We start from the raw sequence: 86,724 nt of genomic DNA, 5'->3' as shown, positions 1-86,724 counted from the left end.
TGTCCCGTCCTGAATAAGGTTTACACCTTCTGACCCAATCTCAGGAAGGCGTAATGAATTCAGGAAAAAGGCGCAGTCAGCGTGACTACTCGCTGACCTTTAAATTGTCAGTCGTCGATCAGGTCGAAAAAGGCGAGTTGAGTTATAAAGAGGCTCAAGAGCGCTACGGCATCCAGGGCAAATCTACGGTGTTGAACTGGCTACGCAGGCATGGTCGACAGAACTGGAGTCAAAGCGCGTCCATTCGTACCAAGAGATCCCGTTCCATGGATGAGCCCGACAAGCCGCTGACGCCCGAACAGCGAATCAAAGAGCTTGAAGAGCAACTCGCTCAAGCCAATCAGAAAGCTCAGTTTTTCGAAGCCGTTGTTGATGTACTCAAGAATGACTTTGGTGTCTCTGTCGTAAAAAAGCGATCCGGCAAGCCCTCTCCCAAAGGAAAGTCCAAGACCTGAGTATCAGCCGGGCTTGCCAGTTCATCGGGATATCCCGCCAGGCATATTACAAACGCATTCGAGCATGTAATGCTCGAGCCCTCCAGGCTCAGAAGGTTATGGGGTTCGTGCACGAAAAGCGCCTCAGACAACCTAGGCTTGGAACCCGAAAGCTTCATAACCTCATGCATAGCGAGCCCGAAGCCCCGGTAAAGGTTGGTCGAGACTGCCTTTTCGACATTTTGCGGGATCGCAGAGAGTTGGTTCCTCGAAAGCGGGCCTATCACAAAACGACAAACAGTCATCATCGCTTTCACAGGCACCCCAACCTGCTCAAAGAAGGGCCATCACAGGTAGTTGCTACGGCGCCAGAACAAGTTTGGGTAGCCGATATCACCTACTTGCCCACTCAAACGGGCGTGGCCTATCTGAGCTTGGTGACTGACGCCTACTCTCGGAAGATCGTGGGGCATCATGTTCACGAAAGCTTGCACACGGAGTCTGTGATTCAGGCATTCAGTAAAGCCCTCAAGTGCAGAAAAACAGAGCAAAACCTTGTTCATCACTCAGATCGAGGCATCCAATACTGCTCCGAGCTTTATCAGCGGCTGCATGTAAAGCACGGTATCCGGTGTTCTATGACCGATGGTTACGACTGCTACCAAAATGCTTTGGCCGAACGAGTGAACGGGATTTTGAAAACCGAGTTTCTCTTGCATCGGCCCAAAGATGCGGCTGAAGCCGCGCGAATGGTGGATCAATCCGTGCATATCTATAACAGTGAGCGGCCACATCTATCGCTGAAATACAAAACGCCCGATGCGGTGCATCGGGCGTTTTGAGGCTGAAATAGGTGTAAACCTATGTCAGGACTGGACAAGCAACTGCCTTACATATTCGGGTAAGTCGGCCCGCCCGCGCCTTCCGGTGTCACCCACGTGATGTTCTGCGAAGGGTCCTTGATGTCACAGGTCTTGCAGTGCACGCAGTTCTGGGCGTTGATCTGGAAGCGCTTCTCGCCGTCTTCCTTGGTGATCACTTCATACACGCCGGCCGGGCAGTAGCGCTGCGCCGGTTCATCGTAGAGCGGCAGGTTGGTGCCGATCGGGATGCTCGGGTCTTTTAGCTTCAAGTGGCACGGCTGCTCTTCTTCGTGGTTGGTACCGGAGATGAACACCGAGCTCAGCTTGTCGAAGCTCAACTTGCCGTCGGGTTTGGGGTAGTCGATCTTCTTGCTGTCCTTGGCGAGCTTCAGGCAGGCGTAGTCCGGCTTGGTGTCGTGCAAGGTGAACGGCATTTTGCCGCCGAGGATGTTCTGGTCGAACCAGTTGAAGCCGGCGCCGATGATCGGGCCGAACTTGTGCATCGCCGGGCCGAAGTTGCGGCTGGCGAACAGTTCTTCGTAGAGCCAGCTGGCTTTGAAGCTGTCGACGTAGTTGGTCAGTTCATCACCGCCTTCAGACTCGGCGAACAGGCGCTCGGCCACGGCGTCGGCGGCGAGCATGCCGGACTTCATCGCGGTGTGGCTGCCTTTGATCTTGGCCACGTTCATAGTGCCCAGGTCGCAACCGATCAATGCACCGCCCTTGAAGACCATCTTGGGCAGCGAATTGATGCCGCCTTTGGCCAGCGCGCGCGCGCCGTAACTGATGCGCTTGCCGCCTTCCAGGTACTGGGCCAGCACCGGGTGGTGCTTGAGGCGCTGAAACTCATCGAACGGCGACAGGAAAGTGTTGCTGTAGGACAGGTCGACGATCAGGCCAACGACTACCTGGTTGTTTTCCAGGTGATAGAGGAACGAACCACCGGTGTTCTCGTTGCTCATGATGTCCAGCGGCCAACCCGCGGTGTGTACCACCAGGCCTGGCTGGTGCTTGGCCGGGTCGATTTCCCAGATTTCCTTGAGGCCGATGCCGTAGTGCTGGGCGTCGGCGTCGCTGTCCAGCTTGAAGCGCTGGATCAGTTGCTTGCCGATGTGGCCACGGCAACCTTCGGCGAACAGCGTGTATTTGCCACGCAGCTCCATGCCTGGGGTGTAGACGCCTTCTTTCGGATGGCCTTCGCGGTCGACACCGAGGTCACCGGTGATGATCCCGCGCACCACGCCGTTCTCGTCGAACAGCGCTTCCTGGGCGGCGAAGCCTGGGTAGACTTCCACGCCCAGGTTCTCGGCCTGCTGAGCCAGCCAGCGGCACAGGTTGCCCAGGGAGATGATGTAGTTGCCTTCGTTGTGCATGGTCTTGGGCACAAAGAAGTCAGGCACCTTGGTGGAGGCGTCGGGGCTGCGCAGTACATAGATGTCGTCGCGTACTACCGGGGTATTGAGCGGGGCGCCGAGGGCTTTCCAGTCCGGGAACAGTTCGTTCAGGGCGCGTGGTTCAAACACGGCACCGGAGAGGATGTGGGCGCCGACTTCGGAGCCTTTCTCGACCACGCAGACGCTGATTTCTTTACCGGCTTCGGCGGCCTTCTGCTTCAGTCGGCAGGCGGCAGACAGGCCTGCCGGGCCAGCGCCGACGATGACCACGTCGAATTCCATGTATTCGCGTTCCACAGGCTATCTCCTACTCAAGGCTCAACAGGCTTTTTTTTCTAATGGGTGGAGGTTCGGTGTCGTCTTGCAACAACGGCAAGACCCACCTTTCTCTCTAGGTGGCGCATTATATCTACACCACTGGCAGCGTCCAATACAAACGTTTGTTTGAATTGCTTGCAGGCTAGGTAAATCAAAGCAACGCGGCTTATGACTGGCTATTTTGGCGTATTGACCAGAATAGGCGTTCCGGTCAATATACGGTCGGTTTTGCGCTTACCGTAGGCAGACAGCAGGTTTCAAGAGCACGTCCAAAAGCACGACAGGTGACGCGCGCGCCCAACGATGGCGCGCAGTTTACACGCTGCGATAAAGAATGACCTCTTAGTCACCCCTGACGAACGGTCATCATTTCCCCATCGCTGAGTCACTCGCCGAGGTTTTTGGAGGTGCCCTTGTGTGCCGATGAGCATCAACCGCCAGGTTCGCCTAGGCGACTTTCTTTTCACCGGAGAGTAACGAGGAATCCATGAAGGTTCTTGTAGCTGTCAAACGCGTTGTCGATTACAACGTGAAAGTTCGCGTCAAGGCGGACAATTCCGGCGTCGACCTTGCTAACGTCAAAATGTCGATGAACCCTTTCTGCGAAATCGCTGTGGAAGAAGCTGTACGCCTGAAAGAGAAAGGCGTGGCGACTGAAATCGTGGTGGTTTCCATCGGCCCGACCACTGCTCAAGAGCAGCTGCGTACCGCCCTGGCCCTGGGCGCCGACCGCGCCATCCTGGTTGAGTCGGCTGAAGACCTGACCTCTCTGGCCGTGGCCAAGTTGCTCAAGGCCGTTGTCGACAAGGAACAGCCTCAGTTGGTGATCCTCGGCAAACAAGCCATCGACAGCGACAACAACCAGACTGGCCAGATGCTGGCTGCGCTGACCGGTTACGGCCAGGGCACCTTCGCCTCCAAAGTCGAAGTGAGCGGCGACAGCGTCGCTGTGACCCGTGAAATCGACGGCGGCGCACAGACCGTTTCGTTGAAACTGCCGGCCATCGTCACCACCGACCTGCGTTTGAACGAGCCGCGCTACGCGTCTCTGCCAAATATCATGAAAGCCAAGAAGAAGCCGCTTGAGTCGGTGACTCCGCAAGCTTTGGGCGTTTCCACCGCCTCTACCAACAAGACCGTCAAGGTTGAAGCACCGGCTGCACGCAGCGCGGGCATCAAGGTCAAGTCGGTGGCTGAACTGGTCGAGAAACTGAAAAACGAAGCGAAGGTGATCTGATCATGGCTATCCTCGTAATCGCCGAACACGACAACAAGGTGCTGGCCCCGGCCACCCTGAACACTGTTGCTGCCGCAGCCAAAATCGGCGGCGACATCCACGTACTGGTAGCTGGCCAGGGCGCTGGCGCCGTGGCTGAAGCCGCTGCGAAAATCGCGGGCGTGAGCAAAGTCCTGAACGCTGACAATGCTGCTTACGCGCATCAGCTGCCGGAAAACGTTGCCCCACTGGTTGCAGAGCTGGGCGCTGGCTACAGCCACATCCTGGCCGCCGCCACGTCCAACGGCAAAAACATCCTGCCACGCGTTGCCGCGCAGCTGGACGTTGACCAGATCTCCGAGATCATCTCGGTTGAAAGCGCTGACACCTTCAAGCGCCCGATCTACGCCGGTAATGCCATCGCCACCGTACAGTCCAACGCTTCGGTCAAAGTCATCACCGTGCGTGCCACCGGTTTCGACCCGGTTGCCGCTGAAGGTGGTTCGGCTGCCGTTGAAGCCGTCTCCGCTGCCCACGACGCCGGCACCTCCAGCTTTGTTGGCGAAGAGCTGGCCAAGTCGGATCGCCCTGAGCTGACCGCTGCCAAAATCGTCGTTTCCGGCGGTCGTGGCATGCAGAACGGTGACAACTTCAAGCACCTGTACGCCCTGGCCGACAAGCTGGGCGCTGCGGTCGGCGCTTCCCGCGCGGCCGTCGACGCAGGTTTCGTACCCAACGACATGCAGGTCGGCCAGACCGGCAAAATCGTTGCGCCACAGCTGTACATCGCCGTCGGTATCTCCGGCGCGATCCAGCACCTGGCCGGTATGAAAGACTCCAAAGTGATCGTTGCGATCAACAAGGACGAAGAAGCACCCATCTTCCAGGTGGCTGATTACGGCCTGGTGGCAGACTTGTTCGAAGCCGTACCCGAGTTGGAGAAGCTGGTCTAATCCAGCCGCTTCACTTATAAAGAGCCCGGTCCTTGTGACCGGGTTTTTTTTTGACTTGCTGGAGAACCTCGCCATGGAACTGCGTCCCGTATTGCTGGCCCTTTCACTGCTGCCAAGCCTTGCGCTGGCCGCCGGCAAGTGTGAGCGCCTGGTGATTACCGGCAGCCCGGACGCGCCGCCTTTGCTCTGGCGTGACCCTCAAGACCCAACGCACCTGATCGGCGCCACCGCCGATGTACTGCAACAAGTCGGCAAGGACCTGGGCGTTAAAATCGACCTGCTCTACGGCGGCAAACGCTCCTCGGCCCTGGATGAAGTGCGCAGCGGGCGCATGGATATTCTCGCCGATGCGCCGCTGAACCTTGGCGAGCTGGAAACCCTCGACTACATCCACCCGGCGCTGGTGCAGATCGACTACCTGGTGTGGACGCGCAAGGATTCGCCGCTGGTTTACACCCGCGCTGAAGACTTGCACGGGCATAAAGGCGCGGTCTCCGAGCGTGCGCGCTTGAGCGTTGGTTTCGACGCCTTCGCCGCTCAACAGCTGAGCCTGCAACGTCTGCCCAGCTTGACTCCGGCGTTCCAGAAACTGCTGTTGGGTGAAGTCGACTACGTGCTGGCCGGGCGCTACTCGGGCATGGCCATGGCCCAGACGCTGGGCATGAGCAACGACCTGGTCGCCCGCGAAATACCCGTCGACCAGCCCGGCCTGTACCTGGCGATTTCCCACAACTCCGCCTGCAACGATCCGTGGCTGCGCGGACAGCTGGCGAAAAAGATGACAGAATTACCCGCGTCCGGTGTCGCGCAAGCGGCCTTGCAGCGCAACCTCGACCGCTGGAAAGCGCAATTGCAGCAACCCGTCGGCACCCCAGCAAAGTAAGGATTTTCAGTGACTCTTCGACCTCTTTTCGCGGCCCTCGCCGTTGTCGCTCTGGCGGGATGTGCAGCTGATCCTGCGCCGAATGAACAAATACGCCTCACCCAGCAAGCCTTGGAACAGGCCAACGCCGTGGGCGCCAGCACCGATGAATCGCCTGAACTGAAACTGGCCGAAGACAAGTTCGCCAAAGCCCGGGCCGACATGGCCGACCAATCCTACAAAGATGCGCGCATGCAGGCCGAACAGGCCGAGCTGGACGCGCGCCTGGCTGAAGCGCGGATATTGACGCGCAAAAGCCAGGAACAACTGAACGTGCTCAATACCCGCATCGCTCGCCTGCGCAAACAATTGCAGCTGGGAGAAGCCCAATGAGCCCGCTGATCCGTGGTTTGAGTGGTGTGTTGCTGCTGGGCAGCGTGGCGTTGGGCGGTTGCGCCAGCCATCCCAACAGCGAGCAGGCACTGCAACAAGCCAGCAGCGACTTCCAGAAGGTCAAGGAAGACGCGAATGTGCTGCGCTTTGCGCCCAAGGACGTGATTCGTGCCGGTGAGTCCCTGGCCCGCGCCGATCGCTTGTCCAGCTACTGGGGCAGCGGCCCGGACGTGGTGCATTACGCCTACCTGAGCCAGCGCTACAGTGAGATCGCCCGCGAACACACCGAGCAGGGGCTCAATGCCGAACGCGGCACCAAGCTGGAACTGGAACGCCAGCGCCTGCAACTGGCCCTGCGTGAGAGCAAGTTGGCCAGCGTGCAGCAGCAGGGCAAATGGCTCGAAGAGCAAATCGCCAGCCTGACCACCACCCAGACCAATCGCGGCCTGGTCATGACATTGGGCGATGTGTTGTTCGACACCGGTGACGCCGAGCTGCAAAACTCGGCCAATCGCACCGTGCTGAAGATCGTGCAGTTCCTGCAGTTGAACCCCAAGCGCGTGGTGCGCATTGAGGGTTACACCGACAACACCGGTGGCGAGCAGGAGAACCTCAAGCTGTCCCGCGACCGTGCGCAATCGGTGGCTGACGTGCTGATGGACCTGGGGATTGATGAAAAACGCATCCAGGTCGAGGGCTACGGTGACCAGTACCCGGTCGAGGCCAACGCTTCAGAGCGCGGCCGCGCGCAGAACCGCCGGGTGGAAATTGTGTTCTCCGACGAAAAAGGCCAGCTGGGCGCCGCTCGCTAATAACGCCTGACGCAGATCAAAATGTGGGAGCGGGCTTGCTCGCGAATGCGGCTTGTCAGTCAATGCATGTGCTGGCTGATTCGCCGTATTCGCGAGCAAGCCCGCTCCCACTTTTTTGTCCGACTTATACCCCTACAGTTTTCTCTATCACTGCCGCCCGCGCTCGACTATTGTGGCAACTGTCCCCGTACACTTCTAAACTGTGCCGGTATGTTTCACACAAAAATAAAATACCCGTGAAATCGAGTGCTGCGTCATGACCAATCTGTTGCTTTACCAACGTATCGCCCAGCAACTGGCTGAGGACATCCGGCGCGGTGTTTATCAACCCGGCGAACGTGTGCCTTCGGTGCGCAAGATGAGCTCACAGCTCAACGTCAGCCACGCCACGGTGTTGCAGGCCTACGCCAACCTGGAAGACCAGGGGCTGATTCGTGCACGGCCGCAGTCGGGTTATTACGTGCACCAGACGCCTGCACTCACGGCGCCGACGCCGGATATCGCCCGGGTTGAGCGTCCGGGGTTGGTCACGCGCAGCAGCATTATCCAGCAAGTATTGGTCGAGTCGCGCCGCGAAGGGGTGTTCCCGCTGGGCGCGGCCGTGCCGAGTGTCGACTACTTGCCGGTGCGGGCGTTGCACCAGCAACTGGCCAAGGTCACGCGTTTCCAGAGCCCGCGGGCCTTCAGCTACATGTTCAGCCCCGGTTTCGAGCCGCTGCGCCGCCAGGTGGCGATTCGCATGCGTGATGCCGGCGTGGTGGTGGACCCTTCCGAAGTGGTGATCACCCACGGGTGCGTTGATGCGTTGCAGATGTCGTTGCGCGTGCTGACGCGCCCAGGCGACTTGATCGCGGCTGAATCACCGACCTATTACGGTTTGCTGCAACTGGCCGACCTGCTGGGCCTCAAGGTTATCGAGATCCCCAGCGACCCGGCGACGGGCATGAGCCTTGAGGCGCTGCAACTGGCGGCCAACCAATGGTCGATCAAGGCCCTGGTGCTGACCACGCGCCTGAGCAACCCGCTGGGCGCGACCATGCCCGAGGAGCGGCAGAAACAGTTGCTGCGCCTGGCCTCGGATTTCGATATTCAAATTGTTGAGGACGATATCTACGGCGAGCTGATGTTCGAGCTGGGCCGTACCAAGGCCCTTAAAGCCTATGACCGCCTGGACCGGGTGATCTACTGTTCGAGTTTCTCCAAGACCTTGTCGCCTGGCGTGCGCATCGGCTGGATGATTGCCGGCAAGTACCAGCAGGAAATCCAGCGGCTGCAGATGTTCAGCACCCACTCGGCGTGCAGCGTTACCCAGATGGGGGTGGCGGCGTACCTGGAAAACGGTGGCTATGACCGACATCTGCGCTACATCCGCCAGGAATACCGCAAGAACCTCAGCGCCTTCCAGCTGGCGGTGCAGCAGTATTTCCCCGAAGGCACGCAGATGACCCGCCCGACCGGCGGCTTTATCCTGTGGGTCAGTTTGCCGGGAAGGGTCAATACCCAGGAACTGCACGTGCGCGCACTGCAGCAGGGCATCAGCATCGCACCGGGCGTCATCTTCAGTAATACGGAACAGTTCAACCACTGTATTCGGCTTAACTGCGGCACGCCGTGGAACCGCGAGGCAGAGCGAGCGCTGATGACGTTGGGGATGTTGGCCAGCCAATTGTGCCAGGAAACTGCGGCCGGATTTTGAACCTGGGCTGAGGCGCGAAAAGGGGACACTCACATTGACCGGCTGATCACAAGGGTTGTCATGCCGCGCTCAACAAGCGAGCATATGGCCTTCTGCCGTTAATGCTGTAGGCAATATGACCTCTATTTTTCGCGCTGTTGTGGTGATTGGCCTGTTAAGCCTGTGTAACGTCGGCACCGTCCTGGCGGCAGCCCCCGTGACTCAAAGCAAGCCCACCGCCAGCACCGAGCAGAAGGCTCCCGCGAAGAAACCGGCGTCGGCTAAAAAAGCCCCGGCGGCCAAGAAAAAAACCGCCGTCGTGAAAAAACGTGCACCGATGGCGAGCAAATCCAAATCTGCCCACGAAGTGGCCCAGACCAAACTGCCACCGGCACAGTTGGACCTGTCCCTGCCAACCGAAATGGTCAGGCACTTGCAACCCATCGGCACCATGCCTAAACCCAAGAGCGTGCCGCTGTTGCCGCCGATGTTTGCGGAAAAGCCCACCGACAACAGCGCGTTCCAGATCAATGGCCGCCTGCTCAGCAACCAGATGCAGTTGCAACTGCGTAACGAAGAGCGCCGCGACATCGAAGGCGCGGCGCTGGATTTCGAGTTCAAGCAATAAAATTGCACGCTTGGGTGACGTACGCCTTCGACCACCTGTCGCAGACTGGTCGGTCACTTTTGTTTTGTGCGAAAAACCCCTGTTAGACCATTTTAAAACGGCTGTTTAAGGGCGTACTCTAGCCCGGCCATCCACATTGAGTCGTCGAGGACCTGCTGGTCATGAAATGCCGTGAAGGCTGTGGCGCATGCTGCATTGCCCCCTCCATCAGTTCGCCGTTACCGGGAATGCCCAATGGCAAACCGGCGGGAGAACGTTGCCTGCACCTGTCGGTCGAACAGCTATGCCAGCTGTTCGGGCAACCGGAGCGGCCGGCGGTGTGCAGTGATTTCAAGGCAGACCTTGAGGTGTGCGGCAACGATCAGGCCGATGCGATCCGTTTGATCGGCTGGTGGGAGCAGATGACGGCGGCTTGATGGGCTTTACTATCGGAACTTCAAAAATAAGGAATACAACAATGGGTTCGCTGAAACGATTGGCTGTGTTGTGCGGTTTTACGGTGTTGTTTGCTGCCACTGCCCAGGCTGAAGATTGGCAAGTCGCCAAGGACGAAGACGGTATCAAAGTGTCCTTGAGCGAAATCGCCGGCTCCAAGTACAAGGCTTATCGCGGTGTCACCGTGATCAAGGCCCCCATCGCCAAGATCCAGGCCCTGCAGGAAGACGTGGCCGGCGCCTGCGCCTGGATTCACGAATGCAAGTCGCAAAAACTGCTCAAGACCGAAGGCGACAAAAGCTGGACCTACACCCAGTTCAAGGCGCCGTTCCCGGTGACCGACCGCGACTCGATCCTTGAGATCACCACCTCCAAGGCCGCCGACGGCACCGTGACGCGCAAGCTGCTGGAAGTGCCGACCTACCAGCCCGAAGTTAAAGGTTATGTGCGTGTAGCTCAGGTAGACGGTTACTGGAAACTGGTGCCCAAAGGCGATAACCAGACCGAAGTCACCTACCAGGTGCACACCGAGCCAGGCGGCAGCGTGCCCTCATGGCTGGCCAACAAGTTCGTGGTCGACGCACCGTTTAACACCTTGAAAGCCTTGAAAGAACACGCTGAAAAATAAGCGCAGTTGATCCGGTGCCTCAGGCCTTGAGTGGAACGTTTGCCGACCGCTCAAGGTCCAGATAGATGTGAGCCCACACATGGGCTTTATCGAGGAGGCACCGATGCAAACGTGGCAGATTACCTTCGTAGATGATCACGGTGTAAAGACCGTCGAGCAGTTCGCCTGCGCGCAAAAGCCCAGCCTCGAAGACGCGGCGCACATGATCCGCAACAAGCTGGTGCCCGTGGCCGCCGAACTTGACCTCAATGACCTGGAGGGCCGCAAGCCCGAGCCTACGGTCAAGATCCTCAAAGATCAGAACAGCATCCAGATCCTCGACATCTCACCCGCCGCCTGAACATTTCCTGTAGGACCACGAAACCCCTCTGGTGGAGGTGATAGCTTCGCGCTACTCTGCAATCGAGATCAGCGAATGAATCGCTAAGGTCTGGTCTTGTCAGCTACATGCTTGTTTTCCCTCGGTGTTGTTATTGCCGTAGTACCCGCGTCAGTAGGGCGCGGGCTTCGGGAAGCACGGAAAGTCTATCCATCGGTTTGAGGAGGACGTTTCATGAGCACAGCCTATCAAGAAGACATCAGCACCAACGTACTGCGCCGGATGAAAGAAGGCGGGTTCGACTTCTCGCGTTTTCACCCCATCGAGTTCTACGCCATTTTCCCGGATGAGGAACGTGCGCGCAGGGCTGCGGGTCGCTTTCGCGGGGAATCCCTGAATGCTCAGGTCAGCGCCCGCGATGACGGCGCCTGGTACTTGGAATTGAGCAAAATCATGTTCGCAACCTACGACGGCATAGGAGACTTCGAGCAAGACTTTGAAGCGGTGGTGGAACCGCTGGGCGGCATCATCGAAGGATGGGGCGTCAAGCAGGAGGTGCGTGGGTTACCCATGTAGTGCAATTGTGATGAGTAAAGCAGCGTATCGGCTGACCTTCGGGTCGGCCGATTTTGTGTGTGCTGTATGAAATCTCCCAACCCTGTCCCCCAGTTTTCTTGCACCAAAAAAAAGCCACCCAAACAGGGTGGCCCAAAGGGAAGAGCGGTTCGCTGAAGCTGTAGGACGCGTCCTGTTCAGCCGATGGAGGTGATTATCCGCAAGGCGGGGCGGGCAGTGAAATCAACTCTGACTATGCTGTTGATAGTCAAAACCCGCATTGTGATGAAGCGCGGGGCGTGACGGCGGGCATTCTGCGCACCAGGAAGGTGCGAGCGGAATCCGTTGTTTATTCAACTCACTGATTTTTAAGTGTTTATGCCGATGGCGCGAGCCTTGCAACACTGCTTGCGTCCGAGTGACAAGGAGTACGGCATGACCCGCACTTATTACGATGAAATGTACGACGGGGCAGGCCAGGTCCGGCCCCATTACCGCGAGTTCGCCCGCTGGTTGGCCGACACGCCGGCTGAATTGCTGGCGCAACGTCGGCGTGAAGCCGATTTGCTGTTCCACCGCGCCGGCATCACCTTCACCCTTTACGGGGACGAGCAAGGCACCGAGCGCCTGATCCCGTTTGACACCATCCCGCGCAGCATTCCCGCCAGCGAATGGCGAATGGTCGAGCGTGGCTGCATTCAACGGGTCAAGGCGCTGAACCTGTTCCTCGCCGACCTGTACCACGAGCAGCGCATCATCAAGGCCGGCATCATCCCCGCCGAACAAGTGCTGGCCAATGACCAATACCAACTGGCCATGCAGGGCTTGAACCTGCACCGTGATCTGTATTCGCACATCTCCGGTGTCGACCTCGTACGCGATGGCGACGGCACGTACTATGTGCTGGAAGACAATTTGCGCACGCCGAGCGGTGTGAGCTACATGCTCGAAGACCGCAAGATGATGATGCGCCTGTTCCCCGAACTGTTTGCGGCCCAGCGCATTGCGCCCATCGACCATTACCCCAACCTGCTGCTCGACACCCTCAAAAGCTCAAGCCCGCTGGATAACCCCAGCGTGGTGGTGCTGACGCCGGGGCGTTTTAACAGTGCGTTTTTCGAGCATGCCTTTTTGGCGCGTGAGATGGGCGTGGAACTGGTGGAGGGCGCCGACCTGTTCGTGCGTGATGACCGTGTGTTCATGCGCACCACCGACGGCCCCAAGGCGGTGGACGTGATCTACCGTCGCCTCGACGACGCGTTCCTCGACCCGCTGGCCTTCAACCCCGACTCGATGCTCGGCGTGCCCGGCCTGCTGGCCGCGTACCGCTCGGGCAATGTGGTGCTGGCCAATGCGATCGGCACCGGGGTGGCGGATGACAAATCGGTGTATCCGTTCGTGACTGAGATGATCCGTTTTTACCTGGATGAAGAGCCCATTCTGCAGAACGTGCCGACCTTTCAATGCCGCAAGCCCGATGAATTGTCCCATGTGCTGGCTAACCTGCCGGACCTGGTGGTCAAGGAAACCCAAGGCTCCGGCGGCTACGGCATGCTGGTGGGGCCGGCGGCCACGGCGGCGGAAATCGAAGCCTTCCGCGCGCGCATCAAGGCCAAGCCCCACGCCTATATCGCCCAGCCGACCCTGTGTTTGTCCACCTGCCCGACCTTTGTTGAAAACGGCATCGCGCCACGGCATATCGACCTGCGCCCATTCGTGTTGTCCGGCAAGGAAACCCGCGTGGTCCCCGGCGGCCTGACCCGTGTGGCGCTGCGCGAAGGCTCGCTGGTGGTCAACTCGTCCCAGGGCGGCGGCACCAAAGACACCTGGGTGGTCGAGGATTGAACCATGTTGAGTAGAACTGCCTCGGATTTGTACTGGATGTCGCGCTATCTGGAGCGCGCGGAAAACCTCGCGCGCATGCTCGATGTCAGCTATTCGCTGTCGCTGATGCCCCAGGACGGGCGCGGTGATGGCCTGCACGAACTGGCCATGCCGCTGCTGATCACCGGCACTCTGGACGATTACCACGCGCGTCACGGCGAGTTGCATGCCGAGCGCCTGCTGCACTTTTTCGCGCTGGACGCGGCCAACCCGGCGAGCATCTACAGCTGCCTCGGCGCCGCGCGGGCCAGCGCCCATGCGGTACGTGGGCGAATTACCGCTGACATGTGGGAAAACATCAACGCCACCTGGCTGGATATTCGCGATATCGCCCGGCAAGGGCTGAGCCGTTACGGCATGAGCCGGTTTTGTGAATGGGTCAAGGAGCGCTCACACCTGTTCCGCGGCGCCACCTACGGCACCATCATGCGTAACGACGCGTTTCGCTTTATTCGCCTGGGCACCTTTATTGAGCGTGCCGACAACACCTTGCGCCTGCTCGATGCGCGCTACGAAATGGCCGGCGACCAAGCCGCCGCCGTCACCGACGGCACGGCCCACGCCTACTATCAGTGGAGCGCCTTGCTGCGCGCCTTGTCGTCGTTCGAGGCCTACACCGAGATCTATCGCGACGCGCCCGGCGCCCGGCAAGTGGCTGAATTGCTCTTGCTACGCGCCGACGTCCCGCGCTCGTTAAGGGCGTGCAGCGAAGAGATCGACCAGATCCTCGCCAGCCTGCCGGGCATCAACGGCCGCCCGGCCCAGCGCCTGGCCGCCGAGATGGACGCGCGCCTGCGTTTTACTGCGATTGACGAAATCCTCGAGGAAGGCCTGCACGCCTGGCTGACCGACTTCATCCCCTTGGTGCGCCAGTTGGGCGACGCCATTTACAGTTCCTACCTGGAGGCCGCATGAGACTCTCCATCAGCCACGAAACCACCTACCACTACGAGGACCAGGTGCGCGCCAGCATTCAGTACCTGCGCCTCACGCCCCACGACAGCGAGCGCCAGCATGTGATCAGCTGGCAGCTGGACTTGCCGCGCCCGGTGCGCGCGCAAGTCGACCCGTTCGGCAATATCCTGCACGTGCTGACCCTGGATGAGCCCCACGATGCGATCATCATTGGCGCCCGTGGCCAAGTGGATATCGACGAATTGCGCGAGGCCGAACACGAGAGCCAGTCAGCATTCCCGTTTCTGCGCAGTACACGCCTGACAGAACCCGATGAAGCCTTGCTTGGGTTTGCGCAACAGCACTGCCGGCAACGTCGCGACCGCAGCGCGTTGATCGACCTGATGCACGCGCTCAACCAAACCATGGTCTACACGCCCGGCGCCACCGAAGTCGACACCTGCGCCGCCCAGGCCTTTGCCGGTCGGGCGGGCGTTTGCCAGGACCACACCCATGCGTTCCTGGCCTGCGCACGCAGCCTGGGGATTCCTGCAAGGTATGTGTCGGGGTATTTGTACACCGAAGACAGCACGCACCTGGCCAGCCACGCCTGGGCCGAAGCCTGGCTGGATGACGCCTGGTACAGTTTTGACGTGACCAACCAACTGGCCCGACCGGAGCGGCATTTGAAACTGGCGGTGGGGTTGGATTACCTCGACGCCTGCCCGGTGCGCGGCATGCGCAGAGGCGGCGGGCATGAGCAGATGCATGCCAAGGTGTTCGTTGCGCCGACGCCGGTGGTTTCGGTGCAGCAGCAATAATCTCCAGAACGAAGCTGATCAAATGTGGGAGCGGGCTTGCTCGCGAATGCGGTGGTTCAGCAATAGTCAGGCTGACTGACCCACCGCTTTCGCGAGCAAGCCCGCTCCCACAAGGGATGTTCGCAAGGTTCAGGGTTGCTGTTTACGCCCCGCCATATGCTTCAGGTACCCCACCAGCAAATCCAGCTCGCCGTCCGGCAGTACGCTGGCGGCGAACGCCGGCATCTTCGCCTGTGGCCAATGCCGCAAGCTCTGCGGGTCGCGAATGTAGCGCTTGAGGAAATCCCCGCTGAAATACTCGGTGGGGTTGTAGGGAATATTCAGGTCCGGCCCCACCTGCGCATCACCGGCGCCATTAAGCCGATGACACGCCAGGCAATTCTTCTGGAACAGCGCAAAGCCCTGATTGACCGGGTCATTCGCCGCCAGCTTCGGGTCGGGCAACAGCGCCGGAAAACGCTCAGCCACCGTCTTCAATTGCTTGATCGCGGACACCTGGAACGGCCACTGTTCAGGGCTGATGTGCCCGGCTTGTGGGTCGGTCCATACCAAGTAGAAGGGCCCGGCACTCGGTTTGCCGTCTGCCAGCGCAGGCCATGGCTGGGCCGGGTCTTCGACTGCCAGCCAGGCGCGGGCGCCGTGTTTCTCCAGCAACGGCGCAGCGGTGAGTTCGGCGGCAAATCCATCCAGGGCCACGGCTTGCAGAGGGTTCGCAGGCTTGAGTCCCTGTAGGAGAGAGGCCAGCGGCACGGCGCGATAGGTCATAGTGCGCTTGTAGGAAACGTCATCGACGATCTGCACCGTCTGCGCATCCGGGTGCTTGAGCAGGTCGGCGGTCTGCCAGGTCTTGCGGGTGTGCTCGAGTTCGATGGTCAATTGCGCGGCCGTTGCCGGCAGGGCCAACAGCAAAGCGAGGATGGCAAGGATTGGTTTCAAGGGACAGCCCGGTTCGAAGTGGCGATGACGCCTACGATAGCGGAAATCTGCACGCAAAAAGACAGCCCCTGCAACAGGACCGCTATGCGCAATGTCCCGGCAGGTGCTGCCAAAAACTGCAGTCCTGATGCTGTGTGTGCACGGAATCCGGAGGCTTAATCGTCACCCGATAACCTTGGTTAAATTGGGCAAGATCAGAATCAGTGTGGTGGCGAACAGAATAAGTCCCGCCTGACGTACTTTCGAATGTTTAAACATGGCTGACTGCCTTTTGTTGTTATTCCTGAGCGTCAAATGCGTGCCGATGTATTTCAGTATCGCGATGTGACGTTGCACTTTTCTTACAACTGCCCCAGCAAAACCCGGCAGCAGCTTCCTACTGATTCAACCTTAGAGCCCTCGTTCTTCGCGGCTTAGATCCATTTCATATCAGCTAATCAGTATTTGCGCTAAAAACGGCATGAGGCTTATTGCCATCTTGGCGCCAGCCCTAGGGCTAGACAGCTAAAACGATTAATCAGCGGTTTCCCATAGCTGCCTACCGTTCGTCCGAGCGAGGGGGTCAAAAGCAATGAGCGCATCCGTCATTGAAACCGTGTCAATCGGGCCTGAAGGTAGGCACACACGCACTGGCTGCTCGAGGATGTCATGACCCAAGCTTTGATCTTTGATGCGATACGTACGCCCCGTGGCAAAGGCAAGGCCGATGGTGCCCTGCACAGCGTCAAACCGGTAAACCTGGTGGCGGGCCTGCTGACGGCGCTGGCGCAACGCAGCGACCTCGACACGCGCCAGGTGGATGACATCGTCCTCGGCTGCGTCACCCCGGTGGGCGACCAGGGCGCCGATATCGCCAAGACCGCCGCGCTGGTGGCCGACTGGGACGTCAGCGTCGCGGGTGTGCAGATCAACCGCTTCTGCGCTTCGGGCCTGGAAGCGGTGAACCTTGGCGCAATGAAAGTGCGCTCGGGCTTCGAAGACCTGGTGGTGGTCGGCGGTGTCGAGTCCATGTCTCGCGTGCCCATGGGCAGCGACGGCGGCGCCTGGGTGCTCGACCCGCAGACCAATCTGCACAGCCACTTCACGCCTCAGGGCATCGGCGCGGACCTGATCGCCACACTGGAAGGCTTCACCCGCCAGGACGTCGACACCTTCGCCCTACAGTCCCAGCAGAAAGCGGCCAGGGCTCGTGCGGACGGTTCCTTCAACAAGTCGCTGATCGCGGTGCAGGACCAGAACGGTATTGTGCTGCTGGACCACGACGAATTTATCCGTAGCGACTCCACCCTCGAAGGCCTCGGCAAGCTCAAACCGAGTTTCGAAATGATGGGCCAGATGGGTTTCGATGCCACGGCGTTGCGGGTCTACAGCCATGTGGAGCGTATCCACCATGTACACACGCCGGGCAACAGCTCCGGCATCGTCGACGGCGCCGCGTTGATGCTGATCGGCTCCGAGGCCAAGGGCCGCGAGCTGGGCCTGCAACCGCGGGCGCGCATCGTCGCCACGGCAGTCACCAGCACCGACCCGACCATCATGCTCACCGGCCCCGCACCGGCGACGCGCAAGGCGTTGGCCAAAGCCGGTCTGCGCGTTGAAGACATCGACCTGTTCGAGGTCAACGAAGCGTTTGCTTCCGTGGTCCTCAAGTTCATCAAAGACATGGGGGTCGACCCCGCCCGAGTCAACGTCAATGGCGGCTCCATCGCCATGGGCCACCCGCTGGGCGCCACCGGCTGCGCGATTCTCGGCACCCTGCTCGACGAGCTGGAAGTGCGCCAGCAGCGCTACGGCCTGGCCACCCTGTGTGTCGGCGGTGGCATGGGTATCGCCACCATCCTCGAACGCCTCTGAGCCCAAGGAATTTGTCATGACCGAAGCCATTCGTTACGAAAAAGGCCACGACCGGATTGTGGTGCTGACTCTCGACCTGCCCGGCCAGAGCGCCAACACCATGAACGGCGTGTACCGCGAGGCCATGGCGGCCACTGTCACACGTCTTGAGGCGGAAAAGGCCGACATCGCCGGCGTCGTTATCACCTCAGCGAAGAAGACCTTCTTCGCCGGTGGCGACCTCAATGAACTGATCAAAGTCGACAAAGCCCACGCCAAGGCTTTCTACGACAGCGTGCTGGTGTTGAAGGCGCAACTGCGCCGCCTGGAAACTCTTGGCAAACCGGTGGTGGCTGCGATCAATGGCGCCGCGCTGGGCGGTGGCTGGGAGATTTGCCTGGCGTGTCATTACCGCGTGGCGCTGGATGACCAATCCACCCAGCTTGGCCTGCCGGAAGTCACCCTCGGCCTGTTACCGGGCGGCGGCGGGGTAGTGCGCATGGTGCGCATGCTCGGGTTGGAGAAGGCTTTGCCGTATTTGCTGGAAGGTAAAAAAGTGCGGCCGCAGCAGGCTTTGCAGGCGGGTTTGATCAATGCGCTGGCGGCAAACCTTGATGAACTGCTGGCCAAATCCCGCGCCTGGATTTTGGCGAACCCCGAGGCCAAACAACCGTGGGACAACAAGGGATACCAGATCCCCGGCGGCACACCGTCAAATCCAAAAGTTGCGCAAATGCTGGCCATCGCCCCGTCGATTTTGCGCAGTAAAACCAATGGCTGCTTCCCCGCGCCGGAGAAAATTCTCTGTGCGGCTGTGGAAGGTGCCCAAGTGGATTTCGACACCGCGCACCTGATCGAAACCCGCTACTTCACCGAACTGGTCACCGGGCAAGTGGCGAAAAACATGATCGGCACCTTCTGGTTCCAGCTCAATGAGATCAACGCCGGCAGCTCACGGCCCAAAGGTTTTGCACCTTATGTCACGCGTAAGGTGGGCGTGCTGGGCGCCGGGATGATGGGCGCAGGCATTGCGTATGTGAGTGCCTGTGCGGGCGTCGAGGTGGTGCTTAAGGACATTAATCTGGCGGCGGCCGAGAAGGGCAAGGCGCATTCGGCGGCGCTGCTGGACAAGAAAGTCAGCCGTGGGCAATTGACCGCCGAACAGCGGGAAAGCACCCTGGCGCGGATTCATCCTACGGCCTCCGATGCCGACCTGGCCGGTTGCGACCTGGTTATCGAAGCCGTATATGAAGACCGGGATCTCAAAGCCAAGGTCACGGCGGCGGCGCAAAGCGTGGTCGGCAGCGAGGCCGTGATCGCCTCTAATACCTCCACCTTGCCCATCAGCGGCCTGGCGACAGCGGTGCCCGATCAAGGCAAATTCATCGGCCTGCATTTCTTCAGCCCCGTCGACAAGATGCCGCTGGTGGAAATCATCAAGGGCGCTCACACCAGTGACGAAACCCTGACCCGGGGTTTTGATTTCGTCCTGCAAATCAAGAAAACCCCGATCGTGGTCAACGACAGCCGCGGCTTCTTCACTTCGCGGGTGTTCGGCACCTTCACCAACGAAGGCATCGCCATGCTCGGCGAAGGCGTGGCCGCGCCGATGATCGAAACCGAGGCGCGCAAGGCCGGCATGCCGGTGGGGCCGCTGGCGGTGTCGGATGAAGTGTCCCTCAGCTTGATGAGTCATATCCGACAGCAAACGGCGAAGGATCTGCAAGCCGAAGGCAAAGCGCTGCCGGTTCACCCGGCGACGGCTGTGATCGATCTGTTGGTGAATGAATACAAACGCATGGGCAAGGCGGCAGGCGGCGGTTTTTACGACTACCCCGCAGGCGGGCAGAAACACCTGTGGCCCGAGCTGAAAACCCGCTTCGAACAAGCCGGCAAACAGATCTCAGCGCAGGATGTGCGCGACCGTTTATTGTTTATTCAGGCGATTGAAACCGTGCGGTGCGTGGAGGAGGGCGTGTTGCTGTCCACGGCGGATGCCAACGTGGGGTCGATCTTCGGCATTGGTTTTGCCGCGTGGAGCGGCGGCGCGCTGCAGTTTATCAACCAGTATGGCCTGAACGACTTTATTGCCCGGGCGCGTTACCTGGCCGAGCAATACGGGGAGCGGTTCTCGCCGCCGGCGTTGTTGCTTGAGAAGGCTGCACGGGACGAAACCTTCCAGTGATCAAAATGTGGGCGCCGGGCTTGCCCGCGATAGCGGTATGCCAGCCACTGCAATATCGGCTGATATGACGCCATCGCGGGCAAGCCCGGCTCCCACAAGTGTTCACTCGGTGGGACTTGCTTTGCTGGGGTGTTTCAAGGCAGGCTCTGGGCTGTGCATTATTCCCATCACCGTGTCAGGTATTTTTTATGTCGCTACGCGTCTGTATCCTGGAAACCGATATCCTGCGTCCAGGCTTGATCGATCAATACCAAGGGTACGGGCAGATGTTCAAGCGCCTGTTCTCCAAGCAACCGATTGCCGCCGAATTCGTCATCTACAACGTGGTGCAGGGCGAATACCCGCCTGCCGACGAGGTGTTTGACGCCTACCTGATCACCGGCAGCAAGGCCGACTCCTTCGGCACCGACCCGTGGATCCAGACCCTCAAAACCTACCTGCTGGAGCGCTATAAGCGTGGCGACAAGCTGCTGGGCGTGTGTTTCGGCCACCAGTTACTCGCGCTGCTGCTGGGCGGCAAGACCGAGCGCGCCAGCCAAGGCTGGGGCATGGGCATCCACGACTACAAGCTCAACGCCAAGGCGCCGTGGATGAGCCCGGTGGTGGAAGAACTGACCTTGCTGATCAGCCATCAGGACCAGGTCACCACGTTGCCGGCCAACGCCACCGTGATCGCCTCCAGCGATTTCTGCCCGTATGCCGCGTACCACATCGAAGACCAGGTGCTGTGCTTCCAGGGCCATCCGGAATTTATCCACGACTATTCCCGCGAGTTGCTGGAGATTCTTCAGACAACACTCGGCGAAAAGGTCTACACCCACGGCGTGGCCAGCCTGGCGCGTGACCACCATGGCGCTACCGTGGCGGAATGGATGATGCGCTTTGTCGCCCACAAGCCAGATACGGCGGTTTAAAGCCAGCCCGAGCGTTTAAAGCTGGCCCATAAACTGGTGCAGCCCACCGCAATCAACCCGAGCACCGCAAAATAGCCGTAGTGCCATTGCAGCTCGGGCATGTTCTGGAAGTTCATCCCGTAAATCCCCGCCACCGCCGTGGGGAACGCCAGAATCGCCGCCCAGGCGGCGAACTTACGCTGCACCACGCTTTGCCGTGAAGCCTCCAGTAACACACCAATCTCGATGGTCTGGCTGGCGATGTCGCGCAGGGTGGTGAGGTCTTCCATCTGCCGCGTCACGTGAATCTGCACATCACGAAAATACGGGCGCATATTCTTGTCGATAAACGGGAAGCTGAGCTTCTGCAGCTCCTGGCTGATCTCCACCATCGGCGCCACATACCGCTTGAGGCGCAGCACATCGCGGCGCAGGCCATGCAGGTTCTGGATATCGCGCTCGCTCAGGGAACTGCACAGCACGTTGCGTTCCAGCTCATCAATCTCGGCGTGAATCGCTTCGCTCACCGGCTGGTAATTTTCGGTGACGAAATCCAGCAGCGCATAGAGTACGAAATCTTCGCCATGCTCCAGCAATAACGGTCGCGCCTCACAGCGCTGGCGCACAAAACCGTAGGACGCCGAGTGACCGTTGCGCGCAGTGATGATGTAGCCATTGCCGGCAAAAATATGGGTTTCGATAAACTCCAGCTTGCCGTTCTCGCGCACCGGTGAATAGGTGACGATAAACAGCGCATCGCCGAAGGTTTCAAGCTTGGGGCGGCTGTGTTTTTCCAGGGCGTCTTCGATGGCCAGTTCATGCAGGTTGAACTGGCGTTGCAGGTTGGCCAGTTCCTGGGCGTTGGGTTCTTCCAGGCCGATCCACACGAAGTGGTCGGGTTTGGCGGCCCAGGCGGCGCCTTCGTCGAGGGTGATATCCGTGACTTTCTTACCGGCGCTGTAAACGGCTGCCGCAACAACTCTACCCATGGTGCTGATCGCTTCTTGTTAGGAGGACAGGTGTTGGGCAGCTTAGCTGGAGGGGAGTTCTATTGTTGCGGCATTTTGCAGTTCGCGGTCCATTGCCGCGATGCAGTCTTCCATCTGCGCCTGACAGGTCTGCATCAGCGCCGGGATGTCATCCGAAGTCAGCCCACAGGTTGGAATCGGCGGCAACGAGCGTATGAGCACGCCACCGCTGTTCCAGCGATTGAGCTGCATATGCTTGACGTAAGTGCTGGCGCACACCTGCACAATCGGTACGCCGGCCGCAATTGCCATATGGAACGCGCCTTTCTTGAACGGCAGCAAACCGTTACCCAGGTTGCGCGTGCCTTCGGCGAACACCCAAATCGAGGTGTCCTCATGCTGCAAGGTCTGTGTGGTGGTGAGCATCGCCCGGCGCGCCTTGTGCGCATTGCCGCGGTCAATCAACACATTGCCCGCCAGCCAGAACAACTGGCCGAACAACGGCACCCATTTCAGGCTTTTTTTGGCGATGCACACGGTGCGATGGGGCACCACATTGCCGAATATAAACAGGTCATAGTTGGACTGATGGTTGGCGATGACCACACAGGTGCCGGGCTTGTTACGCAGCGAGTCGACATCGGCCTTCAGGTGCAGGCCCAGAATACGCATGGCAGGCAATGCATAGAGGCGAGCACACAGGCGGCTGTTGTCCGGGTTGAACGGCCGGCACACACCCAAAAGCACGCCCAATACCCCGGCGACCATAAAGTGCAGGCCCATCAACAACATACGTAACAGAAAAAGCATCGACACAGCCCATCGGGACAAAAGGTGGCGCAGTGTACGGATGTGCACTGTATTCGGCAATTGCCCCTACAGACGTAGGAGATAGGCGATGTTTAAGCACATGTTTCAACGTCTGCCGACATAGCCCTACTAGAGCGGTTAAAGGTGCTTCGGATTTATTTGTAAGAAAAAGCCCGACTCAATGTCGGGCTCCTGGCGCATCAGCTATAGGGCATCAGCCCAGGTTGTGGCCCTGATCCTGAATAATTGCATCATCCAGGGCTTCCAGCAGTGCCTTACGCACCTTCAGCTTGGTGTGCTTGTGGGCATTCATATTGATCTTCTTCAGCTGCCGCGCCGCTTCCAGGGCCGCTGCGTGCAACTCATCCGGCGCCACCACCTTATCCAGGAAGCCAGCGCCCAACGCGCCCTGCGGATCAAACATCTCGGCATTGATCACCGAACGATGAAACGCAGATTTACGCAAACGATCCCGCGCCAACTCGATACCGGCGTGGTGCATGGTCATGCCGATCGCCACTTCGTTCAGGCCAATGCTGAACGGGCCTTCCACACCAATCCGGTAATCCGCCGACAACAGCAGGAACGCACCCTTGGCCACCGCATGCCCAGGGCACGCCACAATCACCGGAAACGGGTGCGACAACAGGCGCCGCGCCAACGTCGAACCTGACGTCACCAGGCCAATGGCTTCTTTGGGCCCGGCCGTCATCACCTTCAAATCATAACCACCCGACAGAATCCCCGGCGTGCCGGTGATGATCACCACCGCCCGATCCTTCTCGGCCTGATCCAGCGCAGCGTTGAACTCAGCAACCACTGCTGGAGAAATGGCGTTTACCTTGCCGTTGCTCAAGGTCAGGGTCGCGATACCGTCTTCGAGGTGGTAGGCAATCAACTCACTCATGACGCGGTTCCTTGTAGGAATTGTTATAGATAGGCTGTTAATAGAAGCGCATGCGCAGACGTTACCCACCACGCCCGCCCCGGTAAAGCGCCGTGACTGACTACACAGTCAGACTTTTGCCGCTTGCCCAAGGGTAGACGGCCCGCAGCAGGGCACAGCCGCCGTGCCAGACGCCCACGACCAATGCCCAAGAATGGCAGATTCACCGCCCCTCACCAGGCGAGTCACGGCATAACCGTCTAAGCGCATGAAAATTCTGAAAAAAACCTTTGCCATCAGAAAGGCTTTCGACTACATTAGCGCGCCTCGACAGACTGAACTGGTTTGACGAGATACGGTGAAGTGTCCGAGTGGCTTAAGGAGCACGCCTGGAAAGTGTGTATACAAGAAATTGTATCGAGAGTTCGAATCTCTCCTTCACCGCCACATTAAGTAAACACAAACCCCCGATTTTCCTAGAGAAAGTCGGGGGTTTGTGGTTTTTGGCGTTTGAAAAAGAGCCGTTTGGGAACATGCCTGGGAATACACCTCGCCAGACAGGGCTGCGCTAGCAAGCGTACTGAGGAATCGAAAAAGCAAAACGGGGGACGGTTTTTTTATTCTTCAAGCACCCCTGTGACAAACAAAACCCCTGGTTTCGTGAGAAGTCAGGGGTTTTATAGTTTCTGACGTGTGAAAACGTGTCTTTTTTAAATCATGCGGCGCAAGGCATATCCATGCGCCGGCCTATCACGTCCAGCAAGTCGCAGCCATCGCGTAACGGGATTGAACACAGCAAGGCAAAATCACTGAGAACAACGGCATCACTGCTGATCTCGCTGCGCAGTGCAAGGTTCTCAAGGACTTGGGTGACGGCACGCAGCCGAAAACTCGCGGCGTCGAGGAGGATTTCCAGGGGGACGGTGGTATCGACAAAAAGAGCAGGGGTGGCGCTGTCGTTGCTGGTGAGGGCTATGTATTGGTTCATGCGTTAAGTCCGTTCACTTAGAGGAATATGAGCCACGCATTTGTCGCCAAACAAAAGGTGGCCGCTGTACGCAGGTTGGCGAACCGGTTTAAGAACGGACAAAGACCGGCAGACCCGAAGGTCTCCCACGCACAGCTGCCGTTGAGCAGCTTATTGCGTGCAGGCGCATCCCGCAAATCTGCCGGGAGACTTCTGCCGTCTTAATAGTCGAGTCGCCAAACCCGGCCGCCATGTGGGCGACCGAGTGACTATAGGCTCGACGATTTTGAAGTGCGAGGCCGACGCTTCTGAACGGTTTGTAGGACGTTGCCTGGATTGCTGGGCATGGGCAGTCCTACCTACGAACCCTGCAACCTTGAGAGCGGCAAATCGAGTAAGCGTTTGAAATTACACTTGTGCTAGGGAAATTTTTTCTCTAGCGTCCACCTCTATGTCGACCCTTCACAGTGGACGAAGCTGGAAATAAAAATCTATCCCGACGACCACGCACCGCCGCACTTTCACGTGCAGACGCCGGATGGCGAGTCGTTGGTTCAGATAGAAGGGCTTGTTGTGCTCGGTACGGGGGCAGAAACAAAGGCCTTGAAAGCCGCCCTGCTTTGGGCAAAAGCTCATATCGCGGATCTCAAGCGCGTATGGGATGAACAAAACCGGAGGAACTGACTTATGACCAGCAAGCTTCGCATCTCTGCTGTGCAACCAGTTGCCGGCAAGCATGCCTTACAGATCGAATGGAATAACGGCAAGCGGCATACCGTTGATCTTCTCGATCATATAAATGCCTTTTCGGTCCTCAAACCTCTTCTGGATTTGGCTCGATTTAGCCAAGTAGAAGTCGGTGAGTGGGGGTTTGATGTGACGTGGGGTAACGACCTCGAACTGTCAGCTGTCACGCTGCACCGTCTAGCATTGGAGCAATCCGGTGAGGTGATGCTGACACAGGATTTCCGGCAGTGGATGCTCAGTAACAACCTGTCCCTTTCCGCAGCGGCTGTGGAGTTGGGGTTCTCTCGCAGGACCATCACCGCCTATAGCAGCGGCGCTGCTTTGATTCCCAAGCATGTGGGGCTGGCGTGCAAGGGCTGGGAGTACGAGCATAAAGGTTACAAAGGGCACTACGCCTGAAGGTCCCGGTATTACGCAAAAAGGGCGGTCAATTGAGCCGCTCTAATTCATTTTGTTGAAAAGCTACCGTCCTGTGCGATGTGTACACATGATCAGTAGACGCGCGCAATGAGTAGGCACATACCTGGATTAAGGTAGTCCATTTCTGAAACGTTAAAACCACCCCTCTGCACGTCTTACCTACGCCGTTACGCTTTCTTATAGTCCTGCGCCTCAGCCACTTGGAGGTGCACGCATGCAGGGACCCTACGCATTTATCAATGAACATCCCCAGCCTTATCCATTGCTTAAACTAAGCCTGCGCTTGATCCGTATACACACACCAAGTTCGACACCCTCAACCAGCACATTCGCAACACGGTGGTGTTGCCGGGGCAATTGGTGATCATCGGGGATAGCCGAACCGCCGCTTGCACCGCTGAAGAAGCACAGCTGATGCGCTCGGCGCAAAATATAAAGCTCGCCCTGTTGGCGCACTCCGCAACTGACCAATTTCTGATCAAAAACTATGATCAGGTGCAGGCCATCTTGACCTATTCGTCCCTTGGCATCGGCAGTGCCAGCAGTGCATGGAGCAAGCATTTGGCGCAAGTTGAGAAGACCCTTATCGAAATCGAGGATTTGCATAAGCAGTATTTGAGCAAAGGTACCACTGGGGCGAGGGAGGAGTTTTTGGTTAAGCGAAGGTCGCTGTTTGCCAAGTTGGATAGCCAACTCTCGGGCATGGCGCGCTTTGGTACGGGGTTGAAAAACGAAGGTTCGATTAAAAAGATGTTGGGGATTTCCAGTAAAAGCTATTGGCACCACGGAGAAATTCGCGGGTACGAGGAAAGGGTCAAGCATTTGGCCAAGGCCTCGCAAATATTGAAGAAGGGGACTTACATTGGCATAGCGCTGGATGTTGGGGCGACGGCGCTGGAGATAACGGAGGCGTGTTCCACGGGGCGTGAGCAAGCGTGTACGCAGGCGACGTATGTTGAAGGGGGTAAGTTAGTGTTTGGAGTCGGTGGTGTATCGTTAGGTGGAAGTATAGGTGCCTCTGTAGGAATAGGCGCCTGCATGGTTGTTTTCGGCATACCTACAGCAGGTGCCGGAGCCTTGGGGTGTGCCATCGTTGGCGGCGCCACAGGCGGACTCGTTTTAGGCAAAGCTGCAAGCGCTCTCGGAGAAAGCACGGGAAAAGTTCTCTATGAGGCGGTGAGGGATTAAATGGTCTTCGAATACATCGGCATGTGTGCGGGCGTCATCATGCTGCTCAGCCTTCCTCTCACTTTTTTTGTCATGTTCAAAAAGCTCGATGCAGCAGAACGCTTTGTGGAGCACAGCGACTATGTAGCCATGCACAAGCGCATTTTTCGTAATGCTCCATTTGAAGGCCGACAAGTGCGCGTATTCGCCATGGCCACCATCATTCTTATGCCAAAAGTACTCCAATGGAGGCGTTTAGTGCGGGTTGAGGACGTTGAAAAAATCCCACGACATCTCAAATATTGGATGGTCATACCGACACTGATTGCTTTCACTTCCGCTACCGTCATGTGTGTCGCCTGGCTTTTTATAGAAAACTAATCCGCCTTTTTGGGCGACTGTCTTTCGCCCTTTCCCATATTGTCATCCGGTAGACTTCTGTCGTCAGGCCCTCAATGCCGATGCCGATGATGCACATCCGGAAAATGCGCATGGCTATGCCGCATCACACTATGAACATGCACATGGCTGTGCGGCTGCGCCGGGTCCCACTCAAACCCGTGCTCATGCTGATGATGTTCATCATGCACATGCCGATGCCCATGTTCCGTCGCCTCATGCAGGTGCTCATGGGCATGCCGCTCCGTCAGGTGCAGCCACACGCCCAGGGCCATCAATGCTGATGCAATCCAGAACGCCACCGTTACCGATTCCCCAAATGCCAGCAGGGCAACGGCGGCACCCAGGAACGGCGCCGTCGAAAAGTAAGCGCCCGTGCGCGCACTGCCCAACCCGCGTAACGCCAGCACGAACATGACCAGGCTGATGCCATACCCCAAAAAACCAACCAGCAGGATAGGCGCCAGCTGTGCCACACCCGGAATCTGCGCGCCGAGGTAGAGCGCCAGGCTGCCATTCACCAGCCCGGCAATCAACCCCTTGGCGCCGGCGATAAACAGCGCGTCCGAGGCCGAGACTTTGCGCGTCAGGTTGTTATCAATCCCCCAGCATGCACACGCCAGCGCCACGGCAAACGGCCCGGTCCAGTCGTGGCTGGCGCCGCCGCCGTCGGACCATGACAACACCACGCCGCCCAGCACGATCGCGAGCATGCCGAGGACGATGCGGCGGTCGGCGTTTTCTCTGAACACCAGCCAGGCGATCACGGCGGTCAGCACCGATTCAAGGTTGAGCATCAGGGAGGCAGTCGCGCCGGTGGTGCGGGTCAGGCCGAACATCAGGGCAACCGGGCCGAGGATGCCGCCGAAGGCGATGGCGCCGAGCAGCCAGGGCCATTCAGGGCGGGTCAGCCCGCTGGGTTTCCAGCCGCGATCACGGATAAGGCGCACGCAGGCCAGGCCGAGGCCGCTGCCGAGGTAGAGCAGGCCGGCAAGCAGTATGGGCGAAAGGTCCAGGCCGAGGCTTTTGGCGAGCGGGGTGCTGGCGCCGAACAGGGCGGCGGCGGCGAGTGCGTAAAGGATGCTGAGGTTCATGGGCCGTCCTCGAAAGGTTGACCCATGATACGTCGCTTGCCAGGGTCAGCGCCCTGACAACTTGAGACTTACTGCGCGGTTTTCAGCTTGATCACATCACCCGAGATCTTGGTGGTGTAACCGTTCAGGACCCAGGCCCAGAACCATTTTTCCTGCACTTGAGTGTTGATCAGCGCGTCGCCGCCTTTGGCCTTGATGGCGGCATCCTGGGCGCGCACGAAGCGGCTGTTCTGGCCGATCGGGATGATGCCGAGCAACATCACGCCGGTGGCGCTGCCTTCACTGTGGCCCAAAACGGTGTATTGGCTGCTGTCGTACTGCGGGGATTTGATGGCGGTGCCGGTGCAGCCTGCGAGGGTGAAACCGAGAACAGCTGCGGCAACTACTTTACTGACGTACTTCACTGTGAAACTCCATGGACTGACCCCCGGGATTCAATTCTCGAGGGGGCACTACTTTAATCCCCACACGGGCAGATTGAAATAAATTACCCGGATGTTTCATTTTCAGGCCTGCACGTAAAACGCGCCGTAGGACGTACGCGGGTCAGGATCTGGATTTCCAGAGTTCACCGCCGGGCATACGGGTAATGTGGGAGCTGGCCCACCGCAATCGCAGGCAAGCCAGCTCCCACCTGTTTAACCGCGTTCAGTCAGTCAGAGGTGCAGCCACGCCAGACTACCCAGCACCACTGCCACACCACCTGCGGTATAAGACATACGCTTGAGCCACTCCTTGCGCGTCAGCAACGTAATCGCCGCCAACGAAATTGCGATCTGAATCGCGGTCATCGCCTGCGCCCAGCGGTGATGCTGGTGCAGCGCCTCTTCGGATTTCTGATCCCATTCCTTGGATGTCGCCTCAAGCTTCTCGGCCTGTTTGCGCACCTCTTCCTTCTGGCCCTTGTAGCGCTCGATCTCGTCCTTGTAATGCGCGGCATCCACACCCGGAATATGCGTGGCCAGCTCCGCCAGGTTCTGGCGGCTGGATTTGGCCTGGTAGTAGTTCCACTGGTTGGCGGCTTCGGTCTTGATGATGGCGGCGTTGTTCTTGTCCATCGCTGCTTCGCTCTCGGTGGAGCCGGCCTGGTAGCTGAGCATGGCACCCAGGGTGGCCATCAATGCGGTCATTACGGCGATGCGGCTGGCGAAATTGTCACCGCGCCCGTGCGCATGTTCGGTGGTGTGTTCAAGGTGTTTTTCGTGGGGGCTGGGGACTTCGAAGGCTTCGGACATGGGGGCGTCTATGAAGGGACTGAGGGAGTCTGATTCTTTACCAGTGAAGCTGTCTCAAGCCTGTACGTAACGCTGCAAACCCTGCACCAGCGCATCGAATGTCACGCGGCAGCGCGAGCTGTTGCGCAGGTCTTCGTGCATGGTCACCCAGGTGTCCAGTTTGAGCGCAAAGCCATCGGGCAGTACCCGACGCAAACGCGGGTCGCGCTCGGCCAGTTTTACCTGGCAGCCGCCGATACCGGCACCGGCGCGGATCAGCGCCAATTGCGCCAGGTCGCTGTCGCTGCTGATGGCGAAGGCGCTGCGTTCAAAGCCCTTGATGGCCAGGCTGCGGATAAACGCGTTTTCCTGATCGAAACCGATGACGCAATGGTTGACCAGATCCTGCATGTGCAGAGGCATGCCATGCCGTTGCAGGTAATCGTCGCGGGCGTGCAAGCCGACCTCAATCAGGCCGACGCGCTGCGCCAGCAGTTGCGCCTGACTGGGGCGGACCATGCGCACGGCGATGTCGGCTTCCAGTTGCAGCAGGTCGCTGAGGCGGTTGGTCAGCACCAGCTCAACCCGCAGGCGTGGGTGTTGGCGGCGCAGCTGGGTGATGATCGGCGGCAGCACTTCCACGCCGACCACTTCGCTGGCGGACACCCTCACCACGCCGCGCACTTCATCGCCGTGGGCAGACGCGGCCCGCTCCAGGGCGGCGGCGGTGCGTTCCATGGTTTCGGCATGGGCGCGCAAGGTGTGGGCCACGGCCGTCGGCAGCAACCCGGTAGGCGAGCGGGTGAACAGCACCACGCCCAGCTCGGATTCCAGCGCAGCGATGTGCCGGCCCACTGTAGGCTGTGTGATACCGAGCTGCCGCGCAGCACCCGATAACGATCCCTCCTTGAGTACGCCGAGGAACGACCGGTAAAGCTCCCATCCAATTGTCGATGCCATGCATAAATGTATAGCGGCTGGATGGTCTTCGGCAATTTATCTATAGCAAGGCCGCACACACACTGGCCTCACCAACCCGTGTAGGAGAAGGTGATGAGCAAGGTTCTGGTGCTGGGTGCAACCGGCGGGATCGGCGGTGAAGTGGCGCGGCAACTGCACGCGTCTGGCTGGGAGGTGTGTGCGCTGACGCGGGATGTGGGCAAGGCCCGCCGGGCGAATGCCGACTTCTCCTGGGTCGAGGGCGACGCGCTCAACCGTGATGAGGTACGCGCCGCCGCCCGTGGTTGTGCGGTGATCGTGCATGCCGTCAACCCTCCGGGTTATCGCCATTGGGCTGAGCTGGTCATACCGATGATCGACAACAGCATTGCGGCGGCCATCGCCGAGGGCGCGACGATTGTGTTGCCGGGCACGGTCTACAACTTCGGGCCGGATGTGTTTCCGGTGCTGTATGAGGATTCGCCGCAGCACCCGCGAACGCGCAAGGGGGCTATTCGCGTACAACTGGAGCAGCGTCTGGAACAGGCGTCCCGCCGTGGCGCCCGTGTGCTGATTGTGCGCGCCGGGGATTTTTTCGGCGCGCGGGTGGCCAACAACTGGTTTGCCCAAGGCTTGATCAAACCCGGCAAACCGGTACACGCCGTGAGCTATCCGGGCGCGCCGGGTGTGGCGCACCAATGGGCTTATCTGCCGGACGTGGCGCGCACCATGGTCGAGCTGCTTGAACGCCGGTCAACCCTGGAGGCTTTTGCGCGCTTTCACATGGCCGGGCATATGGACACGGACGGCACGCAGATGACCCAGGCGATACAACAGGTGGTGCTGCGCAGGACCGGCCAGCAACCACGCGCAGGTCGTTTCCCATGGTGGTTGCTGAAAGTGGCTGCGCCCTTTGCCGTCACCCTTCGCGAGATGCAGGAGATGCGTTACCTGTGGCAAACCCCGTTGCGTCTGGACAACACGCGGTTGGTCGCGGCTTTGGGGCGCGAGCCGCACACGCCGCTGGAGCAGGCGGTGGAAGCTACATTGCTCGGTCTGGGTTGTTTGCCTGACGCCGTCTGATCAAGCGCACATACACCGCGATATTCACCAGCAGCACCACGGCGCCCAGCCCCAGCTGAATCTGTGGGGTCAGCCCGGCCGGGTAGATCAGTGCAAGGAGGTAATGCTCGATAAAACCGCCGCCATAACCGTCCTGCCCGGCGAGGTGACGCAGCAGGTTCTCCCAGCGGGTCAGCGGGCAGGGCAGATGGAACACTTCCACCGCCACGCCCCAGGTCGCAGCGGGCAGGTGCAGCCACATGACTGGCCGCCACTTGAGCGCCAGCAAGCCGCCAAACAGCACGAACAGGATAAAACACAGGTGGAACAGTACGAGGCTGTCGGCGGCAATGCGATAGAGCATGAAGAGGTTCGCTTTTATCAGGGCTGGCGTTGAGTTTGCAGGTAGTCGATAAACACGCGCAGTTTTTTTGGCGTGTTGCTGCGGTTGAAGTCATACAAGTACAGCGCACTGTGGGCACCTTGAATAGCGCCGCAGGGTGGAGGGCCGCCAAGGTTGCTTACCTACGCTGTAGGCCGCTATTGTGCTGAATCCTTTTAGTCCTTCCCCCAAGGTTCTGTTGCGATGAATGTACCGCGTACCGCAGTCGGTCCCATCAAGGCCGTGATTTTCGATATGGACGGGTTGTTGCTGGATACCGAAGGCATCTACACCGAAGTCACACAGATCATCGCCGAACGCTACGGCCGCACCTACGATTGGGGCATCAAGCAGCATATCATCGGCCGAGGCGCTCAGGACCTGGCCGAATATGTGGTGAAGGCACTGGACTTGCCGATCACACCGGCGGAGTTTCTGCAGATTCGCGAGCCTTTGATGAGCGAGCGTTTCCCCAAAGCCCTGGGCATGCCCGGTGCCGAAGCGCTGGTGCGGCACTTGAAGGCGCACGACATCCCGATTGCCGTGGGCACCAGTTCCTCGCGCCATTCGTTTGGCCACAAGACCACCTTGCACCGTGAGTGGTTTGGCTTGTTCGGCACTATCGTCACCGCCGATGACCCTGAAGTGGGGGCCGCCAAACCCGCGCCGGATATCTTCCTCACCGCCGCACGCCGCTTGGGTGTTGCGCCCGAGGATTGCCTGGTGTTCGAAGACTCGCCGTTTGGCGTGACCGCCGCCAAGGCCGCCCACATGACCGCCATCGCCGTGCCCGATGAAGCCATGGCCGACAGCAAGTACCAGCATGCCGACCAGATCATCCGCAAGCTGGCGGACTTTGACCTGGCGGCCTACGGCTTGCCACCGATGTCCTGACCCAACACGCTCAAAAAATGTGGGAGCTGGCTTGCCTGCGATAGCAATTTTGAGGACGCCATCGCAGCGATGCGGCGACCCGACAAGCCAGCTCCCACATTGGGTTTTGCGGTGCGGCAGAGGTTTTAAGCGCTGAAACCACCATCGATGGTCAGGCTCGCACCTGTGATGTAGCCCGCTTCCGGGCCGGCCAGGTACGCCACGAAGCTGGCAATCTCCTCCACCTGCCCATACCGCCCGACCGCCATCAACCCCATCAAACTCGCCGCAAACTCACTGTCCGCCGGGTTCATATCGGTATCCACCGGCCCAGGCTGCACATTGTTGATGGTGATGCCACGCGGTCCCAGATCCCGGGCCAGGCCCTTGGTCAGCCCCACCAGCGCCGCCTTGCTCATCGCATACGGCCCGCCACCGCCGAACGGCATGCGCTCGGCATTGGTGCTGCCGATATTGATCACGCGGCCGCCTTCGCCCATGTGTTTGGCCGCCTCCTGAGTGGCGATAAATACACTGCGCACATTGATCGCCAAGGTCTGGTCGAAGTCTTCCAGCGTGAAGTCTTCCAGTGGCGCGATGGCCAGCACGCCGGCGTTGTTCACCAGAATATCCAGGCGCCCAAAGGCTTCGACGGTGGCGTTGACCGCGTTGCGAATTGCCGTGGCATCGGCGCTGTCGGCCTGAATCGCCAAGGCTTTGCCGCCTGCGCTGATCACGCTGTTTTGCAGTTCTTCGGCCTTGGCGGCGGAGCTGACGTAGGTAAAGGCGACGGTTGCACCCTGCGCTGCCAGACGCTTGACGATGGCAGCGCCAATGCCGCGGGAACCGCCCTGGATCAATGCAACTTTGCCGCTGAGGTTGAGTGTGGTCATGTCGATCTCCAAGTAGTTGATGGACCGAGTATCGGCCTCACCCACTCCAGCCGGTAGACCGTGATTGCTATAGTCTGTGTAAACCAAAAGTTTAGAGTGGTCGATATGGAGAGCTTTGGCAGTATCGAATGTTTCGTGCGCAGCGCCGAAGGTGGCAGCTTTGCCGAAGCCGCGCGGCATCTGAGTTTGACCCCGGCGGCAGTCGGTAAAAGCGTCGCCAAGCTGGAAGCGCGCCTGGGTGTTCGGCTGTTTCAGCGCAGCACCCGGCGGCTGACGCTGACCGAAGCCGGCAAGCTGTTCCTCGAAGAAGTCAGCGCCAGCCTCACCACCATCCAGAACGCGGTGGCCAACCTGGCCAGCGCCGAAGGGCGGCCGGTGGGAACCTTGAAAGTCAGCATGGGCACGGTGGTCGGCTGTTTATACATCGTGCCGTTGTTGGGTGAGTTTCTAAAACGCTTCCCGGATATCAGCCCCGACTGGCATTTTGATAATCGCCAGGTTGATCTGATTGGCCAAGGCTTCGACGCGGCATTGGGCGGCGGTTTTGAACTGCCTCAGGGCGTGGTCGCGCGTAAGCTCGCGCCGGCGCATCGAGTGCTGGTGGCCTCACCCGATTATCTGGCGACACGTGCGAGGGTGTTGCAGCCCGACGACCTTGAGCACTGCGAAGGCATTCTGATTCGTTCGCCACAAACCGGCCGCGTGCGGTCCTGGCAACTGACCGGCCGCCACGGCGGGCACGCGCCGCTGAACCTCAAGGCGCGCATGACCATGAGCGATTCCCAGGCGGCCTGCGTCGCGGCAGGTCAAGGGTTGGGCATCGCGCTGGTGAGCATGCCGTTTGCCGTGCCTTGGCTGGCGAGCGGCAAGTTGGTACGCGTACTGCCCGACTGGTACGTCGACGATGGCAACATCTCCATTTACTACGCTGAACACAAACTGCTGCCCGGCAAGACCCGGGCGTTTGTCGACTTCATCATCGAGCAGTTTGCCGAGCAGAAACTGGGGCAAGCATTCAGCGCGATTTGATCAAGGCAATCTACCGACCTGGCCAGCCAATCACTTTCTTCGGCCTCGGCGTCGCATAAGTCCTGATCTTCGAAGTCGACAACCCCAGGCGCACCAGGGATTCGGCAATGGTCACCGCCGCCGTGACGCCATCCACCACCGGCACGCCGGTACGCTGGCGAATCTGCTCATCCAGCCCGGCCATGCCGCCGCAGCCCAGGCAGATGACTTCGGCCTTGTCGTCGCGAATGGCCAGCTCCGCCTCGCGCACGATGGCTTGCATGGCGGCCAGCGGGTTTTCTTCCAGCTCCAGCACCGCCATGCCGCTGGCGCGTACCGAGGCGCAACGTTGATACAGACCTGCGAGCTTCAGGCGGTCTTCAATCAACGGCACGGTGCGGTCCAGGGTAGTCACCACCGAATAGGCATGGCCCAGAAACATCGCCGTGCTGGCCGCCGCTTCGGTGATGTCCACCACCGGTACGTTGAGCAATTCCTGCAAACCTTCACGGCCGTGTTCGCCGTAGCCGGCCTGGATCACCGCATCGAACGGTTGATCGTAGGCCATCACCCGGTCCATCACGGCGATGGCGGCCAGGTAGCTTTCAAAGTTGCCTTCCACGGACTCGGCGCCAAAGAACGGCGTAAGCCCGACGATTTCGGTGCCCGGTGAAGCCACGGCCCGCGCCTGCTGGGCGATGGTCTCGGTGATGGATGCGGTGGTGTTGACGTTGACCACGAGGATGCGCATGGAATGTCCTTGATTAATGACTGACGTTATCGACTGCAATGCTTTCGCCGCTGACATCGGCGTAGAACCCTTGGCGCTTGGCAATCAGCAAGTACAACAGCCCTGCAATACCGGCGCCAAACAGCCAGGAAAACGGTGCCACACTGGCAAAACCCGGCAACAGCGCCAGCAGGATCGCGATGACTGCCGCCGGAATAAACGCCGCGACCGCGCGTAAATTGACCCCACGGCTGTAGTAATAAACGCCATTCGGGTCTTCGCTATACAGCTGCAGTACATCCACCTGGCTTTTACGGATCAGCCAATAATCGACCATGATCACCCCATACAGCGGCCCCAGCAGCGCACCCAGCCCGGAGAGGAAATACACGATCACCAGCGGGCTGTTGTAGAGGTTCCACGGCAGGATCAGCACCGCCACAGTGGCGCTGATCAACCCGGCGCGCCGGAAGTTCAGGTACTTGGGCGCCAGGTTGCTGAGCACAAAGGCCGGCGCGACAAAGTTGGCCATGATGTTCACCGCCACGGTAACGATCAGGAACGCCAGGCAGCCCAGCACGAGGAAGAAGGTATTGGGGATGGCCGCGATGATTTCGGTCGGGCTTTCGATCACCCGGCCATTGAGCTGGAACTGCCCGCCGCAGAGCAACACGGTGATCGCGGCAAACACCAGGATATTCACCGGCAAGCCCCAGAAGTTGCCGACCAGGATGGTCTTGCGGCAGGGCGAGGAGCGCGCGAAATCGCAAAAATTGAGGATCAGCGTGCCGTAGATGCTCAGCCACAGCGCGCCACCGGCAAAAATGTTGCGCCACATCTCGCCGCCGCTCAAAGGCTCGCGGATCGACCAGGCGATATTGCCGCCGACCTGAAAGTACATCCAGCCGGCCAGCGACGCCACGGTCACCAGAATCACCGGCCCGGCGAAGGCTTCATAGCGGCGCACCATTTCCATGCCGTAGGCCAGGATCGCCAGTTGCACAAACCAGATCGTTATAAAACACGCCCAGCCCAGGGTCGACAGGCCGAGAATCGAGTTGTGGTCATAGTCGGCAAATCCTGGATGAATCGCCGACAGCAGCACACGGAAAACCACCGAGGCCAGGTAGGTCTGAATACCAAACCAGGCAATCGCAATCACCGCGCGGATCAACGCCGGGATCTGCGCACCATGGATGCCGAAACTGATACGGCTGATCACCGGAAACGGCACGCCGGTTTTCTGGCCCATAAACCCCGACAAGTTCATGAAGAAATACACCAGTGCCGCGCCGATCCCCAGGGACAACAGGATCTGCCAGCCGCCGAGGCCCAGCGCATACAAGCCGATGGCAAACGAATAGTTGGCGATGTTGTGCACGTCGTTGGTCCACAACGCGAAGATGCTGTAACGCCCCCAGCGTCGGCCTTCGGCTTTGGTGGGCGCCAGGTCCTTGTTGTGCAGGCGTGGGCTGAGCACCAATGGGCCGAGGCTTGCCGCCTCGGGGTTCAGGGAAGAGGAGGGCAGATCCAGTGCGATGTCATTCGAGAGGCTTGTACGCATTCCGGCAGGCTCCGGCGCATCTGCAGGAACAGTGCAGATGGCAAAGTGTATGTATGTTTTGTATTTATTGTATACAAAGCGCTACTCACCTTAAGCCACATGTGTGCCAGTTTCGGGTCTATGAAAATATGGGATAATTTCGTTTTTATAGGTTAGATAAATAACTAGCTGAATTAAAAGAAATATAAATTGACCGATTGAACAGGTATTTATTTTTGACGGGGAGGCGCGCTATTGAAGCGTCGAACAGCGTGCGTAAATGGGTGTTACGTTTTGGTGCGGATGACCCCGGATTGCACACATAAATGGCACTTATGGTTACATTGATGTGTACATTTTTTATAGGCGGTGCAAAACAAAATGTGGGAGCGGACTTGCTCGCGAAGACGGCGTGTCAGTCGACTTATAAGTGACTGATCCACCGCCTTCGCGAGCAAGCCCGCTCCCACACTTTTTTACCGTGTTAGTTCTCAAGCCTTGCTGATGATATTCCCAGCATGCAGCCCACATTCCTTCTGCGTGGCTTCCTCCCACCACCAACGCCCTTCGCGCTCGTGCTGGTTAGGCAATACCGGGCGGGTGCAGGGCTCGCAGCCGATGCTGATAAACCCGCGCTCATGCAGGCTGTTGTAGGGCAGCTCCAGCATGCGGATGTAGCCCCAGACTTCCTCGCTGGTCATCTGCGCCAACGGGTTGAATTTGTACAACGTACGTTCCGGAGTCGAAAACGCCGTATCGATCTCCAGCGCCGCCACCTGGCTGCGAGTGCCGGGGCTCTGGTCACGGCGTTGGCCGGTGGCCCAGGCGTTCACGCCGGACAGCTTGCGGCGCAGCGGTTCGATCTTGCGTATGCCACAGCATTCACCATGGCCGTCTTTGTAGAAGCTGAACAGGCCTTTCTCTTTGACGAAGGGTTCCAGCTTGCTCTGGTCCGGCGAAATCAGCTCGATGTCGATCTTGTAGAAGTCGCGCACCTGCTCGATAAACCGGTAGGTCTCCGGGTGCAGGCGGCCGGTGTCGAGGCTGAACACCTTGACGTTCTTGTTCAGCTTCCAAGCCATATCGACCAGCACCACATCCTCGGCACCGCTGAAGGAAATCCACAGGTCATCGCCGAACTGGCTGAATGCCAGTTTGAGAATGTCCTGGGCGGATTTGTTGGCATAAGTCGCGGCGAGTTCAGCGACGTCGAAGGCTTGGTTCATCAGGACGGTTCCTACAGGTCAGTGGCGCTGAGCGCTCTATAGGGGAGCGATGGTATCAAAATCCGCTCTGCGTTGCGGCGCCGCGCTTGAATCGCTAGAGTTCGGCAGTCCTTTTGCTCGCTCAACTAATAACATCCAATAGGAGTGTCTTGTGGAAATTGCCTGTCTCGACCTGGAAGGGGTGCTGGTCCCGGAAATATGGATCGCCTTCGCCGAAAAAACCGGTATTGAATCCCTGCGGGCCACCACTCGTGACATTCCCGACTACGACGTGCTGATGAAGCAGCGTCTGCGCATTCTTGACGAGCATGGGCTCAAACTTGCCGATATCCAGGAAGTGATCGCCACCCTCAAGCCGCTGGATGGCGCTATCGAGTTCGTCAACTGGCTGCGCGAACGCTTCCAGGTGGTGATTCTGTCGGACACCTTCTACGAATTTTCCCAGCCATTGATGCGCCAGCTCGGTTTCCCGACCTTGCTGTGCCACCGCCTGATCACTGATGAAAATGATCGAGTGGTGAGCTATCAACTGCGTCAGAAAGACCCTAAGCGCCAGTCCGTGCTGGCGTTCAAGACCCTTTACTACCGCGTGATCGCCGCTGGCGATTCCTACAATGACACCACGATGCTGGGTGAAGCTGACCGTGGGATTCTGTTTCATGCGCCGGAAAATGTGATTCGCGAGTTCCCGCAGTTCCCGGCGGTGCACACCTTTGAGGACTTGAAGAAAGAATTTATCAAGGCGTCGAATCGGCAGTTGAGCCTGTAATACACCCAGCGCTGTTGATGGCCCCATCGCAGACAAGCCAGCTCCCACATCACCCGTGGGAGCTGGCTTGCCTGCGATGAGGTCCGTGCGGCCACTGCTTAAACCCCGGCCAGTAACCGCTCATAAGGAATGCTCAAGCCTTCGTGCAGCCGTTTGATCATCGACAGGCTCAGCTTGCGCTTGTGGTTCAGCACCTCTGACACCCGCCCGCTGGTGCCTATGAAGGGCTCCAGATCACGGGCTGTCATGCCAAGCTGTTCCATGCGAAATTTAATCGCTTCCACCGGGTCCGAAGGTGGCATGGGAAAGTGTTCCGCCTCGTACTTCTCGATGAGTACGGCGAGAATTTCCAGCTCGTCACCCTCAGGCGAGCCGATTGGCGCGCCCCAAAGCTGCTCCACACGCGCAAGCGCGGCAGCCAGGTCTTCCTGGGAATGAATAGGTTTGATGTTCATCACACGGTCTCCGCGTTGATCTGGTCATATTGCATATGGGTGCCCACGAAACGCACGAACCCCAGCTGTCGTTGATAGTCGATCGCCATGATCACTCGATACTTGTTGCCGCCCACGTTAAACACCACCCGGCTGCCCTTGAGAATACTCGCCGTTCTAAGCTCTGCCTTGAGTGCCTGTGGCGTTGTGTAAGTGGTCCCCTCCATATGGCGATACAGCTCGACCAGCGGTGTCTTGGCATCGGTATAAGCGGGATGGCTTTCCCAGAATGTCCGTAAGGTCGAGAGAGCGATTATCCGCATCGCTGTATCCTCCCAATTTGGGAGATATTAGGTGGGGTTGGTGTGAGATGCAATCTCGGAATTAATTTCTGACGAATAGGCAGTCGCTTCATGTGATCCTTCACAGGTGGCGGGTGGACGGTCTGAACCGGACGCTATCGGCCCGCTCATACTTCGTCCACAGCCGTTCTGATTCAGGTTTTTTCTGTCGCTGGGCGCCGCGTGCGAGCGCCAGGAAAGGCGGGGTGCTACAGGTTTTCCAACGTGTGTAACAAGACCCGTACTTTGGTCAGCGACTCTTGATACTCCGCCTCCCACTGCGAGTCCGCGACAATTCCGCCGCCGCCCCAGCAGTTCACGTGCCCGTCCTTGACCAGCAGACTGCGGATGGCGATGGAGCTGTCCATTTCGCCGCGTACATCCAGATACACCAGCGAGCCGCAGTACAACCCGCGCCGGGTCGGCTCCAGCTCATCGATGATCTGCATCGCGCGGATCTTCGGCGCGCCGGTGATGGAGCCGCCAGGGAAGCTGCCGGCGATCAGGTCGAGGGCGTCTTTGTCATCGGCCAGCACCCCGGTCACGCTGCTCACCAAGTGGTGCACATTGGGGTAGCTTTCCAGGCTGAACAACTCCGGCACCTTTACCGAGCCGGTGCGGCACGTGCGGCCGAGGTCGTTGCGCAGCAGGTCGACAATCATCAGGTTTTCGGCGCGATCCTTGGGGCTGGCCAGGAGTTCGGCGGCGTTGGCGGCATCCTCTTCCGGCGTCAAACCCCGCGGGCGGGTGCCTTTGATCGGGCGGGTCTCCACCTGGCGTTCGCTGATCTGCACGAAACGTTCCGGCGACAGACTGAGTATCGCGCCGTCATCCGGCAAGCTCTGAAACCCGGAAAACGGTGTAGGGCAGGCCTCACGCAGCGCGCAATACGCGACCCAGGGATCGCCGGCACAGGGCGCGCGAAAACGTTGCGCAAAGTTGACCTGGTAGCAGTCGCCTGCCTGGATGTAGGCCTGAATACGCACGATGGCCTGTCGGTAGGCCTCGGGCGTGAGGTCCGGCGCCATGGGACCGTTCAGCTTGAAGGTGTCAGATGATTCAGCCGTTGGTTGCCCAAACAGGTCGAGCAACCGAAGCCGTTCGCTGTCGGCCAACGCAGGGTGGAATACCAACTGGCTGGTCTGCGCCTGGTGATCGCTGATCAGCGCCCAGGCATACAGGCCGAAGCGCGCATCCGGCAGGTGCAGGTCATCCACGGCCCAATCAGGCAGTTGCTCCAGGTGCCGGCCAAAGTCATAACTCAAGTAGCCAATCAGGCCGCCAGCGAAGGGCAGCGCGTAACCTGTCGGCAGATCCGCTTCGCCCAATTGCGTCAGGTTTGCCCGCAAGCGTTGCAGGAAATCAGCGCCACTTTCGTCAGGCGCTACCGTCAATGTCGCGTGCGGCCAGGCGCTGAGCAGGTCATAACGCCCGCGTTCGGCAGCCGGGCGGCCACTGTCGAGCAGCACTGCGCCAGGGGCATGACGAATCGCCGCAAAGTAGTCGGCGGGGTTGGTCCGGTAGGGCAGCGGGTGTACGGAGCAGGTCGACATTGCAGGGTGGATCAGCTGTTGGCGTGGGGGTGGCGATTGTAGTCCTCTCAAGGGTTTGGTCCTAGAGGGGATGTCGGTGATAGCTGGATAGAGGTGTTGCTTGTCAGAAAGCTATCGCAGGCAAGCCAGCTCCCACATAAGAACGCGATCAACCTGTGGGAGCTGGCTTGCCTGCGATGAGGCGATCAGCCTTCCACCGCAGGAATATGCCCAAACATTTCCTGCACAAACTTCACGCGTTCTTCCGCAGTTTCCGTCACGCCAGCCGCTTTGAGTTCGTCCAGTCGCGCTTCCACCGCGTGGGTACGCAAGGTCAAACCGCAGTCATTGGCGATTTGGATATTCAGCCCCGGCCGCGCATTCAGCTCCAGGATCAACGGGCCTTTTTCCTGGTCCAGCACCATGTCCACGCCGATATAGCCCAGACCGCACAGCTCGTAGCAGCCTGCCGCGAGCTTCATGAACCCGTCCCAGTTGGGCAACTGCACGCCATCCACCGCGTTGGTGGTGTCGGGGTGTTTGGTAATGATGTTGTTCAGCCAGGTGCCGCGCAGGGTCAGGCCGGTGGCGAGGTCCACGCCCACGCCAATCGCGCCCTGGTGCAGGTTGGCCTTGCCGCCGGACTGACGGGTCGGCAGGCGCAGCATGGCCATCACCGGGTAGCCCATCAGCACGATAATGCGGATATCCGGCACGCCTTCGTAGCTGATGCTCTTGAAGATCTGGTCGGGCACCACGCGGTATTCGATCAGTGCGCGGTCGCGGTGGCCGCCCAGGGAATACAAACCGGTGAGGATGCTGGAGATCTGGTGCTCGATTTCTTCATGGCTGATGATCTTGCCGGACACCGTGCGGTAGCGCCCTTCAAACCGGTCGGCCACCACCAGGATGCCATCACCGCCCGCGCCCTGGGCCGGTTTGATCACGAAGTCGCTGCGCCCGCCGATGATTTCGTCGAGCTTGTCGATTTCCTTCTCGGTGGAAATGACCCCGTACATCTCGGGCACATGGATGCCCGCGGCAATCGCCCGTTCCTTGGTGATGATCTTGTCATCCACGATCGGGTACAGGCTGCGCTTGTTGTACTTGAGCACGTAGTCGGCGTTACGCCGGTTGATACCCATGATCCCTCGCGCTTCGAGGGCCTTCCAGGTTTTCCAGAAGCCGAACATTACGAATCAGCCTTGAGGAAGGCCTTGAAACGCACCAGCTCGGTGAGGCGATAGCCGCGATAGCGACCCATGGCCAGCATGAAACCCACCAGGATCAACAGGATGGCCGGGAAGGTGAACACAAAGTAAACCAGCTCCGGCACGCTCATGATGATGTGCGCCAGGGCAGCGGCGAACAGGGTGCCCACGGCCACTTTCAGCGCATGGTTGGCACCGCGTTCTTCCCAGGTGATCGACAGACGCTCGATGGTCATGGTCAGAATCACCATCGGGAACAGCGCCACCGACAGGCCGCGTTCCAGGCCCAGCTTGTGGCTGAACAGGCTGATGGCCGCAATCAGCACCACCACAAAGGTCAGCACCACCGAGAGCCTCGGCAGCATCTGCAATTTCAGGTGTTCCAGGTACGAACGCAGCGAAAGGCCCAGCGCGGTGATGATGGTAAACAGCGCAATGCCGAAGCCCAACTGCGTCTCGCGAAACGCCAGGGCGATCAGTACCGGGGTGAAGGTGCCCAGGGTTTGCAGGCCGATCAGGTTGCGCAGGATCAGAATCACCAGCACGCCGATGGGGATCATCACCATGATCATGAAGGTCTGCTGGGTTTGCAGCGGCAAGCCGTACAACGAGTATTCGAGGAAATTGGCGTCGGTGTTTTCGTCGGTCAGCTTGGCCAGGCGAATCGCGTTCATCTCACTGTTGTTGAGGCTGAAGGTCACCATGGCTTTCTTGCCGCCCTCCACCGAAATCAGGTTTTCATCACCGGTCCACCACAGCAGGCGGTCGGACGGCAGGCCCTGCTCGCCGGTTTCCGGGTTGAAGTACAGCCAGTCATTGCCGTTGAAGCTGCGCAGCCACAGTTCCGGGGTTTGCGGCTGGTCGGCGACCAGCCGGATAGTGTGGACTTTTTCCACCGGCACATGGGCGATCGACAGCAACAGTTCGACGATCTTGGCTTTGTGCGGCGTGGACGGGTCGCCCGCCAGCAGCAGCTTTACATTGTCGTCGTTGAGGTTGTTGGTGCGCTTGATCGCTTCGGTGATAAAGGTCTCGACGTCGGCCGAATGCTGGCGGATCGGCGCCAGCAGGGCTTCGGCGGCGATTTTTTCCGGGCCTTCGACGGCGATGCTGTCGCGGAAGGTCGGGCCTTTGACCTTGACCTTTTCGCCGCTGTAACGCTTGGTCAGCACCAGGCGGTAATACAACGTCTGGTTGCCCTTGGCGCGGCGCGCCGACCAGGTGACCTTGCGGTTGCCGTCGGCGCGGTTGACGCTCACGCCGTAATTATTGGAAATAAAACTCTCGTTAAGGCTGACGAAGTCGCGGCTCAGGGGCGGCACGAACATCGAAATTTTCACCGGGTCCTTGGGGTTGGCGACGAATTCGACCTTGGCGTCGATGTTCCACAAGTCGTCGGTGGCGTCTTCGGTGACGGGGATGCCCAGCACGAAAATCTGGTAAGCGGTGACCGAAATACCCAATACCACCAGGATGGTGATGAGGATTTTCAGGTGCAGGGTCAGAGAGCGCATTCGGTTTACTCGGCGGTATGAGCGTCGGCGGCGCAGGCGGGTTTGCCCGCTGCGTATTTAAGACTGGGGTCGACCAGCGCATCAAAGCGTTTCAACGCTTCGGAGCCGATCAGCAGCGGGTATTGGAAGGCGCTGCGGTCAGTCAAGTTCACTTCGATGCTGCGTAAAGCGGTGCCCATGCAGATATCCAGGGCAATCACTGGGCGGGCGGTGTAGTTCTTGTCCTCATCGGGGTCGTAGTCACCGGCGCGGCGCTTGATCTTGCTCACGCGGGCCAGAGGACGTTCGATGGGGTGGGAATGGGCGGTGTCGATGGCGAGATAAAAGCGAACCCAGGATTCGCCGTTGCGCTTGAAGCGCTTGATATCGCGGGCGCTCAACGAGGCGGTCTTGGCGCCGGTGTCGAGTTTGGCGGCCACTTCCAGGTCGATGCCGGCCAATTTGGCGTATTCATTCAGGCCATACACGGTCTTCTCGGCGGCAACGCCAAGGCCAGGTATGCACAGTAGACAAATAAGAAGGAAGGGCTTGAGTCTCATAGATCCTGACGCGGTGCAGTGCGATGTTCAATTCAAGGCGACTGGCATTGCTGCGCAAACTCCCTCGTGCGCCGTTTCATCAAGTGATGTCAGGCAAAAGCGGCGGGCATTCTAACATGATGCTTTTCCGGCGCCAGCGCTGGCAGGCGGCCATGCCCTGTGAAGGTGCGGCAAGGGTTATTAGACGATTGTCGACAATGTGTATTTATTCTTTGACTAACAGGGCTTGATTGGCTAGTTTTTGCGGCATTGCTTTTAAAGGTGTCGACAATATGCTGGATCAACTGGAAACGCCGATGGTGGCGCAAGACGATTCCCAGACCATGTCCGAGAACGTTTTCCGGCGCATCCAGGCCGCCATCGTCAAAGGCGAGATCGCTCCCGGCAGCAAAATCTCCGAACCGGAGCTGGCGCGCACCTACGGCATCAGCCGTGGCCCTTTGCGTGAGGCTATCCACCGCCTCGAAGGCCAGCGCCTGCTGGTGCGCGTACCTCACGTCGGCGCCAGAGTGGTGTCCTTGAGCCATGCCGAGCTGATCGAGCTGTATGAAATCCGCGAATCCCTGGAAGGCATGGCTTGCCGCCTGGCGGCCGAGCGCATGACCGACGCGGAAATCGAAGAGCTGCGCCAGGTGTTGCACACCCATGAGCGCGACGAAGCGTTCCAGGCGGGCCTGGGCTACTACCAGCAGGAGGGCGACTTCGATTTTCATTACCGGATAATTCAAGGCGCCGGTAACCGCACCCTTACCCAAATGCTCTGCGGCGAGCTGTACCAGTTGGTGCGCATGTACCGCATCCAGTTTTCCGCCACCCCTAATCGTCCACGCCAGGCTTTTGCCGAGCATCACCGCATTCTTGACGCGATTGCCGATCGCGACGGTGAACTGGCCGAGTTGTTGATGCGCCGCCATATCGGCGCTTCCAAACGCAATATTGCCCGTCACTTCCCGGACGGCGCTCCTTCATCACGAGGTGAGTCATGAGTTCCAACAATAAAACCACTCCAGGCCAGCGTTTTCGTGACGCCGTTGCCAGCGAACAGCCCTTGCAGGTGGTCGGTGCCATCAACGCCAACCACGCGCTGCTGGCCAAGCGCGCCGGTTTCAAGGCGATTTATCTGTCAGGCGGCGGCGTTGCCGCCGGTTCCCTGGGCGTGCCGGACTTGGGCATCACCGGCCTGGATGACGTTCTCACCGACGTACGCCGCATCACCGACGTGTGCGACCTGCCGCTGCTGGTCGACGTCGACACCGGTTTCGGCTCCTCGGCGTTCAACGTGGCGCGCACCGTCAAGTCGATGATCAAGTTCGGCGCCGCCGCCATCCACATCGAAGACCAGGTCGGCGCCAAGCGTTGCGGGCATCGCCCGAACAAAGAAATCGTGTCCCAACAGGAAATGGTCGACCGCATCAAGGCCGCCGTGGACGCACGCACCGACGACAGCTTCGTGATCATGGCGCGCACCGACGCGCTGGCGGTTGAAGGCTTGGAGTCGGCGCTGGAGCGTGCCGCCGCCTGCATCGAAGCCGGCGCCGACATGGTGTTCCCGGAAGCCATCACTGAGCTTGAGATGTACAAGCTCTTTGCGTCAAAGGTAAAGGCCCCGATCCTGGCTAACATTACCGAGTTCGGTGCAACCCCTCTCTATACAGTCGATCAACTGAAATCTGCCGATGTTTCCATCGTGCTGTACCCGCTCTCGGCTTTCCGCGCCATGAACAAGGCCGCCGAGAACGTCTACACCGCGATCCGTCGCGACGGTACGCAACAGAACGTGATCGACACCATGCAAACCCGCATGGAGCTTTACGATCGCATCGACTACCACACCTTCGAGCAGAAGCTCGACGCGCTGTTCGCCGCGAAAAAGTAACGAACGCGCCTCCCTGAATAACTACAAAATTGGAGAAGAACCATGGCTGAAGCAAAAGTACTGAGTGGCGCCGGCCTGCGTGGCCAGGTGGCCGGGCAGACCGCACTGTCCACCGTCGGCCAGGCCGGTGCCGGCTTGACCTATCGCGGCTACGACGTGCGCGAACTGGCCGCCGATGCGCAATTTGAAGAAGTCGCCTACCTGCTGCTCTACGGCCAATTGCCGAGCAAAACCGAATTGGCCGCCTACAGCGCCAAACTCAGCAAACTGCGCGACCTGCCGCAAGCGCTTAAGGAAGTGCTGGAACGCATCCCCGCCGACGCCCACCCGATGGACGTGATGCGCACCGGTTGCTCGTTTCTGGGCAATATCGAGCCCGAGAAAGACTTCAGCGCCCAGCACGATGTCACCGACCGCCTGCTCGCCGCTTTCCCGGCGATCATGTGCTACTGGTATCGCTTCAGCCACGACGGCAAGAAGATTGACTGCGTGACCGACGAGCCAAGCATCGGCGGCCACTTCCTGCACCTGCTGCATGGCAAGAAGCCCAGCGAGTTGCACGAGAAGGTCATGAACGTGTCGCTGATCCTCTACGCCGAGCACGAATTCAACGCCTCGACCTTCACCGCCCGCGTGTGCGCTTCAACCTTGTCCGACCTGTATTCCTGCGTGACCGCCGCCATCGGCTCGCTGCGCGGCCCGTTGCACGGCGGCGCCAACGAAGCGGCGATGGAGATGATCGAGCGTTTCGGCTCGGCCGAAGAAGCCGTCGAAGGCACCCTCGGCATGCTGGCGCGCAAAGACAAGATCATGGGGTTTGGCCACGCGATCTATAAAGACAGCGACCCGCGCAATGAAGTGATCAAGGGCTGGGCGAAAAAGCTCGCCGATGAGGTGGGCGACAAGGTGTTGTTCCCGGTCTCGGAGGCTATCGACAAAACCATGTGGGAGCAGAAGAAGTTGTTCCCCAACGCCGACTTCTACCATGCCTCGGCGTACCACTTCATGGGCATCCCGACCAAGCTGTTCACACCGATCTTCGTGTGCTCGCGCCTGACCGGCTGGGCCGCGCATGTGTTCGAGCAGCGCGCCAATAACCGCATCATCCGTCCAAGTGCCGAGTACATCGGCGTTGAGCAGCGCAAGTTCGTGCCAATCGAACGTCGCTGAGTGAAGAGCCTGGCGATCCTGAAGTGGTAACCGAATCAAAAATGTGGGAGCGGGCTTGCTCGCGAATACGGTGTGTCATTCAACACATCCGGCGACTGTTCCACCGCTTTCGCGAGCAAGCCCGCTCCCACATTTTGATCGCATTCCACCTCGGAGTCAGTCGGCACCTTGTGAACCTACCGTGACCGAGTCCTGACGATGAACACTGAATTTCGCAAACCGCTGCCCGGCAGCCGCCTGGATTTCTTCGACGCCCGCGCGGCTGTCGAGGCAATCACCCCCGGCGCCTACGCCACCTTGCCGTACACCTCGCGCGTGCTCGCCGAAAACCTGGTACGCCGCTGCGACCCGGCCACCCTCAACGCTTCCCTGAGCCAACTGATCGAACGCAAGCGCGACCTCGATTTTCCGTGGTTCCCGGCGCGTGTGGTGTGCCATGACATCCTCGGCCAGACTGCGCTGGTCGACCTCGCCGGCCTGCGCGATGCCATTGCCCTGCAAGGCGGTGACCCGGCGCAGGTCAACCCGGTGGTGCCGACCCAACTGATCGTCGACCACTCCCTGGCCGTCGAAGCCGGTGGTTTTGACCCCCAGGCCTTCGAGAAAAACCGCGCCATCGAAGACCGTCGCAACGAAGACCGTTTCCACTTTATCGAGTGGACCAAAAAGGCCTTCAAGAACGTCGACGTGATCCCGCCGGGCAACGGCATCATGCACCAGATCAACCTGGAGAAAATGTCTCCGGTGATCCAGGTGCGCGACGGCGTGGCCTTCCCCGACACCTGTGTCGGCACCGACAGCCATACCCCGCACGTAGACGCCTTGGGCGTGATCGCCATCGGCGTCGGCGGCCTTGAAGCCGAGAGCGTGATGCTCGGCCGCGCCTCGTGGATGCGCCTGCCGGAAAGCGTCGGCGTGGAGCTGACGGGCAAGCTGCAACCGGGCATCACCGCCACCGACATGGTGCTGGCGCTGACAGAGTTTCTGCGCAAACAGAAAGTCGTGGGTGCCTGGCTGGAGTTCTTCGGCGAAGGCGCTTCGGCACTCACCCTGGGCGACCGCGCGACCATCTCCAACATGGCCCCGGAATACGGCGCTACCGCCGCGATGTTCTACATCGACCAGCAAACCATTGCCTACCTGAAACTCACCGGCCGTGAAGACGAACAGGTCACGTTGGTCGAGCAATACGCCCGCCACACCGGCCTGTGGGCCGATGACCTCAAGGGCGCGCAATACGAGCGCGGCTTGACCTTCGACCTGTCCAGCGTCGTGCGTAACATGGCCGGCCCGAGCAACCCGCATGCGCGCGTGGCGACCAGTGATCTGGCGTCCAAGGGCATCTCCGGCCAGTGGGATGAAGTGCCGGGGCAAATGCCCGACGGCGCGGTGATCATCGCCGCCATTACCAGCTGCACCAACACCAGCAACCCGCGCAACGTGATTGCCGCAGGCTTGCTGGCACGTAATGCCAACCAGCTTGGGCTGACGCGCAAACCGTGGGTCAAATCCTCGCTGGCGCCGGGCTCGAAAACCGTGGCCATGTACCTGGAAGAAGCCGGCCTGGGCCATGAGCTGGACAAGCTCGGCTTCGGCGTGGTGGCGTTTGCCTGCACCACCTGCAACGGCATGTCCGGTGCGCTCGACCCGCTGATCCAGCAAGAAATCATCGACCGCGACCTGTACGCCACGGCCGTTTTGTCGGGTAACCGCAACTTCGACGGGCGTATTCACCCGTATGCCAAGCAAGCGTTCCTGGCTTCGCCGCCGTTGGTGGTGGCCTATGCGATTGCCGGTACCATCCGCTTCGACATCGAAAAGGACGTGCTGGGCCTGGATGCCGACGGCAAGGAAATCCGCCTGAAAGACATCTGGCCAAGCGACGAAGAAATCGACGCCGTGGTCAAGGCCTCGGTCAAGCCGGAGCAGTTCCGCGCCGTCTATATCCCGATGTTCGCGATCCACGAAGACACCGGCCCCAAAGTCGCGCCGCTGTACGACTGGCGCCCGCAAAGTACCTATATCCGTCGCCCACCGTACTGGGAAGGTGCGTTGGCCGGTGCGCGGCCGCTCAAGGGCATGCGCCCGCTGGCGGTACTGCCGGACAACATCACCACCGACCACCTCTCGCCGTCCAACGCGATCATGCCGGGCAGCGCCGCCGGTGAATACCTGGCGAAAATGGGCCTGCCGGAGGTCGACTTCAACTCTTACGCGACCCATCGCGGCGACCACTTGACCGCGCAGCGCGCAACCTTCGCCAACCCGAAGCTGTTCAACGAAATGGTCGTGGAAAACGGCAAGGTCAAGCAGGGTTCCCTGGCGCGTGTCGAGCCGGAAGGCCAGGTCACGCGGATGTGGGAGGCCATCGAAACCTACATGGAGCGCAAGCAGCCGCTGATCATCATCGCCGGCGCCGATTACGGCCAGGGCTCGTCCCGCGACTGGGCGGCCAAGGGCGTGCGCCTGGCCGGGGTGGAGGCGATTGCCGCCGAAGGGTTCGAGCGCATCCACCGCACCAACCTTGTGGGCATGGGCGTGTTGCCGCTGGAATTTTTGCCGGGCACCGACCGCCACACACTGAAGATCGACGGCAGCGAAACCTATGACGTGGTCGGCCAGCGTACGCCGCGTGCGCAGCTGACGCTGGTGATCAACCGCAAGAATGGCGAACGTGTCGAAGTGCCGGTGACGTGCCGCCTGGACACCGCCGAAGAAGTGTCGATCTACGAGGCGGGCGGCGTATTGCAACGTTTTGCCCAGGACTTCCTGGAATCGGCGGCGACCGCTTGAGGGGATAACCATGGCACATGCAGCGCAAATCAAGATCCCCGCCACCTACATGCGTGGCGGTACCAGCAAGGGCGTGTTTTTCAGCCTCAAGGACCTGCCCGAATCGGCGCAGGTGCCGGGTGCTGCTCGCGATGCCTTGCTGTTAAGGGTCATCGGCAGCCCTGACCCCTACGACAAGCAGATCGACGGCATGGGCGGTGCAACCTCCAGCACCAGCAAAACCGTGATCCTGGCCAAAAGCACCCGCGCCGATCACGACGTGGACTACCTGTTTGGCCAGGTCTCGATCGACAAGCCGTTTGTCGACTGGAGCGGCAACTGCGGCAACCTGTCGGCGGCGGTGGGTTCGTTTGCCATTAGCGCCGGCCTGGTTGACCCGGCCCGCGTGCCGCATAACGGTGTGGCGGTGGTGCGGGTGTGGCAGGCCAATATCGGCAAGACCATCATCGCTCACGTACCGATCACCGACGGCGCGGTGCAGGAAACCGGCGACTTTGAGCTCGACGGCGTGACCTTCCCGGCCGCCGAAGTGCAACTGGAGTTCATGGACCCGGCAGCGGAAGAAGAGGGTGGCGGTGGCTCGATGTTTCCCACCGGCAACTTGATCGACGACCTGGAAGTGCCGGGAGTCGGCACCTTCAAGGCGACGCTGATCAACGCCGGCATCCCGACGATTTTCATCAACGCCGAAGACCTCGGCTACACCGGCACCGAGCTGCAAGGCGCGGTCAACAGCGACCCGAAAGCGCTGGCGATGTTCGAGACCGTGCGGGCCTATGGCGCGTTGCGCATGGGCCTGATCAAACACCTGGACGAAGCCGCCCAGCGACAGCACACGCCGAAGGTCGCGTTTGTGGCCAAACCTTTGGATTACGTGGCGTCCAGTGGCAAGGCAATCAAGGCCGGTGATGTGGATTTGCTGGTGCGCGCACTGTCCATGGGCAAGCTGCACCACGCGATGATGGGCACGGCGGCGGTGGCGATTGGCACGGCGGCGGCGATTTCCGGCACCCTGGTCAACCTCGCGGCCGGTGGTGTGGAGCGCAACGCGGTGCGGTTCGGGCACCCGTCCGGCACCTTGCGCGTGGGCGCCGAGGCCACCCAGGTCAACGGCGAATGGGTGGTGAAAAAAGCCATCATGAGCCGCAGCGCACGGGTGCTGATGGAAGGTTTCGTGCGCGTGCCCGGCGACGCGTTCTAAAGACCAACACAATCCCTTTTGGGGAGTGGGCTTGTGTGGGAGCGAGCAAGTCCGCTCCCACAGGGGTTCAACACTATCCGAACTACCAAGGCAGGCAACCAGACCGGCCTTAACATGATCAACCGTGAGCCCGAGGACTAACCCCAACCCACTTTGGAGTACTGCCATGAGCGCCAACGTCGACCAGAACAACCGCCCCGACTACGACCAGGTCCTGCAGGACATTGCCGACTATGTCCTCAACTACCGTATCGATTCCCGGGACGCCCTGGACACCGCCCGCAACTGCCTGATGGATACCCTCGGCTGCGGCCTGCTGGCCCTGCGTTTTCCCGAGTGCACCAAGCACCTGGGGCCGATTGTCGAAGGCACCGTCGTGCCGTTCGGCGCGCGCGTGCCGGGCACCTCATTGCGCCTGGACCCGGTCAAGGCTGCCTGGGACATTGGCTGCATCGTGCGCTGGCTCGACTACAACGACACCTGGCTCGCCGCCGAATGGGGCCACCCTTCGGATAACCTTGGCGGCATCCTCGCCGTGGCTGATCACGTGTCGCAAAAACGTGTGGCCAACGGTGACGCGCCACTGACCGTGCGTGCGGTGCTGGAAGCGATGATCATGGCCCACGAAATCCAGGGCGTGATTGCCCTCGAAAATTCCTTCAACCGCGTTGGCCTCGACCATGTGTTGCTGGTGAAAGTCGCCTCCACGGCGGTCACCGCCAAGCTGATGGGCGCCAACCGTGAACAGCTGCTGTCGGCGTTGTCCCATGCCTTTGTCGATGGGCAGGCGCTGCGCACCTATCGCCACGCACCCAATGCCGGTTCGCGCAAATCCTGGGCGGCCGGGGATGCATCGAGCCGTGGCGTGCGCCTGGCCGATATCGCAATGCGCGGCGAGATGGGCATCCCCGGTGTGCTGAGCGCGCCGCAATGGGGTTTTTATGACGTGCTGTTCAGCCACACCAACAAAGACCTCGCACTCAAGCCTGAGGACAAGCGTGGGTTCAGCCTGCCCCAGCCTTATGGCACCTATGTGATGGAAAACGTGTTGTTCAAGATCAGCTTCCCGGCCGAGTTCCATGCGCAAACGGCCTGTGAGGCGGCGGTGGCCTTGCACCCGCTGGTCCAGGAGCGTCTGCATGAAATCGAACGCATCGTGATCACCACGCATGAGTCGGCGATTCGCATCATTTCCAAAGTCGGGAAACTGGCCAATGCCGCCGACCGCGACCACTGCCTGCAATACATGACTGCCGTGCCGTTGGCCTTCGGCAATCTGGTGGCCGAGCAGTACGAAGATGAGTTCCACGCGGCGCACCCGATCATCGATGAGCTGCGCGACAAGATGGAGATCGTTGAGGACTTGCGCTACAGCCGCGAATACCTGGAGGCCGACAAGCGCTCCATCGCCAATGCCGTGCAGGTGTTTTTCAAGGACGGCACCCACACCGAGCAGGTCGTGGTGGAATACCCGATTGGGCATCGTCGCCGTCGGGTGGATGGGATTCCGTTGTTGGAGGACAAGTTCAAGGCCAACCTAGCCACGCGGTTTACCGCGCAGCGCAGTGGCGAGATTTTTGCGTTGTGCAAGGATCAGGCGCGGCTTGAGGCCACGCCGGTGAATCGGTTTGTGGACCTGTTCGTAATCTGACAAACACCCAAAAACTAACTGGGGAGCCAGCTCCCACATTGTTTCGGTGTTGCTCAATAGAAAATGGTCGACTTCACGCCGTTACATACTGCCTTCCACATCATCCAGGCTAAACGTCTCGGTATGGTCGTCATACGAAAAAATCTCCGCATAACGCCCCCACGCAATCACGCTTTCGAGGGTTTTTTCCACGAATGCTTCGGTCATCGAGTCTTCCAGCTCCTGTTCGAAGCGCACCCGTGGCGCGCGGTGCCCGCTGCGCTCAAGCAACACCTGATGAATCCGCGCGGCCAGGGGCACGTGTTTGATCAAATGCTCGGCGAACAGGGTTTTGCGTTCCTGGGTGCCGTAGTCGGCGAACAGCTTGCCGGCGTCGGTGAGGGTGATGTCGGCGCCCTTGAGTTCAGCGAAACCCAAATGCTCGAGCATCTCGGCCACCGGAAACAGGTCATCGACCTCCAGCAAGCGCCGTTCGGCCACGGTGGGCAAACCGGCGTGGCCGTTGTAAGGCTCGGCGGCCAGGGTTTCGATCAGGCCGGCCATCAGGTTGGTGGACACCTCCGGCAGCAGGCTGCCCATTTTCAGCTCGGGTATGCCACGGCTGGCATCGGCGCTGCGTCGGTCGGTCATCAGGGCGTAGATGTCATCGACCATTTGCCGGAACGTCGGGTCCAGGCGGTTGCGCGGGTGTGCGAACGGCACTTTGATCTCGGCGACCACGCGGCCGGGGTTGGATGACAGCACCAGGATGCGGTCGCACATCAGCACCGCTTCTTCAATATTGTGGGTCACGATCAGGATCGACTTGATCGGCAACTGCTTGCCGCTCCACAAGTCCAGCAGGTCGGTACGCAGGGTTTCGGCGGTGAGCACGTCAAGGGCCGAGAAGGGCTCGTCCATCAGCAACAGCGTCGGGTTGACCACCAGGCCACGGGCAAACCCCACGCGCTGGCGCATGCCGCCGGACAGCTCGCGCGGGTAGGCGTTTTCAAAGCCGTCGAGGCCGATCAAGTCGATGGCGGCCAAGGCGCGCCGGCGGGTTTCCTTGCGCTCGACTTGCAAGGCTTGCAGGCCGGCTTCGACGTTTTCCAGCACGGTGAGCCAAGGGAACAGCGCAAAGGTCTGAAACACCATGGCCACGCCTTCGGCCGGGCCGTTGAGCGGCGCGCCGTTGTAGCGCACTTCGCCGGATGACGGCTGGATCAGCCCGGCGATAATGCGCAGCAGGGTGGATTTGCCCGAGCCGGAGCGGCCAAGCATGCCGACGATCTCGCCTTCGTGCAGGCTCAAGTCGACGCCGCTGAGTACTTGCAGCTCGTCTTTACCTTTGCCGAACACTCGGTTGACGTTTTTCAGCGAGTAGATTTGCGGGGTATCGGCAGTGTTTTCGGTGTAGGTAGTCATCACAGCGAATCCCATCAATTCAGACGAAGTTTGTTTTCAGCGATGGCGTACATCGGCCGCCAGACCGCGCGGTTGAACGCCACCACGAAGATCGACATCACCACCACGCCCAGGGCAATTTTCGGAAAGTCGCCAGCGGCGGTGGTTTGCGCGATGTAGGCGCCCAGCCCATGGGCGACCACGTTGTCCTGGCCCCAGGACACGTACTCGGACACGATGCTGGCGTTCCAGGCACCGCCCGAGGCAGTAATGGCGCCGGTGACGTAATAGGGGAAGATCCCCGGCAGCATCACCTTGCGCCACCACAGCCAGCCGCGAATGCGGAAGTTGGCGGCGGCTTCCTTGAAGTCATTGGGGAAGGCACTGGCGCCGGCAATCACGTTGAACAGGATGTACCACTGGGTGCCCAGCACGATCAGCGGGCTCAGCCAGATATCCGGGTTGAGGTTGTAGTGCAGGATCACGATCACAAACACCGGGAACAACAGGTTCGCCGGGAAGGCCGCGAGAAACTGCGCCAACGGCTGGATTTTTTCCGCCAACGCAGGGCGCAAGCCGATCATCACGCCCAACGGCACCCAGATCAGCGAGGCGATCAGGATCAGCCCGGCCACCCGCAGCAAGGTGATCAGGCCCAGTACAAAGACATGGCCGACTTCGGCGAAGGTCACTTCGGTGCCGACGTATAGCACGATGTGGTACAGCGCATACGCGGCCAGCAGCGCAATCAGCGTGCCCCACACCCAGTCGATCACTTTTGACGCCGCCGGTGTTTCAGCCGGCAACGCCTTGAACGCACCGCCCGCCAGGCTGAAACGCTTATTGCCGATCCGGCTGAAGGCACGGGTGATGGGGCGCAGGATGCGCTGCACGATGCGCGTGCGCTGGATCAGGTTCAACAGCCAGGATTGTGGCGCCGCGCCCTGGGATGCGGTGGTTTCCATGCGGAACTTGTCAGCCCAGGCCACCAGCGGGCGGAACAGCAACTGGTCGTACAGCAGGATCACCACAATCATCGCCAAAATCACGTAACCCACGGCGTGCAGGTCTTTCTGGGCGATCGCCAAGGCCAGGTACGAACCGACGCCCGGCAGGGTGATGGTCTTGTCGCCGACGGTGATGGCTTCGGAAGCCACCACGAAGAACCAGCCGCCGGACATGCTCATCATCATGTTCCACACCAGCCCAGGCATGGCGAATGGCACATCGAGCTTCCAGAATTTCTGCCAGCCGGAAAGCCGCAGGTTGGTCGACACCTCCACCAAGTCGTGGGGCAGCATGCGCAGCGACTGATAGAAGCTGAACGTCATGTTCCAGGCCTGGCTGGTGAAGATCGCAAAAATCGCCGCAAGCTCGGCGCCGAGTACGCGCCCGGGGAACAGCAGCAGGAAGAACGTCACCGTGAATGAGATGTAGCCGAGTACCGGCACCGATTGCAGGATATCGAGCACCGGCACCAGCAGCTTTTCAGCGCGCCGGCTTTTGGCCGCCAGGGTGCCGTACAGCAAGGTGAACACCAGCGCCGCGACCATGGCCGCGAGCATGCGCATCGTGGTGCGCATTGCGTATTCCGGCAGGTTGGCCGGGTCCAGGGAAATGACTTCACTCTGCAACGTGGCGATGGGCGCCCAGGTTTCCCGGGCCGTGAGGGAGAAAAACAGCAGAAAGCCGATCACCAGCGGCAGCGCGACCAGATCCCAGCGGTTGGGCAGCAAGCGCAGAGTGGATGCCGGCAGGTAATCGCGGAACACTTTGTTCATAGGCATTCAGTCCTGCAGCGTTCAGGTTCAGGGGCGTAATGGGGGTGAGCTTAGCTGCTGCACGAATGCCCCACCGAGAAGGGCGGGCGCTGTGTTCGTGAGTCAGGGGCAACGAGAGGTTGCAGGCGGGATTGTACGTTTCTGAATGTTACAAGCGCATAAATTTGCTGTCAGTTTCCTGTACGAACTGCGGCTTGGGCATCCGTTTTGCGTGAGTTGATCAACCTTCAGGAAAGGGCTGATTGCGCTGCCGACATAATTAGCTACCCACACATCCTGTATTTCAGGAACCGCTTTCAGACAAATGCCAATCAATGGGTCAGATCGCTTGCCGCAGCAAGTCTCTGCCAACCCACCACTCAGCATTATCTGGATTTGAGAAAGCATCTTATGATTAGCGTAAATACCCCGCCACAAACGAATTACCCTGTGGGCCACGAAGCGTCTCAACATTCGAAGCCGCCCCGTCAGGACAGCAAGGCCGATACCTCAAGTGATGTCGGCACACAGGGCGATGCTGCAGCGCCTCGGCCCCCCATGACGCCAGAGCAGCGCGGTCAGTTATCGAGCCACAGCACCCTCGTTAACCCGCCGCAATTGCAAAAGGCGGGCTCACAGGATGAGACGCTGGAGTTGGTGGGTAAAAATAACCAGCTCCTGATCGACTTCAAGGCGTTTATCACAGAGTGCGAGGGCAAAATCGTCAAACTCAAAAACGAAATTGTCGAACTGCGTGAGCAACTGAGTGCTCCACGCAAAGGCGCCGATGAGGCTCCCATCGAACTGCCTCAAACGTCTCAGGAACCGGTTAACCCGGTTGTTCCGGACGGCCAGACAACTGAAGTTCCCCAGGGTCAGGATCTTGAGGAGGCACTCAAGCTGAATACGCAGTTACGCGCAGATATCAGCAGGCTGATGCAGCAGATGACGCAGGCCTTTGAAGCGTTGGGCAAGGAGCTTAAAAGTATGACTGAGCACGTCAAGACGATGAGCACAGCTGAAACCCGGACGCCGACGGATAAGTCCATGATGACCACCCGCGATGAGCCGGCGGATTCGCCCAGCGAGTCACCCACGCAGGCAGCGCCCACCTCTGATCAATTCAGGGTGGACAACGCTAATATCGAAGCGGGTATTGCTGAGATGAAGTCCTATTACAGCACGCAAATTTCAATGCTTGAGGAACAGGTAAAGGTGTTGAGAAAACACCTTGATGAGGCGAAACAGTAGGGCTTAGCTTCACTGCGGCAAGCGTGGTCTCCGGCGCCCACGCTTGGCCGAATTGCGTACTTTATCCCTCAAACCGCAGGATCACCCGGCGGTTGTGCTTGCTCTTCTTCTCGATTTTTTCGCAGAACACCCGGCCGATTTCTTCGGTGTTGATCACATGGGTGCCACCGCAGGGCTGGATATCGATCCCGGCGATTTCTATTACCCTCACTGAGCCCTGGATGACCGGTGGCGCCACCGCCTGGGTGCGGGTGATCTGCAGCAGGGTCGAGTATTCCGAAGCGGGCATCGACAAGGTTTTCACCCCATGGGCTTGTTCGATCAAGGCATTGAGGTCGCGGGTGATGCTGTCCTTGTCGAGGGTCATTTCCGGTAAGTCGAAGTCCAGGCGGCCTTTGTCTGCGCTGATGCTGCAGCCGGTGACGGGCGCATCAATGATCGAGCACAGCAGGTGCAGGCAGGTGTGCATTTTCATGTGCTGGTAGCGCCGTTCCCAATCCAGGCCGGCATCCACCTGTACGCCGGCCGTCAATTGCTCGGGGCAATGTTCAACCTGGTGCCAGATGATCGAGCGCAACACCGGGTCGCGCACGGTGCCGGTCACGTTGACCCGCGTGCCATCGGCCAGGGTCAGGTGCCCGGTGTCGCCCGGCTGCCCGCCGCCGGTGGGGTAGAACAGCGTGTGTTCCAGGGCAATGCCCTGTTCGCTGACGGCAATCACCCGGGCGTTGAAAGCGTTCTGGTAGGGCGCGCTGTCAAACAGCGCCAGGGTTTCCATGGTATGCACGGACATGTTCAACCTCCGACGATCAGTGGGCTGGCTTGCAGCAGGTGACGCACCATTGCGCTCAAGCCAGGCGGGGAGAGCAGGGTGATCTCAAATTCGGGGCCACAGACTTTCAGGTTCAGCGGCAAGCGGGGCAGATGGTCGCCGGTGTCCAGGCGACGCAGGCGAAACTGCAAGTGATGACGCTCCTTCACCGTGGGCTCCAGCATCAGCCCGTGCAAAGGGTGAAAGTCGGCATCCAGCACCGTGACCTTGTGGCTGGCGCTGACTTCGCCGACCACGTGCAAACGCTCATCCAGCGCGAAAGCCCCCAGGTAATTGCTGTGATCCGATTCGGCGTTCTTTTGTAACTGGATCTGGTTGACCACCTTGACCTTGGTGCCCGCCGGTACATCCTGGGTGATCACACACGAAGGGCTGATAAACACGTTGTCGCCGATCTGCACATAGCCCAGCACGCGCGCGCCGGAGCCGACCTCGACGTTATTGCCCAGGCGCGGGTGGCGTTTGCCGTCCGGGTTGTTGGCAATGCCTCGGGCACCGAGGGTCACGCCGCAGAGGATGTAGCAATCGTTGCCGATCTCGCAGGTTTCGCCGATCACGGTGCCGAAACCGTGGTCCAGCACAAAGCGCCGGCCGATCCGGGCTGCAGGGTGGATTTCGGCGCCGGAGAGGATTTTGCCCTGGTTGCTGAGCTTGAGGGCCATGCGTGAGAACAGACCGTTGGCCTGGTCGGGGAAATTCCACACCAAGTGTGCCAGCCGGTAGAACAACACCGCCTTGAACGAGGCGTAGGACTCCAGGATCAGTTCGCCCCGCCCACGGGATGCCGGGTCGCGGTAGGCATAGGCAATCAAGTCCTCTGCCACGGCCTGGGCGGCATTCTGGATCAATGGCGCCAAATGCGGTTCCAACTGCTTCATCTGCGCAGGCGTCAGGGTCTGGATGAGGTGGGTCAGCAACTCATCGTGCAACTGTTGCATGTCGATAAAGCCCCCCATGGAGGCACCCCCACAGTCTGGTTGGTTGAAAAACCGGTTATTCGAAATTGGGCAGGTAGCTGTCGGCATTGTCGTAGACCATGGTCAACACCACCGTTTCGGGCGGGAGTTCGGGGGCGAGTTGGGCGATGGCCACCATGTTGGCGGCTGAAGACAAACCCAGGCTGATGGCGTCGGTGCGCATGATGCGTTTCATCATGTCGATGCAGGCCAGGCGCGAGACCTTGAGCATGCCGTCAATGACACCCAGGTTAAGAATGCTCGGGATCAAGCCGATCGACAGGCCCTGGATATGGTGCGGCGCGTGCTGGTCCTTGAGCAGGTCGCATTCTTCCGGCTCCACGCCCATGACGCGCATCGCAGGCCAGGTCGCCTTGAGGGTTTCTCCGATGCCGGTGATATGGCCACCGGTGCCGATGCCGCTGACGAAATAGTCCACGCGCTGTTCACCGAAGGCGCGGAGGATTTCCGGTGCGGTGGTGTCGCGGTGGGTCTGCGGGTTGGCGCCGTTGCGCTGCTGGTTGAGCATCACGAAATTGGGGTTTTCCAACTGCAGTTCCATGCACTTTTCGCCGTGGGAATTGTTCCCGAGGCGGCTGTCCGACAGCACCACCTTGGCGCCGTACAGGCGCAGCAGTTTCTGCTTTTCGGGGCTGTAGTTGTCAGGGATCACCAGCACCACTTTGTAGCCCAGCACATTGCCGGCCATCACCAGGCCAATGCCGGTATTGCCGCCGCTGGGCTCGATGATGGTTTGCCCGGAATCGCGAATCAGCACACCTCGACGTTCTGCGTCGAGGATCATGCCCAGGGCGATACGCGCCTTGTGGCTGCCGCCAGGGTTGAGGGATTCGAGCTTGGCGTAGACCTCGATGCCGAGGTCTTCGGAAAACTGCGCCAGGCGCACGATCGGCGTATGGCCGATCACGTCGAGAATGGAGTTATGCAACATCGCTCAGCCCCCGGATCAGTACAAAGGCATGTCGGGTTCGACGTCGCGAACCCAATGTTTCATGCCGCCCTGCAGGACTTTGGTATTGGCGAAGCCGGCGGCCAGCAGAGTGCTGGCCGCTTGCTCGGCGCGGGTTCCGGCGTAGCAAATCAGGTAATGGGTATTGTCGCGGCTCAGGCTGCCCAATTGCCCGTCCAGTTCGGCCAGCGGGATATGCACCACGCCCGGCAATTTGCACACTTCCAGCTCGCTGGCGTCGCGCACATCCAGCAACACGTCGGCGCTGCGTGGGTGTTCGAGCAGTTGCTTGAGCACGCGTGGTTTGATGTAGCGCTCTTCGGCCAATGCGGGCCGGCTCGGAACGGCATCCGCGCAAACGGCTGGCGCGACGTTTTCGCTGTGGCGCAGGTCTGAGCAGCATGGGCAGTCGGCACGGCGTTTGAAGCGGATCTCGCTGAACTTCATGGCCAGCGCGTCGAAGCGCATCAGGCGGCCCGACAGCGGTTCGCCGATGCCGATGAGCAATTTGATCGCTTCGGTGGCCTGGATCATGCCTACCACACCCGGCAGCACACCGATCACGCCACCGGCGCTGCAATTGGGTGCCAACTCGGCCGGCGGTGCTGAAGGAAACAGGCAGCGGTAGCACGGCCCGCCTTTGTAGTTGAGCACGCTGATCTGCCCGTCGAAACGGTAGATGGCGCCGTACACCAACGGCTTGCCCAATTGCACGCAGGCATCGTTGACCAGGTAGCGGGTGTCGAAATTATCAGTGCCGTCGATCACCAGGTCATAAGCGCCGACCAGCTCCAGCGCATTGTCGGCGTTGAGGGCGGTGTTGTGGGCATTGATCTGGATATGGCTGTTGAGGTCTTGCAGCCGCCGCTTGGCCGACTCGACCTTGGGCATGCCCAGGGTGCTGTTGCCGTGCACGATCTGGCGTTGCAGGTTGCTGCTCTCGACCACATCGAAATCCACCAGGCCCAGGGTGCCGATGCCGGCTGCCGCGAGGTACAGGCTGATGGGCGAGCCCAGGCCGCCGGTGCCGATGATCAGCACCTTGGCTTTTTTGAGGTTCAACTGGCCTTCACGGCCGACGCCGGGCAGGGTGATATGGCGCACATAGCGCTGGACTTCTTCATTGCTCAGTGCGTCGACATCCATGCCGCCGGAGGTGGCCAGCAGCACTTCGATCCTGGCCTTTTCCGGCAAGGGTTCATCGGCGCCGATCAATGCTTCTTCGGCGGTGAACAGGAAGTGTTCCTTGAGCTGGTTGTTGTTTTCGTGGAACAGGTGCGAGCGCAGCTGCGGGTGGCTGCTGCAGAGGTTTTCAATGACTTCGCGCAATGTCGATCCAGTGCCCTCAAGGGTCGATTCCGGCAGCTTGGCCACGCGAACCAGGATATCGGGGAAAGAGACAGCGTTCATGGACAACTCCGTGTGCAGGTCGTTGAAGGGTTTAAGGGCGAATTGCTTGCCATCCCAGGCAAACAGCTTTGAGCCCAGGGCCTGGCCCTGGCGCACGTCCACCACCAGGTAGCTGACGGGGTGGATCGGCTCACCCAGGAACAGGGCCTTGTCCTGGTCTTCATCACTGAAATAGGCGCCGACGTCCGGGTGGGAGTGGTAAATCACCACCACCGGGTTGTCGCTGCGAAACGCCTTGTTCAGCAGCAGGGTGTCGGCCACCGAAAAGGTATAGCCATTGGCCGCGCTGCGCGGGTACATCTCGGGGTTCTTGTGGTGCAGCTCATTCTGGATATTGTTGCCCAGGTACACACTGCCATCGGCGAAGACAAAACCGCAGCATTCGTCCGGGTAGCTGCAGCTGGCATGGGCATAGATCTGTTCCAGAGCGGTGGGGCGGAGGACTTCCATGTTTCTCTCGCGTTGTTGTCGTTGTGGTTTAAGGGTCAATTTTTTTTGGCCAGGAGTTTTTCAACCGGCAACTTGGTGATCGCAAAACCCGCCAGCAGGATGGCCGAGTACAGCATCAGGTCACGGGAAATTTCTACGCCTTCGTACCAGGCGCCGATGATCACCGCGAACACCGGGAAAATAATGAACACGAACGACAAAATGATCGGGCTCAAACGTTTGAGCAGCATGAAATACACAATAAACCCGCCCACCGACGCCACCAGCCCGAGGTAGAACAGCGCACTCCACGAGCGCAGGGTGATGTTTTCGAAGGTCGGTGTTTCAAACCACAGGCCGGCCACGAACAGCATCAGCCCTGCGATACCGATGGGCAGTGTGTTGTAGGTAATCACGCTGATGGCGCTGCCTTTTTGCTTGGTGATGACGTAGCACAAGGCATGCATGATCGCGGCGGTCAGAATCGCCAGCACGCCGAAGAATTCGGCGTGGTCCAGGTGCAGGCCCTGGCTCTTGATGATCATGTAGAGGCTGCCGAAACCGATGCCGATGCCGACCACCTGGGAAAAGTAGATGCGTTCGCGCAAAAACAGCGCGGAGAAAATCAGGATGAACACCGGCATGCAGCTGAACAGCAGCGCGGTGAGGCCGGACGACACATGCATTTCGCCGTAGTTGAGCAAGTAATAGGGAACGCTGAAATACGACAGGGTCACGAATACGAAGAACCAGCGGCTTTCACGCGGGAACAGGATCGGCTCGCGGCGCACCAGGGCAAAACACAGGAACAACGGGAACGCGATCAGAAAGCGCAGCCCGGCAGACGTCAGCGGCGGCACGCTTTCGACGGCGATCTTGATGCCAAGCCAGGTGGTGCCCCAACTCAGGCACACGATAAGAAACATCACGCTGGTGACCAGGCCGGCCAACCACTGTTTCTGATTTTTTGTTTTTGTAGTGTTTTCAAGAACGGCGGACATTGGCATCGTTTATTGCTTCCCTGAGCCGGAATTGAACTCTATATTGACTGTGTATTAAGTTGTTTCATCCGGTGATTGAACCCGTAAAAGCACACTATTAGGGCGAATGATGGCTGTCAAAACAAATATTGACATGGTGTCAATTATGCGTGAGGGGTTGGCCAGCGGTCAGGGCGTGAAGTACAAACGCCTGTCCGATGTGATGGAGCGGGGCATCCTTGAAGGCTTGATTGAGCCGGGGCGCAAACTGCCGCCCCATCGGGTGCTTTCCGATAATCTCGGCGTGACCATCGGCACCATCAGCCGCGCCTACGGCGAGCTGGAGCGACTGGGATTAGTGGTGGCGCGTGTCGGTGACGGCACCTTCGTGCGCAAGCGTGGGATGGAGCGTCAGCGTGATGAAGGCTTTCGCAACGTCAGCGAAGAGCCGCGCCAGTACTTCGACATGAGCCGCAACATGCACATTCCAGGGCAAGAAACGGTGTTCCTGGCCCAAAGCTTCCAAACCTTGTCGACCAACGCCAAGTTCCTCCAGGACATCAGCGCCTATACGCCGGACGCCGGTTTGCCGCGCTACCGCGAGGCCGGTGCGCAATGGCTGGTGCAGCGCGATTTTCATCCGATTCCCGAGCAGGTCATCTGCGTCAATGGCGGCCAGCATGGCCTGCTCTGCGCCATGATGGCGTTGCTGCGGGCGGGGGATACGGTGGTCACTGAGCAACTGACTTACCCAGGGCTTATCACCGCCGCACGCATGCTCGGTGTACGGCTGATCGGCCTGGAGATGGATGATGAAGGCGTGCTGCCCGGTGCGCTGGATGAAGTCTGTCGTAATCACCGGGTTTCGGCGTTGTACTGCACCCCGACGATCCAGAACCCGACCACGGCCGTGCTGTCCGTTGCACGCCGGGAAGCGCTGGCCAAGGTGTGCCGCGAGCATAATCTGCTGATTCTGGAAGACGAAGCCCACGGCGTGTTGGTGGAAGATCGCCCGCCGCCGCTGAGTTTCTTCGCGCCCGAGCGTACGATTTTGATCAGCAGCCTGAGCAAGGCGGTGTCTGCCGGTTTGCGCGTGGGGTATGTGCATGCGCCACCGGCCTTGGTCAGCCGGATTTCAGCGGCCTTGCGCTCGACCTGCTGGATGGCCACGCCGGTGACGCTGGAGCTGGCGACACAGTGGATCGAAAACGGCACGGCGGAATACCTGCTGCGCCAGCAAATCAACGAGATCAGCCGGCGCAAGGCCCTGGTGCGTGATCTGCTGGTGGGTCTGGAATACCGCACTCACCTCAACAGCCCACACTTCTGGATTGAAGTGCCGGAGCCCTGGCGTGCGTCGGAAATCGAGGCGGAGCTCAAGCAGAATAATTACCTGATCGCCACCGCAGAGGCGTTTGCCGTAGGGCAGACGGCGGTGCCGCAGTTTATTCGGGCGAGTATCTGTAATACGTCGGGTGACGATCAGTTGCTGCGTGAGGGCTTTGACGCGCTCGCCACCGCGCTGGGGCAGGGCGGTGACAGGTTTCAGCTGTAGGCAAGCATATACACCGACCTAATGTGGGAGCGAGCAAGCCCGCTCCCACATTTTGAATGCGGTGTTACTTGAAGCGGCGTTCCACACCTTTCTCCACCAGAATTTTCGCCGAAATCTCTTCCACCGAAAAATGCGTGGAATTGATGTGCGCAATGTTCTCGCGACGGAACAGATTTTCCACTTCGCGCACTTCGAATTCGCACTGGGCATAGCTGGAGTAGCGGCTGTTGGGCTTGCGCTCGTTGCGGATGGCGGTAAGACGGTCCGGGTCGATGGTCAGGCCGAACAGCTTGTGGGAATGCGCACGCAGGGCGGCAGGCAGCGTCAGGTGCTCCATGTCGTCTTCGGTGAGCGGGTAGTTGGCCGCACGGATACCGAATTGCATGGCCATGTACAGGCACGTCGGGGTCTTGCCGCAGCGAGACACCCCTACCAGGATCAGGTCGGCCTTGTCATAGTAGTGGGTGCGAGCGCCGTCATCGTTGTCGAGGGCGAAGTTCACCGCCTCGATACGCTCCATATAGTTGGAGTTATGGCCAATGGAATGGGACTTGCCCACGGAATAGGAGGAATGTTCACTCAGCTCCTGTTCCAATGGCGCCAGGAACGTGGAGAAGATGTCGATCATGAAACCATTGGAGGTTGCCAGGATCTCACGAATGTCCTGGTTGACGATGGTGTCGAAAATGATCGGGCGAAAACCGTCTTTTTCAGCCGCCAGATTGATTTGTTGTACCATGGCCCGCGCTTTATCCACGCTGTCTATATACGGCCGCGTGAATTTGGCGAAGGTAATGTTTTCGAACTGCGCGAGCAGGCTCTGGCCCAATGTTTCGGCTGTAATGCCGGTGCCGTCGGAAATAAAGAAAGCAGATCGTTTCATTTGAGCCCTGGGCCTTAAGCTGATGGCGAATCTTGGATATGATAGGCGCGATTTTGCCGTCCCGCAGTGGGCCGCATTCTCACTTATTTTCCAGGTCCAGGCCACAAGCGCTGGCGTTTGCTCCTACTGAGCCGCCGGCGTCCTGAGCTTTTCCAACACAGAAAGTGGAGAGATCACCTTGGTAGAGTACGTAGTTTCCCTCGATAAGCTCGGCGTCCATGATGTAGAGCATGTGGGGGGCAAGAACGCATCCCTCGGCGAGATGATCAGTAATCTTGCAGGCGCTGGCGTCTCGGTGCCCGGTGGTTTCGCCACCACGGCCCAGGCTTACCGCGATTTCCTCGAGCTGAGCGGCCTCAACGCCCAGATCCACGCCGCGCTGGACGCTCTGGACGTCGATGACGTCAATGCCCTGGCGAAAACCGGCAGCCAGATCCGCCAATGGATCATGGACGCCGAGTTCCCCGAGAAGCTCAACGAAGAAATCCGTACCGCCTTCGCGGCACTGTCGGCCGGCAACCCGGACATGGCCGTTGCCGTGCGCTCCTCGGCCACCGCCGAAGACTTGCCGGATGCTTCCTTTGCCGGCCAGCAGGAAACCTTCCTGAACATCCGCGGCGTTGAAAACGTGATCCGCGCCGCCAAGGAAGTGTTTGCCTCGTTGTTCAATGACCGCGCTATTTCCTACCGCGTACACCAGGGTTTCGACCACAAGTTGGTGGCCCTGTCTGCCGGTGTGCAGCGCATGGTGCGTTCGGAAACCGGCACCGCCGGCGTGATGTTCACCCTGGACACCGAATCGGGTTTCCGTGACGTGGTGTTTATCACCGGCGCCTACGGCCTGGGCGAAACCGTCGTACAAGGCGCGGTCAACCCGGACGAGTTCTACGTCCACAAACACACCCTTGAGGCCGGCCGCCCGGCCATCCTGCGCCGCAACCTGGGCAGCAAGGCCATCAAGATGATCTACGGCGACGAGGCCAAGGCCGGTCGCTCGGTGAAAACCGTTGAAGTCGACAAGGCCGAACGTGCGCGTTTCTGCCTGACCGACGCAGAGGTCAGCGAACTGGCCAAACAAGCGATGATCATCGAAAAGCACTACAAGTGCCCGATGGACATCGAGTGGGCCAAGGACGGTGACGACGGCAAGCTGTACATCGTGCAAGCGCGCCCGGAAACCGTGAAGAGCCGCACTTCGGCCAACGTGATGGAGCGCTACCTGTTGAAAGAAACCGGCACCGTGCTGGTGGAAGGCCGCGCCATCGGCCAGCGCATCGGCGCCGGCAAGGTGCGGATCATCAAGGACGTGTCCGAAATGGACAAAGTCCAGCCCGGCGACGTGCTGGTCTCCGACATGACCGACCCGGACTGGGAGCCGGTGATGAAACGCGCCAGCGCCATCGTCACCAACCGTGGCGGGCGTACCTGCCACGCAGCGATCATTGCCCGCGAACTGGGGATCCCGGCGGTTGTGGGTTGCGGCAACGCCACCCAACTGTTGAAAGACGGTCAGGGTGTGACGGTGTCCTGCGCCGAAGGCGACACCGGCTTCATCTTTGAAGGTGAGCTGGGCTTCGACATCAAGCAAAACTCCATCGATGCCATGCCGGACCTGCCGTTCAAGATCATGATGAACGTCGGTAACCCCGACCGCGCCTTCGATTTCGCACAGTTGCCGAACGCCGGTGTGGGCCTGGCCCGTCTCGAGTTCATCATCAACCGCATGATCGGCGTGCACCCCAAGGCCCTGCTGAACTACGACGGCCTGCCGCTGGAGATCAAGGAAAGCGTCGACAAACGCATTGCCGGCTACAACGACCCGGTGGGTTTCTACGTCGAGAAGCTGGTGGAAGGCATCAGCACCCTGGCGGCGGCGTTCTACCCGAAAAAGGTCATCGTGCGCCTGTCGGACTTCAAGTCCAACGAGTACGCCAACCTGATCGGCGGTAAGCTCTACGAGCCCGAAGAAGAAAACCCGATGCTGGGCTTCCGTGGCGCTTCGCGTTACATCAGCGAAGCCTTCCGCGACTGCTTCGAGCTGGAATGCCGTGCCCTCAAGCGCGTGCGCAACGAGATGGGCCTGACCAACGTCGAGATCATGGTGCCGTTTGTACGCACCCTGGGCGAAGCGAGCCAAGTCGTCGACCTGCTGGCTGAAAACGGCCTGACTCGCGGCGAAAACGGCCTGCGCGTGATCATGATGTGCGAACTGCCGTCCAACGCCATCCTGGCCGAAGAGTTCCTGGAGTTCTTCGACGGTTTCTCCATCGGCTCCAACGACCTGACCCAGCTGACCCTGGGCCTGGACCGTGACTCGGGGATCATCGCGCACCTGTTTGATGAGCGTAACCCTGCGGTCAAGAAGCTGCTGGCCAATGCTATCCAGGCCTGTAACAAGGCCGGCAAGTACATCGGCATCTGCGGCCAAGGCCCTTCCGACCACCCGGACCTGGCCAAATGGCTGATGGAACAGGGTATCGAAAGCGTTTCCTTGAACCCCGACTCCGTGCTGGAAACCTGGTTCTTCCTGGCGGAAGGCCAAGCGTCCGCTTAAAGGCGTGACGTCAAAAGTGCCGGTCCCCCAGCCTGGGTGACCGGCATTCTTATCTGTACAGGGCGGAACTCCATCCGGACGCCGCCCTTTTTTGTGCAAGAGCATTATGCAAAGCAGCAGCAACCTATTTCCCGTCGCCTTGATCAGCGCTGAACGTCGTGGCGACCTGAGTGAAGATGTGTACCGTCTTAAACCCGGTAACAGCCCCGACGGCACCGTCGAGCTGGCTGTGACCCGTTTGGGCCTGGCGGATGCCCCGGAAAACCGGGGCACGCCGGTTATTTTATTGCACGGCAGTTTTTCCAATCGGCGCTTCTGGTATTCGCCCAAAGGCATCGGCTTGGGCGCTTACCTGGCGCGTCAGGGATTTGATGTATGGATCCCGGAAATGCGCGGCCATGGCCTGTCCAAGCGCAATCAGGCCTACGCCAGAAATCGCGTCGCCGATTACGCGCGTTACGATTTGCCGGCGATCGGCGCATTTGTCCGAGAACAAAGCGCACAAATCCCGCACTGGGTAGGCCACTCCCTGGGCGCCACCGCCCTGGCAGCGGCCCTGGGCGGTCAACACCTTGGCGCGCCAGCCGTGGCGTCGGTGGCGCTGTTTGGTTGCCAGGTCAGCCGCACCCACTGGCCGTTGAAGATTCCGCCGCTGGAGTGGACCGGCCGGTTGCTCTTGAAACGTTTTGGTGAAGTATCCGGCGTACGGCTCAAACGCGGCCCCGAGGACGAACCGGCGGGCGTGATGATCGAAGCGATGCGCTGGAATGGCCTGTTCGGTCGTTTTGGCGATGGCAAGCAGGACTGGTGGAAAGGCCTGGCCGATGTCGACGTGCCGCTGCTGGCGGTCAGCGCTGCTGGCGATCAACAGGATCCGGACTGGGCGTGTCGCAAATTATTTGAACAAGTGGGCTCTGAGCACCGCCAATACCTGTGCCTGGGGCGCAAGCAAGGTTTCAGCGGGGATTTCGGACACGTCGAGATGCTGGTCAGCAAGGCCGCCCAGGCTGAAGTGTGGCCGTTGGTGGCGCAGTGGTTGAAAGACCCGCTGACACCGTTGTTCGCGGCAGAGCCGCAGGTCATCGCAATGGTTTGACGCAGGCGCTCTGCCAGGGGCGTTTCACTCGCGCGAGGTTGCGGCTAAGATATGACGCGGCAAACGTTTCTGGTCATATTCAGTCGTGCAGTGACTATTGCGTTGCGACGGTGTGAGTCTGATCATGGCCGCGACTGACGAGAGCGCACTTAAAGTTCAACCGCTGTGACGCGTTTTTCTGATGTACACCCTGGGATGTTCGACCTCTTCCTTGATGACAGGAGTTTCCCGATGATCCATTACGTGACGCCCGATCTGTGCGACGCCTACCCGGAGCTTGTGCAGGTAGTTGAGCCGATGTTCAGTAATTTCGGTGGCCGAGACTCCTTTGGCGGTGAAATCGTCACCATCAAGTGCTTCGAAGACAACTCGCTGGTCAAGGAACAAGCCGACCAACCAGGCGCCGGCAAGGTGCTGGTGGTCGACGGCGGCGGTTCCCTGCGTCGCGCGCTGCTGGGCGACATGATCGCCGAGAAAGCTGCAAAAAATGGCTGGGAAGGGTTGGTGATCTACGGTTGCGTGCGTGATGTCGATGTCCTCGCCCAGACTGACCTGGGTGTGCAGGCGTTGGCGCCTCACCCGATGAAGACCGACAAGCGCGGCATTGGCGACCTGAACGTGGTAGTGACGTTTGCCGGCGTGACCTTCCGCCCGGGGGAATACATCTATGCCGACAATAATGGCGTGATCGTTTCGCCAAGCCCGCTGAAAATGCCTGAATAAACCGCAGTAGCCGAAAGGGGTGAGGATGTTCGAGGAAGAAAACGCGCAGTGGGGGCTGGTGCATGCCCTGGTGCTGGACGGTAAAGGCGGTGCGCGTTCGATTGCCCGGACTGAGCTCGACGATTTGCAGCTGCAGCCCCGGGAAAGCCTGTGGCTGCATTGGGATCGCAGCCATCCCCAGACCCAGACCTGGTTGCGTAAATCCAGCGGTCTGAGCGAATTCGCCTGCGACCTGTTGCTGGAGGAAAACACCCGCCCGCGCCTGTTGCCGCTGCCGGACAGCGAATTGCTGCTGTTTCTGCGCGGGGTCAACCTCAATCCGGGCGCCGAACCGGAAGACATGGTTTCGGTGCGTATTTTCGCGGCCGCCAGCCGCGTGATTTCCCTGCGCTTGCGCCCATTGCGGGCTACCGACGAGCTGCTGGTGCAACTGGCGGAGGGCAAAGGGCCAAAAACCGCCTCTGAACTCATCCTTTATATGGCGCAGTACCTGACCAATAAAGTGCAGGATCTGGTCACCGACCTGTCCGAAGTCGTCGATTTAGAGGAAGAAAAACTCGATGCCGACGAACGGTATACGCCGGAGCACGGCAACGTGTTGCAGATCCGCCGACGGGCTGCCGGATTGAAGCGTTTCCTGGCGCCGCAGCGGGATATTTTTGCCCAGCTGACGCGGATCAAATTGCCGTGGTTCTGTGACGACGATGCTGACTACTGGAACGAATTGAACAACAGCCTGACCCGCTACCTGGAAGAGCTCGAACTGACCCGGGAGCGCGTGGGGCTGGTACTTGAGGCCGAAGACCGGCGCTTGAGCGTGCGCATGAATCGCACCATGTACCGCTTCGGGATCATCACCGGGATCTTCCTGCCGATGAGTTTTCTGACCGGTTTGCTGGGCATAAATGTGGGCGGGATTCCCTTCTCCGCCAGCCCCTACGGATTTGTGATTGCCTGCTTGTTGATGGTCTCGGTAGCACTGGGGCAATGGTGGCTATTTCGACGATTGCGCTGGGTTTGACCTGAATATGACCTGAACGCAGGCAGGGTCACATGTGACCCCAAGAATTTAACCCTCGTCTTTTAACTCACTTGCGAGAGGTCTTTATGCACGATCCGTTCGAACAGTCTTTGCGTGACATGCTCAATGCTTCGCCATCCAACCGTGATGACGATGCCTGCCTGGGCCGCGTGTTGAAAACCGCCAACCGTCAGGTGGGGGCGGGTGACCTGTTCGGGCTGCTGGGTCGTTGGTTGCCGGCGTTGATGATGGCCCTGAACAATGGTTCGGCCCACGTATCGCCGGTTTCGCGTCGTAAACCTCTTGCTCGCACTGCTGATAAGGCTGATTGAATATGGAACTTGATCTCTGGACCCAGAGCCTGGTCACCGCGATGACCGCATTGTGGACCAAGGTGGCGAATTTCATTCCCAACCTGTTTGGTGCTCTGGTTTTGGTGTTGCTGGGCTTTGTCGTGGCCAAGTTGCTCGATACCCTGCTGTCCAAGTTGCTCGCAAAATTGGGGCTGGACCGCTTGATGGCGGGCACGGGCCTGACTAAGCTGCTGGGCCGCGCCGGGTTACAGGTGCCGATCTCTACCCTCATCGGGAAGATCGTTTATTGGTTCGTTCTGCTTATTTTTCTGGTTTCTGCGGCGCAATCCCTTGGACTTGAGCGAGTTTCAGCTACGCTCGACATGCTGGCGCTGTATTTGCCGAAGGTTTTCGGCGGCGCGCTGGTGTTGCTGGTAGGTGTTTTGCTGGCGCAACTGGCCAACGGGCTGGTGCGCGGGGCCGCTGAAGGCGTTGGGCTGGACTATGCTGCGGGCCTGGGGCGAATCGCCCAGGGGCTGGTGATCATCATCAGTATTTCCGTCGCGATCAGCCAGTTGGAGGTCAAAACCGACCTGCTCAACCACGTGATTGTGATTGTTTTGATTACCGTTGGTCTGGCTGTTGCACTGGCCATGGGGTTGGGAAGCCGGGAAATTGCCGGTCAGATTCTTGCGGGAATCTATGTGCGTGAGCTGTATCAGGTTGGGCAACAGGTGCGTGTGGGCGAGGTCGAAGGGCAAATCGAGGAGATCGGCACGGTCAAGACGACGGTGCTGACCGATGACGGTGAGCTGGTATCGCTGTCCAATCGGATTCTCCTCGAGCAGCAGGTCAGTAGCCGCTAACCCGGCAAATCCTGCTAATGTACGCCGCCGCAAACCCGGGTGACCGGGCTGTAGCGGACATTGACCTGACTGTCGGCACGACTTGTTTTGAATAAAGCCCAAACGCTGTCCACGCGCTATGACCCCCGTGAGCTCTCTGATGAGGAGTTGGTCGCGCGCTCGCACACGGAGCTGTTTCACATAACACGCGCGTACGAAGAATTGATGCGCAGATATCAACGCACTCTGTTCAACGTTTGTTCAAGGTATTTGGGGAACGATAGAGACGCCGATGATGTCTGTCAGGAAGTGATGCTCAAGGTGCTATACGGCCTGAAGAACTTTGAGGGAAAATCGAAGTTCAAGACATGGCTCTATAGCATCACGTACAACGAGTGCATCACGCAGTATCGTAAGGAACGGCGAAAGCGTCGCTTGATGGACGCTTTGAGCCTGGATCCCCTTGAGGAGGCGTCTGAAGAAAAGGCGCCGGTACCCGAGGAAAAGACCGGGCTTGATCGCTGGTTGGTGCATGTGAATCCGATTGACCGTGAAATTCTGGTGCTACGATTTGTCGCAGAGCTGGAGTTTCAGGAAATTGCTGACATCATGCACATGGGTTTGAGTGCTACAAAAATGCGTTACAAGCGTGCTCTTGATAAATTACGTGAGAAATTTGCGGGCGAGACTGAAACTTAGTGCGTGGCAAATATCTCTTACGTGTAGGCAAGTTCTGTTAGACTTGTCGCCGAGTTGTCCCCCGGTTTGTGGGACTGCTTTACAATCACCAGATGGGGATTTAACGGATGAAACTGAAAAACACCTTGGGCTTTGCCATTGGTTCTCTTATTGCCGCTACTTCTTTCGGCGCACTGGCACAAGGCCAAGGCGCAGTTGAAGGCGAGCTGTTCTACAAGAAGCAGTACAACGATAGCGTCAAGCACATCGAAGACGGCTTCAACCCAGGCGCTCGCATTGGTTACTTCCTGACCGACGACCTGTCGTTGAACCTGTCCTACGACAAAACCAACCACACCCGTTCGAACGACGGTACTGGTAGCCAGAAGATCGGTGGCGATACTAGCAGCGTGACTGCTCAGTACCACTTCGGCCAGGCTGGCGTTGACAGCCTGCGTCCATACGTAGAAGGCGGTTTCGGCCACCAAAGCCGTGGCAACGTCAAAGCTGACGGCCACAGCGGTCGCGACCAGTCCACCCTGGCTATCGCCGGCGCTGGCGTGAAGTACTACTTCACCAACAACCTGTACGCTCGTGCCGGTGTTGAAGCTGACTACGCGCTGGACAACGGCAAGTGGGACTACTCCGCACTGGTCGGCCTGGGTGTGAACTTCGGCGGTAACGCCGGCGCAGCTGCTCCGGCTCCTACCCCAGCACCAGCTCCAGAGCCAACTCCAGAGCCAGAAGCTCCAGTTGCTCAGGTTGTTCGTGTTGAGCTGGACGTTAAGTTCGACTTCGACAAGTCCGTTGTTAAGCCTAACAGCTACGGCGACGTGAAAAACCTGGCCGACTTCATGGCTCAGTACCCAGCTACCAACGTAGAAGTTGCTGGTCACACTGACTCCATCGGTCCAGACGCTTACAACCAGAAGCTGTCCCAGCGTCGTGCTGACGCTGTTAAGCAAGTCCTGGTTAAAGACGGCGTTGCTCCTAGCCGCATCACCGCGGTAGGTTACGGCGAATCCCGCCCAGTTGCTGACAACGCAACTGAAGCTGGTCGCGCTGTTAACCGTCGCGTAGAAGCGTCGGTTGAAGCTCAAGCTGCTCAGTAATTACTGAGTAGTAGAAAAAGCCCGGCTTAGGCCGGGCTTTTTTTTGCCTGAAATTTGCCTCAGGCGCTCGCTGACACGGCAATGCAGGCGGCTTGCTCTGCGCCAGCAACACTGCCGATCACCAGGATCGCCGGGCTTTTCAGAGCAAATACCTGTGCATCGGTGTGCATGTGCGCCAGAGTGCTGCGGCACTCGCGTTGCTGAGGCAACGAAGCGTTCTCGATCATCGCTACCGGCATATCCGCTGCCATTGCGCCCTCCAGCAATTGCTGACGAATCTCCTCCAGCTTCGCCACGCCCATATACACCACCAATGTCGTACCGCCCTCGGCCAAGGCGCGCCAGTTCAGGCTGCTGTCATCCTGGGTATGCGCAGTGACCAGCGTCACACCGCGACTGACCCCGCGCAGCGTCAGGGGAATATCGCAGTTCGTTGCACCCGCCAGGCCCGCGGTAATCCCGTTGACCAATTCCACTTCAATCCCGTGTTCACGCAACCACATCGCCTCTTCGCCGCCGCGGCCGAAGATACACGGGTCGCCGCCTTTGAGCCGTACCACGCATTTGCCTTGGCGCGCATAGCGCAACATCAGGCGCTGGATAAAATCCTGGGGGGTCGAACGGCAGCCGCCGCGCTTGCCCACGGTGACTACCCTGGCGTCCGGGCAGTGTTCCAGCACCCTAGCGTTGACCAAGTCATCGATCAGCACCACATCGGCCGCGTGCAGGGCGCGTACCGCTTTGAGGGTTAACAGCTCCGGATCACCGGGGCCTGCGCCTACCAGCCAGACTTTTGCGCTCATGTTTATCCCCTCACACACTGATTGCGATTGGCAGCGATGTGCTGGCCAAAAGACGTTTGATTTCCGGAACGCAGGAGCCGCATTGCGTGCCGCACCCCAGTTCCTGTTTAAGCCCGGCCAGGTCCAGGCCACGGCCAATACCGGCACATACCGCGCTTTCACTGACGTTCTTGCAGTTGCACACAATTTTGCTGCTGGCCGCTGCGCCTCCCGGGGGTGCACTGAGCGGCGCAAGTAACCAGCGCCGAAGTTGATCGTCGGCACGGCCTTCCAGCCACAAACTCTGCAGCCAATGTCGCGCCAGGGTTTCGCCGGCCAGGCGCAGTGCGGTAATGCGGCCTTTTTCGATTTTTACCCGCTTGCCAATCGAACGGCGCGGATCGTCATAGGCCATGACCAGGCCGTCATTGAGGCCCAGCAGTTCGTCGATACGGGTTAACAGGTGCAAGTCGGGCGCTTCGGTATGGGCTGCGCGCAGCAGAAGAGCCGGCCGTTCACGCCCGGCCAGGCTTACGCTGACGTAGGCAAAGCCCTCACACAGCGGACGTAGCGCGTCAAAGTGTTGCTGCACGTTTCCTTCGATCAACGCGAACAACTGCCACGGTAGTTGCACGGCCTCCAGGCGCACGCCGCTGTGTTTGAGTTCGGGCTGTTTCGACAAGGGATCGAACGCCGGCTGGGTAAGGGCATTAACACCGCCCTTGAGAAAGCGATCGCCCCAATGCATGGGCAGGAACGCCTGGCCTGGGCGCACGCTGTCATCACTGCTGACGGCGACAATCACACTGGCGCGACGGCTTTTCAGGCTGACCAGATCGCCGTCTTTGAAACGATGCCGACGCAACTCATCCGGGTGCAGGCTCAGCAAGGCTTCATTGACATGCCCGAACAATTGCGCGGCCGTGCCGGTGCGGCTCATGCCGTGCCATTGATCGCGCAGGCGCCCGGTGATCAGGGTCAGTGGGAAGCGGGCATCACGTTGTTCTTTGGCGGCGCGGTAAGGGTCGGCGATAAAGTGCGCGCGGCCGCTGTCTGTCGGGAACACACCCTCGGTGTACAGACGCGGCGTGCCAGCGTGTGCGCCCTCTGGAAATGGCCATTGCTGCGGGCCGAGCCGGTCGAGCAGGGCATGGCTGATACCCGACAAGTCGAGGTCGCGGTGGCGGGTCAGCACCTTGTATTCATCAAAGATCTGCGCCGGCTGCTCGAAAGCGAACAAGCTCGGCAACCCTGGACGCAAGCGTTGCTCCAGGCGCTGTGCGAAATCCACGGTAATCGCCCAGTCCGGTCGTGCTTCCCCAGGTGGGACGATGGCGCGGCGTACGTGGGAAATCCGCCGTTCGGAATTGGTCACCGTGCCTTCTTTTTCGCCCCAACTGGCGGCGGGTAACAGCAGGTCGGCGTAGGCGGCGGTTTCGGTAGTGCGAAAAGCTTCCTGCAATACCACGAATGGGCAGGCCGCTAATGCCGCACGCACGCTGTTCTGGTCCGGCAAGGATTGCGCGGGGTTGGTGCAGGCAATCCACACGGCTTTGATCTTGCCGGCCTGGATCTGTTCGAACAGTTCGATAGCCGTCAGCCCGGTAGGCGCCGGCAACGTTTCGACGCCCCAATAAGCCGCGACTTCGGCCCTGTGTTCAGGGTTGGCCGCCTCGCGATGCCCCGGCAGCAGGTTCGACAAACTGCCGGTTTCGCGCCCGCCCATGGCATTCGGTTGGCCGGTCAGGGAAAACGGCCCGCAACCCGGCCGACCAATAGTGCCGGTGGCCAGGTGCAGGTTGATCAGCGCACTGTTTTTGGCACTGCCGGCGGTGGACTGGTTGAGCCCCATGCACCACAGCGAGAGAAAACTGCTGGAGGTGCCGACCCACTCTGCACACAGGCGCAACTGCTCAACGCTGATGCCGCACAACTGCGTGACCATCTGCGGCGTGTAGTCATGCACCAGTCGCTTCAACTCGACCAACCCATCGGTATGTGCCTGGATAAAGTCGCGGTCGATCCAGTCTTCCCACAGCAACAGGTGCAAGATCCCATGGAACAGCGCCACGTCTGTGCCCGGCAGGATCGCCAGGTGCAAGTCAGCCAAATCGCAGGTATCCGTGCGCCGTGGGTCGATCACCAGCACTTTCATTTGCGGACGCCGTGCCTTGGCTTCCTCAAGGCGTCGGAACAGTACCGGATGGGCGTAGGCCATATTGCTACCGACGATCATCACGCAGTCACTCGACTCCAGGTCCTCATAGCTGCATGGCGGCGCATCCGCACCCAGGCTGCGTTTGTAGCCGACCACCGCCGAAGACATGCACAGCCGCGAATTGCTGTCGATATTGTTGGTGCCCACCAGTGCGCGGGCCAGCTTGTTGAAGCTGTAGTAGTCCTCGGTCAGCAACTGGCCGGAGATGTAAAACGCCACACTGTCCGGCCCATGTTCGGCAAGGGTGTCGGCGAACACATTGGCCGCGTGGTCCAGGGCGCTGTTCCAGTCGGTGCGGGCACGGGCCAGGCCTTTGCCCAGGCGCAGTTCCGGGTACAAGGCGCGGGCCTCCAGGTCGCCGGTCAAGTGCAGGCTGGCGCCCTTGCTGCACAACTTGCCAAAGTTTGCCGGGTGGCTCGGGTCGCCTTGCACACCCAGGATCTGCGTGCCGTGATGCTCAATCAGCACGCCGCAACCCACCCCGCAATAACAGCAGGTGGACGCGGTGGTCTGGCGGTTCATCAACCGGCGTCCCGCAGGGCCAGCATCACCCGGCCGTTTTCCACTCGGGCGGGGTGATGATGGGCGCAGCCGATGTCCGGCGCCTGAGCTTCGCCTGACGCCAGGTCGATCTGCCAGTTGTGCAGCGGGCAGGCCACGCGTTTGCCGTAGATCAAGCCTTGGGACAGCGGCCCGCCTTTGTGGGGGCAGCGGTCATCGAGTGCGAAAACCTCATCGTCACTGGTACGAAAAATCGCAATATCGCCTTTTGGCCCATTGATGATGCGTGAGCCCAGGGCGTTGATCTCATCGAGGGCGCAGATATCCAGCCAGTTCATAGCGACACCTCCAACTGCTTGACGGGGATGACTTCGAATTCCTTTTTCAGCAGCGGCTGTTCCAGGCGTTCTTTCCACGGGTCTTGTTCGAATGACAGCGAGAATTGCAGGCGTTCGTTGAGGGCTTGGCGCCGGGCCGGGTCTTCCAGTACGGCTTTTTTGATGTGCTCCATGCCCACCCGCTGCAGGTAGTGCACGGTGCGTTCCAGGTAGAAGGCTTCTTCGCGGTACAACTGTAGGAAGGCGCCGTTGTATTCGCGCACTTCCTCGGCAGTTTTGAGCTTGACGAAGAACTCCGCGACTTCAGTTTTGATCCCGCCGTTGCCGCCGATGTACATCTCCCAGCCGGAGTCGACGCCGATAATGCCGACGTCCTTGATGCCCGCTTCCGAGCAGTTGCGTGGGCACCCGGACACCGCCAGCTTGACCTTGTGGGGCGACCACATGTTGAACAGGTCGTGCTCCAGCTCGATGCCCAGCTGTGTGGAGTTCTGCGTGCCGAAGCGGCAGAACTCGCTGCCCACGCAGGTCTTCACGGTGCGGATGGATTTGCCATAGGCGTGGCCGGAGGGCATGTCGAGGTCCTTCCACACACCGGGCAAATCCTGTTTCTTGATCCCCAGCAGATCGATGCGCTGGCCGCCGGTGACCTTGACCATCGGCACGTTGTACTTGTCGGCCACGTCGGCAATGCGCCGCAGCTCCGACGGATTGGTCACACCGCCCCACATCCGCGGGACTACGGAGTAGGTGCCGTCTTTCTGAATATTGGCGTGGGCGCGTTCGTTGATCAGGCGCGATTGCGGGTCGTCCTTGGCCTCGCCGGGCCAGGTGGAGATCAGGTAGTAGTTCAGGGCCGGGCGGCAGGTGGCGCAGCCGTTGGGGGTGCGCCAGTTCAGGTAGCTCATGGTGCCGGCGATGGTCAGCAGGTGCTGGTCGCGGATGGCCTGACGGATTTGCCCGTGATTGAGGTCGCTGCAGCCGCAGATGGCTTTTTCGCTTTTGGGTTTGACGTCGGCGGCGCCGCCCACGGTGTTGATCAAAATCTGTTCCACCAACCCCGCGCAGGAGCCGCATGAGCTGGCGGCCTTGGTGTGTTTTTTGACGTCATCGACACTGAACAATCCGTGTTCCTGGATCGCCTTGACGATGGTGCCTTTGCACACGCCGTTGCAGCCGCAGACTTCGGCGTTGTCGGCCATGCTCATGGCTTTGTCCTGGCCTTGGTGGCCGACATCGCCTAAAGCATTTTCGCCAAACATCAGGTGATCACGTATCTCGCCAATTGCGTGGTTCTCGCGGATCTGGCGGAAATACCAACCACCGTCGGCGGTATCGCCGTACAGGCACGCGCCGACCAGGATGTCGTCCTTGATCACCAGCTTCTTGTACACGCCGCCAATCGGGTCGGAGAGGGTGATGGTCTCAGTGCCTTCGCCACCCATGAAATCCCCGGCGGAAAACAGGTCGATGCCGGTGACCTTCAGCTTGGTCGAGGTCACCGAGCCTTTGTAAGTGGCAAAGCCCAGTTGGGCCAGGTGATTGGCGCAGACCTTGGCCTGTTCAAACAGCGGCGCCACCAGGCCGTAAGCGATCCCACGGTGGCTGGCGCACTCGCCGATGGCATAGATGCGCGGGTCGTAGGTTTGCAGCGTGTCATTGACCAGAATCCCGCGGTTGCAGGGGATGCCGGATTTCTCTGCCAGTTCGGTGTTGGGGCGGATGCCGGCGGCCATCACCACCAGGTCGGCGGGGATGATGTCGCCATTCTTGAACTGCACCGAGCCGACGCGACCATTGCCGGCGTCATGCAGGGCCTGGGTTTGCTCGCACAGGCGAAACACCAGGCCACGGCTTTCCAGTTCGGTTTGCAGCAACTGGCCGCTGGTCTTGTCCAGCTGGCGCTCCAGCAGCCATTCGCCGATGTGCACCACGGTCACGTGCATGCCGCGCAACATCAGGCCGTTGGCGGCTTCCAGGCCGAGCAGGCCACCGCCGATGACCACCGCGTGCTTGTGGGTTTTGGCGGTGTCGATCATGGCCTGGGTGTCGGCGATATCGCGGTAGCCGATCACACCCTGCAAGGTATTGCCGGGGATTGGCAGGATAAACGGCGTCGAGCCGGTGGCAATCAACAGGCGATCGTACTCGGCCTCACTGCCGTCCTCAGCGATGACGATGCGTCTTACGCGGTCGATCTGCACCACTTTGCGGTTTAGCAACAGCTTGATGTGGTTGTCCAGGTACCAGTCGAGGTCGTTGAGCACGATCTCTTCGAAGGTCTGCTCGCCGGCCAGCACCGGTGACAGCAGGATGCGGTTGTAGTTGGTGTGGGGCTCGGCGCCGAACACCGTGATGTCGTACAGGTCGCTGCTCAGCTTGAGCAATTCTTCAAGGGTGCGAACCCCGGCCATGCCGTTGCCGATCATCACCAATTTGAGTTTTTTCATGTCGTTCTCCGCAATGGCTCGACAAATCGTGCGCAAACAAAAAAGGCGCCCCCACCAGTTACCTGGCGAGGACACCTTTGTCCGGTCCCGTTCTCTCGGGAAGCTCGACCCTTCGACGTTGAAGGGGCGGCTATATGTGAGTTGTTGGTGAAGCTAATGCAGCGGTTGTGCCAAGTCGCCAGGCGCCCGTTTTATTGGGATGGCCATCGTTACTGTGTGGGAAATCGCCCCCTAGTGGTGCAGCAGCCAGTACAACAGCACCAGATTGACCAGCAGCGAGACGGTCGCCAGGGTTTGCCAGACCTTGAGCGGCTCGCGCTCCAGCAAGGGTTTGGGTCGCACGCTCAATTCACGGCGGTCGGCCTGTTCCAGCACCAGCAACCATTCCTCGGCGGTTTCATAGCGCTCTGCGGGCTGTGCGGCCACAGCGCGTTCCAGGCTTAACGGCAACCAGTCCGGTAAATCGGGGCGGTAACGACTGGCGCTGACGGGCTGGGCGAAACGTGGCCGTTGGAAGGCTTCGATTTCACCGTAGGGGTAATGCCCGGTGAGCAGGTAATAGAGCGTGACACCGACACTGTATAAATCCTGTTGCGGCGTAGGACGTTCGCCACTGAAGGCTTCGGGCGCGATAAAACTCGGGGTGCCAGGCAGCAAATGGGCGCGGTCCTCGGAAAGCCCCGGGCAGTAAGCCAGGCCGAAATCCAGCACACGCAACTCGCCATCATCGCCCAGCAGCAGGTTTTCCGGCTTGATGTCACGGTGCAGGATCTGCCGTCGATGCAGCAGGCCCACTGCCCGCAGCAAACGCTCGGCAATGGACTGCCATTGCGCCAGGGGCAGCGGGCCTTGTTGCTGGAACAGTTGGGCGAGGGTCTGCCCCGAATATTCACGCATCACGTAGTACAAATGCTGACGCCCGCTGGCTGCATGCACTTCAGGAAATGCGCGGCCCGCCACTCGGCGCAGAAACCATTCTTCCGACAGCAAGGCTTGGCCGGCATCGGTGTCATCGTCGCGGTTGAGCGGCAAGGTTTTCAACAGCCAAGGTTGCTGCTGGGCATCGCGCACGCGGTACAGCAATGACTGTCGGCTTTGCGCCAGCAGGCTTTCAACCTGCCAGCCTTCAAAGCGTTGCCCGGGCTTCAGGGGCGGTGGCAGCGGCCATTGCTGCAACTGCACCAGCGCATCGCCCAGGGTCGCGGCGCCGAGCTGGTCGATACGCACCAGCAGCGCGCTGGCATTGTCCTGGCTGGCGGCCAGGTGCGCGGCATTCACTAGGGTGTTCACCGCCGCGTCGAGATCGGGTTGTTCGCGCAGGATCGCGCTGATGCTGTGGTCGCCCAACGTGGCCCACACGCCATCGCTGAGCAGCAGGAAGCACTCGCCTTCGCGCAGTTCACCGTCGAGAAAATCCAATACCAGGTGTTGATCCAGGCCGAGGGCGCGCTTGAGCACGTGCTGCATGCCCGGTTGCTCCCACACATGGTCTTGCGTGATGCGCTGCAACTCGCCATCCAGCCAGCGATACACCCGGCAATCACCCACATGCGCCAGGGTGAAGCGTTGGCCGCGAAAGACCAGGGCGCTGAGGGTGGTCAGCAGCGGCTGGCCACCGCCGTTGGCCTGCAACCAGCGGTTCTGCGCCAGTAACAAGCGCTCCAGGGCCTGGGCCACGCCCCAGGTTTGCGGCGTGGCGTAGTAGTCCAGGGCCAGCGCCTGCAAGGTCGAACGGGCGGCCAGGCCACCGTCGGCGCATTGGCTGACACCATCGGCGATGGCGCACAGGTAACCCTTGCTCGCGGCCAGTTCCGGCATGGGCGTGACCACCCGCAGAGCGTCCTGGTTTTGTGCGCGCGGGCCGATGGCGCTGGCCTGGGCAACGCTCAGTTGCAGGCTCATCAGACGCGTGCGGCGGTCACGGCGGCCGAGCCCCACGTCGTTCTCCAGCGACGCTTGACGCCGTGCAGGCCGAACCAAGCCAACACGCCCAGGCTGGCAAACAACCACAAGGCCAGCTGATAACTGCCGGTGCTTTGTTTGATTGCGCCCATGCCTGCCGCCAGGGCAAAGCCGCCGATGCCGCCCGCCATGCCGATCAGGCCGGTCATCACGCCGATCTCGCGGCGAAAACGCTGGGGCACCAGCTGGAACACCGCACCATTACCTGCGCCAAGGCCGAGCATGGTGCAGACGAAAAGCGCCAGTGCGGCGTAGGAACTGGGCAGGTTGAAACCCACGGCGGCGATGCAGATCGCTGCCACGCCATACATGCCGAGCAGGGTGCGGATTCCGCCGAAGCGGTCGGCCAGCGCGCCGCCCAATGGGCGCATCAGGCTGCCGCCAAATACACAGGCGGCGGTGTAGTAACCGGCGGTCACCGGGCTCAGCCCGTATTGATCGTTGAAGTAGCCGGGCAGGGCGCTGGCCAGGCCGATAAAGCCGCCGAACGTCACGCTGTAGAAGAACATGAACCACCAGCTGTCGCGGTCGCCCAGGGCCTTGAAGTAGTCGGCCATGGATTTGGCGTTCGGGCGCTCGGGCGCATTGCGCGCCAACCAGGCGAACACGATCAGCGTCAGCACCAGTGGGATCAGCGCGAAGCCGAACACATTGCTCCAGCCAAATGCGGCGGCCAGCACCGGCGCCAGCAATGCGGCAAACACGGTGCCGGAGTTGCCGGCGCCGGCGATACCCATGGCTTTGCCTTGGTGCTCGGCGGGGTACCACTGGGAGGCCAACGGCAGCGCAACGGCAAAGGAGGCACCGGCCATGCCCAGGAACACGCCCAGCAACAGGGCTTGTTCGTAGCTATGGATGCCGAGTTTCCAGGCGCCGAACAGGGCGGCAATCACAATCACCTGGCCGATCAGCCCGGCGGTCTTGGGCGACAGCTTGTCGGCCAGCATGCCCATCAAAAAGCGCAGCACCGCACCCGCCAGAATCGGCGTGGCCACTACCAGGCCGCGTTGCTGGGTGGTCAGGTGCAGGTCGGCGGCAATCTGCACCGCCAGTGGCCCCAGCAGGTACCAGACCATGAAGCTCAGGTCGAAATACAGGAACGCGGCAAACAGGGTCGGGGTGTGCCCGGATTTCCAGAAGCTTGATTTCATCACGCACCTCAACGGTTGGGGGTCTTGTCAGAAGGCCTGTTGGCCCCATTCGCCGGGGCCAAAACGAAAAAAAACGCCGCCATCGAGTTCGCGAGTGCAAACCGGATGGGCGACGTCTTTGTCGTAGAAGGGGCAACCGCCGTTGGCTACCTGTGTTGAATGCTTAGCAAGAGCTGCGCCAGTTCAGCCGAGCAGTTCGCTCATGGCGATGATCTGCTCGGCCACCTGGATCAGTTTCTGCTGGCGGCTCATGGCCTGGCGGCGCATCAGGGTGTAGGCCTCGTCCTCATTGCAGTGCTTCATTTTCATCAGCATGCCCTTGGCCAACTCGATGCGTTTGCGCTCGGCCAACTGTTGGTCGCGGGCCTGGAGCTGGGCGCGCAAGGCCTGGTCGCTTTCAAAGCGGGCCATGGCCACGTCGAGAATCGGCTGCAGGCGCTGGGCCTGAATGCCTTCGACGATGTAGGCGCTGACCCCGGACCGGATCGCCTGGCGCATCACATTCGGGTCGTGCTCATCGGTGAACATCACGATTGGGCGCGGCTGGTCGCGGCTGACCAGCACCACTTGCTCCATCACATCGCGGCCAGGTGACTCGGTATCGATCAGGATCACGTCCGGGCGCACCGTTTCGACGCGCGCCGGCAGGTCGATGGTCAGGCCGGACTCATCGATCACCTCGAAACCGGCTTCGGTCAAGGCGGCTTTGAGGCGCCCGACCTTGCGCGGGGTGTCGTTGATCAACAGGATTCGTAACATAGTCGTGGTCCTGTCAGCGCAGTGCCTGGCGGCTGGTAAGGTCCGCCAGGGCATGCAGGCGGAAGCTGCGGGCGTAGGCGGCGGGGTCGGAGCCGTCCCAGATTTTGCCGTCGATCAACTGGCTGCTGCGCATGTCTGGGGCGCCGGCCGGGACGCCAACCGCAGCCGCGGCTTGGCGGTACAGGTTCAGTTGCTGCACCTGGCGGGCCACGCCCAGGTAGTCCGGGTCTTCGCGCAGCAGGCCCCAGCGGCGAAACTGAGTCATGAACCACATGCCATCGCAGAGGTAGGGCAGGTTCACTTCGCCATCGGCAAAAAAGCGTAGGGCGTGCGGGTCTTGCCACTGGCTGCCGAGGCCGTCGTCATAAGCTCCCAGCAGGCGCGGTTCGATGCAGTCGAGCGGCGCATCGAGGTACTCGCGGGCGCTGAGCAGTTGTGCGGTGGAGCGGCGGTTTTCCTGGCTTTGTTCGATGAAACGGCTGGCCTCGAGGATCGCCATGACCAGTACGCGGGCGGTGTTCGGGTATTGATCGACGAATGCCTGGGTGCAGCCGAGCACTTTTTCTGGATGGTTCGGCCAGATCGACTGGGTAGTGGCCAGGGTGAACCCCTGGTTTTGCTTGACTGCACTGGCGCACCAGGGCTCCCCGACACAAAAACCGTCAATGCGCCCGGCTTGCAGGTGCGCGATCATCTGCGGCGGCGGCACCACCACACTGTCGACATCTTGCAAAGGGTGAATGCCTTGGCTCGCCAGCCAGTAATACAGCCACATGGCGTGGGTGCCGGTGGGAAATGTCTGTGCGAACGTCAGCTTTGTCCGGCTTTGGTGCACATGGCGGTCGAGTGCCTCAGGAGTGGTCACGCCCTGCTGTTGCAGGCCGTGGGACAGGTTGATGCTCTGGCCGTTCTGGTTGAGGCCCATCAGCACCGCCATATCGGTGGGCGCTACCCCGCCGATGCCCAGGTGCACGGCATAGATCAACCCATACAGGCTGTGGGCGGCGTCCAGTTCACCGCTGACCAGTTTGTCACGCAGGCCGGCCCAGGATGATTGGCGCTTGAGGTTAAGCGTCAACCCGTAAGGTTGGGCAAACCCCTGGGTGGCGGCGACCACCAGCGAAGCGCAGTCGGTGAGTGCCATGAAGCCCAGGTCCAGGCTGCTCTTTTCCGGGGCGTCACTGCCGTTGACCCACGCCAGTGGGGTGTTCACCGGGCTGTTGCCGACCGAGTCGTTCATCAACACCTACCTTTTCTGTCAAAAAAAAAGCATCGCTCCTTCGCATGGCAGTGCAAGCCATTGCCGGGTAACGACGCCTTTGTCTGTAAGCCTGCTCCGACGTTGGTGCGGGCTCTGATGCAGAGTTCATAGCAAGGCACATGCCACGGGTAGACGGGCGTGGGCTGTCGTCACCTTTCCATCAAGATTGAAACTCGAGTGCCTTTCAGTATGGCCGCTTCTTTGCGCCAGACTGCCAGGAACCCCGACGGTGTCTTTCGATTCCGCGATCATCATGCACGAGCATCAAGAGCGACCACCGATGAGTTACCCACGGCTATGCCGCTGGCTGCTGTGCTGTGCAGTGCTGTGGGCCAATGTTTCCGCCTGGGGGCAGAGCTATCAGGCGCGGGATGAAAGCCTGCATACCTTTTTTACCGCGTTGTCGTTGCCCCTGGGGTTGCCGGTTGTCGTCAGCCGTGAAGTGGCGCGTAAACGCCTCACGGGCACTTTCGATCTGGAGGCTGCGCAGCACACGCTGATGACCGTGGCCGAGCAACAGGGCCTGATCTGGTACAGCGATGGGCTGGTGCTGTACGTGTATGGCGCGGGCGAAGCGAAAGGCTCGGCGGTGTCGCTGCGGCACATTCCGGTCGAGCGATTGCGCGGGTTCATGCGCCGCTCGGGGCTGGATGAATCACGTTATCCCCTCAGGGAAAGCGGTGCGCGCACGTTCTATGTGTCCGGGCCCCCCAACTATGTGGATCAGGTGCTGCACCTGGCTCAACTGATGGACAGGCCGCGCTCCGAAGTACGGGTGGGCAAGCAGGCTTTCGGGGTGGTTCAGGTGTTCAATACTCACGTGGCCGACCGTCAGTACGTCATGGGCGACGAGCAGGTCAATGTGCCGGGAATGGCCACGATTATTGAAAACCTGCTGGCCATCGAACAGCAGGATGCCACGCAGCGCCCCCCAGGCCTGCTCGCTGACAAGAGCCTTTTGGTGATGGCTTATCCTGACTCCAACAGTTTATTGATCAAGGGCAAGCCTGATCAGGTCAAGGCGATCGAAGAGCTGGTGGCGGAACTGGACAAGCCCAAGCGGCCGATCGAAGTAGCGCTGTGGCAGATTGATGTCGACCGCCGAGCATTTGACAAGATGGGCGCGGCCTGGGCGCAGGAAACCAGCTTCGGGGCCGCCGTGACACGCGTATTGGAACCTTTGGATGACAGCCGTTTAATGGCACAACTGGGTGTGCTGGAGCGTCGGCGCAAGGCCCGGGTCACTGCATTCCCGGTGATCCTCACCCAGGAGAATGTGCC

At 59.9% G+C, this 86,724-nt stretch carries 79 protein-coding genes and 1 tRNA gene (1 of these 80 only partly in view); 43 read left to right on the top strand and 37 right to left on the bottom strand.

Features of this window, described 5'->3' with window-relative positions; genetic code table 11:
• Positions 1–53 precede the first annotated feature (53 nt).
• Positions 54–1,276, top strand: a protein-coding gene (locus BFP92_RS14020; protein ID WP_122527355.1) for an IS3 family transposase whose coding sequence is annotated in 2 segments (ribosomal slippage) — positions 54–405 and positions 405–1,276 — 1,224 coding nt in all. Because the reading frame shifts where the segments join, the coding sequence is not laid out codon by codon here.
• Positions 1,277–1,323: 47 nt separating this feature from the next.
• On the opposite strand, the gene BFP92_RS14015 is transcribed toward BFP92_RS14020, so the two are convergent.
• On the bottom strand, positions 1,324–2,988 hold the full coding sequence (locus BFP92_RS14015; protein WP_065929929.1) for an electron transfer flavoprotein-ubiquinone oxidoreductase: 1,665 nt from the start codon (positions 2,986–2,988) through the stop codon (positions 1,324–1,326).
• A gap of 508 nt (positions 2,989–3,496) precedes the next feature.
• Here BFP92_RS14015 and BFP92_RS14010 point away from each other — a divergent pair.
• The 14 genes from BFP92_RS14010 (at position 3,497) to BFP92_RS13945 (ending at position 15,084) form a co-directional block, all read left to right on the top strand.
• Complete coding sequence (locus BFP92_RS14010; protein ID WP_065929928.1) at positions 3,497–4,246, top strand: electron transfer flavoprotein subunit beta/FixA family protein; 750 nt, start codon at positions 3,497–3,499, stop codon at positions 4,244–4,246.
• Between the two features lie 2 nt (positions 4,247–4,248).
• The gene (locus tag BFP92_RS14005; RefSeq protein ID WP_056861617.1) at positions 4,249–5,178 is read left to right on the top strand and encodes an electron transfer flavoprotein subunit alpha/FixB family protein; all 930 of its coding nucleotides are present in this window, start codon (positions 4,249–4,251) and stop codon (positions 5,176–5,178) included.
• A 73-nt stretch (positions 5,179–5,251) separates the two neighbouring features.
• On the top strand, positions 5,252–6,061 hold the full coding sequence (locus BFP92_RS14000) for a substrate-binding periplasmic protein (protein WP_065929939.1): 810 nt from the start codon (positions 5,252–5,254) through the stop codon (positions 6,059–6,061).
• A 9-nt stretch (positions 6,062–6,070) separates the two neighbouring features.
• Positions 6,071–6,433: a DUF4398 domain-containing protein gene (locus BFP92_RS13995; protein WP_065929927.1), complete on the top strand. Its 363-nt coding sequence runs from the start codon at positions 6,071–6,073 to the stop codon at positions 6,431–6,433.
• A complete protein-coding gene (locus BFP92_RS13990) occupies positions 6,430–7,245 on the top strand; it encodes an OmpA family protein (RefSeq protein ID WP_065929926.1) in 816 nt (271 codons plus the stop codon). Before BFP92_RS13995 ends, BFP92_RS13990 begins: the two co-directional genes overlap by 4 nt.
• A 256-nt stretch (positions 7,246–7,501) precedes the next feature.
• The gene (locus tag BFP92_RS13985) at positions 7,502–8,941 is read left to right on the top strand and encodes an aminotransferase-like domain-containing protein (RefSeq protein ID WP_017138335.1); all 1,440 of its coding nucleotides are present in this window, start codon (positions 7,502–7,504) and stop codon (positions 8,939–8,941) included.
• Between the two features lie 115 nt (positions 8,942–9,056).
• Positions 9,057–9,548, top strand: coding sequence for a translation initiation factor 2 (locus tag BFP92_RS13980; protein ID WP_065929925.1), 492 nt, complete (start codon positions 9,057–9,059; stop codon positions 9,546–9,548).
• Positions 9,549–9,709: 161 nt separating this feature from the next.
• The gene (locus tag BFP92_RS13975; RefSeq protein WP_017138333.1) at positions 9,710–9,964 is read left to right on the top strand and encodes a YkgJ family cysteine cluster protein; all 255 of its coding nucleotides are present in this window, start codon (positions 9,710–9,712) and stop codon (positions 9,962–9,964) included.
• Between the two features lie 41 nt (positions 9,965–10,005).
• The gene (locus BFP92_RS13970; protein ID WP_065929924.1) at positions 10,006–10,611 is read left to right on the top strand and encodes an START domain-containing protein; all 606 of its coding nucleotides are present in this window, start codon (positions 10,006–10,008) and stop codon (positions 10,609–10,611) included.
• Positions 10,612–10,714: 103 nt separating this feature from the next.
• The gene (locus tag BFP92_RS13965; RefSeq protein WP_026013791.1) at positions 10,715–10,951 is read left to right on the top strand and encodes a hypothetical protein; all 237 of its coding nucleotides are present in this window, start codon (positions 10,715–10,717) and stop codon (positions 10,949–10,951) included.
• A gap of 213 nt (positions 10,952–11,164) precedes the next feature.
• Positions 11,165–11,506, top strand: a complete 342-nt coding sequence (locus tag BFP92_RS13960; RefSeq protein ID WP_003193463.1) for a ribonuclease E inhibitor RraB — start codon at positions 11,165–11,167, stop codon at positions 11,504–11,506.
• Between the two features lie 414 nt (positions 11,507–11,920).
• Positions 11,921–13,330: a circularly permuted type 2 ATP-grasp protein gene (locus BFP92_RS13955; protein WP_065929923.1), complete on the top strand. Its 1,410-nt coding sequence runs from the start codon at positions 11,921–11,923 to the stop codon at positions 13,328–13,330.
• 3 nt (positions 13,331–13,333) lie between these two features.
• On the top strand, positions 13,334–14,284 hold the full coding sequence (locus BFP92_RS13950; protein ID WP_056861611.1) for an alpha-E domain-containing protein: 951 nt from the start codon (positions 13,334–13,336) through the stop codon (positions 14,282–14,284).
• Entirely contained in the window at positions 14,281–15,084 is an 804-nt protein-coding gene (locus tag BFP92_RS13945; RefSeq protein WP_065929922.1) for a transglutaminase family protein, read from the top strand. Before BFP92_RS13950 ends, BFP92_RS13945 begins: the two co-directional genes overlap by 4 nt.
• A 129-nt stretch (positions 15,085–15,213) precedes the next feature.
• Here BFP92_RS13945 and BFP92_RS13940 read toward each other — a convergent pair whose 3' ends face one another.
• Positions 15,214–16,020, bottom strand: coding sequence for a c-type cytochrome (locus BFP92_RS13940; protein WP_065929921.1), 807 nt, complete (start codon positions 16,018–16,020; stop codon positions 15,214–15,216).
• 648 nt (positions 16,021–16,668) lie between these two features.
• Between BFP92_RS13940 and BFP92_RS13935 the strand changes: the two genes are divergently transcribed.
• The 3 genes from BFP92_RS13935 to BFP92_RS13925 all read left to right on the top strand — a co-directional run bounded on the left by BFP92_RS13935 (position 16,669) and on the right by BFP92_RS13925 (position 20,952).
• Positions 16,669–17,874: an acetyl-CoA C-acetyltransferase gene (locus BFP92_RS13935; protein ID WP_065929920.1), complete on the top strand. Its 1,206-nt coding sequence runs from the start codon at positions 16,669–16,671 to the stop codon at positions 17,872–17,874.
• Positions 17,875–17,890: 16 nt separating this feature from the next.
• Positions 17,891–20,038, top strand: a complete 2,148-nt coding sequence (locus tag BFP92_RS13930; protein WP_065929919.1) for a 3-hydroxyacyl-CoA dehydrogenase NAD-binding domain-containing protein — start codon at positions 17,891–17,893, stop codon at positions 20,036–20,038.
• Positions 20,039–20,226: 188 nt separating this feature from the next.
• Entirely contained in the window at positions 20,227–20,952 is a 726-nt protein-coding gene (locus BFP92_RS13925) for an amidotransferase (RefSeq protein ID WP_065929918.1), read from the top strand.
• Here BFP92_RS13925 and BFP92_RS13920 read toward each other — a convergent pair.
• The 3 genes from BFP92_RS13920 to BFP92_RS13910 all read right to left on the bottom strand — a co-directional run bounded on the left by BFP92_RS13920 (position 20,949) and on the right by BFP92_RS13910 (position 23,616).
• A complete protein-coding gene (locus BFP92_RS13920) occupies positions 20,949–21,920 on the bottom strand; it encodes a magnesium and cobalt transport protein CorA (protein WP_065929917.1) in 972 nt (323 codons plus the stop codon). The genes BFP92_RS13925 and BFP92_RS13920 overlap by 4 nt on opposite strands.
• Before the next feature lie 42 nt (positions 21,921–21,962).
• Positions 21,963–22,709, bottom strand: a complete 747-nt coding sequence (locus BFP92_RS13915; protein ID WP_065929916.1) for a lysophospholipid acyltransferase family protein — start codon at positions 22,707–22,709, stop codon at positions 21,963–21,965.
• 214 nt (positions 22,710–22,923) lie between these two features.
• Positions 22,924–23,616, bottom strand: a complete 693-nt coding sequence (locus BFP92_RS13910) for a crotonase/enoyl-CoA hydratase family protein (RefSeq protein WP_056861603.1) — start codon at positions 23,614–23,616, stop codon at positions 22,924–22,926.
• A gap of 336 nt (positions 23,617–23,952) precedes the next feature.
• On the opposite strand from BFP92_RS13910, the gene BFP92_RS13905 reads away from it, so the two are divergent.
• Positions 23,953–24,042: transfer RNA gene (locus BFP92_RS13905), tRNA-Ser, on the top strand.
• 268 nt (positions 24,043–24,310) lie between these two features.
• Here the strand turns inward: BFP92_RS13905 and BFP92_RS13900 are convergent.
• Positions 24,311–24,583, bottom strand: coding sequence for a short-chain dehydrogenase (locus BFP92_RS13900; protein WP_065929915.1), 273 nt, complete (start codon positions 24,581–24,583; stop codon positions 24,311–24,313).
• A 666-nt stretch (positions 24,584–25,249) separates the two neighbouring features.
• On the opposite strand from BFP92_RS13900, the gene BFP92_RS13895 reads away from it, so the two are divergent.
• The 3 genes from BFP92_RS13895 (at position 25,250) to BFP92_RS13885 (ending at position 27,277) form a co-directional block, all read left to right on the top strand.
• The gene (locus BFP92_RS13895) at positions 25,250–25,708 is read left to right on the top strand and encodes a DUF2442 domain-containing protein (protein ID WP_065929914.1); all 459 of its coding nucleotides are present in this window, start codon (positions 25,250–25,252) and stop codon (positions 25,706–25,708) included.
• A gap of 381 nt (positions 25,709–26,089) precedes the next feature.
• On the top strand, positions 26,090–26,917 hold the full coding sequence (locus BFP92_RS13890; protein ID WP_239694265.1) for a hypothetical protein: 828 nt from the start codon (positions 26,090–26,092) through the stop codon (positions 26,915–26,917).
• Entirely contained in the window at positions 26,918–27,277 is a 360-nt protein-coding gene (locus tag BFP92_RS13885; RefSeq protein ID WP_065929913.1) for a hypothetical protein, read from the top strand.
• 71 nt (positions 27,278–27,348) lie between these two features.
• Here BFP92_RS13885 and BFP92_RS13880 read toward each other — a convergent pair whose 3' ends face one another.
• The 4 genes from BFP92_RS13880 to BFP92_RS13865 form a co-directional block, all read right to left on the bottom strand.
• Positions 27,349–28,389 (bottom strand): DMT family transporter, encoded by a 1,041-nt coding sequence (locus BFP92_RS13880; RefSeq protein WP_065929912.1) that lies wholly within the window; start codon positions 28,387–28,389, stop codon positions 27,349–27,351.
• A 68-nt stretch (positions 28,390–28,457) separates the two neighbouring features.
• Positions 28,458–28,793, bottom strand: coding sequence for a hypothetical protein (locus tag BFP92_RS13875; RefSeq protein ID WP_056861597.1), 336 nt, complete (start codon positions 28,791–28,793; stop codon positions 28,458–28,460).
• Positions 28,794–29,045: 252 nt separating this feature from the next.
• On the bottom strand, positions 29,046–29,624 hold the full coding sequence (locus BFP92_RS13870) for a DUF4337 domain-containing protein (protein WP_065929911.1): 579 nt from the start codon (positions 29,622–29,624) through the stop codon (positions 29,046–29,048).
• A 54-nt stretch (positions 29,625–29,678) separates the two neighbouring features.
• Complete coding sequence (locus BFP92_RS13865; RefSeq protein WP_065929910.1) at positions 29,679–30,563, bottom strand: LysR family transcriptional regulator; 885 nt, start codon at positions 30,561–30,563, stop codon at positions 29,679–29,681.
• 93 nt (positions 30,564–30,656) lie between these two features.
• Here BFP92_RS13865 and BFP92_RS13860 point away from each other — a divergent pair, with 93 nt between their 5' ends.
• Positions 30,657–31,625 (top strand): NAD-dependent epimerase/dehydratase family protein, encoded by a 969-nt coding sequence (locus BFP92_RS13860; protein ID WP_065929909.1) that lies wholly within the window; start codon positions 30,657–30,659, stop codon positions 31,623–31,625.
• Here BFP92_RS13860 and BFP92_RS13855 read toward each other — a convergent pair.
• Complete coding sequence (locus BFP92_RS13855) at positions 31,585–31,968, bottom strand: DUF2784 domain-containing protein (protein ID WP_065929908.1); 384 nt, start codon at positions 31,966–31,968, stop codon at positions 31,585–31,587. The genes BFP92_RS13860 and BFP92_RS13855 overlap by 41 nt on opposite strands.
• A 222-nt stretch (positions 31,969–32,190) precedes the next feature.
• Here BFP92_RS13855 and BFP92_RS13850 point away from each other — a divergent pair, with 222 nt between their 5' ends.
• Positions 32,191–32,880, top strand: a complete 690-nt coding sequence (locus BFP92_RS13850) for an HAD-IA family hydrolase (RefSeq protein ID WP_065929907.1) — start codon at positions 32,191–32,193, stop codon at positions 32,878–32,880.
• 125 nt (positions 32,881–33,005) lie between these two features.
• On the opposite strand, the gene BFP92_RS13845 is transcribed toward BFP92_RS13850, so the two are convergent.
• Entirely contained in the window at positions 33,006–33,752 is a 747-nt protein-coding gene (locus BFP92_RS13845) for a 3-oxoacyl-ACP reductase family protein (protein ID WP_065929906.1), read from the bottom strand.
• Between the two features lie 105 nt (positions 33,753–33,857).
• On the opposite strand from BFP92_RS13845, the gene BFP92_RS13840 reads away from it, so the two are divergent.
• Positions 33,858–34,781 carry a LysR family transcriptional regulator gene (locus tag BFP92_RS13840; protein ID WP_065929905.1) on the top strand — a complete coding sequence of 308 codons (924 nt, stop codon included), beginning with the start codon at positions 33,858–33,860 and terminating at the stop codon, positions 34,779–34,781.
• A gap of 10 nt (positions 34,782–34,791) precedes the next feature.
• On the opposite strand, the gene BFP92_RS13835 is transcribed toward BFP92_RS13840, so the two are convergent.
• From BFP92_RS13835 to BFP92_RS13825, 3 genes are all read right to left on the bottom strand, one after another.
• Positions 34,792–35,511 (bottom strand): aspartate/glutamate racemase family protein, encoded by a 720-nt coding sequence (locus BFP92_RS13835; protein WP_065929904.1) that lies wholly within the window; start codon positions 35,509–35,511, stop codon positions 34,792–34,794.
• Positions 35,512–35,524: 13 nt separating this feature from the next.
• Positions 35,525–37,054: an NCS1 family nucleobase:cation symporter-1 gene (locus tag BFP92_RS13830; protein ID WP_065929903.1), complete on the bottom strand. Its 1,530-nt coding sequence runs from the start codon at positions 37,052–37,054 to the stop codon at positions 35,525–35,527.
• A gap of 470 nt (positions 37,055–37,524) precedes the next feature.
• A complete protein-coding gene (locus tag BFP92_RS13825) occupies positions 37,525–38,259 on the bottom strand; it encodes a phosphoadenylyl-sulfate reductase (RefSeq protein WP_065929902.1) in 735 nt (244 codons plus the stop codon).
• A gap of 151 nt (positions 38,260–38,410) precedes the next feature.
• Here BFP92_RS13825 and thrH point away from each other — a divergent pair, with 151 nt between their 5' ends.
• Complete coding sequence (gene thrH / locus BFP92_RS13820; protein ID WP_065929901.1) at positions 38,411–39,028, top strand: bifunctional phosphoserine phosphatase/homoserine phosphotransferase ThrH; 618 nt, start codon at positions 38,411–38,413, stop codon at positions 39,026–39,028.
• A gap of 98 nt (positions 39,029–39,126) precedes the next feature.
• On the opposite strand, the gene BFP92_RS13815 is transcribed toward thrH, so the two are convergent.
• From BFP92_RS13815 to BFP92_RS13790, 6 genes are all read right to left on the bottom strand, one after another.
• The gene (locus BFP92_RS13815; protein ID WP_065929900.1) at positions 39,127–39,483 is read right to left on the bottom strand and encodes a helix-turn-helix domain-containing protein; all 357 of its coding nucleotides are present in this window, start codon (positions 39,481–39,483) and stop codon (positions 39,127–39,129) included.
• A complete protein-coding gene (locus BFP92_RS13810) occupies positions 39,483–39,785 on the bottom strand; it encodes a type II toxin-antitoxin system HigB family toxin (protein ID WP_065929899.1) in 303 nt (100 codons plus the stop codon). Before BFP92_RS13810 ends, BFP92_RS13815 begins: the two co-directional genes overlap by 1 nt.
• A gap of 227 nt (positions 39,786–40,012) precedes the next feature.
• A complete protein-coding gene (gene pabB, locus BFP92_RS13805) occupies positions 40,013–41,356 on the bottom strand; it encodes an aminodeoxychorismate synthase component I (RefSeq protein ID WP_065929898.1) in 1,344 nt (447 codons plus the stop codon).
• Between the two features lie 185 nt (positions 41,357–41,541).
• Complete coding sequence (locus BFP92_RS13800) at positions 41,542–42,528, bottom strand: alpha-L-glutamate ligase-like protein (protein WP_065929897.1); 987 nt, start codon at positions 42,526–42,528, stop codon at positions 41,542–41,544.
• Entirely contained in the window at positions 42,528–44,060 is a 1,533-nt protein-coding gene (locus BFP92_RS13795) for an osmotic stress tolerance membrane protein RloB (RefSeq protein ID WP_065929896.1), read from the bottom strand. The genes BFP92_RS13800 and BFP92_RS13795 overlap by 1 nt, the downstream gene beginning before the upstream one ends.
• A 5-nt stretch (positions 44,061–44,065) precedes the next feature.
• Positions 44,066–44,599: a retropepsin-like aspartic peptidase RloA gene (locus BFP92_RS13790; protein ID WP_058422048.1), complete on the bottom strand. Its 534-nt coding sequence runs from the start codon at positions 44,597–44,599 to the stop codon at positions 44,066–44,068.
• Between the two features lie 272 nt (positions 44,600–44,871).
• On the opposite strand from BFP92_RS13790, the gene BFP92_RS13785 reads away from it, so the two are divergent.
• The 6 genes from BFP92_RS13785 (at position 44,872) to prpD (ending at position 53,290) form a co-directional block, all read left to right on the top strand.
• Positions 44,872–45,585, top strand: a complete 714-nt coding sequence (locus BFP92_RS13785; RefSeq protein WP_065929895.1) for a GntR family transcriptional regulator — start codon at positions 44,872–44,874, stop codon at positions 45,583–45,585.
• Complete coding sequence (gene prpB, locus BFP92_RS13780; RefSeq protein WP_017134742.1) at positions 45,582–46,475, top strand: methylisocitrate lyase; 894 nt, start codon at positions 45,582–45,584, stop codon at positions 46,473–46,475. The genes BFP92_RS13785 and prpB overlap by 4 nt, the downstream gene beginning before the upstream one ends.
• A gap of 42 nt (positions 46,476–46,517) precedes the next feature.
• The gene (gene prpC, locus BFP92_RS13775; RefSeq protein ID WP_065929894.1) at positions 46,518–47,645 is read left to right on the top strand and encodes a bifunctional 2-methylcitrate synthase/citrate synthase; all 1,128 of its coding nucleotides are present in this window, start codon (positions 46,518–46,520) and stop codon (positions 47,643–47,645) included.
• A 198-nt stretch (positions 47,646–47,843) separates the two neighbouring features.
• Positions 47,844–50,438, top strand: a complete 2,595-nt coding sequence (acnD, locus tag BFP92_RS13770; RefSeq protein ID WP_065929893.1) for a Fe/S-dependent 2-methylisocitrate dehydratase AcnD — start codon at positions 47,844–47,846, stop codon at positions 50,436–50,438.
• A 10-nt stretch (positions 50,439–50,448) separates the two neighbouring features.
• Positions 50,449–51,639 (top strand): 2-methylaconitate cis-trans isomerase PrpF, encoded by a 1,191-nt coding sequence (gene prpF, locus BFP92_RS13765; RefSeq protein WP_065929892.1) that lies wholly within the window; start codon positions 50,449–50,451, stop codon positions 51,637–51,639.
• Positions 51,640–51,805: 166 nt separating this feature from the next.
• On the top strand, positions 51,806–53,290 hold the full coding sequence (gene prpD, locus BFP92_RS13760) for a 2-methylcitrate dehydratase (protein WP_065929891.1): 1,485 nt from the start codon (positions 51,806–51,808) through the stop codon (positions 53,288–53,290).
• Between the two features lie 81 nt (positions 53,291–53,371).
• Here the strand turns inward: prpD and BFP92_RS13755 are convergent, their stop codons facing one another.
• On the bottom strand, positions 53,372–54,694 hold the full coding sequence (locus tag BFP92_RS13755) for an ABC transporter ATP-binding protein (protein WP_065929890.1): 1,323 nt from the start codon (positions 54,692–54,694) through the stop codon (positions 53,372–53,374).
• Between the two features lie 14 nt (positions 54,695–54,708).
• Entirely contained in the window at positions 54,709–56,454 is a 1,746-nt protein-coding gene (locus tag BFP92_RS13750) for an ABC transporter permease (RefSeq protein ID WP_065929889.1), read from the bottom strand.
• Positions 56,455–56,661: 207 nt separating this feature from the next.
• Here BFP92_RS13750 and BFP92_RS13745 point away from each other — a divergent pair, with 207 nt between their 5' ends.
• Positions 56,662–57,684 (top strand): hypothetical protein, encoded by a 1,023-nt coding sequence (locus BFP92_RS13745; protein WP_139114062.1) that lies wholly within the window; start codon positions 56,662–56,664, stop codon positions 57,682–57,684.
• Positions 57,685–57,745: 61 nt separating this feature from the next.
• Here the strand turns inward: BFP92_RS13745 and BFP92_RS13740 are convergent, their stop codons facing one another.
• From BFP92_RS13740 to BFP92_RS13720, 5 genes are read right to left on the bottom strand one after another with little or no spacing between them, the layout of a single operon-like run.
• The gene (locus tag BFP92_RS13740; protein ID WP_065929887.1) at positions 57,746–58,477 is read right to left on the bottom strand and encodes an alanyl-tRNA editing protein; all 732 of its coding nucleotides are present in this window, start codon (positions 58,475–58,477) and stop codon (positions 57,746–57,748) included.
• A gap of 2 nt (positions 58,478–58,479) precedes the next feature.
• Complete coding sequence (locus tag BFP92_RS13735) at positions 58,480–59,472, bottom strand: serine O-acetyltransferase (RefSeq protein WP_056861570.1); 993 nt, start codon at positions 59,470–59,472, stop codon at positions 58,480–58,482.
• Positions 59,473–59,509: 37 nt separating this feature from the next.
• Entirely contained in the window at positions 59,510–60,424 is a 915-nt protein-coding gene (locus BFP92_RS13730; RefSeq protein ID WP_065929886.1) for a PLP-dependent cysteine synthase family protein, read from the bottom strand.
• Between the two features lie 15 nt (positions 60,425–60,439).
• Positions 60,440–62,302 carry a molybdopterin-synthase adenylyltransferase MoeB gene (gene moeB / locus BFP92_RS13725; RefSeq protein WP_065929885.1) on the bottom strand — a complete coding sequence of 621 codons (1,863 nt, stop codon included), beginning with the start codon at positions 62,300–62,302 and terminating at the stop codon, positions 60,440–60,442.
• 35 nt (positions 62,303–62,337) lie between these two features.
• Positions 62,338–63,231 carry a DMT family transporter gene (locus tag BFP92_RS13720; RefSeq protein ID WP_017134754.1) on the bottom strand — a complete coding sequence of 298 codons (894 nt, stop codon included), beginning with the start codon at positions 63,229–63,231 and terminating at the stop codon, positions 62,338–62,340.
• 160 nt (positions 63,232–63,391) lie between these two features.
• On the opposite strand from BFP92_RS13720, the gene BFP92_RS13715 reads away from it, so the two are divergent.
• Entirely contained in the window at positions 63,392–64,816 is a 1,425-nt protein-coding gene (locus BFP92_RS13715; RefSeq protein WP_056861688.1) for an aminotransferase-like domain-containing protein, read from the top strand.
• 64 nt (positions 64,817–64,880) lie between these two features.
• Here BFP92_RS13715 and BFP92_RS13710 read toward each other — a convergent pair whose 3' ends face one another.
• Positions 64,881–65,699 carry a posphoenolpyruvate synthetase regulatory kinase/phosphorylase PpsR gene (locus tag BFP92_RS13710; RefSeq protein WP_003193298.1) on the bottom strand — a complete coding sequence of 273 codons (819 nt, stop codon included), beginning with the start codon at positions 65,697–65,699 and terminating at the stop codon, positions 64,881–64,883.
• A 178-nt stretch (positions 65,700–65,877) separates the two neighbouring features.
• Between BFP92_RS13710 and ppsA the strand changes: the two genes are divergently transcribed.
• The 8 genes from ppsA (at position 65,878) to BFP92_RS13670 (ending at position 74,021) form a co-directional block, all read left to right on the top strand.
• Positions 65,878–68,253, top strand: coding sequence for a phosphoenolpyruvate synthase (gene ppsA, locus BFP92_RS13705; protein ID WP_065929884.1), 2,376 nt, complete (start codon positions 65,878–65,880; stop codon positions 68,251–68,253).
• A gap of 106 nt (positions 68,254–68,359) precedes the next feature.
• Complete coding sequence (locus BFP92_RS13700; protein WP_065929883.1) at positions 68,360–69,349, top strand: alpha/beta fold hydrolase; 990 nt, start codon at positions 68,360–68,362, stop codon at positions 69,347–69,349.
• Positions 69,350–69,583: 234 nt separating this feature from the next.
• Complete coding sequence (gene rraA / locus BFP92_RS13695) at positions 69,584–70,072, top strand: ribonuclease E activity regulator RraA (protein ID WP_170875840.1); 489 nt, start codon at positions 69,584–69,586, stop codon at positions 70,070–70,072.
• Between the two features lie 25 nt (positions 70,073–70,097).
• Complete coding sequence (locus BFP92_RS13690) at positions 70,098–71,093, top strand: zinc transporter ZntB (protein WP_065929882.1); 996 nt, start codon at positions 70,098–70,100, stop codon at positions 71,091–71,093.
• Positions 71,094–71,179: 86 nt separating this feature from the next.
• Positions 71,180–71,425 (top strand): hypothetical protein, encoded by a 246-nt coding sequence (locus tag BFP92_RS13685; protein ID WP_005790375.1) that lies wholly within the window; start codon positions 71,180–71,182, stop codon positions 71,423–71,425.
• Between the two features lie 2 nt (positions 71,426–71,427).
• Positions 71,428–72,252, top strand: coding sequence for a mechanosensitive ion channel family protein (locus tag BFP92_RS13680; protein WP_003193288.1), 825 nt, complete (start codon positions 71,428–71,430; stop codon positions 72,250–72,252).
• Between the two features lie 87 nt (positions 72,253–72,339).
• Complete coding sequence (gene sigX / locus BFP92_RS13675; protein ID WP_065929881.1) at positions 72,340–72,930, top strand: RNA polymerase sigma factor SigX; 591 nt, start codon at positions 72,340–72,342, stop codon at positions 72,928–72,930.
• Positions 72,931–73,037: 107 nt separating this feature from the next.
• On the top strand, positions 73,038–74,021 hold the full coding sequence (locus BFP92_RS13670; RefSeq protein ID WP_065929880.1) for an OmpA family protein: 984 nt from the start codon (positions 73,038–73,040) through the stop codon (positions 74,019–74,021).
• 59 nt (positions 74,022–74,080) lie between these two features.
• On the opposite strand, the gene cobA is transcribed toward BFP92_RS13670, so the two are convergent.
• The 8 genes from cobA to BFP92_RS13630 form a co-directional block, all read right to left on the bottom strand.
• Entirely contained in the window at positions 74,081–74,824 is a 744-nt protein-coding gene (gene cobA, locus BFP92_RS13665; protein WP_065929879.1) for a uroporphyrinogen-III C-methyltransferase, read from the bottom strand.
• A gap of 10 nt (positions 74,825–74,834) precedes the next feature.
• Entirely contained in the window at positions 74,835–77,543 is a 2,709-nt protein-coding gene (locus BFP92_RS13660; RefSeq protein ID WP_065929878.1) for a nitrate reductase, read from the bottom strand.
• Positions 77,543–77,860 (bottom strand): nitrite reductase small subunit NirD, encoded by a 318-nt coding sequence (gene nirD, locus BFP92_RS13655; RefSeq protein WP_017134764.1) that lies wholly within the window; start codon positions 77,858–77,860, stop codon positions 77,543–77,545. The genes BFP92_RS13660 and nirD overlap by 1 nt, the downstream gene beginning before the upstream one ends.
• A complete protein-coding gene (gene nirB / locus BFP92_RS13650; RefSeq protein ID WP_065929877.1) occupies positions 77,857–80,310 on the bottom strand; it encodes a nitrite reductase large subunit NirB in 2,454 nt (817 codons plus the stop codon). Before nirB ends, nirD begins: the two co-directional genes overlap by 4 nt.
• 231 nt (positions 80,311–80,541) lie before the next feature.
• Complete coding sequence (locus tag BFP92_RS13645) at positions 80,542–82,212, bottom strand: bifunctional protein-serine/threonine kinase/phosphatase (protein ID WP_065929876.1); 1,671 nt, start codon at positions 82,210–82,212, stop codon at positions 80,542–80,544.
• Positions 82,212–83,423, bottom strand: a complete 1,212-nt coding sequence (locus BFP92_RS13640; protein ID WP_065929875.1) for a nitrate/nitrite transporter — start codon at positions 83,421–83,423, stop codon at positions 82,212–82,214. Before BFP92_RS13640 ends, BFP92_RS13645 begins: the two co-directional genes overlap by 1 nt.
• A 183-nt stretch (positions 83,424–83,606) precedes the next feature.
• Complete coding sequence (locus tag BFP92_RS13635; protein ID WP_065929874.1) at positions 83,607–84,182, bottom strand: ANTAR domain-containing response regulator; 576 nt, start codon at positions 84,180–84,182, stop codon at positions 83,607–83,609.
• Between the two features lie 13 nt (positions 84,183–84,195).
• Positions 84,196–85,422 carry a CmpA/NrtA family ABC transporter substrate-binding protein gene (locus BFP92_RS13630; protein ID WP_065929873.1) on the bottom strand — a complete coding sequence of 409 codons (1,227 nt, stop codon included), beginning with the start codon at positions 85,420–85,422 and terminating at the stop codon, positions 84,196–84,198.
• A 301-nt stretch (positions 85,423–85,723) separates the two neighbouring features.
• Here BFP92_RS13630 and sctC point away from each other — a divergent pair, with 301 nt between their 5' ends.
• Positions 85,724–86,724, top strand: partial view of a type III secretion system outer membrane ring subunit SctC gene (gene sctC / locus BFP92_RS13625; RefSeq protein WP_065929872.1) — the 5' portion only. It continues 457 nt past the right edge of the window; 1,001 of the gene's 1,458 nt are visible here — the first part of the coding sequence; it begins with the start codon at positions 85,724–85,726; its stop codon lies off the right edge, out of view.

It is taken from the genome of Pseudomonas sp. 58 R 3, assembly GCF_900006605.1.
GTDB classification, from domain to species: domain Bacteria; phylum Pseudomonadota; class Gammaproteobacteria; order Pseudomonadales; family Pseudomonadaceae; genus Aquipseudomonas; species Aquipseudomonas salomonii.
The sequence above is the reverse complement of the archived record's forward strand: the minus strand, read 5'-3'. Positions and strand labels throughout refer to the sequence as shown.

Coding starts and splice junctions, on each gene's coding strand:
- BFP92_RS14000 (WP_065929939.1), top strand. CDS start 5,252: ATGGAACTGCGTCCCGTATTGCTGGCCCTTTCACTGCTGCCAAGCCTT.
- BFP92_RS13730 (WP_065929886.1), bottom strand. CDS start 60,424: ATGTTGCATAACTCCATTCTCGACGTGATCGGCCATACGCCGATCGTG.
- BFP92_RS13870 (WP_065929911.1), bottom strand. CDS start 29,624: ATGTCCGAAGCCTTCGAAGTCCCCAGCCCCCACGAAAAACACCTTGAA.
- BFP92_RS13645 (WP_065929876.1), bottom strand. CDS start 82,212: ATGAGCCTGCAACTGAGCGTTGCCCAGGCCAGCGCCATCGGCCCGCGC.
- BFP92_RS13715 (WP_056861688.1), top strand. CDS start 63,392: ATGGCTGTCAAAACAAATATTGACATGGTGTCAATTATGCGTGAGGGG.
- BFP92_RS13815 (WP_065929900.1), bottom strand. CDS start 39,483: ATGAACATCAAACCTATTCATTCCCAGGAAGACCTGGCTGCCGCGCTT.
- BFP92_RS13800 (WP_065929897.1), bottom strand. CDS start 42,528: ATGTTCGGCTTCTGGAAAACCTGGAAGGCCCTCGAAGCGCGAGGGATC.
- BFP92_RS13955 (WP_065929923.1), top strand. CDS start 11,921: ATGACCCGCACTTATTACGATGAAATGTACGACGGGGCAGGCCAGGTC.
- prpB (WP_017134742.1), top strand. CDS start 45,582: ATGAGTTCCAACAATAAAACCACTCCAGGCCAGCGTTTTCGTGACGCC.
- BFP92_RS13750 (WP_065929889.1), bottom strand. CDS start 56,454: ATGAACAAAGTGTTCCGCGATTACCTGCCGGCATCCACTCTGCGCTTG.
- BFP92_RS13630 (WP_065929873.1), bottom strand. CDS start 85,422: ATGAACGACTCGGTCGGCAACAGCCCGGTGAACACCCCACTGGCGTGG.
- BFP92_RS13865 (WP_065929910.1), bottom strand. CDS start 30,563: ATGGCATCGACAATTGGATGGGAGCTTTACCGGTCGTTCCTCGGCGTA.
- nirB (WP_065929877.1), bottom strand. CDS start 80,310: ATGAAAAAACTCAAATTGGTGATGATCGGCAACGGCATGGCCGGGGTT.
- prpF (WP_065929892.1), top strand. CDS start 50,449: ATGGCACATGCAGCGCAAATCAAGATCCCCGCCACCTACATGCGTGGC.
- prpC (WP_065929894.1), top strand. CDS start 46,518: ATGGCTGAAGCAAAAGTACTGAGTGGCGCCGGCCTGCGTGGCCAGGTG.
- BFP92_RS13885 (WP_065929913.1), top strand. CDS start 26,918: ATGGTCTTCGAATACATCGGCATGTGTGCGGGCGTCATCATGCTGCTC.
- BFP92_RS13790 (WP_058422048.1), bottom strand. CDS start 44,599: ATGAGACTCAAGCCCTTCCTTCTTATTTGTCTACTGTGCATACCTGGC.
- BFP92_RS13930 (WP_065929919.1), top strand. CDS start 17,891: ATGACCGAAGCCATTCGTTACGAAAAAGGCCACGACCGGATTGTGGTG.
- moeB (WP_065929885.1), bottom strand. CDS start 62,302: ATGGAAGTCCTCCGCCCCACCGCTCTGGAACAGATCTATGCCCATGCC.
- pabB (WP_065929898.1), bottom strand. CDS start 41,356: ATGTCGACCTGCTCCGTACACCCGCTGCCCTACCGGACCAACCCCGCC.
- BFP92_RS13850 (WP_065929907.1), top strand. CDS start 32,191: ATGAATGTACCGCGTACCGCAGTCGGTCCCATCAAGGCCGTGATTTTC.
- BFP92_RS13685 (WP_005790375.1), top strand. CDS start 71,180: ATGCACGATCCGTTCGAACAGTCTTTGCGTGACATGCTCAATGCTTCG.
- BFP92_RS13810 (WP_065929899.1), bottom strand. CDS start 39,785: ATGCGGATAATCGCTCTCTCGACCTTACGGACATTCTGGGAAAGCCAT.
- BFP92_RS13970 (WP_065929924.1), top strand. CDS start 10,006: ATGGGTTCGCTGAAACGATTGGCTGTGTTGTGCGGTTTTACGGTGTTG.
- BFP92_RS13910 (WP_056861603.1), bottom strand. CDS start 23,616: ATGAGTGAGTTGATTGCCTACCACCTCGAAGACGGTATCGCGACCCTG.
- BFP92_RS13925 (WP_065929918.1), top strand. CDS start 20,227: ATGTCGCTACGCGTCTGTATCCTGGAAACCGATATCCTGCGTCCAGGC.
- BFP92_RS13945 (WP_065929922.1), top strand. CDS start 14,281: ATGAGACTCTCCATCAGCCACGAAACCACCTACCACTACGAGGACCAG.
- BFP92_RS13900 (WP_065929915.1), bottom strand. CDS start 24,583: ATGAACCAATACATAGCCCTCACCAGCAACGACAGCGCCACCCCTGCT.
- BFP92_RS13825 (WP_065929902.1), bottom strand. CDS start 38,259: ATGAACCAAGCCTTCGACGTCGCTGAACTCGCCGCGACTTATGCCAAC.
- BFP92_RS13735 (WP_056861570.1), bottom strand. CDS start 59,472: ATGGGGGGCTTTATCGACATGCAACAGTTGCACGATGAGTTGCTGACC.
- BFP92_RS13700 (WP_065929883.1), top strand. CDS start 68,360: ATGCAAAGCAGCAGCAACCTATTTCCCGTCGCCTTGATCAGCGCTGAA.
- BFP92_RS14005 (WP_056861617.1), top strand. CDS start 4,249: ATGGCTATCCTCGTAATCGCCGAACACGACAACAAGGTGCTGGCCCCG.
- BFP92_RS13950 (WP_056861611.1), top strand. CDS start 13,334: ATGTTGAGTAGAACTGCCTCGGATTTGTACTGGATGTCGCGCTATCTG.
- BFP92_RS13795 (WP_065929896.1), bottom strand. CDS start 44,060: ATGCGCTCTCTGACCCTGCACCTGAAAATCCTCATCACCATCCTGGTG.
- BFP92_RS13860 (WP_065929909.1), top strand. CDS start 30,657: ATGAGCAAGGTTCTGGTGCTGGGTGCAACCGGCGGGATCGGCGGTGAA.
- BFP92_RS13935 (WP_065929920.1), top strand. CDS start 16,669: ATGACCCAAGCTTTGATCTTTGATGCGATACGTACGCCCCGTGGCAAA.
- BFP92_RS13960 (WP_003193463.1), top strand. CDS start 11,165: ATGAGCACAGCCTATCAAGAAGACATCAGCACCAACGTACTGCGCCGG.
- BFP92_RS13670 (WP_065929880.1), top strand. CDS start 73,038: ATGAAACTGAAAAACACCTTGGGCTTTGCCATTGGTTCTCTTATTGCC.
- BFP92_RS13660 (WP_065929878.1), bottom strand. CDS start 77,543: ATGAACCGCCAGACCACCGCGTCCACCTGCTGTTATTGCGGGGTGGGT.
- BFP92_RS13965 (WP_026013791.1), top strand. CDS start 10,715: ATGCAAACGTGGCAGATTACCTTCGTAGATGATCACGGTGTAAAGACC.
- BFP92_RS13785 (WP_065929895.1), top strand. CDS start 44,872: ATGCTGGATCAACTGGAAACGCCGATGGTGGCGCAAGACGATTCCCAG.
- nirD (WP_017134764.1), bottom strand. CDS start 77,860: ATGAACTGGCTGGATATCTGCGCCCTCGATGAGATCAACGCCCTGGGC.
- BFP92_RS13855 (WP_065929908.1), bottom strand. CDS start 31,968: ATGCTCTATCGCATTGCCGCCGACAGCCTCGTACTGTTCCACCTGTGT.
- BFP92_RS13710 (WP_003193298.1), bottom strand. CDS start 65,699: ATGAAACGATCTGCTTTCTTTATTTCCGACGGCACCGGCATTACAGCC.
- prpD (WP_065929891.1), top strand. CDS start 51,806: ATGAGCGCCAACGTCGACCAGAACAACCGCCCCGACTACGACCAGGTC.
- BFP92_RS13635 (WP_065929874.1), bottom strand. CDS start 84,182: ATGTTACGAATCCTGTTGATCAACGACACCCCGCGCAAGGTCGGGCGC.
- BFP92_RS13985 (WP_017138335.1), top strand. CDS start 7,502: ATGACCAATCTGTTGCTTTACCAACGTATCGCCCAGCAACTGGCTGAG.
- BFP92_RS13845 (WP_065929906.1), bottom strand. CDS start 33,752: ATGACCACACTCAACCTCAGCGGCAAAGTTGCATTGATCCAGGGCGGT.
- BFP92_RS13680 (WP_003193288.1), top strand. CDS start 71,428: ATGGAACTTGATCTCTGGACCCAGAGCCTGGTCACCGCGATGACCGCA.
- BFP92_RS13830 (WP_065929903.1), bottom strand. CDS start 37,054: ATGCGTACAAGCCTCTCGAATGACATCGCACTGGATCTGCCCTCCTCT.
- BFP92_RS13980 (WP_065929925.1), top strand. CDS start 9,057: ATGACCTCTATTTTTCGCGCTGTTGTGGTGATTGGCCTGTTAAGCCTG.
- BFP92_RS13755 (WP_065929890.1), bottom strand. CDS start 54,694: ATGACTACCTACACCGAAAACACTGCCGATACCCCGCAAATCTACTCG.
- BFP92_RS13835 (WP_065929904.1), bottom strand. CDS start 35,511: ATGCGCATCCTCGTGGTCAACGTCAACACCACCGCATCCATCACCGAG.
- cobA (WP_065929879.1), bottom strand. CDS start 74,824: ATGAGCGCAAAAGTCTGGCTGGTAGGCGCAGGCCCCGGTGATCCGGAG.
- BFP92_RS13740 (WP_065929887.1), bottom strand. CDS start 58,477: ATGTCCGTGCATACCATGGAAACCCTGGCGCTGTTTGACAGCGCGCCC.
- BFP92_RS13990 (WP_065929926.1), top strand. CDS start 6,430: ATGAGCCCGCTGATCCGTGGTTTGAGTGGTGTGTTGCTGCTGGGCAGC.
- BFP92_RS13640 (WP_065929875.1), bottom strand. CDS start 83,423: ATGAAATCAAGCTTCTGGAAATCCGGGCACACCCCGACCCTGTTTGCC.
- BFP92_RS13690 (WP_065929882.1), top strand. CDS start 70,098: ATGTTCGAGGAAGAAAACGCGCAGTGGGGGCTGGTGCATGCCCTGGTG.
- BFP92_RS13880 (WP_065929912.1), bottom strand. CDS start 28,389: ATGAACCTCAGCATCCTTTACGCACTCGCCGCCGCCGCCCTGTTCGGC.
- BFP92_RS13975 (WP_017138333.1), top strand. CDS start 9,710: ATGAAATGCCGTGAAGGCTGTGGCGCATGCTGCATTGCCCCCTCCATC.
- acnD (WP_065929893.1), top strand. CDS start 47,844: ATGAACACTGAATTTCGCAAACCGCTGCCCGGCAGCCGCCTGGATTTC.
- BFP92_RS14010 (WP_065929928.1), top strand. CDS start 3,497: ATGAAGGTTCTTGTAGCTGTCAAACGCGTTGTCGATTACAACGTGAAA.
- BFP92_RS13915 (WP_065929916.1), bottom strand. CDS start 22,709: ATGCTTTTTCTGTTACGTATGTTGTTGATGGGCCTGCACTTTATGGTC.
- BFP92_RS13840 (WP_065929905.1), top strand. CDS start 33,858: ATGGAGAGCTTTGGCAGTATCGAATGTTTCGTGCGCAGCGCCGAAGGT.
- BFP92_RS13920 (WP_065929917.1), bottom strand. CDS start 21,920: ATGGGTAGAGTTGTTGCGGCAGCCGTTTACAGCGCCGGTAAGAAAGTC.
- BFP92_RS13895 (WP_065929914.1), top strand. CDS start 25,250: ATGACCAGCAAGCTTCGCATCTCTGCTGTGCAACCAGTTGCCGGCAAG.